Origin of the sequence: Streptomyces sp. NPDC047315 (assembly GCF_040643215.1) — a bacterium.
Taxonomy (GTDB): Bacteria; Actinomycetota; Actinomycetes; order Streptomycetales; family Streptomycetaceae; genus Streptomyces.
This window is the reverse complement of record NZ_JBEYTZ010000035.1, coordinates 1-94,429: the sequence shown is the minus strand read 5'-3', so window position 1 is coordinate 94,429 and position 94,429 is coordinate 1. Positions and strand designations below refer to the sequence as shown.

Annotated in this window: 81 protein-coding genes and 3 pseudogenes; 44 read left to right on the top strand and 40 right to left on the bottom strand. The window is 71.9% G+C overall.

All coding sequences use genetic code 11. The features are described from left to right. Positions 1-3,759: RHS repeat-associated core domain-containing protein (locus tag ABZ842_RS31770; RefSeq protein WP_361544596.1), on the top strand; the 3,759-nt coding region annotated here is incomplete at its 5' end. A 91-nt stretch (positions 3,760-3,850) separates the two neighbouring features. Beyond that, positions 3,851-4,336: a hypothetical protein gene (locus tag ABZ842_RS31765; protein ID WP_361544593.1), complete on the top strand. Its 486-nt coding sequence runs from the start codon at positions 3,851-3,853 to the stop codon at positions 4,334-4,336. A gap of 394 nt (positions 4,337-4,730) precedes the next feature. Here ABZ842_RS31765 and ABZ842_RS31760 read toward each other — a convergent pair whose 3' ends face one another. The 3 genes from ABZ842_RS31760 to ABZ842_RS31750 all read right to left on the bottom strand — a co-directional run bounded on the left by ABZ842_RS31760 (position 4,731) and on the right by ABZ842_RS31750 (position 7,081). After that, complete coding sequence (locus tag ABZ842_RS31760; RefSeq protein ID WP_361544590.1) at positions 4,731-5,153, bottom strand: hypothetical protein; 423 nt, start codon at positions 5,151-5,153, stop codon at positions 4,731-4,733. Positions 5,154-5,289: 136 nt separating this feature from the next. Further along, positions 5,290-5,712, bottom strand: coding sequence for a hypothetical protein (locus ABZ842_RS31755; protein WP_361544588.1), 423 nt, complete (start codon positions 5,710-5,712; stop codon positions 5,290-5,292). Between the two features lie 784 nt (positions 5,713-6,496). Continuing rightward, entirely contained in the window at positions 6,497-7,081 is a 585-nt protein-coding gene (locus ABZ842_RS31750) for a GMC family oxidoreductase (protein ID WP_361544585.1), read from the bottom strand. 199 nt (positions 7,082-7,280) lie between these two features. On the opposite strand from ABZ842_RS31750, the gene ABZ842_RS31745 reads away from it, so the two are divergent. Next, on the top strand, positions 7,281-8,873 hold the full coding sequence (locus ABZ842_RS31745) for an RICIN domain-containing protein (RefSeq protein WP_361544582.1): 1,593 nt from the start codon (positions 7,281-7,283) through the stop codon (positions 8,871-8,873). 127 nt (positions 8,874-9,000) lie between these two features. Here the strand turns inward: ABZ842_RS31745 and ABZ842_RS31740 are convergent. After that, positions 9,001-9,739, bottom strand: a pseudogene (locus ABZ842_RS31740) (site-specific integrase). Positions 9,740-9,790: 51 nt separating this feature from the next. On the opposite strand from ABZ842_RS31740, the gene ABZ842_RS31735 reads away from it, so the two are divergent. Further along, the gene (locus ABZ842_RS31735; protein WP_361544579.1) at positions 9,791-10,186 is read left to right on the top strand and encodes a hypothetical protein; all 396 of its coding nucleotides are present in this window, start codon (positions 9,791-9,793) and stop codon (positions 10,184-10,186) included. A 350-nt stretch (positions 10,187-10,536) separates the two neighbouring features. Further along, positions 10,537-11,502: a YbhN family protein gene (locus ABZ842_RS31730; protein WP_361544614.1), complete on the top strand. Its 966-nt coding sequence runs from the start codon at positions 10,537-10,539 to the stop codon at positions 11,500-11,502. A gap of 34 nt (positions 11,503-11,536) precedes the next feature. Here ABZ842_RS31730 and ABZ842_RS31725 read toward each other — a convergent pair whose 3' ends face one another. Both ABZ842_RS31725 and ABZ842_RS31720 read right to left on the bottom strand, forming a co-directional pair. Continuing rightward, the gene (locus ABZ842_RS31725; protein ID WP_361544576.1) at positions 11,537-11,869 is read right to left on the bottom strand and encodes a carboxymuconolactone decarboxylase family protein; all 333 of its coding nucleotides are present in this window, start codon (positions 11,867-11,869) and stop codon (positions 11,537-11,539) included. 212 nt (positions 11,870-12,081) lie between these two features. Further along, the gene (locus tag ABZ842_RS31720) at positions 12,082-12,831 is read right to left on the bottom strand and encodes an STAS/SEC14 domain-containing protein (RefSeq protein WP_361544573.1); all 750 of its coding nucleotides are present in this window, start codon (positions 12,829-12,831) and stop codon (positions 12,082-12,084) included. Between the two features lie 307 nt (positions 12,832-13,138). Here ABZ842_RS31720 and ppsA point away from each other — a divergent pair, with 307 nt between their 5' ends. From ppsA to ABZ842_RS31660, 12 genes and pseudogenes are all read left to right on the top strand, one after another. Next, positions 13,139-15,511: a phosphoenolpyruvate synthase gene (gene ppsA, locus ABZ842_RS31715; RefSeq protein WP_361544570.1), complete on the top strand. Its 2,373-nt coding sequence runs from the start codon at positions 13,139-13,141 to the stop codon at positions 15,509-15,511. A gap of 21 nt (positions 15,512-15,532) precedes the next feature. Then, positions 15,533-16,075: a hydrogenase maturation protease gene (locus ABZ842_RS31710; RefSeq protein ID WP_361544567.1), complete on the top strand. Its 543-nt coding sequence runs from the start codon at positions 15,533-15,535 to the stop codon at positions 16,073-16,075. Positions 16,076-16,212: 137 nt separating this feature from the next. Further along, positions 16,213-17,370: a 4Fe-4S dicluster domain-containing protein gene (locus tag ABZ842_RS31705; protein WP_361544564.1), complete on the top strand. Its 1,158-nt coding sequence runs from the start codon at positions 16,213-16,215 to the stop codon at positions 17,368-17,370. Further along, positions 17,370-17,813 carry a cyclic nucleotide-binding domain-containing protein gene (locus ABZ842_RS31700; protein WP_361544561.1) on the top strand — a complete coding sequence of 148 codons (444 nt, stop codon included), beginning with the start codon at positions 17,370-17,372 and terminating at the stop codon, positions 17,811-17,813. Before ABZ842_RS31705 ends, ABZ842_RS31700 begins: the two co-directional genes overlap by 1 nt. Positions 17,814-17,818: 5 nt before the next feature. Next, the gene (locus ABZ842_RS31695) at positions 17,819-18,625 is read left to right on the top strand and encodes an FAD/NAD(P)-binding protein (RefSeq protein ID WP_361544611.1); all 807 of its coding nucleotides are present in this window, start codon (positions 17,819-17,821) and stop codon (positions 18,623-18,625) included. Between the two features lies 1 nt (position 18,626). After that, positions 18,627-19,409, top strand: coding sequence for an oxidoreductase (locus ABZ842_RS31690; protein WP_361544558.1), 783 nt, complete (start codon positions 18,627-18,629; stop codon positions 19,407-19,409). After that, positions 19,406-20,734 carry a nickel-dependent hydrogenase large subunit gene (locus ABZ842_RS31685; RefSeq protein WP_361544555.1) on the top strand — a complete coding sequence of 443 codons (1,329 nt, stop codon included), beginning with the start codon at positions 19,406-19,408 and terminating at the stop codon, positions 20,732-20,734. The genes ABZ842_RS31690 and ABZ842_RS31685 overlap by 4 nt, the downstream gene beginning before the upstream one ends. A gap of 196 nt (positions 20,735-20,930) precedes the next feature. Further along, positions 20,931-22,691 (top strand): multicopper oxidase, encoded by a 1,761-nt coding sequence (locus tag ABZ842_RS31680; protein ID WP_361544552.1) that lies wholly within the window; start codon positions 20,931-20,933, stop codon positions 22,689-22,691. 143 nt (positions 22,692-22,834) lie between these two features. Beyond that, positions 22,835-23,545, top strand: a complete 711-nt coding sequence (locus tag ABZ842_RS31675; protein ID WP_361544608.1) for a CBS domain-containing protein — start codon at positions 22,835-22,837, stop codon at positions 23,543-23,545. Beyond that, positions 23,542-24,411, top strand: a complete 870-nt coding sequence (locus ABZ842_RS31670; RefSeq protein WP_361544549.1) for a universal stress protein — start codon at positions 23,542-23,544, stop codon at positions 24,409-24,411. The genes ABZ842_RS31675 and ABZ842_RS31670 overlap by 4 nt, the downstream gene beginning before the upstream one ends. A gap of 329 nt (positions 24,412-24,740) precedes the next feature. Continuing rightward, positions 24,741-24,923, top strand: a pseudogene (locus ABZ842_RS31665) (DUF1918 domain-containing protein); the annotation flags it as partial. A gap of 128 nt (positions 24,924-25,051) precedes the next feature. Then, a complete protein-coding gene (locus ABZ842_RS31660) occupies positions 25,052-26,776 on the top strand; it encodes a GAF domain-containing protein (RefSeq protein ID WP_361544546.1) in 1,725 nt (574 codons plus the stop codon). 30 nt (positions 26,777-26,806) lie between these two features. On the opposite strand, the gene ABZ842_RS31655 is transcribed toward ABZ842_RS31660, so the two are convergent. The 3 genes from ABZ842_RS31655 to sulP form a co-directional block, all read right to left on the bottom strand. Continuing rightward, the gene (locus ABZ842_RS31655) at positions 26,807-27,487 is read right to left on the bottom strand and encodes a response regulator transcription factor (protein WP_361544543.1); all 681 of its coding nucleotides are present in this window, start codon (positions 27,485-27,487) and stop codon (positions 26,807-26,809) included. Between the two features lie 130 nt (positions 27,488-27,617). Beyond that, positions 27,618-28,244: a CBS domain-containing protein gene (locus ABZ842_RS31650; RefSeq protein ID WP_361544540.1), complete on the bottom strand. Its 627-nt coding sequence runs from the start codon at positions 28,242-28,244 to the stop codon at positions 27,618-27,620. A 140-nt stretch (positions 28,245-28,384) separates the two neighbouring features. Beyond that, positions 28,385-30,109, bottom strand: coding sequence for a sulfate permease (gene sulP, locus ABZ842_RS31645; RefSeq protein ID WP_361544537.1), 1,725 nt, complete (start codon positions 30,107-30,109; stop codon positions 28,385-28,387). A gap of 476 nt (positions 30,110-30,585) precedes the next feature. On the opposite strand from sulP, the gene ABZ842_RS31640 reads away from it, so the two are divergent. Genes ABZ842_RS31640 through ABZ842_RS31625 form a run of 4 tightly spaced genes read left to right on the top strand, consistent with a single transcriptional unit; the run spans position 30,586 to position 35,558 of the window. Further along, on the top strand, positions 30,586-31,452 hold the full coding sequence (locus ABZ842_RS31640; RefSeq protein WP_361544534.1) for a universal stress protein: 867 nt from the start codon (positions 30,586-30,588) through the stop codon (positions 31,450-31,452). A gap of 58 nt (positions 31,453-31,510) precedes the next feature. Next, on the top strand, positions 31,511-32,401 hold the full coding sequence (locus ABZ842_RS31635) for a universal stress protein (protein ID WP_361544531.1): 891 nt from the start codon (positions 31,511-31,513) through the stop codon (positions 32,399-32,401). Continuing rightward, positions 32,398-33,171, top strand: a complete 774-nt coding sequence (locus ABZ842_RS31630) for an HAD-IA family hydrolase (protein ID WP_361544528.1) — start codon at positions 32,398-32,400, stop codon at positions 33,169-33,171. Before ABZ842_RS31635 ends, ABZ842_RS31630 begins: the two co-directional genes overlap by 4 nt. After that, complete coding sequence (locus ABZ842_RS31625; protein WP_361544525.1) at positions 33,168-35,558, top strand: glycosyl hydrolase family 65 protein; 2,391 nt, start codon at positions 33,168-33,170, stop codon at positions 35,556-35,558. Before ABZ842_RS31630 ends, ABZ842_RS31625 begins: the two co-directional genes overlap by 4 nt. A 13-nt stretch (positions 35,559-35,571) precedes the next feature. Here the strand turns inward: ABZ842_RS31625 and ABZ842_RS31620 are convergent, their stop codons facing one another. Then, a complete protein-coding gene (locus tag ABZ842_RS31620) occupies positions 35,572-36,177 on the bottom strand; it encodes a hypothetical protein (protein ID WP_361544522.1) in 606 nt (201 codons plus the stop codon). Positions 36,178-36,210: 33 nt separating this feature from the next. Continuing rightward, the gene (locus ABZ842_RS31615; protein WP_361544519.1) at positions 36,211-36,882 is read right to left on the bottom strand and encodes a CBS domain-containing protein; all 672 of its coding nucleotides are present in this window, start codon (positions 36,880-36,882) and stop codon (positions 36,211-36,213) included. Between the two features lie 283 nt (positions 36,883-37,165). Here ABZ842_RS31615 and ABZ842_RS31610 point away from each other — a divergent pair, with 283 nt between their 5' ends. Further along, entirely contained in the window at positions 37,166-37,846 is a 681-nt protein-coding gene (locus tag ABZ842_RS31610; protein ID WP_361544516.1) for a pyridoxamine 5'-phosphate oxidase family protein, read from the top strand. Between the two features lie 70 nt (positions 37,847-37,916). Here the strand turns inward: ABZ842_RS31610 and ABZ842_RS31605 are convergent, their stop codons facing one another. From ABZ842_RS31605 to ABZ842_RS31590, 4 genes are all read right to left on the bottom strand, one after another. Further along, a complete protein-coding gene (locus ABZ842_RS31605; protein ID WP_361544513.1) occupies positions 37,917-38,387 on the bottom strand; it encodes a CBS domain-containing protein in 471 nt (156 codons plus the stop codon). 398 nt (positions 38,388-38,785) lie between these two features. Beyond that, on the bottom strand, positions 38,786-39,430 hold the full coding sequence (locus tag ABZ842_RS31600) for a hypothetical protein (protein WP_361544510.1): 645 nt from the start codon (positions 39,428-39,430) through the stop codon (positions 38,786-38,788). 36 nt (positions 39,431-39,466) lie between these two features. Next, the gene (locus ABZ842_RS31595) at positions 39,467-40,642 is read right to left on the bottom strand and encodes an LLM class flavin-dependent oxidoreductase (RefSeq protein ID WP_361544507.1); all 1,176 of its coding nucleotides are present in this window, start codon (positions 40,640-40,642) and stop codon (positions 39,467-39,469) included. A gap of 655 nt (positions 40,643-41,297) precedes the next feature. Then, on the bottom strand, positions 41,298-41,729 hold the full coding sequence (locus ABZ842_RS31590) for a hypothetical protein (RefSeq protein WP_361544504.1): 432 nt from the start codon (positions 41,727-41,729) through the stop codon (positions 41,298-41,300). Positions 41,730-42,131: 402 nt separating this feature from the next. On the opposite strand from ABZ842_RS31590, the gene ABZ842_RS31585 reads away from it, so the two are divergent. The 7 genes from ABZ842_RS31585 (at position 42,132) to ABZ842_RS31555 (ending at position 48,593) form a co-directional block, all read left to right on the top strand. Then, entirely contained in the window at positions 42,132-42,959 is an 828-nt protein-coding gene (locus tag ABZ842_RS31585; RefSeq protein WP_361544501.1) for a HipA family kinase, read from the top strand. Next, positions 42,956-43,339: a DUF3037 domain-containing protein gene (locus tag ABZ842_RS31580; protein ID WP_361544498.1), complete on the top strand. Its 384-nt coding sequence runs from the start codon at positions 42,956-42,958 to the stop codon at positions 43,337-43,339. The genes ABZ842_RS31585 and ABZ842_RS31580 overlap by 4 nt, the downstream gene beginning before the upstream one ends. Before the next feature lie 179 nt (positions 43,340-43,518). Further along, on the top strand, positions 43,519-44,280 hold the full coding sequence (gene fabG / locus ABZ842_RS31575) for a 3-oxoacyl-ACP reductase FabG (RefSeq protein ID WP_361544496.1): 762 nt from the start codon (positions 43,519-43,521) through the stop codon (positions 44,278-44,280). Between the two features lie 16 nt (positions 44,281-44,296). After that, on the top strand, positions 44,297-45,055 hold the full coding sequence (locus ABZ842_RS31570) for an SDR family oxidoreductase (protein WP_361544493.1): 759 nt from the start codon (positions 44,297-44,299) through the stop codon (positions 45,053-45,055). 176 nt (positions 45,056-45,231) lie between these two features. Beyond that, positions 45,232-46,809: an ABC transporter substrate-binding protein gene (locus ABZ842_RS31565; RefSeq protein ID WP_361544490.1), complete on the top strand. Its 1,578-nt coding sequence runs from the start codon at positions 45,232-45,234 to the stop codon at positions 46,807-46,809. 164 nt (positions 46,810-46,973) lie between these two features. After that, positions 46,974-47,657: a uracil-DNA glycosylase gene (locus ABZ842_RS31560; protein WP_361544487.1), complete on the top strand. Its 684-nt coding sequence runs from the start codon at positions 46,974-46,976 to the stop codon at positions 47,655-47,657. A gap of 498 nt (positions 47,658-48,155) precedes the next feature. Continuing rightward, positions 48,156-48,593 (top strand): hypothetical protein, encoded by a 438-nt coding sequence (locus tag ABZ842_RS31555; RefSeq protein ID WP_361544605.1) that lies wholly within the window; start codon positions 48,156-48,158, stop codon positions 48,591-48,593. 291 nt (positions 48,594-48,884) lie between these two features. On the opposite strand, the gene ABZ842_RS31550 is transcribed toward ABZ842_RS31555, so the two are convergent. Next, positions 48,885-49,358, bottom strand: coding sequence for a hypothetical protein (locus ABZ842_RS31550; protein WP_361544484.1), 474 nt, complete (start codon positions 49,356-49,358; stop codon positions 48,885-48,887). A gap of 346 nt (positions 49,359-49,704) precedes the next feature. On the opposite strand from ABZ842_RS31550, the gene ABZ842_RS31545 reads away from it, so the two are divergent. Both ABZ842_RS31545 and ABZ842_RS31540 read left to right on the top strand, forming a co-directional pair. Then, positions 49,705-50,595 (top strand): TIGR03621 family F420-dependent LLM class oxidoreductase, encoded by an 891-nt coding sequence (locus ABZ842_RS31545; RefSeq protein WP_361544481.1) that lies wholly within the window; start codon positions 49,705-49,707, stop codon positions 50,593-50,595. A 106-nt stretch (positions 50,596-50,701) separates the two neighbouring features. Continuing rightward, positions 50,702-51,340 (top strand): annotated as a pseudogene (locus ABZ842_RS31540) (histidine phosphatase family protein); the annotation flags it as partial. A gap of 54 nt (positions 51,341-51,394) precedes the next feature. Here the strand turns inward: ABZ842_RS31540 and ABZ842_RS31535 are convergent. The 4 genes from ABZ842_RS31535 to ABZ842_RS31520 are packed head-to-tail and all read right to left on the bottom strand — an operon-like array spanning position 51,395 to position 55,915. Beyond that, entirely contained in the window at positions 51,395-52,756 is a 1,362-nt protein-coding gene (locus ABZ842_RS31535) for an aldehyde dehydrogenase family protein (RefSeq protein ID WP_361544478.1), read from the bottom strand. Continuing rightward, a complete protein-coding gene (locus tag ABZ842_RS31530) occupies positions 52,756-53,814 on the bottom strand; it encodes an AMP-binding protein (RefSeq protein ID WP_361544475.1) in 1,059 nt (352 codons plus the stop codon). The genes ABZ842_RS31535 and ABZ842_RS31530 overlap by 1 nt, the downstream gene beginning before the upstream one ends. 23 nt (positions 53,815-53,837) lie before the next feature. Beyond that, positions 53,838-54,950, bottom strand: coding sequence for an FAD-dependent oxidoreductase (locus ABZ842_RS31525; RefSeq protein WP_361544473.1), 1,113 nt, complete (start codon positions 54,948-54,950; stop codon positions 53,838-53,840). Next, complete coding sequence (locus tag ABZ842_RS31520; protein ID WP_361544470.1) at positions 54,947-55,915, bottom strand: hypothetical protein; 969 nt, start codon at positions 55,913-55,915, stop codon at positions 54,947-54,949. The genes ABZ842_RS31525 and ABZ842_RS31520 overlap by 4 nt, the downstream gene beginning before the upstream one ends. 1,082 nt (positions 55,916-56,997) lie before the next feature. Here ABZ842_RS31520 and ABZ842_RS31515 point away from each other — a divergent pair. After that, positions 56,998-57,903 (top strand): Gfo/Idh/MocA family oxidoreductase, encoded by a 906-nt coding sequence (locus ABZ842_RS31515; RefSeq protein ID WP_361544467.1) that lies wholly within the window; start codon positions 56,998-57,000, stop codon positions 57,901-57,903. On the opposite strand, the gene lnt is transcribed toward ABZ842_RS31515, so the two are convergent. From lnt to ABZ842_RS31485, 6 genes are all read right to left on the bottom strand, one after another. Beyond that, positions 57,878-59,386 (bottom strand): apolipoprotein N-acyltransferase, encoded by a 1,509-nt coding sequence (lnt, locus tag ABZ842_RS31510; RefSeq protein ID WP_361544464.1) that lies wholly within the window; start codon positions 59,384-59,386, stop codon positions 57,878-57,880. The genes ABZ842_RS31515 and lnt overlap by 26 nt on opposite strands. A gap of 136 nt (positions 59,387-59,522) precedes the next feature. Further along, entirely contained in the window at positions 59,523-59,978 is a 456-nt protein-coding gene (locus ABZ842_RS31505) for a nuclear transport factor 2 family protein (protein WP_361544461.1), read from the bottom strand. Positions 59,979-60,029: 51 nt separating this feature from the next. After that, the gene (locus ABZ842_RS31500) at positions 60,030-61,229 is read right to left on the bottom strand and encodes a methyltransferase (protein WP_361544458.1); all 1,200 of its coding nucleotides are present in this window, start codon (positions 61,227-61,229) and stop codon (positions 60,030-60,032) included. A gap of 101 nt (positions 61,230-61,330) precedes the next feature. Beyond that, complete coding sequence (locus ABZ842_RS31495; protein WP_361544455.1) at positions 61,331-61,519, bottom strand: hypothetical protein; 189 nt, start codon at positions 61,517-61,519, stop codon at positions 61,331-61,333. A gap of 296 nt (positions 61,520-61,815) precedes the next feature. After that, positions 61,816-62,688, bottom strand: coding sequence for an undecaprenyl-diphosphate phosphatase (locus ABZ842_RS31490; protein WP_361544452.1), 873 nt, complete (start codon positions 62,686-62,688; stop codon positions 61,816-61,818). A gap of 110 nt (positions 62,689-62,798) precedes the next feature. Next, the gene (locus ABZ842_RS31485) at positions 62,799-63,512 is read right to left on the bottom strand and encodes a TVP38/TMEM64 family protein (RefSeq protein ID WP_361544449.1); all 714 of its coding nucleotides are present in this window, start codon (positions 63,510-63,512) and stop codon (positions 62,799-62,801) included. Between the two features lie 368 nt (positions 63,513-63,880). Between ABZ842_RS31485 and tuf the strand changes: the two genes are divergently transcribed. Together tuf and ABZ842_RS31475 are read left to right on the top strand one after the other, a co-directional pair. Continuing rightward, the gene (gene tuf / locus ABZ842_RS31480; RefSeq protein WP_361544446.1) at positions 63,881-65,089 is read left to right on the top strand and encodes an elongation factor Tu; all 1,209 of its coding nucleotides are present in this window, start codon (positions 63,881-63,883) and stop codon (positions 65,087-65,089) included. A gap of 170 nt (positions 65,090-65,259) precedes the next feature. Continuing rightward, entirely contained in the window at positions 65,260-66,102 is an 843-nt protein-coding gene (locus ABZ842_RS31475; RefSeq protein WP_361544602.1) for a fused MFS/spermidine synthase, read from the top strand. A gap of 28 nt (positions 66,103-66,130) precedes the next feature. Here the strand turns inward: ABZ842_RS31475 and ABZ842_RS31470 are convergent, their stop codons facing one another. Next, positions 66,131-67,165 carry a hypothetical protein gene (locus tag ABZ842_RS31470; RefSeq protein WP_361544443.1) on the bottom strand — a complete coding sequence of 345 codons (1,035 nt, stop codon included), beginning with the start codon at positions 67,163-67,165 and terminating at the stop codon, positions 66,131-66,133. 119 nt (positions 67,166-67,284) lie between these two features. On the opposite strand from ABZ842_RS31470, the gene ABZ842_RS31465 reads away from it, so the two are divergent. Both ABZ842_RS31465 and ABZ842_RS31460 read left to right on the top strand, forming a co-directional pair. Further along, positions 67,285-67,722: a DUF4442 domain-containing protein gene (locus tag ABZ842_RS31465; RefSeq protein ID WP_361544599.1), complete on the top strand. Its 438-nt coding sequence runs from the start codon at positions 67,285-67,287 to the stop codon at positions 67,720-67,722. A 174-nt stretch (positions 67,723-67,896) separates the two neighbouring features. After that, positions 67,897-69,129 carry a cytochrome P450 gene (locus ABZ842_RS31460; RefSeq protein ID WP_361544440.1) on the top strand — a complete coding sequence of 411 codons (1,233 nt, stop codon included), beginning with the start codon at positions 67,897-67,899 and terminating at the stop codon, positions 69,127-69,129. Between the two features lie 287 nt (positions 69,130-69,416). Here the strand turns inward: ABZ842_RS31460 and ABZ842_RS31455 are convergent, their stop codons facing one another. The 5 genes from ABZ842_RS31455 to ABZ842_RS31435 form a co-directional block, all read right to left on the bottom strand. Further along, positions 69,417-70,730: a cytochrome P450 gene (locus ABZ842_RS31455; protein WP_361544437.1), complete on the bottom strand. Its 1,314-nt coding sequence runs from the start codon at positions 70,728-70,730 to the stop codon at positions 69,417-69,419. Continuing rightward, positions 70,727-71,350 carry an ATP/GTP-binding protein gene (locus tag ABZ842_RS31450; protein ID WP_361544434.1) on the bottom strand — a complete coding sequence of 208 codons (624 nt, stop codon included), beginning with the start codon at positions 71,348-71,350 and terminating at the stop codon, positions 70,727-70,729. The genes ABZ842_RS31455 and ABZ842_RS31450 overlap by 4 nt, the downstream gene beginning before the upstream one ends. Before the next feature lie 7 nt (positions 71,351-71,357). Continuing rightward, the gene (locus ABZ842_RS31445; RefSeq protein WP_361544431.1) at positions 71,358-71,726 is read right to left on the bottom strand and encodes a DUF742 domain-containing protein; all 369 of its coding nucleotides are present in this window, start codon (positions 71,724-71,726) and stop codon (positions 71,358-71,360) included. Then, complete coding sequence (locus ABZ842_RS31440) at positions 71,723-72,148, bottom strand: roadblock/LC7 domain-containing protein (RefSeq protein ID WP_361544428.1); 426 nt, start codon at positions 72,146-72,148, stop codon at positions 71,723-71,725. The genes ABZ842_RS31445 and ABZ842_RS31440 overlap by 4 nt, the downstream gene beginning before the upstream one ends. Positions 72,149-72,288: 140 nt before the next feature. Continuing rightward, positions 72,289-74,133, bottom strand: a complete 1,845-nt coding sequence (locus ABZ842_RS31435) for an ATP-binding protein (protein ID WP_361544425.1) — start codon at positions 74,131-74,133, stop codon at positions 72,289-72,291. A gap of 370 nt (positions 74,134-74,503) precedes the next feature. Between ABZ842_RS31435 and ABZ842_RS31430 the strand changes: the two genes are divergently transcribed. After that, positions 74,504-75,256, top strand: coding sequence for an acyltransferase (locus ABZ842_RS31430; protein ID WP_361544422.1), 753 nt, complete (start codon positions 74,504-74,506; stop codon positions 75,254-75,256). A 35-nt stretch (positions 75,257-75,291) separates the two neighbouring features. Here the strand turns inward: ABZ842_RS31430 and ABZ842_RS31425 are convergent, their stop codons facing one another. Further along, a complete protein-coding gene (locus ABZ842_RS31425) occupies positions 75,292-76,158 on the bottom strand; it encodes an EamA family transporter (protein ID WP_361544419.1) in 867 nt (288 codons plus the stop codon). Between the two features lie 94 nt (positions 76,159-76,252). On the opposite strand from ABZ842_RS31425, the gene ABZ842_RS31420 reads away from it, so the two are divergent. Both ABZ842_RS31420 and ABZ842_RS31415 read left to right on the top strand, forming a co-directional pair. Next, the gene (locus ABZ842_RS31420; protein ID WP_361544416.1) at positions 76,253-76,825 is read left to right on the top strand and encodes an XRE family transcriptional regulator; all 573 of its coding nucleotides are present in this window, start codon (positions 76,253-76,255) and stop codon (positions 76,823-76,825) included. Between the two features lie 114 nt (positions 76,826-76,939). After that, a complete protein-coding gene (locus ABZ842_RS31415) occupies positions 76,940-77,494 on the top strand; it encodes a YbaK/EbsC family protein (protein WP_361544413.1) in 555 nt (184 codons plus the stop codon). A 75-nt stretch (positions 77,495-77,569) separates the two neighbouring features. Here the strand turns inward: ABZ842_RS31415 and ABZ842_RS31410 are convergent, their stop codons facing one another. After that, the gene (locus tag ABZ842_RS31410) at positions 77,570-77,977 is read right to left on the bottom strand and encodes a CoA-binding protein (protein WP_361544410.1); all 408 of its coding nucleotides are present in this window, start codon (positions 77,975-77,977) and stop codon (positions 77,570-77,572) included. Between the two features lie 76 nt (positions 77,978-78,053). On the opposite strand from ABZ842_RS31410, the gene ABZ842_RS31405 reads away from it, so the two are divergent. From ABZ842_RS31405 to ABZ842_RS31390, 4 genes are all read left to right on the top strand, one after another. Continuing rightward, positions 78,054-78,680 carry a YigZ family protein gene (locus ABZ842_RS31405; RefSeq protein WP_361544407.1) on the top strand — a complete coding sequence of 209 codons (627 nt, stop codon included), beginning with the start codon at positions 78,054-78,056 and terminating at the stop codon, positions 78,678-78,680. Positions 78,681-78,794: 114 nt separating this feature from the next. Then, on the top strand, positions 78,795-79,955 hold the full coding sequence (locus ABZ842_RS31400) for an exonuclease SbcCD subunit D (RefSeq protein ID WP_361544404.1): 1,161 nt from the start codon (positions 78,795-78,797) through the stop codon (positions 79,953-79,955). Continuing rightward, positions 79,952-83,050: an AAA family ATPase gene (locus tag ABZ842_RS31395; protein WP_361544401.1), complete on the top strand. Its 3,099-nt coding sequence runs from the start codon at positions 79,952-79,954 to the stop codon at positions 83,048-83,050. Before ABZ842_RS31400 ends, ABZ842_RS31395 begins: the two co-directional genes overlap by 4 nt. Before the next feature lie 75 nt (positions 83,051-83,125). Beyond that, a complete protein-coding gene (locus tag ABZ842_RS31390) occupies positions 83,126-83,977 on the top strand; it encodes an SDR family oxidoreductase (protein ID WP_361544398.1) in 852 nt (283 codons plus the stop codon). Positions 83,978-84,051: 74 nt separating this feature from the next. On the opposite strand, the gene ABZ842_RS31385 is transcribed toward ABZ842_RS31390, so the two are convergent. The 6 genes from ABZ842_RS31385 to ABZ842_RS31360 form a co-directional block, all read right to left on the bottom strand. Then, positions 84,052-85,734: a DUF885 domain-containing protein gene (locus ABZ842_RS31385; RefSeq protein ID WP_361544395.1), complete on the bottom strand. Its 1,683-nt coding sequence runs from the start codon at positions 85,732-85,734 to the stop codon at positions 84,052-84,054. A gap of 486 nt (positions 85,735-86,220) precedes the next feature. Beyond that, positions 86,221-87,702 carry a GNAT family N-acetyltransferase gene (locus ABZ842_RS31380; protein WP_361544392.1) on the bottom strand — a complete coding sequence of 494 codons (1,482 nt, stop codon included), beginning with the start codon at positions 87,700-87,702 and terminating at the stop codon, positions 86,221-86,223. 223 nt (positions 87,703-87,925) lie between these two features. Beyond that, entirely contained in the window at positions 87,926-88,396 is a 471-nt protein-coding gene (locus ABZ842_RS31375) for a hypothetical protein (RefSeq protein WP_361544389.1), read from the bottom strand. 123 nt (positions 88,397-88,519) lie between these two features. Continuing rightward, the gene (locus ABZ842_RS31370) at positions 88,520-90,160 is read right to left on the bottom strand and encodes an alkaline phosphatase D family protein (protein ID WP_361544386.1); all 1,641 of its coding nucleotides are present in this window, start codon (positions 90,158-90,160) and stop codon (positions 88,520-88,522) included. Between the two features lie 212 nt (positions 90,161-90,372). Next, entirely contained in the window at positions 90,373-91,680 is a 1,308-nt protein-coding gene (locus ABZ842_RS31365; RefSeq protein WP_361544383.1) for a lanthionine synthetase LanC family protein, read from the bottom strand. A gap of 104 nt (positions 91,681-91,784) precedes the next feature. After that, complete coding sequence (locus ABZ842_RS31360) at positions 91,785-93,257, bottom strand: PLP-dependent aminotransferase family protein (protein ID WP_361544380.1); 1,473 nt, start codon at positions 93,255-93,257, stop codon at positions 91,785-91,787. Between the two features lie 47 nt (positions 93,258-93,304). On the opposite strand from ABZ842_RS31360, the gene ABZ842_RS31355 reads away from it, so the two are divergent. Continuing rightward, positions 93,305-94,369, top strand: coding sequence for a DMT family transporter (locus ABZ842_RS31355; protein ID WP_361544377.1), 1,065 nt, complete (start codon positions 93,305-93,307; stop codon positions 94,367-94,369). The last annotated feature ends 60 nt before the right edge of the window (positions 94,370-94,429 follow it).

Below are 94,429 nucleotides of genomic sequence, written 5' to 3'. Positions count from 1 at the left end.
ACCCATAAGAACACCGACAAAGACGTCGACGACCACATCAAGAAGATCACCGGCAGCGGCAAACGCGACACCGACGACCTCACCGGCAAACGCGCGGAAGCCGGTGCCCCCGCCCGCAGGATCCCCACCTCCCTCGCGAAGGCAGTGGAGCGGATCCGGGAACTGGCGATGTCCCTCCTCAGCCGCCGTTGCAAGACCGATCCCGTGGACGTGGCCAGCGGGGAGATGGTCATGTCCCAGACGGACTTGGCGCTGCCGGGCGTGCTGCCGCTGGTGCTGCGCCGTACGCACATATCCGGTTACGCGTTCGGCCACTGCCACGGCCCGAGTTGGGCCTCCACCCTCGACGAGCGGATCGAACCGACGGGGCGGGGGACGATGTGGGCCCGGGAGGACGGATCCGTCCTCGTCTACCCCACTCTGCCCCACGAGGCCGGTGAGGAGATCTGGCCGCTGGAGGGCGAGCGGCTGCCGCTGACGTTCGAGAGCCGTGACGAACTGGGGGAGGTCACCTATGCGGTGCGTGACCCTCGGTCGGGCCTGGTTCGGCGGTTCACGGGCAGTCCCTTCCGGGCGGGCGGCCTGTACTGGCTCGGGGGGATCGAGGACCGCAACGGCAACGGCATCCGGTTCGAGCGCACGGAGGACGGGCTGCCGACTGCCGTCGTCCACGATGCCGGATATCGCGTACGCGTCACCACCGACGCCGAACTCGGCCGCGTCACCGCCCTGGACGTGCTGACGCCCGAGGGCCCGGTGCGCGCCGCCTCCTTCACCTACGACAGCGGTCACCACCTCGCCGGGGTGGCGGGCTCGTCCGACGTACCCCTGCGGTTCACTTACGACGAGCACCTCCGGGTCACCTCGTGGACCGATCGCAACGCCCACACGTACGCGTACGTCTACGACGCCGCGGGCCGGGTCGTGGAAACGGTCGGCCCGGACGGGGCGCTGTCCTCACGCTTCTCGTACGACGCACAGGCTCGTGTCACCCGTTTCACGGACTCCACCGGCGCGGTGACCGTGACCCGGTACAACGACCTCGGCCAGACCATCGCCGAGACCGACGCCCGCGGCCACACCGTCCTGTTCACCTGGGACCGGTACGACAACCTGCTCTCACGCACGGACGAACTCGGCAACACCGCCGAGTTCGGTTACGACGAGCACGGCGACCTGGCCACGATGGTCCTCCCGGACGGGCGAACGGCGTCGGCGCGCTACGACGAACGGCATCTGCCCGTCTCCGTCACCGGACCGGACGGTTCCACCTGGCGACAGACCTTCGACGAGCGCGGGAACCGGCTCTCGGTGACGGCCCCCGACGGAACGTCGACCACCTTCACACACGACGCCTCGGGCGCCCCCGCCACCGTGACGTTCCCCAACGGCGTGACGGAACGCAGGGTCAACGACCCCGCGGGCCTCACGCTGTCGGCCACGGACCCCACGGGAGCCGTGTACGCCCTGAAGCGGGACGCCTTCGGGCGCCCCGTCGAGTCGGTCGACCCGGTCGGATCGGTCACCCGCCTGGAATGGACGCCGGACGGATCGCTGTCCCGCCGTACCGCACCCGACGGCACCGTCGAGTCGTGGACGTGGGACGAGGAAGGCAACTGCCTCTCGCACACCGACGCCCTCGGCGGCACGACCCGGTTCGAGTACACCTGGTTCGACCTGCTCGCCGCCCGCACCGGCGTGGACGGCGCCCGCTACACGTTCACCTACGACACCGAACTGCGCGTGACCGGCGTCCGCAACCCCCAGGGGCGGGAGTGGACGTACGGCTACGGTCCCACCGGGCTGACGACGTCCGAGACCGACTTCGACGGCCGCACCACCCGGTACGAGCACGACGCGGCCGGCCGGCTCGCCGCCCGCGTCAGCCCGGACGGCCACCGTGTCACCTTCGCCCACGACGCCCTCGGCAACCTGCTGGAGAAGGATGCCGCGGGGCTCCTCACCCGCTTCTGCTACGACGCCGGCGGACGGCTCACCGGAGTCGAGTCCCCGGACTCCGTGCTCACTCTGGAGCGCGACGTCACCGGTCGACTGCTGGCGGAGACCGTCGACGGGCGCACGATGCGCTACGGCTACGACGCCGGCGGTGAACTGATCTCCCGCACCACCCCCACCGGGGCGGTCACCCGGTACGGCTACGACGTCGGCGGCAACCGGATCCGCGTCGAGACGGGCGGCAACGCCATCGACTACACCCGCGACGTACTGGGCCGAGAGCTGACCCGCAGCTTCGGGAACCCCAGCGCCCCGGTCGCACTCACCTCCACGTGGGACACCATCGGACGCCTGACCGCCCAGACCGTGTCGACGCCCCGCCGCACCATCCGCTCCCGCGCCTTCGGCTACCGCGCCGACGGACTACTGACGTCGACGACGGACCACACGACCGGACTCACCGCACAGTTCGACCTGGACGCCCTGGGCCGCCCCCTCGGCATCACCGCCGGAGACTGGTCGGAGCGGTACGGCTACGACCGCACCGGCAACCAGACCTCAGCCCACTGGCCCGACGGGGCCGGCCGGACCGAAAGCCGCGGCGAGCGGACCTACGACGGCACGCGCCTGACTTCCGCGGGCGGCCTGCGCTACGAGTACGACGACGCGGGCCGGGTCATCCTGCGGCAGAAGAAGCGCCTGTCCCGCAAGCCCGACACCTGGCGCTACACCTGGGACGCCGAAGACCGTCTCACCTCCTGCACCACACCCGACGGCACCCGCTGGCGCTACACCTACGACCCCATCGGCCGCCGCACCGCCAAGCACCGCATCACCCCCGACGGCGCGATCCTGTCCACCGTCCGCTTCACCTGGGACGACACCCGCCTCGCCGAACAGACCGACTCCACCACCGGCACCACCCTCACCTGGGACCACGAGGGCTACCGACCCATCGCCCAACTGGAACGCCGCACCACCACCGACCGAACCCCGCAGGACGAGGTCGACAGCCGGTTCTTCGCGATCGTCACCGACCTGGTCGGCACCCCCACCGAACTCGTCGACGAGGACGGCCACGTCGCCTGGTACAACCGCACCACCGTCTGGGGCCTCACCGCCTGGAACCAGAACGCCACCGCCTACACCCCGCTGCGCTTCCCGGGCCAGTACGACGACTCCGAGACGGGTCTCCACTACAACCTCCACCGCCACTACGACCCGGAAACGGCCCGCTACGTAACGTCCGACCCACTGGGGCTCGCTCCCGCCGCCAACCCGGCCACGTACGTCACCAACCCGTACGCCTGGATGGACCCCGAGGGGCTGATCGCCAAGGGCTGCACGGAGAAGGGCGGCTGGTACGGCGGCATGCTCCCCGCGAACGAGAAGGCGGACGGAACGGCCTTCCCCCAGCCGATGGAGGTCAACCACATCCCGCCCAAGGCGGCCTGGAAGAACGTCATCGAGCCCGGCTTCTACATCGCGAACAAGCCCCACAAGAAGCAGAAGGTCAACAACGGTCCGGCGATCCGCATGGAGCGTGCCGACCACAAGCAACTGAACAGCACCGGCAGCGACTTCGTCGCCCAGGCGTGGCACCAGTGGCAGCGCGAGTTGATCGCCGACGGGCGGCTGACCGAGGCGATGCGGATGGACATCGACGACATCAAGCACAAGTTCCCCGGCAAGTACGACGACCACATCCAGGAAATGGTGCTGAGCCTGAAGGACAACAAGAACTTCCAGGACATGCTGACCAAACGAGGATGGACGGTCGACGAGGCCGAGCTGCTGCGGTGAGGGCGTTCCCCGCGTACCGCGGCGACGCCAGTACGTCCGGCATGCGGCAGAGTAGACGGCGACAGGCAACGAACACGCGGAGGGCACGACGATGGACCTGACACTGCTGCCGGAGGAGGGAGTGGCCACGATCCGGCTCGGCATGACGGCGGACGAAGCCGTCGGGGCCGCACGGGACCTGGGCTTCGTCCCCTCCAACGCGGACTACGGTGACGCGCCGGGCCAGGTCGTCTGCGACCACGCCGCGTCGGACTCGGACATCACCCTCGGCTTCACCAAGGGCGCCCTGACCGACATCCACGTCTCCCGCTTCCGCAACGAGGCCGCGGACCTGCGCGTCACCCTCGACGGACTCGACATCTTCCGCACCCCGAGCGACGAACTGCTGGAAGCGCTGGAGGAGCGCGGCCACACGGTGGAGCAGAACGACGACGGCGTCGACACCCTCCCGGACCTGAAGGTGATCCTCTCCAACGAGAGCAGCTTCGACTACCCGACGGACGACGAAGGCGATCCGATCTACTTCGACTACGCCCTCGTCACCTCGGTCTTCTTCCACGGCCCCCGCGGCGACTGAACCAGCGCAGCCGCCTCGGCCACAGTCTGCCGAGGCGGCCCCGCCGCCAGCCGCCGCGACTGCCGTGCGCCGGTGCGACCGAGCCCCGCGCGATCAGGGACCTTTGCGATGAGTTCTACTCATGTCCGGAGTCAATCTTCATGAACGGCCAGGGCAGGCAGGAGAGACAGCGATGGCTGGCATGGAGATCTGTATGTACTCGTTCGACTGCAGTCGCCTTCCACGACCCAGAAGGCATCCGCATCTTCGCCCCCCCGCCCAGCCTGAACATCCGCCCCATTGAGCGGACACTTGCGCCCACCCTGGCTGCGGTGCGCCGGGCGGATTCCTGCTGGCGATGATCAGGCTGGCCCGCCGACTGCTAGCGATCTGGCTCTGCGTCTAGGGCTGTCCACTAGTAATCGCCGATTTCGAAGTTGGAGGCAACGGGGCTTCCGTGGCTTTCCAACGCGATGAGTAGATAGGTCCCCAGTGCGTCCAGGCCGTTGTACAGCTTTTCGGCGATTTCCCAGGTCCCCACATCTTCGGACCGGGAGATGGGTATGGCGTAGGCGGGCACCTTCTCCAGGGGCCAGCCCTCTTCGGGGTCATCCACGATCACCTGGATGCTGAGGTCGTCGTTGGCGAACCAGAATCGGTAGCCCCCCGTGGGGTCCCGCCCTTCGTTGACCACGTGGAAGGTGATGCCCATGATGTGCTCCACGTTAGTGCGTAGTTGGCTGGCGAATTCCTGGCACTTCCATGTGGAATGAGCCGGACCGACCCGAACGTCGAAATCTGCCTTGAGGCCGATGCCATGATCTTCAAATCTTCCCACGCAGGTTCCTCGCAGTTCTCGCGGGCGGGTGCCCGTCCCGTCCGGCGTCGGGCACCCTGGTTTCCAGCTGTTGGCTCAAGCGGCGGCAGCGGCCCAGTGCAGGATGCCGTCCGGTCCATTCAGCGCGCTGCGCCGCTCACCAGTCGTCGCCGATGTCGAAGTTCGCAGTGATGGGCATGCCACCCGGGTCGAAGGCAATCGTTTGGTACTCGCCGAGTTCGACCAGGCCGTTGTACAGGCGCTCCACCAACTCCCAAGTCTCGACCGCCTCGGACAGGGACCAGCCGCTCAGCATCGCTGGAACCACCTCGAAGGGCCAACCCGGCTCCCCGTCGTCTACGTAGAGGGAAACGAGTACTTCCGTGTTGCTGAATTCGTAGCTGTATCCGATGGATTGTTTTGCCGCGGGGCTCCGATCGGCGGGGAACGAAATGATGCGTGCCACATCGGCCCACAGTCGGTCGCCAAAGTCCTTACAGGACTCGAAGCGGTGCTTCGGCCCAATCCTCAGATCGATGCCGCTATTACTGCCTTCGTAGGCTGCCTCGAAAGGCCCCACCCTGGAATCTCCATCTCGTCACTCTGGTGGGTGGGGCTACAGATTCCTGGAGCCCCACCCGCCGGGGGTTATGGGGTGTAGTCGATCGTGTAGTCACGGCCGTACACTATGACCCTTCGAGGTCGCCGCCGCCGGCGGCGGACGTGGTGGCTGCCGCATTTGGAAGATCTTCGAGTGCCCGGGCACGGCCGAGGCGGTGCTCCGGCGGTTGGCCAGTCCGCTGGGTGGCATCGCCTCGATAGACCAGGCCCTGTCGCGGGACGCGGCGTTCGCGGGCGTGCGTCGCCACTTTCGGCGGGACGCGCGGGACTTGGCGGCGTTGGTGCGGTTGTGGGTGGCCGCGGTGTACGGGATCGACTGCACAGTGGGCGCTGACTCCAACCCGCTGCTGGCCCGGATCCCCGCGCAGTCAGGTCCGCCGGAGGTTGGCCCCAGTGGAACGACATGATCGGCACGCGCTCCTCGGCGCAGATACGGACGTGCTCCGCGGTGTCGAAGTGGGCGATCAGACTGACGTGGAACGGCGCCGTGCCGACGTTCTTGCGGATCTCGTGGATGAGTTGACGCAGCCGATCCGGGGGGCAGCAGCGCGGCGCCCACCGCGCCGACGCATTCGGCGCGGGTGACCGCCACCGCCAGATCGGCGGTGCCGCCCGCGAAGGCCATTCCGGCGCGGACCAACGGGTAGGGGACGGAGAATACTCGGTGAACCTGGTAGAGAAGACGGGCGTGGCTTCCTCGGGGATTCTGAAGGACGGTGGAGGGCCGCGGCTGCAGGTCGCGGTCAGTGCGTTCGCGTGCCGCTGACGAGGTCGGCGGCGCGTTCGGCCACGGCGTAGACGGTGGCGACAGTGTTCGCTGATGGGATCGTCGGGAAGACAGAGGCGTCGGCCACCCGCAGCCCGTCGACGCCGTGGACCCGGAGGTCCGGGCCGACCACGGAGCGGTCGTCCTCGCCCATCCGGCAAGTGCCCACCGGGTGGCAGTACGAGGCGGGGGTCCGCCGCAGACAGGCGCGCACGGCCTCGCCGTCGCCGGTCTCCGGGCCGGGCAGCGTCTCCTCGCCGCGCCACGGGGCGAGTTCCGATGCCCGGCCGATCTCGCGGGCGAGCCGCATGCCGGAGACGATCGCGTCGAGATCGTGGTCGTCGGCGTAAAGGGCCGGATCGAGCAGCGACGGCGCGTCCCGTCGGGCGCCGGACAGGCGTACGGTGCCCCGGCTGTGAGGCGGCATCAGGGCGACACTGACGGTGAATCCGCCCTCGGGTCCCTGAACGGCGGGCGGGTTGGTGATGGAGTCCATAGAGATGATCTGAAGGTCCAGCTCCCCGACCTGCCCGGCGGGCTGCGGCCCCTGCGCGACCAGCACGCCGTCGCCGGCGAATAGCCCCCGGAGTGCGCGTGGGCCGGGCTGCGGTGACACCGGGGCCGGTGACGAATTCGCGCCTCCCCGACGCGCTGAAACTTCCTTGTACAGGCCGGATTGCGCCCTATACCACTCTTGAGCGTGATGCCAGGATCACCACCAGTCGCCCCCGGTGAGGGGGCTGTCGGGAAGAGGTCGTCACATGGGCGGGCAGGGCTTACCTGAGCGGGACTGGATCGGGGACGTGCTGCGTCAGGTGCTGGGCGGCGGGGAGCTGTCGGCACGTCAGCAGGCGCGGGTGGACGGCAACCGGGCACGTCAGCACATGGCCGCGGTGACTCTGAACGCTCTCGCCCGTTTCGGGCAGGGCGCGGAGCTGACCGATCTGGAGCAAAAGGCCGTCGAGTCGTTCCGCCGCGCCGGGGTCTCCGACGAGAAGATCGCCGAGTACGGGCAGATCTTCACCGAGGCCAGCCCGGAGGCCAAGGCCAGGGCGTTCCCCGACTCGGTCGCGGGCCTCACGCCCGAGACCGCGTACGGCTGGGACGACTTCCGGCGCGACGCCCCGCAGGCCGTGAAGGATGTCCTCGATCTGCCCCAGGTGCGTGTGGTGGAACTGGCGCCGGGCCAGGACAGCGTCGAGGCGCCCCCGGCCGACGGCGCCGCGGCCGAGGCGGCCGAGGCCGCCGGCTGGAGCCTGACGGTCGTCCACGCCCCGCAGAGCCCGTCCCCGGCACCGCCCCCGGCCGCCGCGCCCGCCAACCCCGCGCAGTTCGTCCTGTGGGCCGACAACTTCTACTGCGAGAAGGAGTCGAACGACGGAGGAGCCTCTGACGAGTTGTACTTCGGCTTTGTCGCCTCCGACGGCCGCACCAGCACCCACTACATGTCCCCGGTGATCGAGGGCGTCGACGCCGGAGAGACCCACGCCATCCCCGGCGTCACCCTCTGGGACGGCCCGGCGACCAAGGCAGGCCTGACCGTCTTGGTCGAGGTGTATGAAGAGGACGCCGGCGATGACTATGACAAGGTCGCAGCCGCCATCGCCAATGCGGCCCAGACCGCGGTCCGCCCGGCGCTGGACGAAGACCTGATCGACAGCGTTGTGGCGGTCGTAGAGACGACCGCGAGCGTTCTCAACATCGACATCGCAGCCCCGGTGATCACGGGAGCCGTCGTCAGCTTCGCCCTCGGGATCGAATTCATCCTCAAATGGGCGCCGGACGACCACGTCGGAAGCCACACGTTCACGTTCACCCCCGCCGCCCTGCTCGCCCTGGGCTCCGGACTCAGCCCCACCACCTATGAAGCCGTCATCGACGAACATCGGCAAGAGGCCCGTATCCGGCTCCGCCTGAAGGGATACCGCCGTACCGCCCGCAAGGTCAGGCTGATCAGCGCGAAGACCGGCCAGGCCGCCTCTGTGCACCACGGCTCCACGGAGTCGGGCGTGTACGTGGAGCAGTGGCCGTACCTGGGCGGCACCAATCAGAACTGGGAACTGTGGCAGAACGACGACGGCACCTACGTCCTGATCAGCGAGCGCAGCCACCAGGCGCTGACCGTCCACGACGGCAGCACCGCACAACAGGCGAGTATCGTCCAGTGGCCCTACCAGAACGCCACCAACCAGCACTGGCGCCTCACACCCACCACCACCGGCCACATGCTGACGAACGTACGCAGCGGCCAGGTACTGTCCGTCAACGACAACAGCACCGCACAGGGCGAGGGCCTGATCCAGTGGCCCGACGAAGGCGCCCTCCACCAACGCTGGCGCATCGAAGACCTCTGAGAAACACCCCACCCGCCCGGCACCCAGGGCGTAGCGCGATGACCGGACACCCCGCGCCCGCCCGGGAAGCAGCATGAACCCTGTCCGGAGGGCTCCGCCCTCCGGACAGGGCACACGAGCGGGCGGCTCACCGTCGGGTGTCGCCCGGCGCGAGCAGGCTGGTCAGCTCGGCGATCGCCTCCGGGGAGGGCTTGAAGTACCGGCGCACGTTGTCCGTCTTCCGGTGCCGGGACTTCGCCATCAGCATCAGCAGCGAGGCGCCCTGCTCCCCGAGGTGCGTGAGCCCGGAATGGCGGTACTCGTGCAGGTCCCAGCCCGTGCCCGGGGCGCCGCCGACGGCGGTGTGCTCGTCGAGCAGGGCGCGGGCCTGGCCGTAGGAGAGGCGCGCGAGCCCGGTGTCCGGGCACACATCCCGCGGCGCCAGGACCTTCCCCGGCCCCGGGCGGCGGTAGGTGACGAACACCGGCCCCCTCGTCCGCCCGCTGATCAGGCGGGGCAGGAGCCGGGCGGTGCCGGCGTCCCAGTGGACCGTCTCCAGCACGAAGTCCTCCCGGGCCCGGCCGCCCCGGCGGCGGGGCGCGGCGCCCTTTGGCCTTCACCGGGGCCCGGCGCCCGGCGAGGTCCAGTTCCTCGATGTCGGCGCCCAGGATCTCCTCGGCGCGGGCGTGGGTCTCGTAGAGCCTCCGCCACAGCATCTCGCCGATCTCGTCGTCCGCCACCGAGGCGAGTGGCCGGGCCTCGCCGATCCGCCCGGCGGTCTTCCCCACTCCGATCCCGTGGTTCCGGACCGCGTTCGGGTTGCCGAGCGAGTCCAGGAAGACGTCGTCCGGCGCGCCGAACAGGTCGTCGACGTCGCCCTGACCCACTGCTTCCGGTCGGGAAACCTCACTGTGCTCCGTGAGCTGGCGCTGCTGTAGGTGGCCAACCGCGCCGAGGAGGGTTTGCAGTGCTACCGCGCCGAGCACGTCATCGACGTCCCCTGGGAGACCAAGGAAAGGCATCGTCCGCGCTGTCGGGCAGGCGGAACGAAGAACCGTTCGTTCGGCGTGCCGTACGTACCACCGGTCGTATCCCGGGTGGTGAGCCTGGGCCTCGTCAGGGACTCGATCGTCCAGGTCGTCCCCGGCGTGGGCGTGGCCGCCCTGGAACGCGCCGACGCCTTTCGCCCGGTGCTGGAGATGGATTCCCTCGACTTCCTGAGGTTCGTCGAGATGCTCAGTCGTCGGTCAGGAATCCCTATCGGCGACGAGGACGTGCCACATCTGGTCACGTTCTCCGCATGCGTCGACTGCCTCCTCACCCACGCGGGGTGAGGCTCACTGCCCAGACGCCGCATGGTTCACGCCGCGTCGACGGAGCCCACGATCTCGACGACGCCGACCTTCTTCACCTGAGCGAGCAGTTTCGGACGAGCGCCCTCGGATGTGGGCTCGCCAAGGGGGCCACTCCGTTCGTCAGGTCACCGCAAGGGCGGCGGGGCCTCCGACGCCGTTGGGCGAAGACGTGGTGGGATTCGTCAACGATCCCCGAGCCGGCGTGATCTGGGTTCGGCATAACGAGCCGTAAGGCGGCCTCCGTGGTGAAGAGATCCCGAGGAAGGCGCTCCGGTGCGGTGAGCTTTCCCACAACCCGTGTGAGCCCCGGCTGGTGGGCCGTGTACGCCATGGTCCTGGCGGTCGCCGTGGTCGTCTGTGTCTCTCGACGCCACGAGTTGGTCATGGCACTGCGTCTCATCGCCGACGCGTATTGGCCGCGCCTGCTTCTGGCCGCCGGGTGCGAAGCAGCTTCTCTGTTCTGCCTGGTAGGTCTCCAGAGTTGGATCCTGCGGGCCGGAGGCAGGCAGCTGAGCCTCCGGTCGGTGGGCGCCGTCGTGCTGGCGGCCAACGCGGTAGCTGGAGCCCTGCCAGGCGGAGCAGCGTTCGCCGCGGCGTGGGAGTTCCGACAGCTACGTCTGCGTGGAGTGGGGCAGGCACTCGCGGGAGCCGTACTCGTGATCGCCGGAACGCTGTCAGGGATCAGCCTCTTCGCCCTGCTCCTGCTGGGTCTGGCTTTCGAGGGCTCGTCGGGGCCGGGCGCCGGGCTGCGGCCGGCAGCCGTCTCGATCGCGGTCCTCGGGATCGTTGTGGTGGCCGTCTCGTACGCACTGTGGCAGTTCCAGTCAGTGCGATGGCGAGTGCGGCGGGCATGGCGTCGGGTGCGCCTGAGGTCCCGCGGCTTGCGCAGGCTGAGTGCGGACGTGTCATGGCTGGGGCGACAGTTCCGAGCGGCCGAGCCGGGGATCCGTCCGTGGTTCCGGCCCACGGGTCTGGCCTTGCTCAACTGGCTGTTCGACATGGCGTGTCTCGCCGCGTGCATGTGGAGCCTGGGAATCGCGATCCCTGAGCACGGTTTCGTAGCCTCGTATGCGTTGACCCAGATCGCGGGGAGTCTGCGGCTCACTCCCGGCGGGCTGGTCGTGGTCGAGGCGAGTCTCACCGCTCTGCTCGTCGTGAGCGGACTGCACGTGGAGCAAGCCCTCGCCGTCACTCTGGTGTACCGGTTGATGAGCTACTGGGCGCTCCAGCCGCTCGGCTGGGCATGCTGGCTGGGCGTGACACTGCGGGCAGGACGCCGGGCGCCCGGGGGTTAGTCGCTTTGCCGCTACTCGTCAGGTGTGCCGAGCGCTATCCCATGCTCTGGGCCTGGGCTTCCGCGTCGGCGACGGCGATCGTGATGCCGAGCGCCTTGGCGATATTGGCTGCTGCCGTCATGACGCGGGCCGTGCCCACGACCGGGGCGATGGCGACCAGGACGTCCTGTACCTTTTCGGCGGTCAAACCGGCCTGCAGGGCAGGGTCGAGATTGGCGATGTAGGAGACCGGCGGGGCGTCCGAGGCGGCGAGGGCCGCGATGCGGGTGAGCATGAACGTGTCCGGAGCCAGTCCGCACCGCTCGACCGAGTCGTCCGTCATCGCGGCGAGGGTGTCCAGCACGGGAGTTTGGGATGCTGTTGCCATGTCGGGTCATCTCCGGAACGTGTCGTGGTGTGGAGCTATCGGGCCCGGCGGGCCCACCTTCTGATGTCCGTACTTTCACCGTAGATCTGATTCCTTTGACATGCCCTTCCTGGGGGTTTCGCTCGGGAGTCCGGAGCGCTCGCCTCCCCTGGACCGCACAGACACCCGGTGTGAGTTTTGGTCCGGCCGGGGCGCCGCCGGTCGTCGGCGGGTCATCGTCTCGTGGACGCCGCCGCCCAGGAGACGGCTTCGTCGAGTTCGGCGTACCCGAAGTGCCGTACCTCGGCCCGGACGAAGTGTTTCGCCAGGTGGGGCACGAGGTCCGCGAGCCTGGTGTCCGCCGCCAAGGCGACCCTCCCGATCCGCTGGTGGTGGTCGCGGACGAAGCGCACATGGCTCAGCAGGCCGCCGACGTTCTCCCAGCCGGGAAAGGTACGGGCATGGATCACGACGCCCGTCAGCTCCTCGTGGGCATCGAGCCACGAGTCGACGGTGAGGGCCACGGCATCGAAGTCCTGGGTCCGCAAGGGACTGTCGATCTCCACCAGCAGCACGCCGGAGGCCGGCAGGATCCGGTGGGACACGCCGGGGCCCTCAGGGAGCGAGGCCAGCCAGTGGAGGGCGTCCTCGCGTTCGTGGCCGTCGTAGATGTGCACCGGGCAGGGCACGAGGAACCTGGTGAGCCGGGTCGCTTCCCGGATCCAACCGACGTCGCTGACGATCGCGCACCCCTCGAACAACCGCATGGAGCGGGTCCCGACCTTCAGGTCCTCCCAGGCGGCTCCGGGAGCGAACGACTGGAACTCGGGGCCGAACTCGCACAGGATCCGGACCCTGCGGCCTTCGGCGCGGGCAGAATCGATCAGGGGCTCGATGATGGACTCGTAGTCACCCCTTGTAACGACCCCGACCGCTTGCAACGCGTCAATGCCGGCAGGGACGTCGCTGAGCCTCTTCAGCATCCCGTTCCTCCTCGGTCGAGGCCCTCGGGCCAGGCTCGGGGCTTGACTGGCTGGGGTCCCGGTTCGACGTTACGTGGAGGGCGCGGACCCTGCAGACCGGCGTGGTGGTGAGGTCGATCCGGTGGAGGGCGCGATGCGGTCGAGCGGGCCCTTCGCCGCCGTGCTCTCATGGGAATCGGGGCGGCCCGCCAGCGTCTGGCCAGTCTGTGATCGAGCCCTTGAAGACGGACGGGCGGGGCGGTCCCGCCCATGTCCGGAGGCGAACCCGTGAGCGGGGAGCCGTGCCTGCGGTCCGCAGGGAGGCGTGATGTCCTTCGAAGGTCGACGAGTGGTCCCGCTCTCGGAGGTGGGGCGGTCCGACGTGTCCGTGGTGGGAGGGAAGAACGCCTCCCTCGGGGAGCTCATCAGACACCTGCGGCCGGTCGGGGTGCGGGTACCGGATGGATTCGCCACGACCGCAGACGCCTACCGGGAGTACATGCGGACCGGTGGACTCGGTGATCGGGTCGCTGCCCGGCTCGCGGATCTGCGGGCGGGCGCGGCCTTGACGGAAGTGGGGGCGGCGATTCGCGCCGGCATCCTTGCCACCCCCCTGCCGCAGGGGCTGAAGGACGAGATCACGGCGGCGTACGTTCGTCTCGCCCCGGGGGAGCGGCGTGCGGACCCCGAGGTGGCCGTGCGCAGCAGTGCGACCGCGGAGGACCTGCCGGAGGCGAGTTTCGCCGGGCAGCAGGAGAGCTATCTCAACGTGCGCGGCGCAGCCGCGCTGCTGGACGCGTGCCATCGCTGCTACGCGTCGCTGTTCACGGACCGGGCGATCGACTACCGGGAGCGATTGGGCTTCGGCGAGTCCTCCGTGGCGCTGTCGGTCGGTGTGCAGTTGATGGTGCGCTCCGATCTCGGTGGCTCGGGGGTCGCCTTCACTCTCGACCCGGAGACCGGCTACCGGGACGTTGTGGTGATCGACGCCGCGTGGGGGCTCGGCGAGAGCGTGGTGAGCGGGCGTGTGGACCCGGACGAGTACGTGGTCTTCAAGCCCGTGCTGCCCGAGAAGGCACTCAACCCGGTGATCGGGGTGGCGATCGGAGACAAGGCGACCAAGGTCGTCTACGCCGAGGGCGGCCTCACCCGGACCGTGGACACCGACAGCGGGGAACGCGCTGCGCGCGTGCTTGACGACGGCGAGGTGCGGTCCTTGGGGCAATGGGCCGTCGCGGTGGAGGAGCACTACGGGACGCCGATGGACCTGGAGTGGGCGAAGGACGGTCGTACGGGGCAGTTGTTCCTGGTCCAGGCCCGTCCCGAGACGGTCCGGTCCCGAACCGACTCGACGGTGCTCCACCGCTACCGGCTCACGGAGGCGGGGGAGTGCCTGGTGACGGGGGCGGCGGTCGGTGAGGCGGTGGGGGCGGGTCCCGTGCGGTCGCTCGCGATCCCCGTGGGGCTGGAGCGGTTCCCCGCCGGCTCCGTCCTCGTGACCCCGGTGACCGATCCCGATTGGGAGCCGTTGATGAAGCGGGCTGCTGCCATCGTGACCGACCACGGGGGTCGTACCTCCCACGCTGCCATCGTCAGCCGCGAGCTGGGGGTGCCCGCCGTCGTGGGCACCGGTGAGGCGACCGCCGTCCTCGTCGACGGACAGCAGGTGACCGTCTCGTGCGCCGAAGGGGCGGAGGGGCGCGTCTACGCGGGCTCGGTCGGCTACGAGGTGTCCGACGTGGATCTGACGGAGCTTCCGGCGACCCGTACGAAGGTCATGCTGAACCTCGCCGATCCGGGGGCGGCGTTCCGGTGGTCGGGGCTCCCAGCCGATGGGGTGGGCCTGGCGCGCATGGAGTTCATGGTCGCCCACCGGGTCAAGGTGCACCCCATGGCGCTGCTGCGGCCCGAGCGCCTCGCCCCCGACGAGCGCCGCGCGGTGGACGAACTGACCGAGGGCCACACCGACGCGGCGGAGTACTTCGTCGACCGCCTGGCACGTGGCGTCGCCACCATCGCGGCCTCCCGCTGGCCGTACCCGGTCGTCCTGCGCACCAGCGACTTCAAGACGAACGAGTACGCGAAGCTGATCGGTGGCGGTCCCTTCGAGCCGGCAGAGGCCAACCCGATGATCGGATGGCGCGGTGCCAGCCGCTACTACAGCGATGGGTACCGGGACGGCTTCGCCCTGGAGTGCCGTGCCATCCGCAGGGTCCGGGAGGAGTTCGGACTGACCAACGTCGTCGTCATGATCCCCTTCTGCCGTACGCCCCGGGAAGCGGACCGCGTCCTGGAGGTCATGGCCGGTGAGGACCTGCGTCGAGGCGAACGCGGCCTTCAGGTCCACGTCATGGCCGAGATCCCCTCGAACGTCGTCCTGGCGCGGGAGTTCGCCGAGCGCTTCGACGGGTTCTCCATCGGGAGCAACGACCTGACCCAGCTCACCCTCGGTGTCGACCGCGACTCGGCGGAGCTGGCCGAACTCTTCGACGAGACGAACCCCGCGGTCACCCGCAGCATCGAGAGCCTGATCGACGTCGCCCATGACGCGGGACGCACCGTCGGCCTCTGCGGCCAGCGACCGAGCGACGACCCGACCTTCGCCGCATTCCTCGTCGCGGCGGGCATCGACTCGGTGTCCGTGGCGCCCGACAGCTTCGTCACCGTGAAGCACCACATCCACAAGGCCGAACAAAGCTGACCGTGAAGGGGAGCACCCGCTGTGCCAGGTTCCCGTGGCGTCGCGATCATCGGAGTGGGAAACGCGTTCCGGCGCGATGACGGCGTGGGCCCGGCCGTCGTCGCGAGGCTCGCGCAACACCACATGGCACACCGCCCACCCGAAGACGTCACGCTGTCCAGTTCCGACGGCGATCCGGCCCGGCTGATGGCGCTGTGGGAGGGCAGGGCGCTGGCGGTGATCGTCGACGCCGTGCGCGTCGACGGCGGACGGCCCGGCCGCATCCGTCGATGGGAGCCGCGGACGTGCCCGGGGCGGCTGCCCGTGACGGCCAGTACGCACGGGCTGGGCGTGCGCGAGGCGGTCGAGCTGTCGGAAGCCCTCGACGGGCTTCCCGCGCGCACGGTGGTGTGGGCGGTCGAGGTCGTCGACGTGGGCCCGGGGCCCGGACTCTCGCCTCCCGTGGCGGCGGCGGTGGTGGGCGTCGCAGATGCGGTCGACGCGCACGTCCGGCGCTTCCTCGACGCCCACGGATCGGCCCGCGCCGCGCAGCCCGGGCCGTCCGCCTGCCGACTCGACCGATGAAGTGAGGAACGGCCCCCGGTCGGACCAGCAGCCGCGGAGCCGGTGTGCGTCACGCGCCCAGCCGGGAAACGCTGGCGCATCCGCAGCAGTTCCCACGGCGTCTCCGGAGGAGAATCCATGCCCCCACGGCCTTGTCGATGACGACGGTCGAGCCCGCCGTCGTGTTGGACCGTACGGGACTCGGTGCGCTGGTGGACGTTCTCAGAGCCCGGGGGCGCGTCGTCGTGGGCCCGACGGTACGGGACGGGGCGATCGTCCTGGCCGAACTCGACGGCGTCGACGCCCTGCCCTTCGGCTGGGGGGTGGAGTTGGAGGCCGGCCACTACCGTCTGGTCCGGCGCGCGGACGGCGCCGCCTTCGCCCACAGCGCCGGGCCGCAGTCCTGGAAGAACTGGCTGCTCCCCGAACGGGTCCGCCAATGGACGGCGGACCGCGGCGCGGACGGGGCGCTGACGGTGCGAGCCGAGCAGCCTGCGCCCGCCTCCTTCGCCTTCCTGGGGGTGCGCCCCTGCGACCTGCGGGCCATCGCGATCCAGGACCGGGTCCTGACGGGAGGACGACACCGCGACGAGGACTACCGGGGGCGACGCGAAGGGGCCTTCCTGATCGCCGTCGAATGCACCGAGCCCGGCGCCACCTGCTTCTGCGTCTCCATGGGCACCGGCCCCTCCGCGGGCCCGGGCTACGACCTGGCGCTCACCGAGGTCGTCGACGGCAACGGTCACCGCTTTCTGGCCCGCGCCGGCACACCGGCAGGCTCGGACGTCCTCGCCGAGGTGCCGCACCGCCCTGCGGACCGCTCGCTGACCGAAGCCGCCCACGCGGCGGTGGAGGGCGCGGCTACCCGCATGGGGCGCACCATGCCGTCGGTCGACCTACGGGCGCTCATGGCGGGATCCTTGACGGCCGAGCGTTGGAACGACGTGGCCGCACGTTGTCTGACCTGCGGCAACTGCACCATGGCCTGCCCCACCTGCTTCTGTACCACCACTGAGGACGTCACCGACCTCACGGGCGACCACGCGGAGCGCTGGCGACGTTGGGACTCCTGCTACGACCTCGACTTCTCCCTGCTCCACGGCGGACCCGTCCGCCCGTCTCCGCACAGCCGTTACCGCCAGTGGCTCACCCACAAACTGGGCACCTGGTACGACCAGTTCGACAGCTCGGGCTGCGTGGGGTGCGGCAGGTGCATCGTGTGGTGCCCGGTCGGGATCGACATCACGGAGGAGGCGCACGCCCTCCACCAGGAGGCGGGTCCCCCGGGGACGCAGCCCGACGCGGAGGGCTCGTGATGCGCACGGGCTTCCTCGCCGCCCTTCCGGCCGACCGCTACCAGGGGGTGACGGACCTGTCCCGCAAGGTGTCCTTCCGCGCCGGATCCCGCATCTTCGAGGAAGGGGAACCAGCCGACCGCTTCTGGGTGGTGGGCACGGGGAAGGTCGTGCTCGACGTCCAGGTGCCGGGAAGGGGCCCCGTCCTCATCGAGACCATCGGAGCCGGTGAACTCCTCGGATGGTCGTGGCTGTGTCCGCCCCGGCAGTGGCACCTCGGCAGCCGGGCCGTGACCGACGTCCAGGCCCTGGAGTTCGACGCCGAGGCCGTGATGAGGCTCTGCGAGGGCGATCCCGCGCTGGACCACGCCGTACTCCTCCACGTCGTCGAGGTGGTGGGAGAGCGACTGCGCGCCGCCCGCACGCGCCTGCTCGACCTCTACGGCTCACCCGAGGAGCGGTGACCGCGGTGACGGCCGTTCCCTCGGCGTACCGCGTGGCCGACCGCCATCACGAGACCTCGGACACCGTCACCATCCGGCTCGAACCATGCGGGTCGCACCTGCCCACTTTCGCTCCTGGTCAGTTCGCCATGCTCTACGCCTTCGGAGTGGGAGAGATCCCCGTCTCGGTGTCCGGCATCCTTCCGGGCGGCGCACTGCAACACACCATCAGGAGGGTCGGAGCCGTCTCACAGGCCCTGTGGGCGAGCGAGGTCGGGACCGAGGTCGGCGTCCGCGGCCCCTTCGGCACGACGTGGGGCCTGACCGAGGCCCGGCACGGTGACCTGGTCGTGGTGGCCGGCGGCATCGGGCTCGCCCCCCTGCGCCCCTTGATCCGCGCCGTACGGCAGGAACCGGGCCGGTACGGACGGTTGAACGTGCTCGTCGGTGCACGTACGCCCGACGACGTCATCTACCGGTCAGAAGTCGAGGAGTGGGACGTGCGCTTCCGCGGCGTCTCCGTGGACCGCCCCACCCCGGGGTGGCGGGGCAGGATCGGCGTGGTCACCTCCCTGCTCGACGAGGCCCTGTTCTGCCCCGAGGACACCACGGCCTTCGTCTGCGGCCCCGAGGTGATGATGCGCGCCGCTGCCCGTGAACTCGCCGACCGGGGCGTCGCCGCCCGACGGATCCGGATCTCCCTGGAGCGAAACATGCGCTGCGCCACCGCCCACTGCGGTCACTGCCAGTTGGGGCCGCTCCTGCTGTGCCGCGACGGCCCCGTCGTCGCCTACGACCGTGCCGCGCCCCTACTCGCCGTGCGGGAGCTGTGACATGGCCGCGACCGTTCGGCGCCGTCCCAGGGTAGGGGTCTTCAAGTTCGCCTCGTGCGACGGTTGCCAGCTCACCTTGCTCGACTGCGAGGACGAACTCCTCGCCCTCGGCCAAGCCGTGGAGGTCGTGCACTTCCTGGAGGCGTCGAGTTCCGTGCAGCCGGGACCGTACGACCTGTCGCTCGTCGAGGGGTCCGTCACCACTGCGGCGGACGCCGAACGCATCCTCCAGGTCCGGGCCGCCTCGCGCCGGCTCGTCACCATCGGCGCGTGCGCCACGGCCGGAGGCGTCCAGGCGCTGCGGGACCTCGCCGACGTCGAGGAGTACCGCGCGATCGTCTACGCCCGCCCCGACTACGTCGACACCCTCGCGACGTCCACCCCCATCTCGGCCCACGTCCCCGTCGACTTCGAGCTGCGGGGCTGTCCCATCGACCGCGGACAACTCCTCGAAGTCGTCACCGCCTTTCTGGCCGGTCGCACCCCCGACGTCCCTCGGCACAGCGTGTGCTTCGCCTGCAAGCGCCGGGGCACGGTGTGCGTCACCGTGGCCCGCGGCACGCCTTGTCTGGGCCCGGTGACCCACGCCGGCTGCGGGGCCCTGTGCCCGGCCTACGGCCGCGGGTGCTACGGGTGCTTCGGCCCTTCCGCCTCGGTCAACATGCCCGCGATGATCCCGCTCCTGCGCAGCGACGGCATGAGTGACGACGAGGTCCGGCGCTTCCTGCGCACCTTCAACACCAGCGCGTTCGAACCGCTCGCACCTCCCGGGGAGGACGAATGACGGGGGAGCGGTACCGGGAGCTGTCCGTCGGTGCTCTGGCACGCGTCGAAGGTCAAGCCGCCGCGAGCCTGGCGATTGAAGCCGACACGGTCACCGCCGCGCGGCTGAGGATCTACGAACCTCCCCGCTTCTTCGAGGCGTTCCTCCGCGGGCGGTCCCACACCGAACCACCAGACCTCACCGCCCGGATCTGCGGCATCTGCCCCGTCGCCTACCAGCTCAGCGCCTGCCGCGCGATCGAGGACGCCCGTGGGGTCGTCGTCGACGACCGCATCGCCGCGCTCCGACGGCTGCTGTACTGCGGCGAGTGGATCGAGAGCCACACCCTGCACGTCTACATGCTCCACGCGCCCGACTTCCTCGGCCACCACGACGTCCTCGACCTCGCGAGAACTCACCGGGCCCACGTCGAGCGGGGGCTGCGTCTGAAGAGGGCGGGCAACCTGATCGTGGAGGTCCTGGGCGGCCGAGCGGTCCACCCCGTCAACGTCCGCATCGGCGGCTTCCACCGCACCCCCGCCCGGTCCGAGCTGCGACCGCTGACGCAGAGTCTGGAGCGAGCGCGTGAGGACGCGGTGGAGACCGTCCGCTGGGTCGCCGGCTTCGACTTCCCCGACGCGCACTGCGACGCGGACCTCCTCGCACTCGCGCGACCGGACACGTACGCGATCGAGAGCGGCACGCCCACCGTGCTGCGGCAGGGGCGGAGCGGTGAACACCGCAACACCTTCCCCCTCGAAGCATTCACCGAGCGAGTACGGGAAACCCAGGTGCGGCACTCCACCGCACTGCACGCGACCCTGGACGGGCGACGCCACCTGACCGGCGCCCTCGCCCGGTACTCCATCAGCAGCCGGCTACTGCCGTCCACCGTGCGCGACCTCGCCCGGTCCGCCGGCTTGGACGACGTGTGCCGCAACCCGTACCGCAGCATCGTCGTGCGCGCGATCGAGGTCCTCTACGCCGTGGAGGAGGCCCGACGGCTGATCGACTCCTACGAACCGCCACCCCGCCCGGCCGAGGAGGTGCCGCCAGGGTCCGGCACCGGCCACGGTGCGACCGAAGCCCCCAGGGGGCTCCTCTACCACCGCTACGCCCTCGACCGGCAGGGCATCGTCGAGGATGCGGTGATCGTGCCGCCCACCGCGCAGAACCAGGGGGCGATCGAGGAGGACCTGCGACAGCACGCGCAACGGCTACTCGGACGGGGGAAGGCGGTGACGGACGAGGAACTGACCCGGCTGTGCGAGAGGGTCGTCCGCAACCACGACCCCTGCATCTCGTGCGCGACCCACTTCCTCGACCTGGACGTCGAGCGGTCGTGACCGACCCGGCCCGGACGGCGCACGTCAGCCGTACGCGGCCGACCCGAGGGCACGTACCTCGTTCGAGTCACCAGCCCGGGCAGGGGCCGGGCCACGACGTTCCGTACCGTCGGGCGAGTGGAGTCCGTCCTCCAAACGCAGGCGGCTGTCCGCGCCGCTCGGCTCCGAACGCCAGCCGCTGGGAGAGCATGGGGCAGTGCGCAGAAGAACCCTCCTCCTTTCAGGTGCGCTGGGCGCGGGCGCGCCGCTCGCCGGTACGGGGCCGTCACGGGCCGTCGCAGCGGCCGGCCGGTTGCCCTCCGTCAGCGACCCCCGCTACCTCACGCCGATCGCGGACGCCCGTGCCGTCCCCCGGTTCGTCAACCCCCTGCCGCGCCCGACCCGTGTCGCCCTGGGCGATCGAGGCAGCGCGACGCTCGCGATGGTCCCCGTCACCCAGGACGTGATCGGCGGCGGTCTGGAGCTGCGAACGCCGGCGTGGGGATTCACCGTCGCCGGCGGTCCCGGACAGGGACGTTCCCCCGCCTCCTGGCCCGGGCCCACGCTGGTGGCCGACGCCCACCGCCCGGTCAGGGTGCGCTGGGTCAACTCGCTGCCCAACCGGCACCTCCTCCCGGTCGACACCACGGTCCACTGGGCCTTCACCGGAACGGACCGGACCATCGAGGCCGACGGCGTTCCCGCGGTCGTCCACCTGCACGGCGGTCACACCGCCGCGGACAGCGACGGCCACCCGGACGCCTGGTACACGCAACGAGGCGTGACCGGTACGCGGTTCGCCGGTACGCGGTTCACCTACGACAACAGCCAGGAGTCCGCGACGCTCTGGTACCACGACCACGCCCTCGGCATCACCCGTCTCAACGTCTACGCCGGTCTGGCCGGCTTCTACCTACTGAGGGACGAGCACGAGCGCGAACTCGTGGAGCGAGGCGAGCTGCCCGCCGGTCCCTACGAGGTCGAGCTGGCCATCCAGGACCGGGACTTCTACCCCGACGGATCGCTGGCCTTCCCCGACGCCCCCGCGGCGGCGGACGACTGGCCGGGCGGGCCGTCCGTGCGACCCGAGTTCTTCGGTCAGGTCATCGTGGTCAACGGGGCCGCGTGGCCGGTCATGGACATGGAGCCACGCCAGTACCGGCTGCGTCTGCTGAACGGGTCGAACTCGCGCTTCTACCGGCTGTCGGTCGGCGGCGACTGGCCGTTCCCCGTCACCCAGATCGGCACTGACGGAGGGTTCCTGAACGCCCCGGCTCCCCTGGAGCGGCCCCTGCTGCTCGCGCCCGGAGAGAGGGCGGACGTCGTCGTGGACCTCCGAGGCCGTGCCGGAGCGTCCTTCGACCTCACGAACGACGCCCCCACCCCGTTCCCGGACGGCACCGCGGTCGCTCCTCCCGCGGACCGGGTCCTACGGCTGCGGGTCAGCCTGCCGTACGACCGGCGTGTCACGGAACCTTCGCTCCCCCGCGCACTGCGCACCGCGCCCTTCCACGAGGGAGGCGTTCCGGTGCGCACCCGTCGCCTGGTGCTCACCGAGGGCATGGACCAGTACAACAGGATGAAGCCCATGCTCGGGACGGTCGACAAGGGCATGCTGGAGTGGATGGACCCCGTGACCGAGACTCCCGTCCTGGACACCACGGAGGTCTGGGAGTTCTACAACACCACGCAGGACGCGCACCCGATCCACCTCCACCTCGTGCGGTTCCAAGTACTGGACAGGGCGCCGTTCACCGCCGTCCAGGACCCGGAGACCGGCGCCCTGTCGGAGATCCGCACCGGCCCGCGTCTGCAGCCCGACGAGGGAGAAGCAGGACCCAAGGACACCGTGCGGGCGCTCCCCGGCCAGGTCACCAGGGTCAGGGCGTTCTTCGACCGCGAGGGGCGGTACGTCTGGCACTGCCACATGCTCGACCACGAGGACCACGAGATGATGCGCGAGTACGAGGTCACATGAAGTGAATCGGATGCATGTTCGATAATCGAGGCAGTGGACCGGTCGTCCGGACAGTGAGGGCCGAACGGCTCAATACGGGGTCGAACGGTGCAGGCAGGCTGGGGGGAGAGGTGGTCCGCGACGACCCCGGGGAGCGGAGCATGCTGCATCACCGGACCGTAGCCGACCTCATGACCAGGAACGTCGTCTCCGTACGGCGTGGGACGGCGTTCAAGGAGATCGTGAAGGAACTCACCCAGAGCGACGTGAGCGCCGCCCCCGTCCTCGACGAGGAGGGGCGCGTGGTCGGGGTGGTGTCCGAGGCCGACCTGATGCGCAAGACGGCCGATCAGTCCGGCCCGTCCGGTCGGATTCCGCTGCCGGACGTGTCCGGGGAAGACCTGGCCAAGGCTGGGGCGTCCCGTGCGGAGGAGCTGATGTCGGCGCCCGCCGTGTGCGCACGCCCCGAGTGGAACGTCGTGGAGGCCGCCCGTCTGATGACGGTGCAGAACGTCAAGCGCCTCCCGGTGGTGGACGAAACCGACCGGCTGGTGGGCATCGTCAGCCGCGCCGACGTGCTGCGGGTGTTCCTCCGCAGGGACGAAGCCATCCGGGAGGAGATCCAGCGGGACGTGCTGGAGGACGCACTGGCCCTGGCGCCGTCGGCCGTCACCGCCGAAGTCGAAGAGGGCCGGGTCACCCTGACGGGCACCGTCGGGCGGGCCGCGGTGATCCCCATCGTCGAGCGGCTCTGTCAGAGCGTGGACGGGGTCGTCTCCGTGAGCGTCCGCATCACACCCAGCGAAGAGGGCTCCGCTCCTCTTCTGGACGGCTGGTTCCCCAACCCGCCGCGCACCGGAGGAGAGCGGCGATGACACCCGACCCCGTCACCGTCGGACTCGACGGCACTCGCGAAAGCCTCGCCGCCGCCCACTGGGCGGCTGAGGAAGCCGTCGGGCGCGGCACTTCCTTGATTCTCTTGCACGCCTGGATCCTCCTCACCCTCGAACGCACCGATCCGCCCCCGGAGCAGGACCCGGACTACTGGGCCAAGCGCATCGTGGCGACGGCGCAGAGCGAGATCAGCGCTCGCTTCCCCCGACTGAACGTCACCGAGGAACTGGTCGCCGACGACCCCCGGACGGCCCTGCTGCGCGCAGCCGAGGAATCCAGCGTCGTGGTCCTGGGCTCGCGCGGGCTGGGACGGCTCGGCGGGTTCTTCCTCGGTGACGTCGGCCTCGACGTCGCCGGCCGGGCGGCAGCTCCGGTGGTCCTGCAACGCAGCCCCGTCGCCCCGACGCCGAGCGGTGCCGGTGACGCCCGGGTCGTCACCGCGCTGAGCCTGCGCGCTCCCTGCAGTGGCCTGCTCGACTTCGCCCGGGCGACCGCGGAGGCCCGCGGCCTTCCGCTGACCGTGGTGCACTGCAGGCGATTGCCCCCGAACGCCCTAGGCCCCGGTTCGCCGAGCCGGAAGGCGAGGGACGACGTGGTCGCGCAGGCAGAACGAGAACTCTCCCAGGCCCTTGCTCCCTGGCGCGCGCGACACCCGGCCGTGCCGTTCACTTCGGAGGTCCACCTCGGCAGCCCGGCACACGAGACGGTCGCGGCGACGGAAGGCGCCGCCCTCCTCGTGATCGGGAGGCGTACGCCCCCTTCGCCCGTGATCCCGCACCTGGGCAACGTCGCGCAGTCCTGCCTGCACCACGCGCGGTGTCCGGTGGCCGTGGTGCCGCACGAGTAGTCTCCGCGCCCGGCCGCGACGCCTCGCCCGTGCGGCCCCGGCCAGCAGTGGACGGGAGGCCCAACCCACTTCTCGCGGATCCCGATTGCGTGGTGCACGGTCCGTTTCGACCGCTTCCCCACGTCCCTCACGAGCCTCCCGCCACTTCTAGTGCACCACCGTGCGGTGGCGGGCACCAGGGCCGGACGGGCCCCGTCGAGGACCGTTCGGCCAGTCGCCTGGACGGTGCCCCGCGGTGCGTTCCAGCGTTGGACCGGTTGCTCCCGTGGATCGATAGTGGACGTGAAGGGTGCCCCAGCGAAGCGTCGTACGGTCAGGAGTGATGCTGCGTGCATGCCCACATCGGTGATCAGCTCGTCGTCGAGAGCCCGACGACCGGAGCCGCCAGGAGGGACGGCGAGATCGTGGGGCTCCACCACGCCGACGGCACGCCGCCCTACGACGTGCGGTGGTCCGACAGCGACCGCGTCACGTTGGTCTTTCCTGGCCCGGACGCCCACGTGCACCACCTGGGGCGGCAGCGTCCGGAGCGCGCTGCGGACGTGAGCACGCGAGCGCAGGACGCGCGAGCACACGGCGTGTGAGCGACCTGCCGCGGAGGGTGATTGCACCCTGGCCGCGGCACCTTCCCGGAGGCTTCATGGCAGGTGACGGCGATGACCCGAGCCGGGTCCCCCGGCTGCGGCTCGACGAACTGCTCGACGAGCTCCAGTCGCGCATCGACGAGGTGCGGGGCACCCGGGATCGCTTGAACGGTCTGCTGGAAGCCGTGCTCGCGGTGGGACGGGAACTCGACCTTCCGCAGGTCCTGCACGGGATTGTCAATGCCGCGGTCGTCCTGGTGGACGCCGAGTACGGAGCGCTCGGCGTGATCGGCGAGGACGAGCAGTTGTCGGAGTTCTTGCCGGTGGGGATCGGCCCGCGGCAGCGCGCGGAGATCGGGGCCCTGCCGTCGGGACACGGACTGCTCGGCGAGCTGATCCGGCACCCCGAGCCGTTGCGCCTCGCCGAACTCTCCGAGCACCCCGCCTCCGCCGGCTTCCCCCCGCACCACCCGCCGATGCACTCCTTCCTGGGCGTGCCCATCCGGGTTCGCGACGAGGTGTTCGGCAACATCTACCTGACGCAGAAGCGCGGCGACGCGGAGTTCGATGCCGAGGACGAGGCGGTGCTCGCCACGCTGGCGGTCGCGGCGGGCATCGCGATCGAGAACGCGCGCCTGTTCGAGGAGGTCCGCTTCCGGGAGCGCTGGCTCGCGGTGAGCGCCGAGGTCACCAGCGCCCTGCTGTCGGGTGCCACCGAGACCCGGGTGCTGGAGATGATGTTGGAGCGGGCACGCGCGATCACCCGAGCGGATCTCGGCGTCGTCCACCTGGTGGAGGACGACGGTGGCCTGCGGGGCGCCGTGGCGCAGGGAGAACGAGCCGCGGCCCACCGCGGGCGGGTTCCGCCAGGCCCCGGCTCGCTGGCGGGAGAGGCCCTGCGCTCACGCGGACCGGTGAACTCGAACGACGTCGCGGACGACGAGCGGATCACCGTCGACCCCGCGCTGTGGGCGGGGTTCGGCCCGGCGGTGGCGGTCCCGGTGGGCACCGGGACGTCCGTGCGCGGTGTGCTGATCCTCGCCCGGAGGGCCGGGGCCGCCCCGTTCACGGAGGCCGAGACGGCGCCTCTGTCGGGGTTCGCCGGACAGGCCGCACTCGCACTGGAACTCGCCGACCGGCGGCGCGACGCCGAGCGGATGGCCCTGCTCGCCGACCGGGACCGGATCGCCCGGGACCTCCACGACCTGGCGATCCAACGGCTGTTCGCCACGGGCATGACGCTGCAGAGCACTCGACGCTTCGTCACGCAGACGGTGGGCACCGAGCGCCTGAACAGGGCCATCGACGACCTGGACGACACCATCAAGATCATCCGCTCGACGGTGTTCGGGCTCAGGGAGCGGCAGTCCCCCGTCGGCGTACCGGGGCTGCGGGCCCGGGCCGTGCGCGCCGTGGAGAAGGCCGCGCCCGCGCTCGGCTTCACTCCCGCCCTACGCATGGAAGGGCTGGTGGAGACCGACGTGCCGGCGGCCGTCGCCGACCACGTCGTCGCCGTCGTGGGGGAGGGGCTGACCAATGTGGCCCGGCACGCCCGCGCCACCCGGGCGGAGGTCCTCATCCAGGTGGCCGAGAGGAAACTGACGGTGCGGATCACGGACGACGGCGTCGGCATCGAGCCGGTCGAACACCGCAGGTGCAGCGGACTGCGGAACCTCGCAGAACGGGCGGAAGCCCTGGGCGGCGCCCTGCACGTGCATCCGGACGACGACGGTACCCGGCTGACCTGGCAGGTTCCGCTCGGCGACGCGGCGTACGAGTGACGCTTTGAAGCAGGCCGCTCGGTGGCGGCGTCACTCCGCCTCGTCGTCGTGCGCCGCGATCACGGCAGCCTGCACCCGTCGCTCGACGCCCAGCTTCGCCAGCAGCCGGGAGATGTGGTTCTTGACCGTCTTCTCCGACAGGTAGAGCTTCTTGCCGATCTCCCGGTTGGTCAGCCCCTCCTCGATCAGACGCAGCACGGCGCGTTCCCGGTCGGTGAGGGCGGCCAGCTTGTCGCTCCTGGGCGGAGCCGGCTCCTGGACCTCCCGCAGCGAGCCGATCAACCGCGAGGTGGTCGCCGGGTCCAGCATCGACTGGCCGCTGGCCACGGTGCGCACGGCGGCCACCAGGTCGGAGCCGTTGATCTGTTTGAGCACGTAACCCGAGGCACCCGCCATGATGGCGTCCAACAGCGCCTCCTCGTCGTCGAACGAGGTCAACATCAGGCAGGAGAGCCCCGGCACGCGCGATCGCAGTTCGCGGCAGACCGTGATCCCGTCGCCGTCGGGCAGACGCACGTCCAGCACCGCCACGTCGGGGCGGAGCGCGAGGCCCCGGGCCAGTGCCTGCGCAGCATCACGCGCCTCCCCGACGACCTCGATGTCCGCCTCGGCGTCGAACAGGTCCCGCAGCCCGCGCCGCACCACCTCGTGGTCGTCGACGAGGAACACCCGGACGGGTGCGGCGCGGGGTCCGCTGGAGTCGTCGGACATGTCGCCCCCTGACGTTCGTCGCTCTGCTTGCCGATCATGCCCGCCACCGGCGGGGTACGAACGGGGCCGAACGGGCACCAGACGTCGCTCGGGACCGCGGCCCGTACCCGTCATGACCTCGGGGCGCCTTTCAGGCCAGGTCCAGACGGATGTCGACGGTGCCTTCCACCGCCCGGATCGCGCGGGCGAGCAGGGGCACCAGCGTCCGGTCCGCGAGGGCGCCCTTGAGGGTCACCAAACCGTCCTCCACCGTCACTTCCAGGTGCTCCGCTGCCGGAACCCGGTCCAGGACGTCCCGACGGATCTCGGCCGCGATCTCCTCGTCCGTGCGGAGGAACACCTTCAACAGGTCGCTACGGCTGACCACGCCCTCCAGCAGGCCCTGGGCGTCGACCACCGGCAGGCGCTTCACGCGACGCCGTGCCATGATCCGTGCCGCCTCCGAGAGGGTCGCGTCGGCCCGCACGGTGACCGCGGGGCTGGACATCAGGTCCCCAGCGGTGAGCGCGGCGGCCTTCGCGGACACGTCCAGCGGGGTGTCGGTCCGGGTGGGGTCGTCGTCGCGGTGCTCCTCCTTGAGCAGGAGGTCGGCCTCGGAGACCACGCCTATGACACGGCCCTCACCCGCGAGCACCGGCACGGCGCTGATCTTCCACTGGTCCATCAGCTCGACGATCTCCTTGTACCCGGCATGACGTCCCACGGCGACGGCGGTGTGCGTCATCACGTCACTCACGGAGTGCGGGGAAACGGCCATCACGGCCTCCCAGGATCGGTTCCTACGGTGCGCAGGCCAGCTCTGGTGCCAGCGTGGACCCGCCCGGGACGGACCCGGAAGGGCCGCACGGCCCCATTTCGGGCCGCCCCAACCCCTGGCTTGCCAGGGCACCGGCCGAGTCAGCCCGGTGCGCCCGTGTACCTGCGGTAAGCGGCCACCGCGGTCGGCAGCGTGGGGAAGACCAAATCCGGCTCGACCACCTCGTCGAGCCCGTACGCCACGAGCTGATCCCGTAGGTCCTGCTTGACCCGGGCCATGGCGAAGACGATTCCGCGCCGGGCCAACTCGGAGCGCAGCGAGGCGAGCGAGTCCAGTGCGGTGATGTCCACCTCCACGTTGGCCTCGGCGTTGAGCAGGAACCAGACGACGTGGTTCCCGCGTTCCTCCTGCTCGGCGACGGCGGCCAGTGCGCGCCGCCGGAAGTCCTCCGCGTTGGCGAAGAACAGGGGGGAGTCGTACCGGTAGACGAGCAGCCCGGGGACCGTCTTGGCCTGCGGATAGTCGTTGACGTCGTGCATGCCCGCGACGCCGGGCACCAGGCCCTCCACGGCGTCGTGCGGACGGGCGACCCGGGTGAGCAGCTCCGCCACGGACAGCCCCACGGCCACCAGCACGCCATAGAGGACACCCAGGGCGAGGACCCCGAACAAGCACGCGAGAGCCAGGGCGAACTCGCGGTGCCGGAAGGACGCCAGCCGCTGGAACCCCGCCAGGTCCACCAGCCGCACCGCGGCATAGACCACCAGCGCGCCCAGCACCGGCACGGGGACGAGCGCCAGGGCGGGCCCGAGGAACAGCAGCACCGCGAGTACTACGGCACCCGTGACCAGGGAGTACGCCTGGGTCCGCGCCCCGGACGCGTCTGCGAGCGCGGTACGGCTGGCACTGCTGCTGACCGGGAAGCCGCGGAACAGGCCCGAGCCGATGTTCGTCGCGCCGAGGGCGAGTAGCTCCCGGTTGGCGTCGGGCCGCTCGTCGTCGGCGCGCCCGGAGAAGGCACGTCCCGTGAGGATCACGTCCGTGTACCCGACCAGCAGCACTCCGAGGGCGGGCAGCACCAGATCGGGCAGGTCGGCCACGGCGGACGGCTGCGGCCGGGGCAGCCCCGTCGCCACCTTGCCGACCACGGCGATGCCGTGCTTCTGAAGGTCGAAGACCGCGACGGCCACCGTGCCGGCCGTGACCACCAGGAGAGGGGCGGGCAGGGCGGGTAGGAACCGGGCCACGACGAAGAGGACGACCAGCGCCACCAGGCTCAGTGCGGTCGTGGCGGTGTCCAGCCGTGACAGCCCTCGGAGGAAGGAGAGGAACTGGGGGAAGAACCCGCCGCCACCGGTGGCCACCCCCGTCACCTTGGGCAACTGGTCCACGATCATGATCAGTGCGATCCCGGTCAGATAGCCCACCAGTACGGGACGGGAGAGCAGGTCGGCGACGAACCCCAGCCGTAGGGCCCAGGCGACGAGGCACAACAGTCCCACGGTGAGCGCCAGCCCGGCGGCCAGCGCCGCGTAGCGGTCGCCGTTCCCGGCGGCGAGCGGTCCGATCACCGCGGCCGTCATCAGCGCCGTGGTCGACTCCGGCCCCACGGACAGCAGGCGCGAGGTACCGAGCGCCGAGTACAGCACCAACGCGGGCAAGGCCGCCCACAGCCCGGTTACCGGCGGCAGCCCCGCAACGCTCGCGTAGGCCATGACCTGCGGTACCAGGTAGGCGGCGACGGCGAGTCCGGCGAGCAAGTCACCGCGCAGCCACGTGCGCCGGTACCGCAGCAGGACGGCCGCCCCAGGGGCGACGGCGGCCAGGAGGCCGCCCCGCGCCCGGTCGCCGCCGCCTTGGGACATGCGCCTCCTTCACGCCGTTCTTCACGCTGTTTGCCTCAGCATCGCGCCGGGCGGTTGCGGACGCGATGCGAGATCGGCAGCGTCTGGGGTCTGTCTTACGGGTCAGGCTGGGTGAGGGTGGGGTCCCTCCCACGCCCTCCGGGCGTAGGGGGAGGGTTCTGGTGCCGTGGATCTTTCCCCCTGTGTCCTGCGGGCACGGGGGGACCCCAGTGGAGGAGGGAGTCAATGCGGTGGGGGGTAGCACCGTGCCTGCAGGGCACAGGGGGCCGTCGGCGACCGAGGACGACGCGGAGTGGGGGCACCTCCCGGGCCGAAGGCCCAGGGGGAGCGGTGCCAGGGCACGCGAGCCCAGCAAGATCCGTAAGACAGGCCCTAGGACCGGTTCGGCCCGGGACGCCCCTGCCGGTCGCGGGGACACGGTGCCGCGCCCATCCTGGAGAGGAGCGAAGGCCCACCCGTCACGGGAGGTGCATGCGATGGCCCGCACCGTCACCGTCGGTCTGGACGGATCGAGGGAGAGCGTGGTGGCTGCTGAGTGGGGTGCCCGTGAGGCCGAAAACCGGGCGGTGCCGCTGCGGGTGGTGAACGTGTGGCCACCGAACGGCGTCGTGCCGGAGTCGATGGCCGACCGCGAAACGCAGCGGCACTGGGCGGAGAGGGTCCCGCGCGACGTCGGGGAAGAGTTGCGCAGACGCCACCCGGGGCTCGCCATCACCGTCGAACAGCTCATCGGCTGGCCCAGGGAAGTCCTACCCGAGGCCGCAGCGGAGTCCGAACTGCTGGTCCTGGGGTCCCGGGGCCTCAGCGGTGTCGGACGCTTCCTCGTGGGAGCGGTGGGGCAGGCGGTCCTCGCCCACACGGACCGCCCCGTCGTCTTCGTCCGCGCACCCGAACACGACCGTGAACTGCCCGATTCGCACGGGCCCGTCGTCCTCGGCCTCGGTACCGCCGCGGACGCCCTGTTCGCGTTCGCCTTCGACGCGGCACGCCGACGGGGGACCGGGTTGTGGATCGTCCACGCGTGGAAGCTCCCGCCGTACTTCGGGTACGGCATGCCCTCGGACTCCTCCCTGGAAGCGGACCTCACCAAGAGCGAGGCGACGCATCTGGAAGAGGCCGTCCGGCCCTGGCGGGACGCCCATCCCGAGGTCGAGGTGACGGTGGAATCCCGGCGCGGACGGGCCGTGGACCTGCTGGCGGACGCGGCGCGTGACCACGGTGCCTCCCTGGTGGTCGTGGGCCGCTACATCCGGCGCTCGTCGCTCGGAGGCCGCGTCGGTTCGGTCACCTACGGCGTGCTCCACCACGTGACGGCGCCCGTCGCGGTCGTCTCGCACTCCTGAACCGGGCCGTAGCAGGGCCGACGGAGGACTGAACAGGGGCGGAGGAAGGGGCAGAACCATGGAACTCCCGCTGGTCGTCGGGGTAGACGGATCGGAGTCGAGCCTGCGGGCCGTGGACTGGGCCGCCGACGAGGCGTCCCTGCACGGTCGGGGGCTGCATCTGGTCTACGCGTCGAAATGGGAACGCTACGAGGGACTGGCACTCGCCCACGGCCTGGGGAAGCCATCGGAGCGGGTGTTCGCCGAGAACCTCGTGGGCTCCGCGACCGAACGGGCCCACCGCAGGCACCCCCAGTTGAAGATCACTGCGGAAACCCCGGCGGAGGACGCCGCCACGGCGTTGCTGAACGCCGGCCGCAACGCGTTCTTGCTCGTCACCGGCTCCCACGGCCGCAGCGGAGTCACCGACCTGCTCCTCGGGTCCGTCTCCCTGACGGTCGCGGCCCGTGCCGACTGCCCGGTGGTCGTACTGCGCGGAAGCCACGACAACCAGATCGGCGCGGGCATGAACCGCAGCGTCGCCCTCGGCGTGGCCGACCCCGCCGAGGGCGACGCCGCGGTCCGGTTCGCCGTCCGCGAGGCGGCGGCCCGAGGAGTCTCCCTGTGGGCCGTGCGCGCCTGGCGCCTACCGGCCCTGGAAGCCGGCGGACATCCGTTGACGGCGGGTGACGCGGCACGTCACCACGAACGAACGGCCGCCGAGCGCATCGAAGACGCCCTGCGCGAGGTGACGGCGGAGCACCCCGGGGTGACCGTCCACCAGCAGACCGGGGAAGGGCCCGCGCGCAGGGTTCTGTTGAACGCATCGGCCACCGTGGACCTGATGGTCGTCGGAGCGCTGCGCCGCCCCGGCTACTTCGGTCTGCAACTCGGCCCGGTCGCCCACACGCTGCTGCACCACTCCGCCTGCCCCGTGGCCGTCGTCCCGGAGCGGGCACCGATGCCGTGACCGAGACGGAGGGTCGACCCGCACCCGTGCCGACGGTCCTGCGCCGCCTGGCAGCCGTGCTCTTCGACACCGACGGCGTCCTCATCGACTCGGCACGACTGCACGCCGCCGCCTGGAAGACCGCGTTCGACGCGCACCTGCGCGCCCACCCGCCCTCCGACCCTTCCCAGCGGCGCCCGTTCGACCTGAACGACGACTACCCGCGCCTGGTCGACGGCAGATCACGCCTGGACGGCGCCGCCGCGCTCCTCGCCTCTCGCGGGGTCGAGTCCGACGCGGCGACGGTGCGGGCCGTGGCCGACGCCAAGGAGCGCCTGTTCACCGCGTGCATCCACGAGGGCGCCGTAGCCGCTTACCCCGGGACGGTACGGCTTCTGCGCATCCTGCACGCGGCAGACGTGTCCCGCGCCGCCGTCTCTGCCTCCCGTCACGCCCGAGAACTGCTGGCGGGCGCGGGCCTCACCGACCTCCTCGACGTCCTGGTGGACGGCGACGAGGCGGCCCGGCTGCACCTGCCCGGCAAGCCCGACCCGGCGCTGTTCCTCGAAGCCGCCGGCCGGCTCCGCGTCCTCCCCGGTCGGGCCGCCGTGATCGAAGACGCCCCCGCGGGTGTCGAGGCCGGCCGGCGGGGTGGGTTCGCGCTGGTCGTCGGGGTCGACCGGGCCGGTACGACCACGGCCCGCGCCCGACTGCTGCGACACGGCGCCCACCTCGTGGTCGGTGACCTCGCCGAGCTCTTCGACGCCTCGACGCGGGGGGGCCGGCAATGAAGGGCTGGACCTGGGAGTACGAAGGCTATGACCCCGTGCAGGAGCGGCTCAGGGAATCCCTGTGCACCGTCGGCAACGGCTACTTCGCCACCCGCGGCGCCGCACCCGAGTGCCGGGCCGACGACGTGCACTACCCCGGCACGTACGCGGCGGGCTGCTACGACCGCCTCACCTCACAGGTCGCGGGTCGCCGGGTGGAGAACGAGGACGTGGTCAACCTGCCCAACTGGCTGCTCCTCCGCTTCCGCCTCCCGACCGCGACCGATCCCGATCCCGCCTGGATCACCCCCGACACCCACCCCGTCCTGGGCCAGCACCTCGTCCTCGACCTGAAGTCCGGAACCTTGGAGCGCACCATCTCCTACGAGGTGGCCGGCCGCGTCCTGCACGTACGCCAACTCCGGCTGGCGCACATGGACCAGCCACACCTGGGGCTGCTGAGCACCCGGTTCGCCGCCGACGGCTGGAGCGGTGACCTTGAGATCGAGTCGGCGCTCGACGGTGCGGTCACCAACAACGGCGTCGAGCGGTACCGCTCCCTCGCCGGAGAGCACCTCACCGGTGTCCGCACCGGAGAGGCGACCCCCGACACCTGCTGGCTGGCCTGCCGTACGGAGTCGTCGGGCATCGAGATCGCGCTGGCCGCCCGCACCGGCGCCGACCGGTCGGTCGAACGCATCACCGAAGGCGACGACACCCGGGTGGCGCACCGACTGCGCGTCCCCCTCGCCCCAGGCAGCCCTGTCACCGTCGGCAAGACCCTCGCGCTGTACACCTCGCGGGACCGGGCGATCAGCGACCCGGTGAGCGCCGCGACCGAGCTACTGGGCCGCGCACCCGGGACGGAAGAGCTCATCGCCGCCCAGGGCGCGGCGTGGGGGCGACTGTGGTCCAACGCGGCCGTGGACGTGCCCGGCGACGCCGGGCGCGTACTGCGACTGCACCTCTTCCACCTCCTGCAGACCCTCTCTCCGCACACCGCCGACCTGGACGCGGGCGTCCCCGCCCGAGGCCTGTCGGGCGAGGCGTACCGGGGGCACGTCTTCTGGGACGAACTCTTCGTCCTGCCCTACCTCAACCTGCACTTCCCGGAGGTGTCGCGGGCATTGCTCGACTACCGTCACCGACGCCTGGAACGGGCCTGCGCCGATGCGCGCGCCTCGGGCCGCCGTGGCGCCCAGTACCCCTGGCAGAGCGGCAGCGACGGCCGGGAGGACACCCAGGAACTCCACCTCAACCCTCGATCCGGCCGCTGGCTGCCCGACCACTCGCGGCTCCAGCACCACGTCGGCCTCGCCGTCGCCTACAACGTCCTCCAGTACGGCGAGGCCACCGGCGACGCCGGATACCTGCACACCAAGGGCGCCGAGATGCTGGTGCAGATCGCCCGCTACTGGGCCGCACTCGCCGAGCACGACCCGGCGACCGGCCGCCACCACATCCGCGGCGTCGTCGGACCGGACGAGTACCACGACGCCTACCCGGACGCCGACCGCCCCGGAATCGACGACAACGCCTACACCAACGTCATGGCGGCCTGGGTCATCGGCCGAACCCTGGACGTCCTGGACGTCCTGCCCGCACCACTCGCCCACGACCTGAGGGCACGCACCGCGCTCGACGACGGGGAACTCGGTCGGTGGGACACCGTGTCCAGAACGCTTCACGTACCCTTCCACGCCGGCGTCATCAGCCAGTTCGCCGGCTACGGAGACCTCGCGGAACTGGACTGGGACGCCTACCGCGCCCGCTACGGCTCCATCCGCCGGCTCGACCGGATCCTGGAGGCCGAGGGTGACACCGTCAACCGCTACCAGGCGTCCAAACAGGCCGACGTCCTGATGCTCGGCTACCTGCTCCACCCAACAGAGCTGCGCCGGGTGCTCCACCGCCTCGGCCACGCCCTGGACGCCGACTCGTGGCAGCGCACCGTCGACTACTACCTGGCCCGCACCAGCCACGGCTCGACCCTCAGCAGTCTGGTCCACGCCTGGACCCTGGCCCGGTGCCGCCGTGCCGAGGCGTGGCAGTACGCCAGGGAAGCCCTGGCCGGCGACATCGCCGACCTCCAGGGCGGCACCACCGGTGAAGGCATCCACCTCGGCGCCATGGCCGGCACCCTCGACCTCGTGCAGCGCGGACTCACCGGGCTGGAACCCCACGACGGGGCGCTACGACTGGACCCGGTGCCCGTGCCGCACCTGTCCGCGTACGGATTCTCCATCCGGTACCGGGGCCACTGGGGCGTACGGCTGGAGGTGCGGGCCGGGCGGCTGCGCGTCACCGTCCCCGCGTCCGACCGCGCCCCCATCGGCTTGGAACTGCCCGACCGGACGATCACCGTCCACCCCGGTGAGACGTGCACGCTCGCCCTGCCTGACGGATGAACGCGCCGGCCGTTCAGCGTCCGTGCGCCGTCCAGTCGGGCGCGGTCTTCACCCAGTCCCGTTCCCATTCGACGAGGTGGTGGTGGGTGCTCAGGGTGTTCGCCGTCAGCCGTACTCCCGCCACGACCAGGACCGCTCCCGCCGTGACGAACGATCCCGTTTCGATGGCCTCCGCGGTGATGGCGGCGTCGCTGCGCGGCGCCGGTACGACCCGTCCCCGGTCGTCCACCCTGATCTGCACGTGGCTGCCGCGCTCAGCTCCTGCGGGGACCTTGGCCACTGCGGTGCGGGTTCCGTCGGCCGTCGTCCAGCGCACCGTCGCGGGCAGCAGCACGGCACCGCCGGTCTGCTGTGAATCCGTGCTCAGTTGCGGGACATCCCCGGTGACGACGGCCTGGACGGAGTGCGACGTGGACCGCACTCGGTCGGCCTCGGCGGCTTCGCGCGCGTGGACCGCCGATCCCGTGAGCGTTCCGGCGAGTGGTGCCCCGATGAACAGGAGGACTGCCAGCAACAGCCCGATCCAGGCGTCCACCAGGTCAGACCGGCGGCGCAGCGGGTTCCGCCGCCACCGCCACCCCCGCCCGGAGGGCGAAAACGCACCCGAGGCGTCGACCACGGCGGCCACCTCCTTCCCGGACGCGGGTCGGGTTCACGGCATGGTCGGTGGCCCTGCGCGCGGCGGCGTACCGAGGGCGCACTCCACGTCCACGACCCCCTCGACGCCCCGCGTCAGACGCTCCACCAGCGGGATCAGCCCGTCGTCGCGCACCGTCCCCGTCAGGGAGACGACCCCGTCGCTGACCGCTACCTCGACCGAGTGATGGGAGACGGGCAGCACGCGGTCGACGACCTCCCGGCGCACCTCGGCGGCGATGTCCTCGTCCGCGCGCAGGAAGACCTTCAACAGGTCGACCCGGCTGACGACGCCCTGGAGAACTCCGGCACGGTCGATCACGGGCAGTCGTTTGACCTGGTGCCTGGCCATCAGCCGGGCAGCACGCGGCAGCGGGTCGGACGCCCCCACGGTGATCGCTGGCGAGGTCATCAACTCGCCTACGGTCACGGCACCCGCCTTGGCGGTGCGGGCGAGGTCTTGCCCCTGCTCGATCAGGCCAGGGACGCGGTCGTGGTACTCCTCCTTGGCCAGCAGGTCCGCTTCCGAGACCACGCCGACGACTCGCTGTTCGCCGTCGACGACCGGGACCGCCGTGACCCGCCGTGACTCCATGGCGGTAACGACTTCCTTGAAGCCGGCCGTGGGAGTGGCGGCGAGTACGTCCCTCGTCATCACGTCACCGACGGTGTACCGACCGTGAGCCATGGTGCCTTCCCTTCCAGGACGATGGTTCCCTGCTGTCACGGTCCTTCCCCGGGGCGCCGTCGGACAGGGCCGGTCGGGTCCCCCGACGGGACCGTCCGGCCCAAGCGATCGCGTCGGTGCCGAGTCCACGCTGAGGGGGACCGAGCGGACCGGACACCGCGGAGTGAGGCGACATGAAGGGGTTCGTGCACCCGCTGCCGAGCATCGTCCCCGGTCTGCTCGCGGACATCTTCGTCTTCTCCGACCAAGTCCTGCCCGCCGAAGACGATCCGAGGTGACGGACATGCCTTCCACCGGTAAACCGAGCCAGCGCAGCGACATCGGTCGCCGGGTCACCGCACGCAGGGAGGCTCTCGGCATGACCCGTCAGGAGGTCGCCGAGCGCAGCGGTGCCGCGCCCGCGTACATCGCCTACGTCGAGGAGCGCGCCTCGGCAGTCCCCGGCACCGGGATGCTGCTGCGGCTCGCCGAGGCCCTGCAAACCACCGTCCCCGAACTCACCGGCTCGAAGGCGGAACGCGCACCGGGGCAGGGCAGTGGGTTCCGGGATGCCGAACTGAGGTCCCTCGACGACGAGGAGTGCCGGGAACTGCTCGCCACGGGAGGGGTTGGCAGGATCGCGGTCACCACGTCGGAGGGGCCCGCCGTCGTACCGGTCAACTATGTCGTCTCCGGCGACCGCATCGTCTTCCGCACGGCTCCCGGCACGGTACCTGCGGCAGCGGCGGACACGGAGGTCGCCTTCGAAGTGGACCGCATCGACGACGCCTTCAGCAGCGGATGGAGCGTACTCGCCGTGGGCGACGCGCAAGGCGTCACCGACCCCGCCCTCGTCCACGCACTGGAAGGACACGCCGACGACCTGTCGTGGGCGGGCGGCGACCGTTCCCTGTGGCTGGAGATCGTGCCACGCCGCATCTCGGGCCGTCGCATCGTCAACGCCGCGACACCGCAGGAGAAGTGATGGACAACGGACCCGCACCGTGCCACGCCGCGGAGCGCCGGGACTGCCACCACGGAAGGATGGCACCCGCCTATCCGGCTCGGCCGCCAGGACCCTCCCGTCGGGCGCTCCGCGGGTCCAGGTACTCGGCCAGGACGCTGTCGGCGATGGGACCGCTTAGCAGGTCGGCCATGCGGCGGAAGACGTCCATGAGCATGTCGTCAACGGTCAGGATCCCGACGGTCCGGCGCCCGTCAACGACCGGCAGGCGACGCACCCTGGACCGACGGTAGACGCGGTAGGCGTCCGCGGTCCCGTCGTCCAGGCTCAAGGTGATCACAGGCGTCGTCATCACACCGCACGCCGCAGACTCGGGGGCGAGCCCACAGGCGAGTCCACGGAGCACGAGGTCACGGTCCGTGACGATGCCGACGGGAGGTCCACTGTCGACCACCACCACGGCGCCGACCCCGTGTACGTCCATCAACTGGGCGACGGCCCGGAGGGACGCCGACGGCGGGGCGGTCACTGCGGGAGAACTCATCAGCTCGGACACACGCATGATCGAGCACCTCTCAGGTCATCCAGCCTTCTCGGGGGAGTGTGCTGGCCGTCACAGGGGCGCAATCGGCTTCGCAGCGACGCGCCGACCTCTGGCTGGATGCGTGGTGCCTACCACGTTACGCACCCGTGCGGGCGTTCGCCGCACCGACGGCTACCTGTGGCTGGTGCGAGTGGAAGAGGCCGGTTCGTTGTCCGCTCACACCACGGCCCCACCGAGATGTGCCCGGTCATGCGCGAAAGGGGAACCGATTTCACGGTGGCCCGGCCCAAGGGCGCCGACGCCGACGTCAAGGGCGCAGTGGCCGGATCGACGCGGAGATCGACCGCAAGCTGCCCGGCCCGTCCGACGGCGAGTGCCAGCGCGCCCTTCACGGCTGCCGTGCGGGGTGGCGGTGTTCAGCGCGTGGCTGCCGCAGCCGCGGTAAGGATGCGGTGCAGGACGGGGACCGGGATCGCCGGGTCCGTGACCGCTGCGCGTGCCGTTTCGCGGTCGTGCAACAGCCCGGCCAGGATGTGGGCTGGTAGCCGCGTATTGCGCACCGCGGCGCTGCGGACGTGGGCCTTCGGGTCGTCCAGCAGCCGCACCGCGTCTGCCGGTGACAGCCGGGGGTCCTCCGCCGCGCGGCGGCGCACCTCGGCTTCGGGATCCCGTGCCAGGCGGGCCACGACATCCGGCGGGAGGTGCCGGGCGCAGGCCACACTGCGGCGGACCAGCGGGTGGGACGACGCGGCGAGACGGCGCATCGCGTCGGCGTCGCCGTGCAGGTCCTCGACCCAGGGCAGGGTGTGCGACATCGACATCGACATCGACGTCGGGTCGAAGTCGTGGCGCACCGTCGCACGTTGCTCCTCGGTCAGGTCGTGGCGCAGCGCCACCGCGGAGCGGATGTCGTCGTGCGGGTCCTTCGCCAGCAGGGCGACGCCGTGCGCTCCGAGGCTCGGGTTGGCGGCCAGCGCCTGACGTGTCTCCGGGTCCCCGTCCTGGACCAGCTCGGGTGCGAGGCGGCACCTGCAGCGGGGACGTCGTCGCGTTGGAGGCACGCAAGGCCGCGCAGACAGCCGGCCGGGCACCCACCGTCACGGCGTCGCCGGCGGTGCCGAGGCCGCCTGCTCGGCGGCATGTCGGGCCTTCGCCTCGTCAAGCGCGTCGCCCATGCGGCTGTACAGTGCCTCCCTGCGCTTGACCGCGAGGGCTCGTGCGGCGTCGAGGCGTTCGAGACTGCCTTGAAAGTGCGGGGCGACCTGCTGCGCGAACAGTTCGAAGTGCTGACGGGTGGCGTCTGCCCTCGCCCATTCGTGCGCCATCATGAGGTAGCAGCCGAAGCCGTGGGACTGCTCGTGCAATTGGCGGATGTGCCGGATCGCGTCGTCCGGTGTGCCGATGACGCCAACACCGGACTCGTTGATCCAGTCGATGCGTTCCTTCAGCGTCGTGCCGCCGGGCTCGAAGTGCGGTACCGCAGCTTCGTACTGCAGATAGCGGCACCAGTCATCGAGTCCGTACCCGACGTCCGCGTAGGCCTGTTCTTTCGTTTCGGCGATGTGCATCGGCCCGACCAGTCGCCATGCGGAGCGTTCAATGATGGTGCCGAACTGATGGGCTCGTTCTTCCATCACGTTCCAGTGCGCGGCGAGCATGTCCAGGTCACCGGTCATGGTCGCGCCGATGGATAGCAGCGCCAGCCCGTGCTTGCCTGCGATCCGTGGGCCGGACGGCGAGGCGATCGCCGCGATGCCGACTTCGAAGCAGGGTGTGGTGTACGGGCGTAACTGACATCTGGCTTCGACGAGGTTGTAGCGGGCGGTCTTCTTGGTGACGGGTTCATCCTCGGTGAGCAACTGGATGAGGACGTCGGTGTCCTCCTCCAGCGCGGACCGCTGTGAGACCGGGTCGATGCCGATCATCGTCGCGTCCGTCGGGAGGGAGCCGGGGCCGAGGCCGAGCATGAATCGGCCCCGGGTGAGGTGGTCGAGCAGGATCGCGCGGTCCGCCACCCACAGTGGGTTGTGATACGGCAGAGAGAGCACGCCGGTCCCCAGCTTGATGTGTTTGGTCTGGGCTGCGACGTGCGCGATGAAAATCTCTGGGCTGGCGATCAACTCCGAGCCGCCAGAGTGGTGTTCGCCGATCCAGGCTTCGTCATAGCCGAGTTCGTCGAGCTGTTGAAGGGTGGCCATGTCCCGCGCGAAAGCAGTCAGGGGATTCTGCCCCTTAGCAGTGTGGAACGGTGCCATGAAGACTCCGAAACGCATCGCATGTCCTTCCGTCAGATCAGAGATCGGCCAGATGCCTAACCGCTGAAGGTCGTCTCGGGGAAGCTTGTCGTGCTGGTTGTCCGGGCGGGTCAGCTTCCAGAGCTGGTCGGGTGTAGCCCTCTGGAGGATCCCGAGTGCCTGCAGGAGCTCCCGGCGTCGAGGTCCGGTCGAAGTCCTCCTGTACTTGGGACGCCTTGCTACATCTACATGAGGGTTGTCGGGCCTGCGACGGCCTCTGCCCCTCGGACCTGATCTGCGGAAACGCCTGGCCACCGAGCGCTGGGTGCGGAGGGGGTGATGGGGGGCCGCGGAGGGGGCTTCTCGGTCCGGCCAAAGGGGTGTTCAGGTTCGTCTGCGGTGCTCGCCACGTTTGCTCCCGGGCCGGCACCAGTTGGACCCGCTGCTGGACCGCGCCGGTCTCCGCCAGTACATCGTCGACCATCTCGAACGGGACATTCCGGGGCGGCTCGCCGATGACCCGGCGCGAACACCCCGGCCGCAACCCCGACCGGCCTCGTTATGGCAGCCAGTTCCAACAGCGGAGCTCCTGCGGTGAGGACGTCTTGGAGGACAGTCCTCTCCTACAGCAGCTCCGCTGCCTCGTTCACCAGCCTTCACGAACAGCCTCCATGCCTGACTGAAGGCGTTGGGACTAGAAGAAGCGCGTCGTCGCCCACGACGCCTGGCTCGTCGGGCGGTTCAGGTCGTAGGTATGGCCGGAGAGCCGTCTGTCGGCGGCCAGGTGGCCGGTGTATCTGCCTCTGGCTCCGTTCGACCAGCTCAGGTTGAAGTTGATGGACGTTCCGTCCACCAACGCGCCGTACTCGATCGTTGCGGAGGTGCTGCCGGAGTATGCGCTGCCGTAGAGCCGTCCGATGCTGTCCTGCGTCACATTGACCGTGACCACCTGTCCGTTGCTCTGGTGGAGCTGCCATGTGCCGCCGGCGTAGAAGCCGGGTGCGAGGGTGACTGCACGCGGTGCGGCCGAGGACGCAGCGGGTGCAGCCTCGGCGGCCGGAGCGAGGGCGAGCCCGCTGACGGCCAGGGCGAGGGCAACTCCGGCTTTGGCGAATTTGGTGCGCATGGGCGATCCTTTCGTCGACGCTTTCCAGGTCGGACGATCTGCTCTCACACGTACAAGAGGCCCGAGAGTGGGAAGGAGGGCCAGGCCGAAGCGAGTATGTCCGCGCTCAGGGCGCAGGGCCGACGCTCATTCCGGCCAAAGGAGCGACCGTATCCCACGGTGCCGCCGGGACCCGGAGCGGCGGTCGGGACCGGAAGCAGTCGGCGGGAGCGGCGCTCAGCGCCTGACGCCGTCGGGGATCTTGGGCGAGCATAGTTCGGTTAGATCAAGTGGACGCCAGGCTCCTCCAGCTCCTCCCCAGGCCGAGCAGGCTGGTCCCGCCCGACCGCACGCCGTCGAGCCTGTCGAGCCTGTCGAGCCGTCCGAGGATTGCCAGGGAGCCACCCCGTATAGCCTGGGGAAATGCTGACAGAAGTCACAGCGACCCGCTACGTCACGCCCCTGCGTGAGGGCGGTTCGCTCCCCGGGATCGTCGAGGCCGACGACCTCGGTACGTACGTCATGAAGTTCACCGGCGCCGGGCAGGGCCGCAAGACCCTCGTTGCCGAGGTGATCTGTGGACGGCTCGGGCAGCGGCTCGGGCTGCGCGTGCCCGAGTTGGTGGCGATCGAGCTCGATCCGGTGATCGGGCTCGGGGAGCCGGACCAGGAGGTGCAGGAGCTGCTGAAGGCCAGTGGTGGGCTGAACCTGGGGATGGACTTCCTGCCGGGCTCCATCGGCTTCGATCCGCTGGCGTACGAGGTCGACCCCGTCGAGGCGGGGCGCGCGGTCTGGTTCGACGCGCTGATCAACAACGTGGACCGGTCCTGGCGCAACCCCAACATGCTCGTGTGGCACGGCGACCTGTGGCTGATCGACCACGGCGCCACCATGATCTGGCACCACAACTGGCCGGGGGCCGCCGCGTCCGCCGCCAAGGGGTACGACGCGTCCGACCACGCCCTCGCTCCCTTCAAGCCGGACTTCGTCGCCGCCGCTGCCGAGCTCGCCCCGCTCGTCACGGAAGAACTGCTCGTGGACGTCGCGGCGGAGGTGCCGGACGAGTGGCTGGTCGACGAACCCGGCTTCGAGGACACGGACGGCGTGCGGCGCGCCTACGTCGCGGCCCTGCTGCCCCGCGCCGCCACCATCCACGAGCGGATCACGCTGAACGCCCCCTCCAAGTCGCGCCCCTCCCAGGCCCCGGGCTGGCTGACCGGGCGGACCGGGACGCAGGGAGAAGGCGCATGAGCGAGCGGATGGTCTTCGAGTACGCGCTGCTGCGGGTCGTCCCGCGGGTCGAGCGCGGCGAGTGCTTCAACGCCGGCGTCGTCGTCTACTGCCGGGCCCGGTCCTTCGTCGGCGCCCTGACCCACCTCGACCTCGCCAAGCTGCGGGCGCTGGACCCGGCGGCGGACACCACCGGCGTACGGGCAGCGCTGCACGCCGTCGAAGGGGTCTGCCGCGGCGGTGACGCCGCGGGGCAGGCGTCCGGCGACGACCCCGGGCGGCGCTTCCGCTGGCTGGTGGCGCCCCGCTCCACCGTCGTGCAGCCCGGGCCCGTGCACACCGGACTCACCGCCGATCCGCAGGCGGAGTTGGAGCGGCTGGTCCAGGTCCTCGTGCGGTGAAGGGCCGGCCGGCCCCGCGTCAGCTCACGTCCCGACCGTGCCCCGGCGCACCCCGGAGGCCGTTGACACCGGGTGCCGGGGCTTCTAGCGTCACGTCTGCGAACGGGTACTAAGCGGTCGCTCACCCCCCTGGCGTACCGCCCGAGGGCTGAGCCAACCCCAGGGCTGAGGAGAAGCACATGTCCACCAACGAGCAGCGCGTCGCCGTCGTGACCGGCGCCGCGCGCGGCATCGGCGCGGCCACCGCGATCCGGCTGGCGGCCCAGGGCCGTGCCGTCGCCGTCCTCGACCTCGACGAGGCGGCCTGCAAGGACACCGTGGAGAAGGTGACCTCCGCCGGCGGCCGGGCGCTCGCCGTCGGGTGCGACGTCTCCGACGGCGAGCAGGTGCAGGCCGCGGTCGCCCGGGTCGCCGACGAGCTCGGCGCGCCCACGATCCTGGTGAACAACGCCGGCGTCCTGCGCGACAACCTGCTCTTCAAGATGAGCGAGGCGGACTGGGACACCGTGGTCAACGTCCACCTGCGCGGGGCGTTCCTGATGGCCAAGGCGTGCCAGAAGCACATGGTGGACGCCGGCTTCGGCCGGATCGTCTCGCTCTCCTCGTCCTCCGCGCTGGGCAACCGCGGACAGGCCAACTACTCCGCCGTGAAGGCCGGTCTCCAGGGCTTCACCAAGACGCTCGCGATCGAGCTGGGCAAGTTCGGCATCACCGCGAACGCCGTCGCCCCCGGCTTCATCGCCACCGACATGACCGCCCAGACCGCCGCCCGCGTCGGCATGGGCTTCGAGGACTTCCAGGCGGCAGCCGCCACCCAGATCCCCGTCCAGCGCGTCGGCCGCCCCGAGGACGTCGCCCGGGCGATCGCCTTCTTCACGGACGACGACGCCGGCTTCGTCTCCGGCCAGGTGCTGTACGTGGCCGGCGGACCGCTCAACTGACGGGGAGGGGCGCGAGATGACGACGGACGTTCCCGACAGCGGCAAGGTCGCCCTGGTCACCGGCGCCAGCCGCGGCATCGGATACGCAGTCGCGAAGGCCCTGGTCGACCGGGGCGATCGGGTCTGCATCACCGGGCGGGGCGAGGACGCCCTGCGCGAAGCGGTCGACCGGCTGGGCGCGGACCGCGTCGTCGCGGTCGCCGGAAAGGCCCACGACGAGGCCCACCAGGCGGTCGCGGTGGAGCGCACGATGGAGGCGTTCGGCCGGGTGGACTTCCTGGTCAACAACGCCGGCACCAACCCCGTGTACGGGCCGATCGCCGAGCTGGACCTGGGCGTGGCGCGCAAGGTGTACGAGACGAACGTGATCTCCGCACTCGGCTTCGCGCAGCAGACCTACCGCGCCTGGCAGCGCGAACACGGCGGTGCGATCGTGAACATCGCGTCCGTCGCCGGCCTCGCCCCGTCGCCGTACATCGGCGCGTACGGCATGAGCAAGGCCGCGATGGTCAATCTGACCCTGCAGCTGGCGCACGAGTTCGCCCCCGGAGTACGGGTCAACGCGATCGCACCGGCGGTGGTCAAGACCAAGTTCGCCGAGGCCCTCTACGACGGGCGCGAGGCGGAGGCCGCCGCCGCGTACCCGCTGGGTCGGCTGGGGGTGCCGGACGACATCGGCGGGGCAGCGGCCTTCCTCACCTCCGACCAGTCCGACTGGATCACCGGGCAGACCCTGGTGATCGACGGCGGGGTCTTCCTCAACGTTCACGTGTAACCGAGCTCGACAGCGACCGGCGACCGGGCCCGAAACCCCAGGTCGGCCGAGTGAAATGCACCGGTTCGCGCACCTCGTAAAACTCCGACCCAAGTGCCCCGCCGACACCATAGGTTGACCCGGCGGGGCGCTGCGGTATGGTCGGCCGATCCAGGCTGAACGAGGAGCGTGCGCACGTGTTCTATCGGACCTGTCTGCGGGGCGCTGCGGCCCTCGCGTCGATGTCGCTGCTGGCGGGGTGCGGACTGTTCTCCGACGCCGAGGCGAGCGACGACCAGAAGATCTCCGTCGGCACGATCAGCGAACCCTCCGCGCTCGACCCCGCCGCCGCCTGGGACGGCTCCTGGGAGCTGTACCGGAACGTCTTCCAGACCCTGCTGAGCTTTCCGTCCGGCAGCAACACCCCCCAGCCCGACGCCGCCACCTGCACCTTCACCGACGCCGCCAACCGCGTGTACCAGTGCGAGCTGCGCAAGGAGATGACCTTCTCCAACGGGGAGAAGCTCGACGCCGCCGCGGTGAAGCACTCCATCGACCGCATCCGCACCATCGCGGCGGAGAGCGGCCCCAAGGCCCTGCTCGGCTCGCTCGACTCCGTGGAGACCGCCGGCGACCGCGTCGTACGGTTCCGGCTGAACGCCCCCGACACCACCTTCCCGTACGTCCTGGCGACGCCGGCGATGTCCCTGGTGCCGCCCGGTGAATACCCCGCCGACAAGCTCCGCCAGGACGACAAGGTCATCGGGTCGGGTCCTTACGTGCTCAAGAACTATGTGCGCAAGGACCGGGCCCAGCTGGAGAAGAACGGGTCGTACAAGGGGTTCGCCAAGCGCAGGAACGATTCGGTGAGCATCCGCTACTACCAGGACTCCGCGCTGATGATGCGCGCGCTCAAGGAGAAGAAGATCGATGCGGTCTACCGCGGGATGACCGCGGACGACGTGATCGAACTCCAGCAGGGGCTCCCCGAGCACAAGCACCTGCGGCTGGTGGAGAGCGTCGGCGCCGACATCCGCTACCTGGTCTTCAACCCCAAGGACCCCACGGCCAACAAGCTGCCCGTGCGCCGTGCGATAGCCCAGGTCATCGACCGGGGGAAGCTCGTCGACAAGGTCTACAAGGGGACGGCCGAGCCCTTGTACTCGATGGTCCCGCGGGGCATCGCCGGCCACACCACGAAGTTCTTCGACCGCTACGGCGACCCCAGTGAGGCCAAGGCGCGGCAGATCCTGGAGAAGGCGGGCATCGACGAGCCCGTGTCCCTCCAGCTGACGTACACCACGGACCGCTACGGCTCCTCGACCGCGGCGGAGTTCGCCGAGATCAAGCGGCAGCTCGAAGCGTCCGGGCTTTTCAAGATCACTATACAGGGGAAGCGCTGGACGGACTTCCAGAAGGAGTACGCGGACGGCGCCTACCCGGTCTTCGGCCGCGGCTGGTTCCCCGACTTCCCCGACCCGGACAACTTCATCGCACCCTTCGTGGGGACGAACAACGCGCTCAACACCCCGTACGAGAGCCCGGAGATCACCGGGAAGCTGCTGCCCGAGTCCCGGCGCGAGAGCGACCGCGGCGCGGTGTTGAAGCAGTTCGACGAGGCGCAGGAGATCCTGGTCGACGACGTGCGGCTGCTGCCGCTGTGGCAGGGCAAGCTGTACGTGGCGGTCACGGAGGAGATCGGCGGCGCCGAGCGGGCGCTCGATCCGCAGACGGTGATGCAGGTGTGGGAGCTGTTCCGCAAGGGCAACTGGTGACCGACGCGGCTCCGCTCCGACGGGCGGCACCGGCTCCGAGCCGCGTGGTGACCGGGTCCGTGCTGCGCTGTGACCGGGTCCGTTTTCCGGGAGGCGGGGCCGTTGTCAGTGGCTCCGGGTAGGTTCTGTGCTTGGTAACGCAACGCATTCCGGAGGTTCTTGACGTGACCGACACCGACATGCTGCCCGAGTCCTGGCGCGGCGTCCTCGGCGAAGAGCTGCAGAAGCCCTATTTCAAGGAGCTGACCGAGTTCGTCGAGGAGGAGCGCGCCAAGGGGCCGGTCTACCCGCCGCGTGAGGAGGTCTTCGCCGCGCTGGACGCCACGCCGTACGACAAGGTCAAGGTGCTCATCCTCGGCCAGGACCCGTACCACGGCGAGGGCCAGGGGCACGGTCTGTGCTTCTCGGTGCGGCCGGGCGTCAAGACCCCGCCCTCCCTGCGCAACATCTACAAGGAGATGCAGGCCGAGCTCGGTCTGCCCGTCCCGGACAACGGCTATCTGATGCCCTGGGCCGAGCAGGGCGTCCTGCTGCTGAACGCAGTGCTGACGGTCCGGGCCGGGGAGGCCAATTCGCACAAGAACAAGGGCTGGGAGAAGGTGACGGACGCGGTGATCCGCGCCGTCGCCGACCGTCCGGACCCGGCCGTCTTCGTCCTGTGGGGCAATTACGCGCAGAAGAAGGCGCCGCTCATCGACGAGAGCCGGCACGTGATCGTGAAGGGCGCCCATCCCTCGCCGCTGTCGGCGAAGAAGTTCTTCGGATCGCACCCCTTCACGCAGATCAACGAAGCCGTCGCGGCGCAGGGGCACGAGCCGATCGACTGGCGCATCCCCAATCTGGGCTGACGCCCCTAGGGGGCTTCTGATGGATCTTGCTGGGCTCGCGTGTCCTGGTGCCGCTCCCCCTGGGCCTTCGGTCCGGGAGGTGCCCCCTCTCCGCGTTGTCGTCGGTCGCCGACGGCCCCTTGTGCCCTGCGGGCACGGGAGGTGCCCCCACCGCGTCGACTCCCTCCTCCGCTGGGCCCCCGTGCCCGCAGGGCACAGGGGGAAGATCCACGGCACCAGACCCCTCCCCCTACGCCCGGAGGGCGTGGGAGGAACCCCCACCCTCAACCAGCCTGATCCATCAGAAGCCCCCCTAGCCGGGTGTCCGAGCGCTCGGGTGCCGGGGCACCCGTGCGGTGGGGCGCCCGGCTGACGGGCCCGGGTCGCCGCCCGAGCCTGTCCGGGTTTCGCCGGTGCGGCCGTTAGCGTCGGTCGCAGCGGCACGCCGGGCCCTCTCCCGGCGCCGCACGGAAGCGGGAGGTCCAGGTGGCACAGCAGCAGACGTCCGGCGACGCCGTCATGACCCGGATCGGGCAGGCGGCGATGCTGCTACACGGCGGCGACCGGGAGGAGGCGCGGAATCGGTTCGGCGCGCTCTGGGCGGAGATCGGGGAGACGGGCGATCCGCTCCAGCGGTGCACCCTCGCGCACTATCTGGCGGACGCCCAGGACGACCCCGGCGACGAACTCGCCTGGGACCTACGGGCGCTCGCGGCGGCCGACTCGCTGGCCCAGGAGCGTCCGGTCGACCGCGGAGCCGCGCTGGCGCTGGCGGCGCTGTATCCGGCGCTCCACCTCGATCTCGCCGCGGACTACGTCAAGCTCCAGGACCCGGGTGCGGCCCGGCTCCACCTGGCCCGGGCGCGCGGGGCGAGCGGAGCGCTCCGCGACGACGGGTACGGGCGCGGGGTGCGGGCCGCGATTGAGCGCGTGGCGCGCCAGGTGGACGGGGGGTGACGCGCCCGACCGATGGACCCTTGGTCGTGTCCGTGGGGTCGCGGCTGCCCGTCTTGGCAGACGCGGTAGCGCCGTGGGTGGCTTAGCGATCGTGGCGACCTCGGCCCGTCCGTGGCTGTTCGCGCAGTTCCCCGCGCCCCTAATTCGCCGCCCCTGTCATTTCTCTGCGGGGCGAGGGCAGGGTGTTTAGGGGCGCGGGGAACTGCGCGAACAGCCCACCACCGGCCGGTGGAGACCAACGTTTCCGTAGGGCTACGGCGGCTATGTCCAGGGGCACAGGCCATAGCGCGCTCAGGGGCGGTACGCGTCTCGGCACATGCCGGCTTGGGGGCTGTCGGGGTTCCAGCCGCCGTAGGACTCGGCCAGGCCGCAGGGGTCCGGGAGGGGGGCGGGCGGTGCCGGTGCGGCCGGGCGTGGCGGCGGGGGCGGCTGCTTGCGGGGGCGTTCCGCATCGGCCGACCGCTGCCGCGGTGCCTTGGGCGCACGGTCGGGCGACGCGTCCGCCGGTCGCGGCCGGGCGGAGTCCTTCGGCGTCGCGGGCGACCCCAGAGCCTCGCGCGCCGGGCCCTGCGCGATCTGCGGCCCGGTGGCCGGCGGCGTGCTCTGCGGGCTGCTGTGCGGTGCCGGCGCGGGCGGTCGGCGCGGCTCCACTGCCACGCAGCCGGTCATCGTGAGCCCCAGCGCGGCGCTCGCCGCCGTCGTCAGGGTCAACAGGGTCGTTCTTGAGGCGGCCCGGCCGTCGCGGGCGCTCGTCGTTCGCTGCACCTTGGCAACTCTGCTGTGTCGTGGGGGGTTTACGCGATGGGACGGGCCGACATTGGCCCACACGGGTGACGTGCCGTTCAGCCTCCGGTGGCGTCAGCTTCCGGTGGCCCTGCGCCCGACGCCCTCCCGGGACTCGGACGCGGATGCCGAAATCGCGGGCCGCGGTGGCGGTGATATCGGACCGCGCCCCAGGCCACTTGGCCGGGGCGTGATCCCGGCGTACCCGCCCCCACCAGGCAGCACGCAGAAGCGCCGCCGGGGCAGTGCATCCAGCCCCGTACGCGGTCGCCAACTGCCCCTCACCGAGCGGGCTGACGGGATGATCATCGTGTGGTACACAGACGGGATGTCTTCGCAGCGACCGTTCCGCTTCGGTGTCAACATGTTCGTTCCCGGTTCGCGACGCGAGTGGAGCGCGAAGTGCCGCAGAGCCGAGGAACTCGGTTACGACGTGATCGGAGTGGCCGATCACCTGGGAGCCCCCGCGCCGTTTCCCGCCATCGTGCTCGCGGCCGAGGCGACCGAACGGGCGCGGCTGACCACGTTCGTGCTGAACACGCCGTTCTACAACGCCGCCCTGCTCGCACGTGACGTGGCGAGCACCGACCAGTTCGTCGACGGGCGCCTGGAACTGGGGCTCGGCGCAGGCTACGTGAAGGCCGAGTTCGACCTCGCGGAGATGCCGTTCCCCAGCGGCGGACAGCGGGTCCAGCAGCTCGAAAGGACCGTCACCACCTTGCGCGGTCTGTTCGAGGACCCGGAGTACCAGCCGCGTCCTGCCCAACCTTCCGGGCCGCCCGTGATGATCGCGGGCTGGGGGGACCGGCTGATGCGGGTGGCCGCCGAGCACGCCGACATCATCGCCTTCCCGGGAGGCTGGGCCAGCCCCACCGGCGACGCACTCCACTTCGCCAGCACCGCACAGATGGACGAACGGATCGCCTACGTGCGCGGCCTGCTCGGGGACCGCACCGACTCCGTGGAGTTCAACCTCCTCCTACAGCAGGTGCTTCAGTCCACCGAGAGCACCGACGGCACCGAAACGCCCGACAGGTTCCTCTCGCTGCCGCCCGACGCCGCGGACGGCCCCGAGGACCCGCCCAGCGTGGTGACCGGAACCCCGGAGGAGATCGCGCAACAGCTCAAGGAGCGCCGCGAACGCTACGGCTTCACCTACTTCACGGTCATGGAGTTCAACATGGAGAACTTCGCGCCGGTCATCGCCGCACTCCGCTGACGTGCCCGCTGCGCCACCGCGCCGCCGGCGACGGGGGCCGTGACCGAAAGGTGCTCCGATGCGCATCGACACCGGAACGGGTCGTGGAGCGGCCGACGGGGTGAACGACCGGGGCGCCCCCACCACCCTTCTGCTGCTGCGCCACGGCGAGACCGCCCTGACGCCGCAGAAGCGGTTGTCCGGCAGCGGCGGATCCGACCCCGCGCTGTCACCGGCCGGGCGCCGGCAGGCCGAGGCCGCCGGCAGGATGCTCGCGGCACGCGGTGCCGTACGGGCGGTGGTGTCCTCACCGCTGCGCCGAGCCCGGCAGACGGCGGAGGCGGCGGCCCGGGGCCTGGGCCTGGAAGTACGCGTCGACGAACGGCTCACCGAGGCGGACTTCGGCGCCTGGGAGGGACTGACGTTCGCCGAGGTGCGCGAGCGCCACCCGGACGAGATGGCGGCCTGGCTCGCCTCTCCTTCCGCGGTGCCGGGCGGCACCGGCGAGACGTTCACCGCGGTTGCGCGCCGGGCCGCGCTCGCACGGGACCGGCTCCTGACGCGGTACGCGGGCCAGACGGTGCTGGTCGTCTCGCACGTCGGGGTGTTGCGGACGCTGGTCAGGCTGGCGCTGGACGCGCCGCCCCGGACGCTGTTCCGGATGGAGCTGTCGGCGGCCTCGCTGACCGTGGTGACCTACGACGGCGACGGGAGCGCGACCGTGCGACTGCTGAACGACACGTCGCACCTGAAGGACCACCACTGACGCTTGTGGAACGGGCGAAGGGGGCGGTCGGTGCCAGGAACCGCCCCCCTTGCGTCAGCGGCGCACCGTCTTGGTGCGCATGAGGAACTCGGCGAGGTAGCCGTCGTGCGGCAGCCCGTGCTCCATCCACGGCGTCGGATGGTCGCCGACGTACACGTTGGCGATGGTCGGCTCCGCCACCAACGCGTCGATCAGGTCCGCGTCGGTGGTGACGGCCGTCAGTACGAGGGTGTTGCGCAACGGCCGGATCCCGGCGTCGCGGTCCCACGGCGCGACCCACGCACAGGGGAAGCCCAACTCGATCCCGAGCTGCTGCGCGAACGGGCTGTCGAGCTGGTGCACCGCGGGCCGGAGCACCGCGGAGCCGTCGCCGAGGTCGTCGACGACGCCGTCACCGCCGAGCCACGCCTTGGTGCCCGCCGCCCGCTGCCGCAGCAGCCCGTCCCACCGACGGGCCAGACCGACGGGTTGTACGGGCAGGACCGCCCGCTCGTCCGTCGACGGCAGGCTGGGCAGCGCGGCCAGCCGCTCGGCGATCGCCGCGGCCACGGGGGAGGGGTCGCCCTCGACCAGCACGCCGGTCGCGTTGACGCAGCCGACGCCCCCGCCACTGCTGATCGACTCCACGAGGGTGTCGACGATCGGCTCCCACTCCGTCTCGGCGGTGATGAGCACCTTGGAGCGCCCGGGGCCCTGCGGCAGGACGCGTGGATCGCCCGCGTACTTGGCCACGACGTCCGCACCGCCGTACACCATGCCGAAGTCGGCGTGCCCGAGGACGTCACCGGCCACGTCGTGGTCGGTGGGCAGCAACACGACTCCCTCGTCGCCGAAACCGGCCTCGCGCAGGGCCGTGACCAGCCGGTGCGGAGTGAACGGCTCACGGCGGGAGGGGCGCACGGCGACGCGGTAGCCGAGCGCGAGGGCATCGAGCCAACCCTCGTGCACCGCGGGGTGGTTGCCCGCCGCGTGGACGGCGAACACCTCGCCGCGCCGGGTCCACACCGCCGCACCGTCCCGGGCCCGCGGATCGCGCCACGAGTCGACCGCACCGACCGGCCGGGCGTTCTCCACGCTCCGGTGGATCAGCTCGGCGGCCCGGGCGAGGCTGCCGGTGGCGTCGCGCACCACCGAGATCGGAATCCCGGTGACCGCGCTGACGGTGTGCTGGTACTCCTGCGGCGTCAGCCCCGCGACCGGCTCGGTGGCGAACGCCCGGGCCGCCCGTGCGAACGCCGCGGCCCTCGCTTCGACGGGCGGTGCCGGCGCCCGGCGCAGGGCCTTGATCGCGCGGGTGACGTAGAGCGAGGGCGCGAGGCTCAGCTCCGCGACCGGGTCTCCCGCGAGGTTCCGCACGGTCTCCCGGCGCCGGGACCGATAGGGGCCGCCGGGACCGAGGACGTCCAAGGGCAACATCAGTACACGCCCTCGACGACCGTCGTGTCCCCGAAGGACGCCACGGGGGCGACGTCCGCGACCGCGTCGCCGAAGCCGCCGCCCACCGGTGCGATCCGGGTGGCGTAGTCCCGCTCGACGTTGTTGACCAGCAGGGCGCTTCGGCTCAGGTGGTGCAGGACGACCTGCCCGCGCTCGCCGTACGGAACGACCCGGCCGGTGTCGGGGTCGATCACCCGGAACGAGGTGTACGGAGCGAACGAGTCGAACACGCACGGCTCGTCGTCACCGAGCCCCGGGCGCTCCATCGACGTCCCCAGCATCATCGTGCCGCCGTACCCGCCGACCAGCTTCACGTTCCCGAACACCTCGTCGCGCAGCAGGTCCCGGGTGTCGGCGTCCAGATGCGTACCACCCCAGATGATCGCGCGGACCTTCCGGTTCACCAGCTCCACCAGATCGTCGTGGTGCGCGAGCTGTTCCAGCATCGGCGGAGTGGCGAAGAGGACGCCCACGTCCTGGCTGGCCAGGATGTGGCCGATCTGTTCGACGAGGTGATCGGTGTAGGCGCCGACCATGTCCGTCCGGCCCTGCGCGATCAGCTTCTTCACCCAGCGCGGGTCCAGATCGATGCTGAAGTTCAGCCCGCCCCGGGTCATCGCGGCGTCGATCGCCATCGCCCCGACGTTGTGCGGCCCGGTGGGAACCGCGCTCAGCCAGTCGACGTTCCGCGGTACGCCGTGGGCGTCCAGCCGCTCACTGAACCACTCGACGCTGCGCCGGTGCCACTCCGCGCTGTACATCACGCGCTTGGGCTGCCCGGTGGTGCCGCCGCTCTCGTAGACGGACGCGCCGTGCTCGTCGCCGTAGCCGCGGGGGATCAGCTCACGGACGCCGACGTCGCGCAGCTCGTCCACCACGTTGGGGAACAGGCCGAGGTCGTCGAAGTCCCGAACGTCGCTCAACGGATCGAAGTCCAGGCTCTCGGCCCGTTTCAACCAGAACGGCGACCCGGTCTCCGGGCTGAAATGCCACTGCATCATCTGCCGGACGAACTCTCCGCCAGCGTGCTCGACCATGGTTCTTCCTCTCGAAATCTGTGCTACCCGGCCTCGACCGAGCCGCTGAGCAAGCGGGCGGTGGAGAGGCCGGTGGTGTCGGTCCAGGGCTCCTCGTCGAGCACGAGGTTTCGGACGATCTCCCCGGCGGCGGGGGCTTGACACAGCCCCTGCCCCGAGAAGCCGGCCGCGTAGAAGAACGGGCGGACGGGGTCGCGGCCGATGAAGGCCATCCCGTCCGGACTGACGTCGAGGTTCCCGCTCCAGCCGACCTCAAGGTCGCTGCCGGCGAGGGCCGGGTAGGTCCCGCCGAGGTGCCGTGACACCCGTTGCAGCCAGCTCTGGTGGGTCTCGTCCGCAGCGGGGCGGCCCATGCCGACGAGGACGCGGTCCCCCCAGCTTCGGATCCGCAGGCTGGAGGGGTGCATGGTCATCGGCAGAGGGCTGCGCGGGGCACCACCGGGGGCGTCGGTCAGGAGCATGTCGACGGGGTAGGTGGTGACGGGGACCCGTACGTCGGCCAGGGCGGCGACCGCCCCCGCCCAGGGGCCCGCCGCGCAGACGACGGAGTCGGCGCGGATGCTGCCCGCGGGCGTGTGGACCCGACCGTCCGGGTCGATGCCGGTGACGGGAGTGTCCGTGTGCAGGACGGCGCCGGCCTGCCGGGCGGCCGTGGCGTAGCCGTGCACGATCGCGACCGGATCGCAGGCGTACGCCTCGGGCGACCAGGCCGCCGCCACCACGGTTCGCTCGTCGACCAGCGGATTGAGCCGCGCCGCTTCGGCCGGGCTCACGAGTTCGACGTCCACTCCGGCTGCCCGCTGGGCGGCGTGGGTGTCCCGGAAGTCCCGCACCTGCTGTTCGTCGCCGAACAGCACGAGCAGGCCGATGCGCTGCAGGCCGAGGTCGGTTCCGGTCCGGTCGGCGAAGGAGTGGTAGGCGGCCAGGCTGCGGACGGCGAGGCTGCTGATGAGGGGGTTGCCGGGGAAGTAGGTGCGCACGACGCCCGCGGTGGTCCCGGACGACCCGGAACCGAGCGCGCCGCGCTCCAACAGGACCGTACTGACGCCTGCTTCGGCGAGCTGGCACGCCACGGACGTGCCGATGACACCGCCGCCGATGACGACGGCGTCCGCGCGTTCGGGCAGTCGGGTCACGACCGGCCGACCGGTTCACTGGGGCGCAGTTGGCGCAGGTGGTCGCCGGAGTCCCACGGGTACAGGTGCAGGTTCCAGCCGCCCAGGCAGTTGACGTAGAGGGCCAGCTGGCTCGTCACGCTCAGGAAGTCGTCGCGGTCGAGCTGGTCGAGGCAGGCGAGGAAGCGCTGGGTGAAGCTCCAGAGCTGCTCCAGGCCGCAGTAGCCCAGGAACTCGGCGGGCACGCCGACCAACAGGCGCGTCATGTGGCGCAGGGAGTCCATCGGCATGTCCTGGACGGCGGCCCGCACCAGACCGCCGTACGTGGCGTACCCCAGCGGGCGGGTCTCGCCGTTGACGAACAGCAGGGTCGGCAGCACCGTCTCGAAACTGCCGGCCCCGGAGGGGATCACTCCCGTGTGGAGATCGGTGAGTTCCTGCGGTCCGGACAGCCAGGCCAGCTCGGTCGCGGCATGCACGTCGTGGATGAGACGCTGCGCGTCGGCATCCGCGGCGGGCAACTGCGGAATGCTGTGGCCGCCTGCGGAGCCCGCCTTTCGGACCTCCGCGAGGATCGGCTTCTTCGTCGAATAGACCGAATCCCAGATCGCCTGCCCGGCCTCCAGCAGTCCGGGTATGTCCGCCTGCATGATGTGGCCCACCGGGGCCGCCGGCATCGGCTCGGTCAACGTGCCGTATTTGATGCCCAAATGCTGTAGTCCGGAGCAGAAAACGGTCCCGTTGGGTGCATCTCGCCTATCGGCGATCCGGGTGGAGGGGGACAGGTGCAGCAGCGACGGGATCGGTGCCGCGTGGTAGAGGTGCTCTCCCGCCACCAGTGCGTGTCCCTGCAGACTCCGGTAGGGCAACGACTCCCACAACGCATCGGCGAGTTCGGTGTTGCGGCCGTCGAGTTCCGCGGTCACGGTGATGTTCAGGTCGGGCCAGGAGATCTCGATCTGCCGACCGGAAGACGAATTGGTCAAGACTTTGCCTTTCGTTCAGTGAGATGTCGCGGCTCTTTCTCTGCTTCGCTACGAAAGAGGAATGGAGGAGCGCGGGCAGCAGGGCGTTGCCCTGTCCCGGGCCGATGCGGATCTTGTGGCACGTGTCAGCCCTTGAGCTGAGCTACGTGCTGCCCCACGAGGGCTCGCAGACGGGTGAGGACAGCGCCGACCGGCACCGTTCATCGGTTCGACCGGCGCCGTTCAGCGGCGGGGGCTGCCCGATGAGTCGGCCGAACTGATCGAAGGCGTCGCCCTCGCAGCGGAAGGCCAGCAGCGCGGAATGCATGACCGCAAGAGATCGGGGCCTGCTGAGTACCGCCCGAGTCAGCCCGTGCTGGAAGTCGTTCGAATGGCGAAACGCTTCATCGGCGATTTACGCTGCTCGGAAAACGTCGCACGCGCCGCAATTGCGTGCGGAGCCGCAATGCCCGTACGTCACACCGTCTGGACACGTCTCTAGGTGAACGCCCATCCGGCGCGTCGATTGACGAGTGAGCAATTCAAGAGCTGCACAGCCATGGATGAGTCCCCCTGAAGAAAACGTGTCTCCCTCAATGATGCCGTCTCTCAATTAGAGAGTACATGCCAAGTTCAACGGGTCAACCCCGCCTATGGATTCGCCCGCGATGCCCATGCGGCGCTCACGGGATGCGCGGAAGCCGCCCTGTCGTGTTTGCGGTCGCGATTTCCCCACTTCGGCCCGTTTGGACTCTTCGATACGCGCCACGCACTATGGGGCGTTGCTGGATCCGCCGCGGGCGCGGAAACCGAAGGGGAAACCGAGGGTCAAGCGCCCGATGCCGGCGAAGCACTCGTACGTCGCCACCGGGCCGGGCCGTGGACCGGCACCGTCGAGACCGACCCGCGGTACCGTCCCCCGGCCGTCCGAATATCACGGCGTGAATCACGCGACTGCTCCAACGCCACCGTGGCGAGCCGCCGTTGGCGCCGGACGAGGCCGCACGGCCGAACGCATCGGGATCGCCGAAGGGCGGCCGACCCGGCCCACGTATGCTGGCCGGGCCCGGAGCGGGCGAAAGCGAGCGCGCCAAGGAGGCTTCGTGAAGGTCGGCTGCATCGGTCTCGGAGACATCGCCCAGAAGGCGTACCTTCCCGTCCTGGGCTCCGTGCCCGGAATCGACCTCCACCTCCAGACCCGCACGCCGGCCACCCTCGCCCGGGTCGGCGACGCCCACCGCGTCCCCGACGACCACCGGCACACCACCCTGGACGCCCTCCTCGACCAGGGCCTGGACGCGGCGTTCGTCCACTCGCCGACCGCCACCCACCCCGAGATCGTCGAAGCGCTCCTGAACGCCGGCGTCCCCACCTACTGCGACAAGCCGCTGGCGTACGAACTCGCCGACGCACAGCGCCTGGTGGCCCTCGCCGAGTCCCGCGGCACCGGCCTCGCCGTCGGTTTCAACCGCCGCCTGGCGCCCGGCTACGCCCAGTGCGTGGAGCACCCGCGTGAGCTGATCCTGATGCAGAAGAACCGGGTCGGCCTGCCCGAGGACCCCCGCACCTTCGTCTTCGACGACTTCATCCACGTCGTCGACACCCTCCGCTTCCTCGTCCCCGGCACGGTCACGCACACCGACGTCCGGGCGAGGATCGTCGACGGGCTGATGCACCACGTCCTGCTCCAACTCTCCGGCGACGGATTCACCGCCGTCGGAGTGATGAACCACCTCAGCGGTTCCACCGAGGAGATCTTGGAGGTCTCGGGGCAGGACACCAAGCGCGAGGTGCGCAACCTCGCGGAGGTCGTCGACCACAAGGGACAGCCCAGCGTGCGCCGCCGCGGCGACTGGGTGCCGGTGGCCCGCCAGCGCGGCATCGAGCAGGCAACGCTGAGCTTCCTCGACGCGGTGCGCACGGGACGGGTCCCCAGCGCCCAGGACGCGCTGCGCACCCACGAACTGTGCGAACAGGTCGTCCTCAGCGCCCTCGACCAGGCCCGCTGAACCGTCGGACGCCGACGGTGGCGCCCAGCGCGACCAGCACGCCGAGGGCGCCGTACACCGCCCAGTCGCCGTAGCGCACGAACGGGGTCGTGCCCGTCGCCACCGGGACGTCGTACACCTCGGCCGTGCTGCTGTGCACCGGCAGTCTGCGCCCGACGGGGGCGCCGTCCGGTGCGTACGCGGCGCTGATCCCGGTCAGCGTGGCGTGCACCATGGAGCGCCCCGTCTCCGCCGCCCGCAGCGCCCCCAGCGAGGCGTGCTGCGCGGGCGCCCAGCTGTCCTGGAACGTCGACGTCGACGACTGCGCGACCAGGACCTGGGCGCCGTCCCTGACCAGGTTCCGGCTCATGTCGGGGAAGGCGGTCTCGAAGCAGATCAACGGGCCGATGCGCGGGCCGCCGCCCGGCAGCTCCATCACGACCTGGTGCGTGCCGCGCAACCGGTTCTCCCGCGCCGCCCGGCCCACCGACGTCACCCAGCCGAGGACGGAGCGCAGCGGCACGTACTCCCCGAACGGCACCAGCCGCATCTTGTCGTAGCGCTGCCCCGTCAGGCCCCGCGGCCCGATCAGCACCGAGCTCTTGTAGATCCCGCCGTCACTCCCGGTCGCGCCGGTGCGCCGGGCGTCCACGTTGACGAGCAGATCGGCGCCGACGGCACGGGAGAGCGCCGCGAGATCGGCCGTCAGCCCGGGCCGCGCGTACAGGTCCTCGCCCACGCTGCTCTCGCCCCACACCACCAGATCCAGCCGCTGTCCGGCGAGCGCACGCGTCAGCTCCTCCTCGCGCGCCAGACGCCGGTCGACGCCGGCGATCACCCCCGGCTGGACGACCGCGATCCGCGCGTGCCCACGCACCTGCGGCCGGGGCGCCCACGCTGATGCGGCGCCGGTGACCAGCGCACAGAGCAGCACGGCCACGATGCCCGCGAGCCGGGCCCGGGGGAGCGCGATCGCCGCGGTGACCGCGGTGTTCACCGCCACCACCAGCAGGCTCACCAGCCACACGCCGCCAACGGACGCCAGCCGCAGCGCGGGCGGCACCTGCCACTGGCTGGCCCCCATCAGCCCCCACGGCCCGCCCAGCCCCTGCCACGAGCGGACCAGCTCGATCATCAGCCAGCCCGACGGGACGGCCGCGACCGCCAGCGCGGCCCGCCACGCCGACGGCGCCGCGCCGAGCAGGGCGCGCACCAGCCAACCCCAGGGCGCCCACAACAGCCCGAGCAGCGCGGCCAGCAGCACGATGAAGACGTGCAGGTTCGGCACCAGCCAACTGTGCACGGCGATCAGGAAGCCGGTGCCGCCGAGCCAGCCCTCGAAGGCCGCCCGGCGGCCCGTCGGCGCGGTGCGCAGCAACAGCAGCCACGGCACCAGGGCCACGTACGCGAACCACCACAGCGCGGGCGCCGGGAAGGAGAACACCGGCAGCGCGCCCGCGACGAACGCGGCAACGGCCCTCTTGCGGGTGGCCGGCATCCGCATGCGGCGACTCCTCGGCACTGCCGGACGGCGAGCGGCACGCCCCGCGGGGCGCCCCTCCCCAGTGTGTGCGCGGGTCGGGGGAGGGACAAACGCACCCGTGGTCGCACGGCGCCCGGTGGGGCGCGCCGGGCCGGTGTCAGTCGCTCCGGTCGGTGGAAGTGCGCCGCCACCGCTCCTGGACCACCACGCCGCTCAGCCGCCACCCCTCGTCCGTACGGGTGAGGGAGAACCGGTACCGCCCGCCGGCCACGAGGTCCTCGCCCGACTCCCACCGCATCGGGCACACGTAGTCGGCCTGCACCTCGGCGCGGTCGCCGGGGTAGCCCCCGAGGTCCTGGATGGTCACCCGGCGGTTGACGATGAGGTGCTGGCGCACCGGGAACGGCCGCAACGACTGCGTCAGCCAGTCCGTCACCTCCGGGATCGCCCCCTCGATGCCGCCCGGGCTGCGGCAGTCCATCCGCCCGTCATCGGTGAACAGGTCCCGGAAGGCGCTCCAGTCGCCGTCGTCCACGGCCACCGCGTACCCCGTGACCAGATCGTCGATGGCCAGTCGGTCCATCACGGTCGAAAGATCCACGCGCTGCGTCATCGGCTCAGTGTCGGACAGCGGAGGCCGGGGGCCAAGACTCGTGCAGGCCAGTCAGCGCGCGCCGGCACGCGAACGGCGGACGCGGGCGGGGTCGGCCGTGGCCCGCAGCACCACGAACTTCGGATTGCTCGCCACCACCTCGCAGTCACCGAAGAGCCGGCGGAGGCGGACGTGGTAGCCCAGATGGCGGTTGCCGACGACCCACAGCTCGCCGCCGGGCCGCAGTGCGCGGCGGGCGTCGAAGAACATCCGGCGCGCGGTGGTGTCGGTCGTCGCCCGGTGCGAGTGGAAGGGCGGATTGGTCAGCACCAGGTCCACCGAGGCGTCCGGCAGGTCGGCCAGGCAGTCGCCGACCAGGAAGCGGGCGGCGCCGGCCGGGCCGGCGTTCTCGCGGTGGGTGGCCTCGGCGGAGGCGACCGCGGAGAACGACTCGTCGGCGAAGGTCACCGTGGCGTCCGGGTTGGCCAGCGCGGCGGCGGTGCCGACGACGCCGTTGCCGCACCCCAGGTCGACCACGTCCAGCGGGCCCTGCCGCTGCGGCAGGTGGGCGAGGAAGAGCCGGGTGCCGATGTCGAGCCGGTCAGCGCAGAAAACGCCGGCGTGGTTGGTCACCGTACGGCCCGCCATCGGCCCGATGCCGTCGGGCAGCGCGTACCGCAGGGGCCAGGGGTTCGCCGGCGGCCGGAGCGACGGATCGGGGGTGCTGAAGATCAGCCGGGCCTTGCGCACCGCCAGGGAGGTGCGGGTCTCTCCGACGAGCTGCTCGAACAGCTGCAGCGTGGAGGTGTGGATCTCGCTGACCATGCCGGTGCCGACGACGACGGTGCCCCGGTGCAGGGCGGGCGCGAGCCGGTGGAGCTGGTCCTCCAACAGGGCCAGGCTCTTGGGCACCCGTACCACCAGCACGTCGATCCGCGTCGGCGGCTCGTCACGGGTCGACAGCAGCCGTACGGCCTGCGGCGCCGCGTCGTTGCGGGCCAGGTTCGCGCGGGTCGCCCGCTGGCCGAGGGAGGAGTCCGTGATCTGCACGGGCGTCGCGCCGCGGGCGGCGAGTGCGACGGTGAGCGCGCCCCACCGGTCGCCGAGCACGGTCACCGCCCCGGTCAGGTCCGTGCCCTGGTCGTCCAGGTGCCGCAGCAGGTACTCGTCGGCGGCGTCCCAGGCGCGGAGTGGGTCGCGGGGGTCCTCGGGGAAGCGGGCGAGCGCGAGGTCGCCCCAGGGCGTGGCCAAAGACGTGGTCAGACGGTTCATCGTGCAGTCAGGCTAGCCGAGCTCGAACGCCGGCCCGCTACGCACCGTCCGGCTGGGCCGGTGGGGTGGTGGCGGCGTCGGGGCGTGGGCGAGGGCGCGGTTCAGGCCGCGCGCTCGACGTGCGCCAGCGCGGTCGCCCACTTCAGCACCAGAGCCTCGTACTCCCCGCGCCTCTCCTCCGGCAGCCGCCCGTCGGCCCACAGCTCGCGGATGCGTGCGTTCAGTTCGGCGGCGGACGGGGAGGACGACGAGGCAGCGGTGGCCTCGGACTCGCTCGGGAGGGTGGACATGCCTTCAGGTTACGGCCTCGGGCGGGGACGGAAACCGGGGCGACGGCGTCCGTGGAGCGCCGCCGCCGGCAGTGGAGTGACCCTCCGCACTCCGTTCGGCCCGGAGAAACGGGGGCGATATCGGACATAGGGGTGCGAGATTGATCGGTTTGCTACGAACGGCGTGAAGTGCGGTGTGGTGACGAAGCTCATGTCGTACGAGTCGTCGCACGGGGTAAAGGAAGCGGCACCTTCCGTACGGGAATCCCGTACGGAAGGTGCCGCCTCAGGCCGTCCCGGACTGCCCGGGGGCGTGCTCAGCCGCCCGACTCACCCGCGTGCGGGCTGAGCACGCCCGCCCCGACCAGGGCGAAGATGAGGATGCCAAGCAGGATGCGGTAGACCACGAACGGCATGAAGCTTTTTGTCGTAATAAACTTCATAAACCATGCGATAACGGCATATCCGACGACGAAGGCGATCAGCGTCGCGAAGACCGTCGGCCCCCAGGACACGTGCCCCTCGCCAGCGTCCTTCAACTCGTACGCGCCGGAGGCGAGCACCGCCGGGATCGCCAGCAGGAACGAGTAACGGGCCGCCGCCTCCCGGGTGTAGCCCATCAGCAGACCGCCGCTGATCGTGGCGCCCGAGCGGGAGACGCCCGGGATCAAGGCCATGGCCTGGCAGAAGCCGTAGATCAGGCCGTCCCTGACGGTCAGTTCCTTCAGGGTCTTGCGCTGCTTGACCGCGCGGTGCCGGCCGCCGGTCTCGTCGCGGGCGGCGAGGCGGTCCGCGACGCCGAGGACGATGCCCATGACGATCAGCGTCGTCGCGATCAGCCGCAGATCGCGGAACGGGCCCTCGATCTGGTCCTTCAACGTGATGCCGAGGACCCCGATGGGGATCGAACCGATGATGACCAGCCAGCCCATCTGCGCGTCGTGGTCACTGCGCATCGCCTTGTCGGTGAGCGAGCGGAACCACGCCGAGACGATCCTGGCGATGTCCTTGCGGAAGTAGATCAGCACGGCGGTCTCGGTGCCGATCTGGGTGATCGCGGTGAACGCCGCCCCCGGATCGTGCCAGCCCGCGAACGCCGCGGTCAGTCGAAGGTGCGCACTCGACGAGATGGGCAGGAATTCGGTGAGCCCCTGGACGAGTCCGAGGATGAATGCTTCGAACCAAGACATGAATAGCTACGCCACCCAAGAAGCGAAGAAATGATCGCGGTCTGACGGCGCGAAGCGTAGCGCCCCGAAGTGATGCGCACGCTCGTGCCCCCGAAGGGGTGAACGAACGGTTAATTCCGGCCCAACCTGTGGCGCTTGCGCCAGGCGACGACCGCGGCTATCACCCCGGTCACCACGATGAAGCCGGTCGAGATCACAAAGGCCGGAGAGGTCGGCGACCCCGCCCTGCTGCCCGCGATCACATACGCGGCGGTGTTCGGAATCGAACCGATGGCCGTGGCCAGCAAGAAAGGCGCATATCCCATACGGGAGACCGCCGCACAGTAGTTCGCGGCGGCGAACGGAATTCCGGGAAAGAGCCGCACCGCGAGCATCGAGCGGAACCCGTGCGCGCTGAGTTGGTGATCGGCCGCCTTCAACCACCGCCCGCGCAGCAGCGGACGCAGCGCGTCCTGACCCAGCAGCCGCCCGAGTGCGAACGCGATGCCCGCTCCGAACACCGTGCCCGCCACCGCCGACACCAGCCCGGCCTGGGAGCCGAAGAGCGCGCCGGCCGCGAGGTTCAGCAGCGGACGCGGCACGAAGGCCGCGGTGCACGCCCCGTAGGCCACGGCGTACAGCACGACCGCGGCGACCCCGCCCAACTGCACCGGCGGCCAGCCCTCGGAGAGCAGTCGCTGCGGCTCGTACGCCACCACCAGCGCACCGGCCGTGGCGAGCACCAGCGCCAGCAGCGTCAGCCGGGACCAGGGGGAGAACAACACCCTGGCGCAGCGGACTGCGAGACCGGGGGAGGGCGCGGAAGCGGGCGCGGGCTCGAACATCCGGGGAGAGTAACCGACGGGGGTCGGTGATCGCCGTAACCGGGGCCTCACCCGGTCTCGATCCGCCCCGTGGCACACCGCGGTTCGGGCCGTCGGGCCCGGTGCCGAAGGCCACGGCACGGCCGCGGCGACGCCGTGAAAACCAGTCGACGCGGACCCCGTGCGGCGGACATGATCGGCGCATGTTCCGGTACGCCTCCACCGCAGAGAGCGCCGCAGTCGCGGCGCTGCTGGGGGCTGCCGCTCTCCTCGTCGTCGACGGCGCCCGAAGCTGACCCTTCCCGGATCGTCCGGTGGGACCCCACAGGGGGAGGGTCGGCACCATCCAGGGGTCCTCACCACGCCACGAGCTTCGAGGACGATCACCGATGAAGAACACGCACACCGCAGCCAAGAACGCGCAGACCGCACCCAAGACGCCGTACGTGCGCACCAAGCCGCACCTGAACATCGGCACCATGGGCCACGTCGACCACGGCAAGACCACCCTGACCGCCGCCATCACCAAGGTGCTCAGTGACCGCGGCACCAGCCGCTTCGTGCCGTTCGACCGGATCGACCGGGCGCCCGAGGAGGCGCGCCGCGGCATCACCATCAACATCGCGCACGTCGAGTACGAGACCGACACCCGGCACTACGCGCACGTCGACATGCCCGGCCACGCCGACTACGTGAAGAACATGGTCACCGGCGCCGCCCAACTCGACGGGGCGATCCTCGTCGTGTCCGCGCTCGACGGCGTCATGCCGCAGACCGCCGAGCACGTGCTGCTCGCCCGCCAGGTCGGCGTCGACCACGTCGTCGTCGCGCTCAGCTACGCGGACGTGGCGGACGACGAGCTCAGCGACCTGGTGGAGCTGGAGGTGCGCGAGCTGCTGACCCAACACGGGTACGGCGGGGACGCCGCGCCGGTCGTACGGGTCTCCGGGCTGGGGGCGCTGCGCGACGAGCCGAGGTGGACCGCGTCCGTCGAGGCGCTGCTCGACGCCGTGGACACCTACGTTCCGGTCCCCGTGCGGTACACCGAGGCGCCGTTCCTGATGTCGGTGGAGAACGTGCTCACCATCACGGGCCGCGGCACGGTCGTCACCGGCGCCGTCGAGCGCGGCACCGTCCGCGTCGGCGACCGGGTGCAGGTCATCGGCGCCGACGTCGAGACGGTCGTCACGGGCCTGGAGACCTTCGGCCGGCCGATGGAGTCCGCCGAGGCGGGCGACAACGTCGCGCTGCTGCTGCGCGGCGTCGCCCGGGACGCGGTGCGCCGCGGGCACGTGGTCGTGGCGCCCGGCAGCACCACCCCGAGCAGCAGGTTTACCGCGCAGGTGTATCTGCTGTCGCAGCGCGAGGGCGGTCGGTCGACCCCGGTCGCCACCGGCTACCGACCGCAGTTCTACATCCGCACCGCGGACGTCGTCGGGGACGTCGACCTCGGTGCGGCGGCCGTCGCCCGCCCCGGTGACACGGTCACCATGACCGTCGAGCTGGGCCGGCCGGTGCCGCTGGAGTCCGGGCTGGGCTTCGCGATCCGCGAGGGCGGCCGTACGGTCGGCGCCGGCACGGTGACCGAGGTGGTCTGACCGCGCCGCGGCGGTGTGCCCGTCCTCCCGTGCGGGGGACGGGCACACCGCGGTCATCCCCGCCGCTTTCGGCGTTCACAATGGAACACGTGGACCAGCACGCGCAGCACGGACAGCAGTCATCCCCAGAGGACGGGGACGGGGACGAGGGCGGGACTCATGACGAGGCGATACCCGTCGTCCGCGCCGTCGACCACGGCACCGCCCGGCTGCTGCCCGACGTCGACCGGGAGCGGGCCTGGCTGCTGACGGTCGACGGGGCGCCGCAGTCGTACGTGGACCTGGACGACCCCACCCACCTGGAGTTCGAGTACGCCCGCCGCATCGCCCACCTCCTGGACGTCCTCGCCCCCGAGGGGGCGCCGCTCGACGTGCTGCACCTCGGCGGCGGCGCCCTGAGCCTGCCGCGCTACGTCGCCGCGACGAGGCCGGGCTCGCGACAGGACGTCGTGGAGGCCGACCGCGGGCTGCTCGCCCTGGTGACCGAGCACCTCCCGCTGCCGGCCGGCGCCGGCGTCGCGGTGCACGCCGACGACGCCCGCGCCTTCGTGGCGGCGGCCCCGCCGGACGGCGTTGACGTCCTCGTCGCGGACGTGTTCGGCGGCTCGCGCGTCCCCGCCCATCTGACGTCGGTGGAGTTCGCCCGGGCCGCGGAGCGCGTCATCCGCCCGGGTGGCGTCTACGCCGGCAACCTCGCCGACGGCGCCCCCTTCGCCTTCCTCCGCTCCCAACTGGCCACCTTCGCAGCCGTGTTCGCGGAAGTCGCGCTGGTCGCCGAGCCCGCCGTACTGCGTGGGCGGCGCTTCGGCAACGTCCTGCTGCTCGCCTCGCGCCGGCCCTTCGACACCGAGGCCATCGCGGCGCTGGCGCGCCGCACGGCCGCGGACGCCTTCCCCGCGCGCATGGAGCACGGGCCGGCCGTCGCCCGGCTGATCGGGGGCGCGCTGCCCGTACGGGACGACGGCGCCGAGCCGTCGCCCGAGCCGCCGGGCGGGTCGTTCGGCATCGGCTGACGCCGGCGCCGGCCCGGCGGCCGGCGTCTCACGACCCGACGGGGTTGGCGAGCCGTACGGTGCTCAGGATCTGCTGGACCGTCGCCTCCGGCAACTCGTCCTTGACGCCCTTGTTCGCGTACAGCACCCACGACTTGATCTCGCCCTGGGCGTCCTTGAAGCTGAAGGCGATCGCCTTGCCGTCGGTGTCGCACTTCGTGGGCTTCTTCGTCCCGACGGCCGTCGCCGTCGCCACGCTGCCGACCAGCCCGGACTTGGTGGTGTACGACGTGGCCGTGGTCGCTCGCACCACGCCCTTGGGCTCGGTCTGCGCATAGGCCGCCCAGACCCAGTTCACCGCCTCGTTGGACGCTGCGGTCGCGGTGTCCTTGGCGCCCTTGCCGCCCTTGGTGCCGGTCGAGGCCAGCCGCCAGCTCTCGTTCTTGCCGTCCCGGTTGGAGTCCGCCTCGCACCACTTGTTCTTCAGGTGCGCGGGCGCGGACATCGCGACGACGGGGGAGCCGTCGCCCTTCTTCTCGTCGCCGAAGCCGGTGCTCACCCCGGCGCCCTGGAGTTCCCACTCCGGCGGCACGTCGAACATCGTGCCGTGCTTGGGGTTGACGACGACCTTCCAGCCGGCGATCGTCGGCTGCGCCGTGGCTCCGCCGCGGGGATTGTCGTCCGCGGTGGGGGAGGGCTCCTGCGTCGGCTGCGACGGGGAAGCGGACGCGGGCGGTGCCGACGAGGCCGCGGCGCCACCGGCCTTGTCGGACGCGTCGCCGTCGTCGTCGCGCAACACCACGACCCCGGTGACCACCGCCGTGGCGACCACGGCGGTCACGGCGACGATCGCGACGAGCGTGGTCTTCTTCTTGTTCTCCTGCGGCGGCTGGGGCGGTTGCGGCGGGCCCGGTACGGCGTACTGCGAAACCGTGGGCTGCTGGTACGGATTGGGCTGCTGGTACCCCGGCTGCTGATAGGGGTTCGGCTGCTGTGGATACCCCGACTGTTGGTACGGGTTCTGGTGCTGCGGGTTCTGGTGCTGCGGGTTCTCGCCCCCGGGCGGCTGCTGTCCTGGCCACATGGCGAGTAACCATAGAGGGTGGCCGAAATGCGGCCACGCCTGCCCGGTGCGGTGACGTGCGCCGGGGATGGCCAAGACTGCTACCCGCGGGTAACATCGCGGCCATGAGCGCTGACCAGATGTCCGTGGGCGAGATGCTCACCGCCACCGTCCCCATGGTCCGAACCCTGAACCTGGAGTACCTGGAGACCACCGCCGAGCGCGCGGTCCTGCGCCTGCCGGACCAGGCCGCCTTCCACAACCACGTGGCGGGGCCGCACGCCGGCGCCATGTTCACCCTCGCCGAGTCCGCCAGCGGCGCGATCGTGATCGCCGCCTTCGGCGACCAACTGCACCGCGCCGTGCCCCTCGCCGTCCGCGCCGAGATCGGCTACAAGAAGCTGGCGAAGGGCGAGGTCACGGCGACCGCGACGCTCGGCCGCCCGGTGGCCGACGTCATCGCCGAACTCGACGCCGGGCAGCGGCCCGAGTTCGACGTCCACGTGGCGATCCAGCGCGCGGACGGCGCCGTCACCGGCGAGATGACCATCGCCTGGACGCTGCGCCCCAACGCGTAGCTGCCGCGGGGCGTTCGCGCAGTCGGGCCCCTGTGCTGTGCGGCGCCCCAGGGGTCCGGGGGCCGCACGGCGCGCCCGTGGCCCGCCGCGTGGAGTTGCCGGCCGGCCCGGATGCAATCCCACCGAAAGGGCCTAGCCTGGCGTGAGACGGCCGTCACACTGTCGAGGAGTCCCATGGCCACCGCCCAGCAGATACCCGACATCCTTTCGCCGGACTTCGCCGCCGACCCGTATCCGGCCTACCGCGTCATGCGGGAGGACTTCCCGCTGATCTGGCACGAGCCCACCCAGAGCTACGTCCTGTCGCGCTACGAGGACGTCGCCCGCGCCTTCAAGGACGGCGCCGCCTACACCACGGACAACTACGACTGGCAACTCGAACCCGTCCACGGAAAGACGATCGTCCAACTCAGCGGACGCGAACACTCGGTGCGCCGGGCCCTGGTCGCCCCCGCCTTCCGCGGCAGCGACCTCCAAGAGAAGTTCCTGCCCGTCATCGAGCGCAACTCCCGGGAGTTGATCGACGGCTTCCGCCACGCCGGCGAGGCCGACCTGGTCGACGCCTTCGCCACCCGCCTCCCGGTCAACGTCATCGCCGACATGCTCGGACTGGACAAGGCGGACCACGACCGGTTCCACGGCTGGTACACCAGCATCGTCGCCTTCCTCGGCAACCTCGCGGCCGACCCCGAGGTCCACGCCGCCGGACTGCGCACCCGCGTCGAGTTCGCCGACTACATGGTCCCGATCATCCAGGACCGCCGCCGCGACCCGGGCGACGACCTGCTCTCCAGCCTGTGCCGGGCGGAGATCGACGGGGTGCGGATGAGTGACGAGGACATCAAGTCCTTCTGCAGCCTGCTGCTGTCGGCCGGCGGCGAGACCACCGACAAGGCGATCGCGAGCACGCTCACGAGCCTGCTGAAGCACCCCGAGCAGTTCGCCGCGGTACGCGCGGACCGCAGCCTGATCGGGCGGGCGCTCGCCGAGACGCTGCGCCACACCCCGCCCGTCCACATGATCATGCGGCAGACCGCGACGGAGGTGACCGTCAGCGGCGGCACGATCCCCGCGGGAGCGACGGTCACCTGTCTCATAGGCGCCGCCAACCGGGACGCGGACCGCTACCGCGACCCCGACCGCTTCGACGTCTTCCGCGACGACCTCAACGCCACCACCGCGTTCTCCGCCGCCGCCGATCACCTCGCCTTCGCCCTCGGCCGACACTTCTGCGTCGGGGCGCTGCTCGCCAAGGCGGAGGTGGAGACCGGTCTCAACCAACTCCTCGACGACCTGCCCGACTTGAGGTTCGCCGACGGCTTCGAACCGCGGGAAGAGGGCGTGTTCACCCGCGGCCCGACCTCCCTCCCGGTGCGCTTCACCCCCACCGCACAATCCGCGACCTAGACCACGCCCGCAGGCCCCGCGTGGCCCGTCCTGCGGTGCGGCTGCGCTGCCGCGGTTTCGCCGTGCGGCGGGCTGTGTCGTTGCGTCTGCGGCCCGTCTGTGGCTTGTCGCGCAGTTCCCCGCGCCCCTAAATGCCCATGCCCATGCCCCTGGCCCGCAGACAAGTGACGGGGTCAGCGAAACAGGGGCGCGGGGAACTGCGCGAACAGCCCGCCACCGGGCAGCGGAGGCCAACGCTCCCGCAGGGAAACGGCGGCTGCGTCCAGCGGCGCAGGCGCGTGGGGTGTTCAGCGGACGATCGGGGTGAAGCGCACCGGAAGGGACGTCAGGCCCCGCATCCAGATCGACGGACGCCACGTCAACTCCGCCGGCTCCACCGCGAGCACCGTGTCCGGCAGGCGCTCCAACAGCGTCTCCACCGACGTCCGGGCGATCACGTCGGCGAGGAGCGGCGCCGGGTACGGGCAGCGGTGCTCGCCGTTGCTGAAGGACATGTGCGCGGAGTTCTCCGCCCCGACGTGTCCTTCGGGCCAGATCTGCGGATCCGTGTTCGCGGCGGCGAGGCCCAGCACCACGCAGTCCCCGGCCCGGATCTGCCGTCCGCCGAGCCTGGTGTCGCGCACCGCCCAGCGGCCGATGAAGTTCTGCGTCGGGGTGTCCAGCCACAACACCTCGTTCAGCGCCTGCCCGACGCTGAGCCGGCCGCCGGAGACGTTCAGCGCGAACCGGTCGTCGGTGAGCAGCAGCCGCAGGGCGTTGCCGATCCAGTTCGCCGTCGGCTGCTGGGCCGCCGCGATCACGCTGATCAGGTCCTGGACCAGTTCGTCGTCGGTGAGCCCGGCGGGGTGCGCCGCCATCCGGGAGACCACGTCCGGCGCGGGCACCGCCCGCTTCTCCTCGACCAGTCGGTGCAGCCGCTCCCCGACCCTGGCGTACGCGGCCACCGGGTCGTCCCCCTCGTGCGCGTCCAGCGAGATCCGCAGGTCCTGCACCAGGTCCTCGGTGTCGGCGCCGTCCATCGGCATGCCGCACATCAGCAGGGCCGCCCGCATCGGCAGAGCATGCGCGTACAGGGACATCAACTCGGCGCGTCCGCCGCCGGCGAAGGAGTCGATCAGCCGGTGCGCGATCCGCCGGCACCCCTCGGAGAGTTCGAACTGGTCGACGGCCTCCAGCGCCTCGGTGATGACCCCGGCGCGCCGCTGGTGCTCCGCGCCCTCGGTGAACAGCACGGACGGCTGGTACCCGACGTAGGGCAGCAGGGGCCAGTCCGCGGGGATCGACGCCCACTGGTTCCACCGCCGGGAGTCCCGGGCGAACAACTCGTCGTGGCTGGTCACATGGGCCACCTCGGCGTACCCCAACACCAGCCAGGCGGGCACGTCGCCGTCGAGGAGGACCGGCGCCACCGGCCCGTGCTCGCTGCGCAGCGCCCGGTAGAGCTGCGACGGCGTCTGTTGGTAGCCCAGTCCGCTGAGAGCGACGCGCGCCGGACAGCCCGGCGGCGCACCGCCGTCGACGGGCGGCACGGCGCAGGAGGGGCCGGCGGTGGGGTACTCGGGGACGGGGGCGTGGTCCCGGGGCCCGGCGAGGTCGGTCATGGAGTCGTCTCCCGGGCCGTGGCCAGTTCGTGGAGGTGGTTGACGAGGCTGATCAGTACGTACTTGCCTGAGGCGCGGACCCGGGCGTCGCAGTCGATCAGGGGCACGTGCGGGCCGAGCGACAGCGCCTGGCGTATCTCCTTCAGGGAGAAGGCCGCCGGGTCGTTGTCGAAGCGGTTGACCGCGACGACGAAGGGGGTGCCGTGGCTCTCCAGCCGGTCGATCGCGTACCAGGAGTCGCTCATCCGGCGGGTGTCCACCAGGACGACCGCGCCGAGCGTGCCGGCGAAGAGGCGGTCCCACAGGAACCAGAACCGTTCCTGCCCGGGCGCGCCGAAGAGGTACAGCACCATCCGTTCGTTCAGGCTGATCCGGCCGAAGTCGAAGGCCACCGTGGTGGTGGACTTCGTCATGGGCCCGGCGGTCTCGTCGACGCCGACGCCCGCCTGCGTCATCACCTCTTCGGTGTTCAGCGGCCGGATCTCGCTCACCGAGCGCACCAGGGTGGTCTTGCCGACCCCGAAGCCGCCCACGATCACGATCTTCAGGCCGGTGTCGGCCGTGTCGATCAGGGGCGTACGGCCGGGCAGTTCGGCGGCTGCCGTGGTCGTCGTGGTCACGGTGGGTTCAGAGGTTGCGGAGTCCAACGAGCACCTCCTCAAGGAGGGCCGTGTCGGGCAGCCCGTCGAGCGGGCCGGCCGTCCTCGGCCGTCGTGCGGTGATGCGCCCCGTCGTCAACAGGTCACCGAGCAGGATCCGCACCACCGTCACCGGCAGCCGCAGCTCGGCCGAGATCTCGACCACGGAGATCGGATGCCGGCACAGCGTGAGGATCCGGGCGTGTTCGGACTGCATGCCCGGCGTCGGTCCGCACTCGCTGACGACCAGCGTCACGAGGTCGAAGGCGTTCGCCTGGTCGTCGTAGACCCGGCTGCGGCCACCGGTGACGGTGTACAGGCGGTCCGGCTCCCCCAGGTCGACGGGGCGGCGGATCATGAGGGGGAGCTCTCCCGGGCGGCCCGGGCGCGTGGTTCGGCGCGCAGGTGGTCCCCTATCTGGTCGACGAGTTCGGTCATGTGGTGGCCGACGGCGCCGGGTTCGGCGCCGTCCTCGGCGACCACCGCGAGATGGGCCCCCTCACCGGCCTCGACGATGAAGAGCAGCCCGCCGTGGAACTCGGTCATCGAGTGGCGCACGCCGCCGGAGCCGTCCCCGAACTCCACCGACGCGCCCTGCGCCAGGGCCTGGATGCCCGAGCAGATCGCGGCGAGTTGGTCGGCCTGGTCGAGGGTGAGGTGCGGGCTCCAGCACAGCTTCAGCCCGTCGCGGGAGAGCACCAGGGCGTGCCGGGTGCCCGGGACTCGGTCGAGGAGGCCCTCCAGGAGCCAGGTCAGGCTGGTGTCGGTGGTCTGTTGCATGGTCGGGCGGGGCGGTGCCCCCGGTGGTCGTCCGGGGGACCGGCCCGTTCCTCCTGTCCGTCGTCGGGGGTCGGTCGGGGGCGGTAGCCGTTCGGGAGGCGGGCGGGTAGGCGGGCGCCGGTGCGGGCCCCGGGCCCGCCTCACGGCGCCGCGGAAGCGCCCGGGGGCTGACCCGGCGGTCCGGGCCGCCGGCGCGCCTGGTGGAACGCGCTGAACCGGGCGCCGACGTCGCGCGCGGGCCGACCGCGCAGGGCCGCGGCTCCGTCGGGCGCCGTCGCCGCATGGCCCGGGGCCGCGTCGGAGACCGCGTCGTGCTCGGGTCGACGGCGGTCCGCGGCGGCCATGGTGCGCCCGCGGGGGCGTACGGGCAGGCCGTTCGGGGTCGCCAGGGGCGAGCCCTGGAGGGGCAGCAGCGGCGAGGCGGGCGGCGGCGCCACGTCGAAGGGGGGCGCCACGTCCGAGTGGTTGGGAGCGGGCCGCACCGCGGCGGGCGGCGCCGGCTCCGGGCGGCGCAGCTGCGGCGCGGGGGCGGCGAGCACGTCGTACGCGTACGCGTCGGCGGCGAGCGCGTCGGGGACGGCCGGGGCGCTCGCCGGCACCTCCGGGGAGCCGTGGGCGAACTCGCCCTCCGGGTCGGCGCCGACCTGCTCCTGGTGCAGCAGCTGCGGCGGGAAGAGGACCACCACCCCGGTGCCCCCGCGGGAGGACGGACGGTAGGTGACGGTCAGGTGGTACTTGACCGCCAGCAGGCCCACCACGACGAGCCCGATCCGGGTGCTGCGCAGATACGCGAGGTCGGTGGCGCGGCCGGAGACCGCCTCCTCCGCCCGGCGCATCGCCGCCTCCGACATCTTCAGCCCGCTGTCCTCGATGGTGACCACGAGCCCCGCGGTGCGCTCCTCCACGTAGACGTGGACCTCGTCGATGGGCGGCGAGAAGTTCGCCGCGTTGTCCATCAGCTCCGCAAGGAGGTGCATCACGGCTTCGGCGGCGTACCCGACGATCTTGGCGTCTCCGGAGACGTGCAGCCGGACGCGTCGGTACGCCGCGATCCGGCCGACCGCGCCGCGCAGGATGCTCTCCGTGCGGATCGGACGGTTCCAGGTGCGGCTGGTGCGTCCGCCCATCAGCAGCGACAGCCGGTCGGCCAACAGCCCCAGCTGCGAGGTGTTGTGGTCGAGCCGCATCAGATCGCCGAAGATCTCCCCGCCGTGACGATCCTGCAACTCCCGAAGGTCGGCGAGCATGCTCACCGCCTTCGCCTGGACCTGGCTGAGGGCCTTGGTGCCCGCGCCCATGACGGCGGCGGCCCGCCGCTCGCTCACCGCGAACTCGCGCACGACGGAGTCCAGGACGACCCGGAGCCGGTCGTCGTCGGGCGGCTCCAGCGCGGCGAGCGCGGTGTCGGCCGAGGCGCCCGAACGCAGCCGGGCGACCGCGTCGGGCAGCGTCACCGTCATCAGCCGGTCCAACTCGTCGGTGGCGCGGGTCAGCCGGCGCACCGCGGCGACGCTCTCGGCCGTGGCGGTCCTGGCCACCCGCTCGCTGGTGTCCAGCTCCACGGCGAACAGCCGCAGCAGGCCCCGCAGCCGGGCGTGCGCGGGCGCCGGCACCCCGGCGAGCACGTCGTCGGCCCGCTCGCCGTCCCGCAGCCTCCGGGTGACCAGCGGCAGCGTGACGTCGAGGAGTTGGGCGAGGTCCGCGTCGGCGCGGACCGCCCGGGCGCGCAGCGACGCGGCGTCCACGCGCGCCGTGGCCTCCGCGCCGCGGAGCCTGCGGGCGGCGACGGAGCCGACCACGACCGCGGTGGTGAACCACGACCAGGCGACGGTGACCGTGACCGCGACGAAGGTGCTGGCCGACGCCGGGGCCGCGACGATCGCGGCACCGGCCGCGGCGGTGGCCACGGCGATCGAGGCCGGTGCGTACGCGGACGGCGGTGACGTGCGTATCCGGTGCGTTTTCCGGGCGACTGGCACGGACATTCGGTCCCTCGCTGCTGGAGTCTGGAGTCCGGGGCGATCCGGGGCGAAGCCGGGAGGACGGACGGGAGGACTGGAGGTCTGTCGGATGGCGCGGTCCGGCCGGGGCGCCACGGCCGAACACCCCCAGGGAAGCCACAAGTTGACGGTGATCTTCCGCAAGTAGGTGGCGCTCATGCTAGCCACGGGGTGTCGGGGGCGTGCCGGGACGGCGCGGACGCCCACAGAACGGAGGACTTCGCGCCGAAGTCGCCGTGCGGACGCCGCGATCGTGGTAAATGGGGCCCGCGGCAGGAGGGTCTTTCGGCGCGTGGGGCGAACATCACAGGGCGCGGGCCTGAACGCCGTCGCCGGGGCCGACTACCGTGTCCGCGTGCCCAAGAACAGAAACACGTTCTCGTTCCCGTCGCCTTCCGCCTGGTGGCGCGGGGCAGTGACCCGCGGGCTGCACCGTGCCTGGGGGTGGGCGGTGGACGCCGGCGCCGTCACGGCCGACCGTCCCGGGCGGCTGCGGTTCAGGGCCTTCGGCCCCGGCACCCGGCTGGCGTTCCCCCAGGGCACCGTGTTCGGGGAGCAGTGGATCGAGTTGGGCGCCCACTGCATCGTCGCCGAGCAGGTCACCCTCACGGCCGGCATGATGCCCGGGCTCGACCTGGGACCCGACCCGATCCTGACCCTGGGCGACGGCGTGGTCCTGGGCCGGGGCAGCCACGTCGTCGCGGACACCCGGGTGACGATCGGCAAGGACACCTTCTGCGGTCCGTACGTCTACATCACCTCGACCAACCACAGCTACGACGACCCCCACCAGCCGGTCGGCCGGCAGTGGCCGCGCACCGCGCCGGTGGAGATCGGACCCGGCTGCTGGCTGGGCACCGGCGCCGTCGTCCTGCCGGGCGCGCGCCTGGGCCGCAACGTCGTCGTCGCGGCCGGTGCGGTGGTCCGCGGCGAGGTTCCCGACCACTCGGTGGTCGCGGGGGCGCCGGCCCGGGTCGTACGGAGTTGGGACCCGGCGCGCGGCTGGGAGCCCCCGCTGCGCACTCCGGCGCCCGTGCCGATACCGGAGGGGACCACCCCGGAGCAGCTCTTGGCCCTCGCCGATGCGGAGCGTCGGGCGCAGGGGTGAGCGTCGGCTGGCGCCCGGTCCGTCGGTCCGTCGGTTCAGCCGGTGGCCAGCAGGACGGCGCCGGCCAGGGCGAGGCCCGCGCCCGTCGCCTGGATCCCGCGCAGCCGTTCCTTGAGCAGGAGGAGCGCCGTGACCACCGTGACCACGGGGTACAGATGCGACAGCACGGCGGCGACGGTCACGGGGCCGGCCTGGGCGGCGAGCGAGTACGTGCCGTTGGAGGCGACGTCCGCGAGGCCCACGAACGCGAGCAGCGGCAGGGAGGTCCACAGCACGTGGAGCCCGCCCTCCTCGGGCAGCGCCCGCTTGCCGCGCCGCACCGTCGCGTACAGCGCCGCACCGCCGACGGCGACGTTCGTCAGACGCTGGACGAAGAGCGCGAGGAAGAGCCCCGGCAAGGTCGACGACGCCTCGGCGATCAGCGCCATGACCGCGCCGAAGCCGAACGCCGCCCCGAGCGTCAGCGTCAGCGCCCGGCGGCGCACGGGCTCGCCGCGCAACTCGGGGCCGCCCGCGAGGACGATGCCGCACACCGCGACCGCCACGCCGGCGACCTGGAGCAGGCCGGGGCGCTCGCCCATCAGCAGCCCCGCGCCGAAGGGCACGGCCACGCCCAGGGAACCGAGTGGGGACACCACGCCCATCGGGCCGATGGCGAGCGCCTGGTAGAAGCAGAGCAGGGCCACCGGGCCGATGACGCCGGCCGCCACCGCGTACCAGAGCTGCGGGCCGACCTCCCGCCAGGCGCCGGTCGCCACGACGATCGCGAACAGGACGACGACCGCGATGGTCTGCGAGGCCACGACGACGGTGAGCGCCGGGGCCCGTCGGGTCAGCAGGCCGCCCCCGACGTCCGCGAGACCCATCAGGAGTGCGGTGGTCAGGGCGAACAGTGCGACCATGGAAGGACCTCGCAGTACAGTGCGCTGGACGTGGTGGTACAGAACACCGTAGTGCAAGATTCTGCACCTTCGGATTCAATTTATTGGATGGAATGTGTCTGACCTCGATCAGCTCACCCAGGCGCTCGCCCGGAACCTCAAGCGGTGGCGCAGCGAGCGGGGGTTCACCCTCGACGCCCTCGCCGCCCGCTCGGGGGTCAGTCGGGGCATGGTCATCCAGATCGAGCAGGCCAGGACGAACCCCAGCGTCGGCACCACGGTGAAGCTCGCCGACGCACTCGGCATCAGCATCGCCACGCTCCTCGACCACGAGCAGGGGCCGCAGGTCCGGATCGTCCCGGCGGAGCAGGGCGTGCGGATGTGGGCCACCCCCGAAGGCAGCTCCAGCACCCTGCTGATCGGCGTCGAGAAGCGCGGCCCGCTGGAGCTGTGGAAGTGGCGGCTGATGCCCGGCGACGGCAGCTCATCCGACGCGCACCCCCTCGGCACGATCGAACTGCTCCACGTCACCGAGGGCGTCCTCACGCTGGTGGTGGACGGCGTGGCACACACCGTGCCCGCGGGGGCGTCCGCGACTTTCGAGTCAAACGTCCCGCACGGCTACCGCAACGACGGCGACGAGCCCATGGAGATGACGATGGCGGTCTCCGTCCCGCCCGTGCCCTGAGCCCCCAACCCCCTTCGGCCCGCCGCCGGTTCCACCGCCCGCCGCCGGTTCCACCGCCCGCCGGCGGGCGGAACGGCTTGGCCGCGGGGACGCGGGCGCTGTTAGCGTGCGGACATGCGCGCACCCATCGGCTCCTTCGACGAGGCCCGACCCGCCCCCGACCGCCTGGACCTGCTCGTGCCCCCGGTCGCGGACGCCGTACGGAACTGGACCGGCGACGTCCCCGCGGACCAGCTGATCTACGTCGACACCGACCCCGAGATCGCCGACACCGCCGACTTCGTGGCGCACCACGGCGAGGAGTTGCTGCGGCAGTCCGCGAACTGCGTCCTGGTGGCCGGCAAGCGCGCCGGTGAGGCCACGCTCGCGGCCTGTGTGGTGCTCTCCCACACCCGGGCCGACGTCAACGGAGTCGTCCGCAAGCACCTGGGCGCGCGCAAGGCGTCCTTCGTCTCCAGGGAGACCGCGACCGGTCAGACCGGGATGGAGTACGGCGGGATCACCCCCGTCGGACTGCCCGCAGCCTGGCCGGTCCTGGTGGACTCCGCCGTCGTCGACACCCCGTGGGTGCTCATCGGCAGCGGGCGCCGGCGCGGAAAGCTGATCGTGCCGGGCAAGGCGTTCGCCGGGCTGCCGAACGCGGTCGTCCTGGAGGGCCTCGGCGCCTGACCGCGCACCGTCGCGGGCCCGTGCGGCACCACCACCCCGGGCCCGCACCCGACTCGACGACGCCGGCCCGCGCCCTCAGTCCAGCAGCGGGATCTCTATCGCCGGGCAGCGGTCCATCACCATGTCCAGGCCGGCGGCCCGGGTGCGCTCGTACGCCGCCTCGTCGACCACGCCGAGCTGGAACCACACCGCCTTCGCCCCCTTGGCCACCGCCTCGTCCGCGACGGCGCCCGCCAGCTCCGCATTGACGAAGACGTCGACCACGTCCACCTCGAAGGGGACGTCGGCCAGGGACGCGTAACCCTGCTCGCCGTGGACCGTCTCCGCCTTGGGGTGGACCGGAACGATCCGCTTGCCGAAGCGCTGGAGGACGCGCGCGACCCCGTACGCCGCCCGCGATTCGTTGTTGGACAGGCCGACCACCGCCCACGTGGGGCCCGTCGAAGTGAGGATCCTGCGGATCGTCTCGTCGTCTGCGTACATACCTGCGACAACGGGCCACCCGTGCGGAGCATTCCCCTCCGCGCGGCCACGAACGGGTGAAGCATAGGGTGGGCGGATGCAGGAGCAGTACCGGACGGTGGCCCGCGAGGGCGTCCACGAGACCGAGATCAACCGATCGCGCTTCATCTGCGCGCTCGCCCCCGCCGCGACCGAGGAGGAGGCGCAGGTGTTCGTCGCCCGCATCCGGCGCGAGCACCCGACCGCCACCCACAACTGCTTCGCGTACGTCATCGGCGCCGACGCCTCCGTACAGAAGGCCAGCGACGACGGGGAGCCCGGCGGCACCGCCGGAGTGCCGATGCTCCAGATGCTGATGCGGCGCGACGTCCGCTACGCCGTCGCCGTGGTCACCCGCTACTACGGCGGCGTCAAGCTCGGCGCCGGCGGACTGATCCGGGCGTACGGCGGCGTCGTCGGCGAAGCCCTCGACGCGGTCGGCACCCGCACCCGGCGGCGCTTCAGGCTCGCCTCCGTCACCGTCGACCACCAGCGGGCCGGGAAGCTGGAGAACGACCTGCGCGCCACCGGCCGCACCGTCCGCGACGTCCGCTACGCGGAGCAGGTCACCATCGAGATCGGGCTCCCCGACGCCGACACCGACGCCTTCCGCGCCTGGCTCGCGGACGTCACCGCCGGATCGGCGGTGCTGGAACTCGGCGGTGAGGCGTATGGCGACGCCTGAGGCCGACCAGACGCCTGAGGCCGACCAGGCTCCCGGGGCCGCCGGAGCCCCTGGGGCCCCCGGAATCGAAGAAGCCACCCGGGCTGTCACACCCCGCCGTTACTCTCGGGGATCATGAGATTCCTGCACACGTCGGACTGGCACCTGGGGCGCTCCCTGCACCGGGTGAGCATGCTCGACGCCCAGGCCGCGTTCCTCGACCACCTGGTGGCGACGGCCCGCGCCCGCGAGGTGGACGCGGTCCTGGTGGCAGGCGACGTGTACGACCGGGCGGTGCCCCCGCTGGCCGCCGTCGAGCTCTTCGACCGCGCGCTGCACCGGCTCGCCGACGCCGGCGTGCCCACCGTGATGACCTCCGGCAACCACGACTCGGCGCGCCGCCTCGGCGTGGGAGCCGGCCTCATCGAGCGCGCCGGCATACACCTGCGCACCGACCCCGCCGGCTGCGCCACCCCCGTCGTGCTCGCCGACGCCCACGGCGACCTGGCGTGCTACGGCCTGCCGTATCTGGAACCGGTCCTGGTCAAGGACGAGTTCGGGGTCGACAAGGCCCGGCACGAGACCGTGCTCGCCGCGGCCATGGAACAGGTGCGGGCCGACCTCGCCGCCCGCCCGCCCGGCACCCGCTCCGTCGTCCTCGCCCACGCGTTCGTCGCCGGGGGCCGCACCAGCGACAGCGAGCGGGACATCACCGTCGGCGGGGTCGCCGCAGTGCCCGCCGCCACCTTCCACGGCGTCGACTACGTGGCCCTCGGCCATCTGCACGGCTGCCAGACCATCACCGAGCGCGTGCGGTACTCCGGCTCCCCCCTCGCGTACTCCTTCTCCGAAGCCACCCACCGCAAGACCATGTGGCTGGTCGACGTCGACGCGGACGGCTCCCTCGCGACCGAGCGGATCGACTGCCCCGTGCCCCGGCCGCTCGCCCGGCTCACCGGACGCCTCGCGGAGCTGCTGGAGGACCCCGCCCACGACCGGCACGAGGACGCCTTCGTCGAGGCCACCCTGACCGATCCGGTCCGCCCCGCCGAGCCGATGGCCCGGCTCGCCGCCCGCTTCCCGCACGTCCTCAGCATCGTCTTCGCACCCGAGCGCGGCCCGGAGCAGTCGGCGGTGTCCTACGCCCAGCGGATGCGGGGCCGCGACGACCTGGAGATCGCGGAGGACTTCGTCACCCACGTCCGCGGCGGCACCGGCCCCGACGCGGACGAACGCACCGTGCTGCGCGCCGCCTTCGACGAGGTGCGGCTCGCCGGGGCGGAGGCCGCCGGATGAGGCTGCACCGACTCGCCGTCACCGCCTTCGGCCCCTTCGCCGCCCGCCAGGAGATCGACTTCGACGCCCTCACCGCCGACGGACTCTTCCTGCTGCACGGAGCGACCGGCGCCGGCAAGACCTCCGTACTGGACGCGGTGTGCTTCGCGCTGTACGGCACCGTGCCCGGCGCCCGCCAGGGCCCCGGCGCCTCGCTGCGCAGCGACCACGCGCCCGCGGACCTGTCCACCGAAGTCCTCCTTGACCTGACCGTCGGCGGGCGCCGGCTGGAGATCCGGCGCAGCCCCGCCCAGCCGCGCCCGAAGAAGAACGGCAAGGGGTTCACCACCGAACGGGCCCAGAGCAGGCTGCGCGAGTACGTGCCCGCCACCGGCGAGTGGAAGCCGCTCAGCAGCTCCCACCAGGAGATCGGGGAGGAGGTCACCCAACTGCTCGGCGGCATGAGCCGCGAACAGTTCTGCCAGGTGGTGCTGTTGCCCCAAGGCGACTTCGCCCGCTTCCTGCGGTCCGACGCCGAAGCCCGGGGCCGGCTTCTGGGCCGCCTCTTCGACACCCGCCGCTTCGCCGCCGTCGAAGAGCGCCTAGCGGAGCGGCGCCGGGCCGCGGAAGCCCGGGTGCGCACCGGAGACGAGCGCCTGTTGGCGACACTGCACAAGATGGAGCAGGCCGCCGCCGGCGCGGCCGACGACTGGCCCGTACCGACCCAGGCGCCCGGAGACCCCGGGCTCGCCGACGCGGTCCTCGCCTGGGCGGCCGTCGCCCGCTCCGGCGCACAAGAGCGGCAGGCCGTCGCCGACAGCGCCCTCACCGCTGCCGAAGCCCGCGCGGAAGCCGCCCGCACCGCCCTCGAAACCGCCCGCGAACGGGACCGGCTCCAGCGGCGGTACGAGGACGCGCGCCGCCGCGACGAAGCCGTCCGGGCCGGCCGGCCCGACCACGACGCCGCGGTCGCCCGGATGGAGCTCGCCCGCCGCGCCGAGCGCGTCGCACCCGCGCTCACCCTCCGGGACGACGCCGAGCGCGACCACCGCGCCGCCCAGACGGCGCTCGACGGCGTCCGGGCCGCCCTGCCCCTCGAACTAGCCGAAGCGGGCGCCGAGCAACTGGCCGACGAAGAACACCGAATCCGCCGCGACCTGGGCGGACTTGAGGCCGCTCGCCGGGCCGAACAGCGCGTCGAAGAGATCGCCCGCCAGCGCACCGCACTGGAGCGCGCGGCCCGCGCCGACGACGGCGTGCTCCAGGACGCACAGGAATGGCTCGCCGGCTGGCAGGCGCTGCGCGGTGCGCACCAGGAGCGGGTGGCCCGGGCCCAGGATGCCGCCACGCGCGCGGAGCAGTTGGCCGGCCGGCTCGACCCCGCCCGCCGACGGCTGCGCGCGGCCCGCGAGCGGGACCGCCTCACCGCGCGGGTGGTCGACGCCGAGCGGGAGTTGCGCGCCGCCCGCGACAGGACCCTGAGCGCCAAGGACGGCTGGCTCGCCCTCAAGGAACGCCGCCTGGCGCACATCGCCGCCGAACTCGCCGCGCACCTGGTGCCCGGCGCCCCCTGCGCCGTCTGCGGCTCGCCCGACCACCCGGCCCCGGCCCCGACCTCCGCCGACCAGGTCACGCCCGCCGACGAGGAAGCGGCGTACCGCACTCACACCCGCGCCCAGGAAGCCGCCGCCGAAGCCGAGCGCGCCCTCGCGGTGCTGTACGAGGCCAGGGCGGCGGCGCGCCGCCAGGCCCGGGCCGACGACGCGCCCGACCCGGTCGTGCGCAGCGGCGCCAGCAGCGGTCCCGGCGCGTTGTGCGAGCACGCCGAGCCCGATGCGTACGACACCCCCGAACCCGAGTTGGCCGCGCTCGTCGCGGAGTTGGAGCGCGACCACCGCGCGGCGCACGACAGCGCCGCCGGCACCCACGCGGCCCGCGAGGCACTGGACCGGATCGAGCGGGAGCACACGGAGCGGACCGAGGCCCGAGCGCAGATCGAGCAGCGCATGGCCGCCCGCACGGCCGAGCGGGAAGCGCTCGACCGCGAGCAGTCCGGGCTCGCCGACGAGGTGGAGCGGGCCCGCGGCGGGGCGCGCAGCGTTGCCGAGCGCGCCGCCCAGTGGGAGCGCCGCGTGCTGCTGCTCGCCGACGCCGCCGAGGCCGTTCGAGCCTGCGACGCCACCGCCCGGCGGCTGAAGGACACCGACGGACAAGCGGCGGACACCGCCTACCGCGCCGGCTTCGACACCCCCGGCGCCGCCGCCGAAGCCCTGCTCGACGACGCGGCCCACCGCGCCCTGCAGCGGCGTATCGACGCCTGGCGCACCGAAGCGGCGGCGGTCGCCGACCGCCTCGCCGAGCCGGCGGCCCTGGACGCCTTCGAACTGCCCCCGGCCGCCCCGGACGCGGCGGCGGCGTGCCTCGCGGACGCCGAGCGCGCCCTGCGGGACGTCGCGACCGCGTCGGCCGCCGCGAGGGAGCGGCGCACGGAGTTGGCCGCGCTCTCCCGGCAGGCCGTCGCCGAGCGCCGGGCCCTCGGCCCGCTGCGCGAGGAGTACGACCGGGTGGCCGGCCTCGCCGCGCTGACCGCGGGCACCTCCGCCGCCAACGAACGCCGGATGCGCCTGGAGTCGTACGTGCTCGCCGCCCGGCTGGAGCAGGTCGCGGCAGCCGCCACGGCCCGGCTCCAGCGGATGTCGGCCGGGCGCTACACCCTCACCCACTCCGACGCCCGCGCCGGGAGCAAGCGGGCCGGGCTCGGCCTGCGGGTCGTCGACGCCTGGACCGGCAGTGCGCGCGACACGGCGACGCTCTCGGGGGGCGAGGCGTTCTTCGCCTCGCTCGCCCTCGCGCTCGGCCTCGCCGACGTCGTCACCGACGAGGCCGGCGGCGTCCGGCTGGACACCCTCTTCATCGACGAGGGCTTCGGCAGCCTCGACGAACAGACCCTCGACGAGGTGTTGGACGTGCTCGACTCGCTGCGCGAGCGGGACCGCAGCGTCGGGATCGTCAGCCACGTCCCGGACCTGCGCCGGCGCATCCCGACCCAGTTGGAGGTGGTCAAGGAGCGGCATGGCTCCGCGGTCCACCTGCGGCTCGGCGGCGTCGGCGACTGACCGGCCCCACACGGGCGCCCCGGCCCCGGGAAAACCATGTGACACGGGTGGATCGAGCACTCAGGATGGGGCACCGTGCCCAAACTTCCCCATCCCGAACCCCAGTCCCTACGGCGAGACCCCCTTCCCCTGCGCGGGCGCACCGCGCTGGTGACCGGGGCGAGCAGAAGAGGCGGCATCGGGTACGCGGTGGCCCGTCGGCTCGCCGCGTACGGCGCGAGCGTCTATCTGCACCACCACATGTCCCACGACGCACAGAAGCCGTGGGGCGCGGAGCCCGGCGGCATCGACGCGGTCGTGGAAGGGGTGCGGGCCGCGCTCGCCGACCCCGACGCCGTGGTGCTGCACGGCCCCGCCGACCTGTCCGACCCGGCGGCGCCCGCGGCCCTCGTGGCGAAGGCCGCGGGCGAACTCGGCGGCCGGCTGGACGTCCTGGTCGCCAACCACGCGCTGAGCGGCTACGACGGCACGCTCGACGACATCGACGTACGCCACCTCGACGCCCACTGGGCCGTCGACGTCCGCTCCGTGGTGTTGATGGTCAAGGAGTACGCCCGGCTGCGCGCCGCGCTGCCGGCCTCCACCCCGGGCGGCCGGGTGGTGACGATGACCTCCGGCCAGGACATCGCCGGCGGCATGCCGTGGGAGCTGGCGTACGGGCTGGCGAAGGGGGCGCTGGCGTCCGTCACCCGCTCCCTGTCGACCCATCTCGCGGAGCTGGCCGTGACCATCAACACCGTCAACCCGGGGCCGGTGGACACGGACTACATGGAGGGCGACGACTACCGGGCCGTGGCCGACCGGTTCCCCAGCGGGCGCTGGGGCATGCCGGACGACCCGGCCCGGCTGATCGCCTGGCTGGCCACGGACGAAGCGGAGTGGATCACCGGTGAGGTGATCAACTCGGAGGGCGGCTTCAAGCGTTGAGCCGATGCGGGTGGCGGCGCCCCGGGGCCCGCCACCCGTAGCCCGGCCCGCCCGTCAGCGCGGGGCGGTGTCTCTCACAGCCGGGACAGCTCGTCCACGAGGTCGTCGAGGCCCAGCGACCCCTGGGACAGCGCCGCCATGTGCCACGCCTTCGCGTCGAAGGCGTCGCCGTGCGCCCGCCGGGCGTTCTCCCGCCCCAGCAGCCAGGCTCGCTCGCCCAGCTTGTAGCCGATGGCCTGCGCGGGCATGGACAGATAGCGCGTCAGTTCGCTCTCCACGAAGTCCCCGGGCCGCCCGCTGTGGGCCCCGAAGAACTCCTGCGCGAGCTCGGGCGTCCAGCGCTCGCCCGGGTGGAACGGCGCGTCGGCGGGGATCTCCAGCTCCAGGTGCATCCCGATGTCGATGATGACCCGACAGGCCCGCATCATCTGGGCGTCGAGGTAGCCCAGGCGCAGCTCGGGGTCCGCGAGGAAGCCCAGCTCGTCCATCAGCCGCTCCGCGTACAGCGCCCACCCCTCGCAGTTGGCGCTGACGTTGCCGACGGACGCCTGGTAGCGGGAGAGCCGGTCGGCGACGTGCACCCACTGCGCGAGCTGGAGGTGGTGGCCGGGCACGCCCTCGTGGTACCAGGTCGACACCAGGTCGTACACCGGGAAGCGAGTGGCGCCCATCGTCGGCAGCCAGGTCTGCCCGGGGCGGGAGAAGTCCTCGGACGGGCTGGTGTAGTACGGGGCGGCGGCGCTGCCCGGGGGCGCGATGCGGGACTCCACCTTCCGCACGTCGTCCGCGAGTTCGAAGTGCGTGCCGTCGAGGGCGTCGATCGCCTCGTCCATCACGCTCTGGAGCCAGTCGCGGACCTCGTCGACGCCCTCGATGTGCCGGCCGTGCACGTCGAGGTGGGCCAGCGCCTCCCAGGGGTCCGCCCCCGGCAGGATCTTCGCCGCCTCGGTGCGCATCTCCGCGAGCAGCCGGTGGTACTCGGACCAGCCGTACGCGTACGCCTCGTCCAGGTCGAGGTCCGTGCCGTTGAAGTAGCGCGACCAGCGGGCGTAGCGCTCGCGGCCCACGGTGTCCGGCGCGTCGGCCACGGCCGGGGCGTACGCGTCGCGCAGCCAGTCCCGCAGCACGACCAGCGCGTCGGTGGCGACGCTGGCGGCGGCGGACAGCTCGGCGCGCAGGGCATCGGGGCCGGGCGCGACGAAGGCGTCGAACCAGCTGCGGTCGGTGCCGATCCACTCGGTGAGCTGGCCGATGCAGGTGCGGGTGGCCCGCGGGCCGCCGAACAGCTTGCGCTCCAGGCCCCGTTCCAGGGAGGCGCGGTAGCCGTCCAGCGCGGCGGGGACCGCGTGCAGCCGTTCGACGACCTGGGCCCAGTCCTCCTCGGTCTCGGTCGGGGTGACCGTGAACACGTCGCGCACCGAGTGCACCGGCGAGTGCAGGTTGCTGACCGTGCGTAGCCCCTCCTCGGCCTCGTGCACCCCGAGTTCGGCGGTCAGTCGCTCCCGCAGCAGCCTGCCGCACCGCCGCTCCACGTCGCCGTCGGCCCCGGGCAGCTTCTCGGCCTCGTCCAGCTGCGCGAGGGTGCGCCGGGCCAGCTCGGCGCGCTCCTCCTGCCCCGCGGGCGAGTAGTCGGGAAGACGGCTTGAGCTCTCCTTGACGCCGAGATAGGTACCGGTGGTCGGGTCGAGGGCGACGAGTGCGTCGACGTAGGCGTCGGCGACCTGACGGGGCAGCGGGCTGCTGGGGGTTACTGACATGCACACATCCTCTATGAGTGGGGCGTCCGCGTCACCATCGTGAGGGAGCGGCAGCAGCGGCGACGGTCGTCCGATGGCTGGTCATCGACCGGACGAACGGGTCGTGCGATGCCCGCCCGCGACGGAACGGCACCCCACGCCGGGCGCGGGCGGACCGGGGCGGTCCGCGCCCGGGGCTCCGGAAGCACGGTGCGGGCGCCCTGTCATCACCCGATCGAGCCATACGGCAGAAGTGCCGAAGGCTGCCGGGCGGACGGCACGGCCGACCACCGCTCCCCGGCCGCGGTGTCGGGAGTCCGATCTCGGCCGTTGCGTCGGTGGTCGGCGCGTCGACCTTGCCGGGGCGGACCCGCCGTGTTCTGCGTCGGTGCGCAGCCGCGGGCCGGGTGGACGGCGGATCTTTGGCGCGATATCGACGCTGCGCCGCGGCCGGATGTGGGGCGCGCCGGCCCGCTGTCCCCGGCCGGCTACGGCAGGGCTACGACGTCAGCGCTCGGCCTGCTCGTACCGCGGCTGCGGGTCCGCCGCCACGGCGTCCAGGGGCGCACTGATCACCAGGGTGCCGTCCTCCACCTGGTAGTCCAGGGGCAGTCCGAGACCGCGCATCGCGGCGACCATGCCGGTGTTGGACGACTGCGTCACCGCGTACACCTGGGTGCAGCCGGCCTCGTGGGCGAGGGCGACCAGACGCGTCAGCAGCTCGCCGCCGATGCCCCGGCGCTGCCAGGCGTCCTCCACCAGTAGGGCGATCTCCGTCTCGTCCCCGTCCCACAGCAGGTGGCCGAGGGCGACCAGCCGGCCGGAGCCGGTCTCGACGGCGAGCGTGCGGCCGTGCCGGGGGCTCAGCAGGTGGTCGAGGTAGCGGTGGGCGTCGCCGACCGGTCCGTGGTAGCGCATCCGCAAGGTCCGCTCCGAGCAGCGCTCTTGCATCTCGCGGGCGGCGGCCAGATCGCTCTGGTCGGCCCGGCGCACCACGATCCGTCCGCCCTCCGGGAGGGTGAGGACGTCCTCGGTGCTCGGCACCCGCGGGCCGATCCGGGCGTCCAGCTCCACCAGGGCCCGGGCCCGGGCGAACTCGGTCGGCGTGAAGGGGAGTTGGGGCCGCTCGATGACGATCGCACCGCCGCGGGGGTCCCGCAGTCGCAGCACCGTGTGCTCCATGACGCCCTCCTCCGGAGGCAGCGACCCGGTCGGGCGTCCGGTGGGGGAGACGGCGGGCAGCGAACGGATGGTGCACCGGCCCAGCAACTGGCGTAGCGCGAGCGGCAGTTCGGCCGCGTCCAGCGCTGTACGGGTGGCCAGGCCGATCACCGTGGTCGGCACGTCGACGAGGTCGTGGGCGTCGGCGCGTTCGACCCAGGTGTGCCGCCCGCCGGCCCGGGCCACCTCCCGCTTCAGCCGCTCCGGAGCGAGGGCGGCGGGGGCGCGCAGCAGGAACTCGTCCACGGTGCCGTCGGCGAGCGGGTGCGTCTGGAGGGAGAGGATGTCGACGCGGAGGTGGGCGAGGGCTGTGCACAGCGACGCGAGGCTGCCCGGGGCGTCGTGGACGGTGGTGCGCATCCGCCACAGGGCGGTCTCTTCGGGCGTCCGGTCGTCGGCGCCGGTAGCGGGCGCGGCGCCGGTGTCCGTGGCGGTGGCGGTCGCGGTGCCGGTGGCTAGCGCGGCCGAAGTGTCCGTGGCGTGAGGGGAGTCGGAGGGGTCGGGGGAGTCGAGGGTGTGCTGAGCGGTCGAACCGGCTTCGCGGGCGGACCGGCGTACGCGCCGGGCCCACCAGAGGTGGAAGACCGCGGTGCCGACGAGGGCCAGGGCCGCGGCGAGGAGGAGGGCCGGGCCGTCCGGCGTGTGCCCGACCAGGTGGGCGACCACGTCGGCGACCACCACCGCCGTGAACACCGCGGCCAGTTCGACGAGGTCCCGCCGCCAGTGGTGGTGCCGGCGGCCACTCTTCGCGGGGGTCGCATCAGTCATGTCCACCACTGTGGCCGTGGTGTGTTGCGTGATCACGAACGATGTGTGACTGATGGGTAAAGCGTGCATTTGCGGTCCTATGGGTGATTTGAGGCGGTGAGGGAAGCCACGTCGTCACCCATGATCCAACAGCGCCGCGGCCTTCCGGAGCGCAATCGCGTGATCGGCCGTCGCGGTGACGGACCCCTTACACCCCTTACACGCCCCACACCCCGTGCACTTCTCACGCCTCCACGGTGACCCGGTCGGGACGGAGGTCGCCGTCGAGGTGGACGGCCGGCCAGTAGCCGTCGGGGAAGTACGACCCGCTCCGCGACTCGAAGTGCAGGGCGAACTGCGCGGCTGCGGTGACGGTGAGCGTGGTGGGGGCCATGTCCCGGTGGAACCCCGCCCGCTCCTCCTCCGTCTCCCCGCCCTCCGCGCCCCACTCCCACAAGAACGCGGCGGCGCGCTCGCGAACCGCGGCGAACTCGGCGAGCACGGAGCGCACCCGGGGGAGCAGCGCGGCGACCTCCTCGGGACCCACGCGCTCGGCGGAGAGCAACCGGTCCACCATCACCACGAGATCCTGCCCGCCGACGCGGACGGTCACGTCCCCCGCCACGGCGAGCCCGCCCAGGGCCGTGACGTCGTCCGGGACGGGGCGGCCGTCCGGGGCGGGGCCGGGGGCCTCGGGGCGCGCGGCGTCAGACATGCGGGGGCTCCTTCCACGACGGGCCGTGGCGTTCGCGGCCGGTGCCGGCATTCTGCCCGTACGCACTGACAACGCCCCGGGCGGCGGCGCGCACCGCCGCCGCCCGGGCCCGCGCCCGTACGGCTACTGCCCCACCCGGCCCGGCTGGAGCACCTTGGTGAACAGCACCGTCCCGCCCTCGGCCCGCAGCCGTACGGTCAGCTCACCGCTGCCGCCGTCGATCTGCACCTCGCCGAAGTACTGCGGCGACTCCATCGGCGAGACGTTCGCCCGCTCCGGCGCCCGGACGAAGACCCGCTCGGGGCCGAAGGTGGCGTCCAGGGCGTTCGCCGGGAAGCCGCCCGCCGCCAGGGGCCCGGACACGAACTCCCAGAAGGGCGCGAAGTCCCCGAACGCCGCCCGCTCCGGCGCGTAGTGCTGCGCCGAGGTGTAGTGCACGTCCGCGGTCAGCCAGAGCGTGCCGGTGATCCGACGGTGCTTGACGAACCGCAGCAGGTCCGCGATCTGGAGCTCCCGACCCAGCGGGGCGCCCGGGTCGCCCTGCGCGATCGCCTCGAAGTCCGTCGAGCCGTCCGGGACGACCAGCCCGATCGGCATGTCCGCGGCGATCACCTTCCACACCGCGCGCGAGCGCAGCAGCTCCCGCTTGAGCCACGCCAACTGCTCGGCGCCCAGGATGCCCTGCTCGTCGTCGGCCTGCCGGCCGGGGGAGTTGGCGTTGCGGTACGAGCGCATGTCGAGGACGAAGACGTCCAGCAGGGGACCGTGGCGGACGACCCGGTGCATCCGACCGCCGCGCCCGATCCCGTTCCCGCGTCCGGTCCCGCCTCCGCCGACGGCCGGGAGCGTGGAGACGGGGAAGTACTCGGCGAAGGCCCGCATCGCCCGCCGGGCGAGCACGTCGACGTCCTTGACCGCGTACCGTGGGTCGTCGAGGATCTGCCCCGGGTACCAGTTGTTGCGCACCTCGTGGTCGTCCCACTGCGCCACCGTCGGCACCTGGGCGTTGAAGCGGCGCACGTTCTCGTCGAGCAGGTTGTAGCGGAAGTTGCCCCGGAACTCGTCCAGCGACTGCGCCACCCGCGACTTCTCCTCGGTGGTGACGTTCCGCCACACGCGTCCGTCCGGCAGCCGTACGGACGGCTCGATCACCCCGTCCGCGTAGATCGTGTCACCGCTGCACAGGAAGAAGTCCGGGTCCAGCCGGCGCATCTCCTCGTAGACGCGGTAGCCGCCGATGTCCGGATTGATGCCCCAGCCCTGGCCGGCGATGTCGCCGGACCACAGGAAGCGGACGTCCTGGCGACGGCGGTGCGGAGCGGTGCGGAACGTGCCGTACACCGGCTCCCCGACCCGGCGGGGGTCGTCCGGGTCCGCGAGCAGGACCCGGTAGTGGATCTCCTCGCCCGACGGCAGCCCGCGCAGCGCCGTGGTGCCGGTGTGGTCCGTGTCGGGCCCGAGCAGCGGCCCGTACGACCGGCGCGAGCGTCGGAAGGAATCGGTGGCCGAGGTCTCGACGACCATCCGCGCCGGTCTGTCGGAGCGCACCCACACCAGCCCGGACGACGTCGTCACGTCACCGGCCTGGACGCCCCAGCCGGCACGGGGGCGCCCCGACAGGGCGAACGCCGGCGCGGCACCGGCGACGGGCAGGGACAGCGCGGCGGACGCGGCCACCGCGCCGCGCAGCAGGGCGCGACGGTCGGTGGTCGGGCCGGCGTTCGCCCCGTCGGGGCGAGGTCGGCGTTCGGGCGTGGTGGACATCGGGGCCTCCAGAGGACGAAGGTGACGAACGGGCGGCGGGAGCGAGAGGGCCGCGAGCGGACGTACCAGCCGATCCGCCGACGGGCCCGTGCCCATGCCTACTGCCCGGCCGAGACGCGGGCGCGAACCCCAGGTGAACAACCGGCCGCCCCCGGACTGACGAGTTCTTCCCGTCGGGCACCGAGGGGCGCGGGGCCCGGACCGCACGCCCGTCAGCGCGGATCGTTCCTGCCGCCCGCTCCCGCGACGGCGGCGGCGCCGCGCACCGGCGGCTGGTCCGGCCAGCTCACCCCGTAGCCGGGGTCGGCGCCCCGACTGATCCGCACGAAGCGCAGCAGTTCCCGCACGATGCCGGCGTTTCCCGAAGCCCATCCGGTGTGGGGTTCGAGGGTGCTTCGCGAGGGCAGGTGCGCGAGGTTCGACCACCTCGCGCCGTCGGCGTCCCGAGTGGCGCGGCGCATCAGGTCAGCCACGAGGAGGCGGGCGAAGTCCGGGGCGTCGCCCTGCTCGACCATCCGGTCCGACGCGAGCGCCAGGACACCGGCGGTGCCGCAGCAACGGCCGTTGTTGTCCCAGAAGCCGGGGTGCAGTCGGCGCGGCAGACCGGAGCGGGTCACGGTGTACCAACAGCGGTCGGCGAGATCCCGCCAGGCGGATTCGTCGAGGACGTCGTGCAGGAGCCGGAAGACCTGGGCGTCGCCCGTCGGGCCGTGGCACCACCCGTAGCCGTAGCGGGGGGTGACGTCGGGGAAGTCCTGGGGGTCGGAGTGGGGGACGAGGAAGCCCGCGGGGCCGGCCTCGTTGCGGGCCACGACGTCCGCCGCGCCCGCGCGCGCCAGTTCGACGAAGTCAGCGCGGCCGGCGGCCCGCCCGACACCGGCCAGTGCGTACACGATGCCCAGCGTGCCGTGCGAGATGTGGTGGAACCGGGACGCCCTGTTCTTGAGCACCTCCCAGTGGACGCCCGCCGCGGTCCGTTCGGCGGTGCGCAGATAGGGCTCCAAGGCGCGTACGGCCAACTCGGTGTCCCCGACCGCGAGGGCGCCGAGGCCGATGCCGGCGTTGCCGCAGACCAGGTCGAACCACTCGCCCCACCGGGTGCCGTCGAAGCGTGCACGAACCAGGTCCAGGGCCTTGCGCGCCGTGGCAGCGGCGTCGGGAACGCCGAGTTCGTCGTGGACGGTGCCCAAGGCGAACGCCGAGCCGGTCAAGCCGGCGTAGAGGGACGCGTCCCGCTCGTGGTCGAGCGCATCGGACACACTGGCGGCGGCGCGTATCGCGGCGTCGCCGTAGCGGTCGTCGCCGAAGTGCCGCCGAGCTTCGAGAAGGGTGGGGACGATGCCCGCCGTGCCGTTGTAGAGCGTCAGGTCGAGGTCCTCGTCGAAGGCGCCGGCGGGCCAGCCGAGGCGCTGGTCCCCGGCCTCCCGCGCCCGCCCGAGAAGCCAGCGCAGCGCATCCGCCGCCACTGCTTCGACCTCGTCCACGTCCACGCTCGTGCTCATCGCTCGCAACGCCGTCATGGCGCCCCACTGTGGCACGCGGCGCGGCGGGCGCGTCCCCAAGAACGGCGGCACGGCGCACTGGTTGCGCACCGACGACGAGGACGAAGCACCCGGCCCGCCCCTCAGCCCCCGGCCGCCGCCTTCGCCAACAGGGCCACCCCGCGGGCGATCTCGGCCGGTGTCAGGTGCGCGTAGCCGAGGAGGAGCCGTACGCCCGGCTGCGGTGTCGGCGTCATCTCGTGTTCGGCGAGTGGCCGTACGCCCACTCCGGCCCGCGCCGCCCGCGCCACGAAGCGCTCCTCCGGGCCGTACCGCTCGGGAAGCCGGGCGATCACGTGCAGTCCCGCGGCGATCCCGCTGACCTCCGTGCCGGGGAAGTGCTCGGCGAGCGCGGCGACCAGCGTGTCCCGCCGCTCCCGGTACGCCCGTTGGCAGCGCCGCAGATGGCGGTCGTAGTCGCCGCGCTCCACGAAGCGGGCCATCACCGCCTGGTCGAGCGACGGCTCCCCGAGGTCGATGGTCCGCTTGCGCTCGGCGACCTCGTCCAACAGGCGCGGCGGCACCAGCAGCCACCCCATGCGCAGCCCCGGCGCCAGGGACTTGCTGACCGAGCCGGTGTACGCCACCCGGTCGGGGTCGAGCCCCTGGAGGGCGCCCACCGGGGCCCGGTCGTAGCGGAAGTCGCCGTCGTAGTCGTCCTCGACGACCAGGCCGTCCACGGACCGTGCCCAGTCGAGGAGTTCGACGCGGCGGCGCGCGGAGTACGCGATGCCGGTGGGGAACTGGTGGGCGGGCGTCACCATCACCGTGCGCACCCCCGAGGCCCGCAGCGGCCCCATCTCCAACCCCTCCTCGTCCAGCGGCAGCGCGGTCATCCGCAGACCGGAGGCGGCGAACACGGGACCGTGCACCGGGCTCCCCGGGTCCTCCACGCCGACCGCCCGCTCCCCGTGGCCGTGCACGACCAGCCCGAGCAGGGTCGTCGCCTGCGTCACCCCCGAGCACACCACCAGACAGTCCGGGTCCGCCACCACCCCGCGCCGGCGCGTCAACAGCGCGGCGAGCGCGGTCCGCAGCGCTGGCAGCCCCCGCGGGTCGGGGTAGCCGAGCGCGCGGTGCGGCATGTCGCCGAGGACGGTCCGGTACGCGGCGATCCACGCCGACCGGGGGAAGAGCGCCAGGTCGGGGCGGCCCGGGCGGAAGTGGACGCGGGCGCCCGACGCGCGCGGCGCCGCGCCCGGGGCGGTGGGCAGCCCGGCGCGCGCCGCCTCGCCGACCCAGGTGCCCGAGCCGCGGTCGCTGCGCAGGTAGCCCTCCGCGGTCAGTTGCTCGTACGCCTCCGTGACCAGCCCGCGGGACACACCCAGGTCGGCGGCGAGCGCCCGGCTGGAGGGCAGCCGGGTGCCGGCCGCCAGCCGGCCCGAGCGCACCGCGTCCCGCAGCGCCGCCTGGAGGGCCCGGCCGCGGCGGCGCGCGGGCGCGGCGACGGCGGGCAGTAGGAGTTCCCAGGCCGGCCCGCCGCCCGCCGCGGCCGGGCCGCCGCCCCTGTCGTCGTCCGCGCCGTCCCCCGCCGAAGTGGTCCCCGATGACGTCATGGAAGTGGACCTTAATGGGGGCCGCGAAGATCCCTAACGTCGAACCCATGGACCGCCCGAAGACCAGCGCCGCCCCGGCTCGCCCCGGGGCTGCCGAACGCTCCCGCACCCTGCAGGGAATCGCTCTCGTCATCTTCGCCTACAGCCTCGTCGGAGCCTCCTTTACCGCGAACAGCCTGCTCGGCGACTACCCGTACGCCGGCGGCCAGGCCCTGCGCTACGGCCTCGCCTTCCTCCTGCTGCTGCCCCTGCTCGGCGGGCGGGCCGCGCTCGCGCCCGTCCGCGCCCTCACCTCCCGCCAGTGGGTGCGCATCGGGCTGGTCGCCGGCATCGGCATGGTCGGCTTCAACCTGGCCGTGCTCGCCGCGGAACGCACGGCGGAGCCCGCGGTGCCGGGCGTCTTCGTCGGCTGTGCGCCCGTCATCGTCGCGGTGCTCGTCCCCCTGATGAACGACCGCCGCCCCACCCGACCGGTGCTGTACGGCGCGCTGGCGGTGGCCGCCGGCGCGTTCGCCGTCCAGGGCTGGGGACGTACGGACACCATGGGCGTGGTCTGGTCGGTGGCCGCGCTCATCGGCGAGGTCGGCTTCGCGGTCCTCGCCGTCCCGGTGCTGCGACCGCTCGGCCCCCGGCTCCTCACCGCCTGCGTGTGCGCCCTCGCTACCGTCGAGTCCGTGCTCGTGGGGCTCGTCGTCGACGGTGCCGACCTGGTGCGGATGCCGACCGGCACGGAGACGCTGGCGCTGCTGTGGCAGGCCGCGGTGGTCACCGTCGTCGGCTTCGTCCTCTGGTACATGGGCGTCCAGCGCATCGGCGCCGAGCGCGCGACCCTCTTCACGGGCATGATCCCGGTCGCCGCCGCGCTCACCGCCCCCTTGGTCGGCGCGGGTGCCTTCGGCCCGGCCCAAGCCGTCGGCGGGCTGCTGGTCGCCGCGGGCGCGGTCCTCGGCTCCGGGGTCTTCGACGCCCGTAAGACGCCCGAGAGGAACCACACGGCTGAGAAGGTCCACAGGACCAAGAAGGTTCACAAGGCGGGGGAGGCCCGGCACAGCGAACAGGCCGAACAGAGTCGGGCGGCTCCGGACGGCGCCGTGCCGGACGACCGTCGCTGACCCCGTGCCGTGTTGCCGTCGCCGGCGCCACGGCCCGGGCGAGTTCGGGAGGGCACACCG

What these genes read in the sequence shown, in the direction of transcription:
- ABZ842_RS31670 (WP_361544549.1), top strand. Translation starts at nt 23,542, where the DNA reads ATGACACCCGACCCCGTCACCGTCGGACTCGACGGCACTCGCGAAAGC.
- ABZ842_RS31605 (WP_361544513.1), bottom strand. Translation starts at nt 38,387, where the DNA reads ATGCGTGTGTCCGAGCTGATGAGTTCTCCCGCAGTGACCGCCCCGCCG.
- ABZ842_RS31655 (WP_361544543.1), bottom strand. Translation starts at nt 27,487, where the DNA reads ATGTCCGACGACTCCAGCGGACCCCGCGCCGCACCCGTCCGGGTGTTC.
- ABZ842_RS31485 (WP_361544449.1), bottom strand. Translation starts at nt 63,512, where the DNA reads ATGTTCGAGCCCGCGCCCGCTTCCGCGCCCTCCCCCGGTCTCGCAGTC.
- ABZ842_RS31745 (WP_361544582.1), top strand. Translation starts at nt 7,281, where the DNA reads ATGGGCGGGCAGGGCTTACCTGAGCGGGACTGGATCGGGGACGTGCTG.
- ABZ842_RS31685 (WP_361544555.1), top strand. Translation starts at nt 19,406, where the DNA reads ATGACGGGGGAGCGGTACCGGGAGCTGTCCGTCGGTGCTCTGGCACGC.
- ABZ842_RS31610 (WP_361544516.1), top strand. Translation starts at nt 37,166, where the DNA reads ATGCCTTCCACCGGTAAACCGAGCCAGCGCAGCGACATCGGTCGCCGG.
- ABZ842_RS31405 (WP_361544407.1), top strand. Translation starts at nt 78,054, where the DNA reads ATGCAGGAGCAGTACCGGACGGTGGCCCGCGAGGGCGTCCACGAGACC.
- ABZ842_RS31440 (WP_361544428.1), bottom strand. Translation starts at nt 72,148, where the DNA reads ATGCAACAGACCACCGACACCAGCCTGACCTGGCTCCTGGAGGGCCTC.
- tuf (WP_361544446.1), top strand. Translation starts at nt 63,881, where the DNA reads ATGAAGAACACGCACACCGCAGCCAAGAACGCGCAGACCGCACCCAAG.
- ABZ842_RS31470 (WP_361544443.1), bottom strand. Translation starts at nt 67,165, where the DNA reads ATGTGGCCAGGACAGCAGCCGCCCGGGGGCGAGAACCCGCAGCACCAG.
- ABZ842_RS31400 (WP_361544404.1), top strand. Translation starts at nt 78,795, where the DNA reads ATGAGATTCCTGCACACGTCGGACTGGCACCTGGGGCGCTCCCTGCAC.
- ABZ842_RS31455 (WP_361544437.1), bottom strand. Translation starts at nt 70,730, where the DNA reads ATGACCGACCTCGCCGGGCCCCGGGACCACGCCCCCGTCCCCGAGTAC.
- ppsA (WP_361544570.1), top strand. Translation starts at nt 13,139, where the DNA reads ATGTCCTTCGAAGGTCGACGAGTGGTCCCGCTCTCGGAGGTGGGGCGG.
- sulP (WP_361544537.1), bottom strand. Translation starts at nt 30,109, where the DNA reads ATGTCCCAAGGCGGCGGCGACCGGGCGCGGGGCGGCCTCCTGGCCGCC.
- ABZ842_RS31375 (WP_361544389.1), bottom strand. Translation starts at nt 88,396, where the DNA reads ATGTCTGACGCCGCGCGCCCCGAGGCCCCCGGCCCCGCCCCGGACGGC.
- ABZ842_RS31615 (WP_361544519.1), bottom strand. Translation starts at nt 36,882, where the DNA reads ATGGCTCACGGTCGGTACACCGTCGGTGACGTGATGACGAGGGACGTA.
- fabG (WP_361544496.1), top strand. Translation starts at nt 43,519, where the DNA reads ATGTCCACCAACGAGCAGCGCGTCGCCGTCGTGACCGGCGCCGCGCGC.
- ABZ842_RS31355 (WP_361544377.1), top strand. Translation starts at nt 93,305, where the DNA reads ATGGACCGCCCGAAGACCAGCGCCGCCCCGGCTCGCCCCGGGGCTGCC.
- ABZ842_RS31370 (WP_361544386.1), bottom strand. Translation starts at nt 90,160, where the DNA reads ATGTCCACCACGCCCGAACGCCGACCTCGCCCCGACGGGGCGAACGCC.
- ABZ842_RS31465 (WP_361544599.1), top strand. Translation starts at nt 67,285, where the DNA reads ATGTCCGTGGGCGAGATGCTCACCGCCACCGTCCCCATGGTCCGAACC.
- ABZ842_RS31530 (WP_361544475.1), bottom strand. Translation starts at nt 53,814, where the DNA reads ATGGTCGAGCACGCTGGCGGAGAGTTCGTCCGGCAGATGATGCAGTGG.
- ABZ842_RS31705 (WP_361544564.1), top strand. Translation starts at nt 16,213, where the DNA reads ATGACGACGGTCGAGCCCGCCGTCGTGTTGGACCGTACGGGACTCGGT.
- ABZ842_RS31415 (WP_361544413.1), top strand. Translation starts at nt 76,940, where the DNA reads ATGCGCGCACCCATCGGCTCCTTCGACGAGGCCCGACCCGCCCCCGAC.
- ABZ842_RS31495 (WP_361544455.1), bottom strand. Translation starts at nt 61,519, where the DNA reads ATGTCCACCCTCCCGAGCGAGTCCGAGGCCACCGCTGCCTCGTCGTCC.
- ABZ842_RS31730 (WP_361544614.1), top strand. Translation starts at nt 10,537, where the DNA reads ATGGTCCTGGCGGTCGCCGTGGTCGTCTGTGTCTCTCGACGCCACGAG.
- ABZ842_RS31425 (WP_361544419.1), bottom strand. Translation starts at nt 76,158, where the DNA reads ATGGTCGCACTGTTCGCCCTGACCACCGCACTCCTGATGGGTCTCGCG.
- ABZ842_RS31410 (WP_361544410.1), bottom strand. Translation starts at nt 77,977, where the DNA reads ATGTACGCAGACGACGAGACGATCCGCAGGATCCTCACTTCGACGGGC.
- ABZ842_RS31365 (WP_361544383.1), bottom strand. Translation starts at nt 91,680, where the DNA reads ATGACGGCGTTGCGAGCGATGAGCACGAGCGTGGACGTGGACGAGGTC.
- ABZ842_RS31720 (WP_361544573.1), bottom strand. Translation starts at nt 12,831, where the DNA reads ATGCTGAAGAGGCTCAGCGACGTCCCTGCCGGCATTGACGCGTTGCAA.
- ABZ842_RS31385 (WP_361544395.1), bottom strand. Translation starts at nt 85,734, where the DNA reads ATGTCAGTAACCCCCAGCAGCCCGCTGCCCCGTCAGGTCGCCGACGCC.
- ABZ842_RS31490 (WP_361544452.1), bottom strand. Translation starts at nt 62,688, where the DNA reads ATGTCTTGGTTCGAAGCATTCATCCTCGGACTCGTCCAGGGGCTCACC.
- ABZ842_RS31395 (WP_361544401.1), top strand. Translation starts at nt 79,952, where the DNA reads ATGAGGCTGCACCGACTCGCCGTCACCGCCTTCGGCCCCTTCGCCGCC.
- ABZ842_RS31700 (WP_361544561.1), top strand. Translation starts at nt 17,370, where the DNA reads ATGCGCACGGGCTTCCTCGCCGCCCTTCCGGCCGACCGCTACCAGGGG.
- ABZ842_RS31725 (WP_361544576.1), bottom strand. Translation starts at nt 11,869, where the DNA reads ATGGCAACAGCATCCCAAACTCCCGTGCTGGACACCCTCGCCGCGATG.
- ABZ842_RS31585 (WP_361544501.1), top strand. Translation starts at nt 42,132, where the DNA reads ATGCTGACAGAAGTCACAGCGACCCGCTACGTCACGCCCCTGCGTGAG.
- ABZ842_RS31535 (WP_361544478.1), bottom strand. Translation starts at nt 52,756, where the DNA reads ATGTTGCCCTTGGACGTCCTCGGTCCCGGCGGCCCCTATCGGTCCCGG.
- ABZ842_RS31570 (WP_361544493.1), top strand. Translation starts at nt 44,297, where the DNA reads ATGACGACGGACGTTCCCGACAGCGGCAAGGTCGCCCTGGTCACCGGC.
- ABZ842_RS31635 (WP_361544531.1), top strand. Translation starts at nt 31,511, where the DNA reads ATGGAACTCCCGCTGGTCGTCGGGGTAGACGGATCGGAGTCGAGCCTG.
- ABZ842_RS31460 (WP_361544440.1), top strand. Translation starts at nt 67,897, where the DNA reads ATGGCCACCGCCCAGCAGATACCCGACATCCTTTCGCCGGACTTCGCC.
- lnt (WP_361544464.1), bottom strand. Translation starts at nt 59,386, where the DNA reads ATGCGGATGCCGGCCACCCGCAAGAGGGCCGTTGCCGCGTTCGTCGCG.
- ABZ842_RS31555 (WP_361544605.1), top strand. Translation starts at nt 48,156, where the DNA reads ATGACCCGGATCGGGCAGGCGGCGATGCTGCTACACGGCGGCGACCGG.
- ABZ842_RS31580 (WP_361544498.1), top strand. Translation starts at nt 42,956, where the DNA reads ATGAGCGAGCGGATGGTCTTCGAGTACGCGCTGCTGCGGGTCGTCCCG.
- ABZ842_RS31445 (WP_361544431.1), bottom strand. Translation starts at nt 71,726, where the DNA reads ATGATCCGCCGCCCCGTCGACCTGGGGGAGCCGGACCGCCTGTACACC.
- ABZ842_RS31640 (WP_361544534.1), top strand. Translation starts at nt 30,586, where the DNA reads ATGGCCCGCACCGTCACCGTCGGTCTGGACGGATCGAGGGAGAGCGTG.
- ABZ842_RS31660 (WP_361544546.1), top strand. Translation starts at nt 25,052, where the DNA reads ATGGCAGGTGACGGCGATGACCCGAGCCGGGTCCCCCGGCTGCGGCTC.
- ABZ842_RS31595 (WP_361544507.1), bottom strand. Translation starts at nt 40,642, where the DNA reads ATGCGTTTCGGAGTCTTCATGGCACCGTTCCACACTGCTAAGGGGCAG.
- ABZ842_RS31690 (WP_361544558.1), top strand. Translation starts at nt 18,627, where the DNA reads ATGGCCGCGACCGTTCGGCGCCGTCCCAGGGTAGGGGTCTTCAAGTTC.
- ABZ842_RS31625 (WP_361544525.1), top strand. Translation starts at nt 33,168, where the DNA reads ATGAAGGGCTGGACCTGGGAGTACGAAGGCTATGACCCCGTGCAGGAG.
- ABZ842_RS31545 (WP_361544481.1), top strand. Translation starts at nt 49,705, where the DNA reads ATGTCTTCGCAGCGACCGTTCCGCTTCGGTGTCAACATGTTCGTTCCC.
- ABZ842_RS31380 (WP_361544392.1), bottom strand. Translation starts at nt 87,702, where the DNA reads ATGACTGATGCGACCCCCGCGAAGAGTGGCCGCCGGCACCACCACTGG.
- ABZ842_RS31435 (WP_361544425.1), bottom strand. Translation starts at nt 74,133, where the DNA reads ATGTCCGTGCCAGTCGCCCGGAAAACGCACCGGATACGCACGTCACCG.
- ABZ842_RS31360 (WP_361544380.1), bottom strand. Translation starts at nt 93,257, where the DNA reads ATGACGTCATCGGGGACCACTTCGGCGGGGGACGGCGCGGACGACGAC.
- ABZ842_RS31500 (WP_361544458.1), bottom strand. Translation starts at nt 61,229, where the DNA reads ATGAACCGTCTGACCACGTCTTTGGCCACGCCCTGGGGCGACCTCGCG.
- ABZ842_RS31590 (WP_361544504.1), bottom strand. Translation starts at nt 41,729, where the DNA reads ATGCGCACCAAATTCGCCAAAGCCGGAGTTGCCCTCGCCCTGGCCGTC.
- ABZ842_RS31765 (WP_361544593.1), top strand. Translation starts at nt 3,851, where the DNA reads ATGGACCTGACACTGCTGCCGGAGGAGGGAGTGGCCACGATCCGGCTC.
- ABZ842_RS31505 (WP_361544461.1), bottom strand. Translation starts at nt 59,978, where the DNA reads ATGACGCAGCGCGTGGATCTTTCGACCGTGATGGACCGACTGGCCATC.
- ABZ842_RS31650 (WP_361544540.1), bottom strand. Translation starts at nt 28,244, where the DNA reads ATGGCCGTTTCCCCGCACTCCGTGAGTGACGTGATGACGCACACCGCC.